Origin of the sequence: Saccharopolyspora sp. NPDC050389, from assembly GCF_040655595.1 — a bacterium.
Taxonomy (GTDB): domain Bacteria; phylum Actinomycetota; class Actinomycetes; order Mycobacteriales; family Pseudonocardiaceae; genus Saccharopolyspora.
This window is the reverse complement of sequence record NZ_JBFAKG010000034.1, coordinates 1-96,340: the sequence shown is the minus strand read 5'-3', so window position 1 is coordinate 96,340 and position 96,340 is coordinate 1. Positions and strand designations below refer to the sequence as shown.

At 69.6% G+C, this 96,340-nt stretch carries 94 protein-coding genes and 1 pseudogene; 54 read left to right on the top strand and 41 right to left on the bottom strand.

Going from position 1 to position 96,340, the window contains the following annotated elements:
- Positions 1-116: 116 nt before the first annotated feature.
- The 3 genes from AB0I53_RS22955 to AB0I53_RS22945 all read right to left on the bottom strand — a co-directional run bounded on the left by AB0I53_RS22955 (position 117) and on the right by AB0I53_RS22945 (position 2,550).
- Entirely contained in the window at positions 117-773 is a 657-nt protein-coding gene (locus AB0I53_RS22955; protein WP_358606320.1) for an RES family NAD+ phosphorylase, read from the bottom strand.
- Between the two features lie 40 nt (positions 774-813).
- Entirely contained in the window at positions 814-1,398 is a 585-nt protein-coding gene (locus AB0I53_RS22950; RefSeq protein WP_358606317.1) for a DNA-binding protein, read from the bottom strand.
- A 171-nt stretch (positions 1,399-1,569) separates the two neighbouring features.
- The gene (locus AB0I53_RS22945) at positions 1,570-2,550 is read right to left on the bottom strand and encodes a chitinase (RefSeq protein WP_358606314.1); all 981 of its coding nucleotides are present in this window, start codon (positions 2,548-2,550) and stop codon (positions 1,570-1,572) included.
- Positions 2,551-2,748: 198 nt separating this feature from the next.
- On the opposite strand from AB0I53_RS22945, the gene AB0I53_RS22940 reads away from it, so the two are divergent.
- From AB0I53_RS22940 to AB0I53_RS22925, 4 genes are all read left to right on the top strand, one after another.
- On the top strand, positions 2,749-4,422 hold the full coding sequence (locus AB0I53_RS22940) for an AMP-binding protein (protein WP_358606343.1): 1,674 nt from the start codon (positions 2,749-2,751) through the stop codon (positions 4,420-4,422).
- A gap of 43 nt (positions 4,423-4,465) precedes the next feature.
- Positions 4,466-5,221 carry an SDR family oxidoreductase gene (locus AB0I53_RS22935; RefSeq protein WP_358606312.1) on the top strand — a complete coding sequence of 252 codons (756 nt, stop codon included), beginning with the start codon at positions 4,466-4,468 and terminating at the stop codon, positions 5,219-5,221.
- The gene (locus AB0I53_RS22930; RefSeq protein WP_358606309.1) at positions 5,214-5,987 is read left to right on the top strand and encodes an SDR family oxidoreductase; all 774 of its coding nucleotides are present in this window, start codon (positions 5,214-5,216) and stop codon (positions 5,985-5,987) included. The genes AB0I53_RS22935 and AB0I53_RS22930 overlap by 8 nt, the downstream gene beginning before the upstream one ends.
- A gap of 70 nt (positions 5,988-6,057) precedes the next feature.
- On the top strand, positions 6,058-6,675 hold the full coding sequence (locus tag AB0I53_RS22925) for a TetR/AcrR family transcriptional regulator (RefSeq protein ID WP_358606307.1): 618 nt from the start codon (positions 6,058-6,060) through the stop codon (positions 6,673-6,675).
- 88 nt (positions 6,676-6,763) lie between these two features.
- Here AB0I53_RS22925 and AB0I53_RS22920 read toward each other — a convergent pair whose 3' ends face one another.
- Together AB0I53_RS22920 and AB0I53_RS22915 are read right to left on the bottom strand one after the other, a co-directional pair.
- On the bottom strand, positions 6,764-8,941 hold the full coding sequence (locus tag AB0I53_RS22920; RefSeq protein WP_358606304.1) for a hypothetical protein: 2,178 nt from the start codon (positions 8,939-8,941) through the stop codon (positions 6,764-6,766).
- The gene (locus AB0I53_RS22915) at positions 8,916-9,815 is read right to left on the bottom strand and encodes an AfsR/SARP family transcriptional regulator (RefSeq protein ID WP_358606302.1); all 900 of its coding nucleotides are present in this window, start codon (positions 9,813-9,815) and stop codon (positions 8,916-8,918) included. Before AB0I53_RS22915 ends, AB0I53_RS22920 begins: the two co-directional genes overlap by 26 nt.
- An 88-nt stretch (positions 9,816-9,903) precedes the next feature.
- On the opposite strand from AB0I53_RS22915, the gene AB0I53_RS22910 reads away from it, so the two are divergent.
- The 3 genes from AB0I53_RS22910 to AB0I53_RS22900 all read left to right on the top strand — a co-directional run bounded on the left by AB0I53_RS22910 (position 9,904) and on the right by AB0I53_RS22900 (position 12,825).
- Positions 9,904-10,647, top strand: a complete 744-nt coding sequence (locus AB0I53_RS22910; RefSeq protein ID WP_358606299.1) for an SDR family oxidoreductase — start codon at positions 9,904-9,906, stop codon at positions 10,645-10,647.
- 1 nt (position 10,648) lies between these two features.
- A complete protein-coding gene (locus AB0I53_RS22905; RefSeq protein ID WP_358606296.1) occupies positions 10,649-11,089 on the top strand; it encodes a nitroreductase family deazaflavin-dependent oxidoreductase in 441 nt (146 codons plus the stop codon).
- A 176-nt stretch (positions 11,090-11,265) separates the two neighbouring features.
- Positions 11,266-12,825: an AbgT family transporter gene (locus AB0I53_RS22900; protein ID WP_358606293.1), complete on the top strand. Its 1,560-nt coding sequence runs from the start codon at positions 11,266-11,268 to the stop codon at positions 12,823-12,825.
- Between the two features lie 70 nt (positions 12,826-12,895).
- Here AB0I53_RS22900 and trpA read toward each other — a convergent pair whose 3' ends face one another.
- The 13 genes from trpA to AB0I53_RS22835 form a co-directional block, all read right to left on the bottom strand.
- Positions 12,896-13,738, bottom strand: a complete 843-nt coding sequence (gene trpA / locus AB0I53_RS22895; RefSeq protein WP_358606290.1) for a tryptophan synthase subunit alpha — start codon at positions 13,736-13,738, stop codon at positions 12,896-12,898.
- On the bottom strand, positions 13,735-14,979 hold the full coding sequence (gene trpB / locus AB0I53_RS22890; RefSeq protein ID WP_358606287.1) for a tryptophan synthase subunit beta: 1,245 nt from the start codon (positions 14,977-14,979) through the stop codon (positions 13,735-13,737). The genes trpA and trpB overlap by 4 nt, the downstream gene beginning before the upstream one ends.
- Positions 14,980-15,435: 456 nt before the next feature.
- Positions 15,436-15,888: a MaoC family dehydratase gene (locus tag AB0I53_RS22885; RefSeq protein ID WP_358606284.1), complete on the bottom strand. Its 453-nt coding sequence runs from the start codon at positions 15,886-15,888 to the stop codon at positions 15,436-15,438.
- Positions 15,889-16,161: 273 nt separating this feature from the next.
- Positions 16,162-17,280: an acyl-CoA dehydrogenase family protein gene (locus tag AB0I53_RS22880; RefSeq protein WP_358606282.1), complete on the bottom strand. Its 1,119-nt coding sequence runs from the start codon at positions 17,278-17,280 to the stop codon at positions 16,162-16,164.
- On the bottom strand, positions 17,277-18,461 hold the full coding sequence (locus AB0I53_RS22875; protein ID WP_358606279.1) for an acyl-CoA dehydrogenase family protein: 1,185 nt from the start codon (positions 18,459-18,461) through the stop codon (positions 17,277-17,279). Before AB0I53_RS22875 ends, AB0I53_RS22880 begins: the two co-directional genes overlap by 4 nt.
- Positions 18,461-19,216, bottom strand: coding sequence for a 3-oxoacyl-ACP reductase FabG (fabG, locus tag AB0I53_RS22870; protein ID WP_358606276.1), 756 nt, complete (start codon positions 19,214-19,216; stop codon positions 18,461-18,463). The genes AB0I53_RS22875 and fabG overlap by 1 nt, the downstream gene beginning before the upstream one ends.
- Before the next feature lie 78 nt (positions 19,217-19,294).
- The gene (locus AB0I53_RS22865; protein ID WP_358606273.1) at positions 19,295-20,506 is read right to left on the bottom strand and encodes an acyl-CoA dehydrogenase family protein; all 1,212 of its coding nucleotides are present in this window, start codon (positions 20,504-20,506) and stop codon (positions 19,295-19,297) included.
- A gap of 1 nt (position 20,507) precedes the next feature.
- The gene (locus AB0I53_RS22860) at positions 20,508-21,548 is read right to left on the bottom strand and encodes a phosphotransferase family protein (RefSeq protein ID WP_358606271.1); all 1,041 of its coding nucleotides are present in this window, start codon (positions 21,546-21,548) and stop codon (positions 20,508-20,510) included.
- Positions 21,545-22,228: an HAD family phosphatase gene (locus AB0I53_RS22855; protein WP_358606268.1), complete on the bottom strand. Its 684-nt coding sequence runs from the start codon at positions 22,226-22,228 to the stop codon at positions 21,545-21,547. Before AB0I53_RS22855 ends, AB0I53_RS22860 begins: the two co-directional genes overlap by 4 nt.
- Positions 22,229-22,468: 240 nt before the next feature.
- Positions 22,469-23,395, bottom strand: coding sequence for an NADP-dependent oxidoreductase (locus tag AB0I53_RS22850; RefSeq protein ID WP_358606266.1), 927 nt, complete (start codon positions 23,393-23,395; stop codon positions 22,469-22,471).
- A gap of 86 nt (positions 23,396-23,481) precedes the next feature.
- Entirely contained in the window at positions 23,482-23,916 is a 435-nt protein-coding gene (locus AB0I53_RS22845; RefSeq protein WP_358606340.1) for an SDR family oxidoreductase, read from the bottom strand.
- On the bottom strand, positions 23,799-24,239 hold the full coding sequence (locus AB0I53_RS22840; protein WP_358606263.1) for an SDR family NAD(P)-dependent oxidoreductase: 441 nt from the start codon (positions 24,237-24,239) through the stop codon (positions 23,799-23,801). Before AB0I53_RS22840 ends, AB0I53_RS22845 begins: the two co-directional genes overlap by 118 nt.
- A 6-nt stretch (positions 24,240-24,245) precedes the next feature.
- Complete coding sequence (locus tag AB0I53_RS22835; RefSeq protein ID WP_358606260.1) at positions 24,246-24,857, bottom strand: helix-turn-helix domain-containing protein; 612 nt, start codon at positions 24,855-24,857, stop codon at positions 24,246-24,248.
- Positions 24,858-25,003: 146 nt separating this feature from the next.
- Here AB0I53_RS22835 and AB0I53_RS22830 point away from each other — a divergent pair, with 146 nt between their 5' ends.
- A complete protein-coding gene (locus tag AB0I53_RS22830) occupies positions 25,004-25,537 on the top strand; it encodes a DinB family protein (protein WP_358606257.1) in 534 nt (177 codons plus the stop codon).
- Between the two features lie 130 nt (positions 25,538-25,667).
- Here AB0I53_RS22830 and AB0I53_RS22825 read toward each other — a convergent pair whose 3' ends face one another.
- Positions 25,668-26,564, bottom strand: coding sequence for a TIGR03619 family F420-dependent LLM class oxidoreductase (locus AB0I53_RS22825; protein WP_358606254.1), 897 nt, complete (start codon positions 26,562-26,564; stop codon positions 25,668-25,670).
- Positions 26,565-26,943: 379 nt separating this feature from the next.
- Here AB0I53_RS22825 and AB0I53_RS22820 point away from each other — a divergent pair, with 379 nt between their 5' ends.
- A complete protein-coding gene (locus AB0I53_RS22820) occupies positions 26,944-27,579 on the top strand; it encodes a cyclase (RefSeq protein WP_358606251.1) in 636 nt (211 codons plus the stop codon).
- A gap of 145 nt (positions 27,580-27,724) precedes the next feature.
- On the opposite strand, the gene AB0I53_RS22815 is transcribed toward AB0I53_RS22820, so the two are convergent.
- Positions 27,725-28,909: a benzoate/H(+) symporter BenE family transporter gene (locus tag AB0I53_RS22815; protein WP_358606248.1), complete on the bottom strand. Its 1,185-nt coding sequence runs from the start codon at positions 28,907-28,909 to the stop codon at positions 27,725-27,727.
- A 47-nt stretch (positions 28,910-28,956) separates the two neighbouring features.
- Between AB0I53_RS22815 and AB0I53_RS22810 the strand changes: the two genes are divergently transcribed.
- From AB0I53_RS22810 to AB0I53_RS22800, 3 genes are all read left to right on the top strand, one after another.
- On the top strand, positions 28,957-29,517 hold the full coding sequence (locus AB0I53_RS22810) for an XRE family transcriptional regulator (protein ID WP_358606245.1): 561 nt from the start codon (positions 28,957-28,959) through the stop codon (positions 29,515-29,517).
- A gap of 435 nt (positions 29,518-29,952) precedes the next feature.
- On the top strand, positions 29,953-30,531 hold the full coding sequence (locus AB0I53_RS22805; RefSeq protein WP_358606337.1) for a helix-turn-helix domain-containing protein: 579 nt from the start codon (positions 29,953-29,955) through the stop codon (positions 30,529-30,531).
- A complete protein-coding gene (locus AB0I53_RS22800) occupies positions 30,528-30,902 on the top strand; it encodes a VOC family protein (RefSeq protein WP_358606242.1) in 375 nt (124 codons plus the stop codon). Before AB0I53_RS22805 ends, AB0I53_RS22800 begins: the two co-directional genes overlap by 4 nt.
- A 134-nt stretch (positions 30,903-31,036) precedes the next feature.
- Here AB0I53_RS22800 and AB0I53_RS22795 read toward each other — a convergent pair whose 3' ends face one another.
- The 3 genes from AB0I53_RS22795 to AB0I53_RS22785 all read right to left on the bottom strand — a co-directional run bounded on the left by AB0I53_RS22795 (position 31,037) and on the right by AB0I53_RS22785 (position 36,105).
- Positions 31,037-32,584 (bottom strand): GMC family oxidoreductase N-terminal domain-containing protein, encoded by a 1,548-nt coding sequence (locus AB0I53_RS22795; RefSeq protein ID WP_358606239.1) that lies wholly within the window; start codon positions 32,582-32,584, stop codon positions 31,037-31,039.
- A 21-nt stretch (positions 32,585-32,605) separates the two neighbouring features.
- Positions 32,606-34,156, bottom strand: a complete 1,551-nt coding sequence (locus AB0I53_RS22790) for an amino acid permease (protein ID WP_358606236.1) — start codon at positions 34,154-34,156, stop codon at positions 32,606-32,608.
- A gap of 455 nt (positions 34,157-34,611) precedes the next feature.
- On the bottom strand, positions 34,612-36,105 hold the full coding sequence (locus AB0I53_RS22785; protein ID WP_358606234.1) for an aldehyde dehydrogenase family protein: 1,494 nt from the start codon (positions 36,103-36,105) through the stop codon (positions 34,612-34,614).
- Positions 36,106-36,546: 441 nt separating this feature from the next.
- Between AB0I53_RS22785 and AB0I53_RS22780 the strand changes: the two genes are divergently transcribed.
- A complete protein-coding gene (locus tag AB0I53_RS22780; RefSeq protein WP_358606232.1) occupies positions 36,547-37,122 on the top strand; it encodes a TetR family transcriptional regulator in 576 nt (191 codons plus the stop codon).
- 268 nt (positions 37,123-37,390) lie between these two features.
- Positions 37,391-38,344: a cellulose-binding protein gene (locus AB0I53_RS22775; protein WP_358606229.1), complete on the top strand. Its 954-nt coding sequence runs from the start codon at positions 37,391-37,393 to the stop codon at positions 38,342-38,344.
- 177 nt (positions 38,345-38,521) lie between these two features.
- On the opposite strand, the gene AB0I53_RS22770 is transcribed toward AB0I53_RS22775, so the two are convergent.
- Positions 38,522-38,917 (bottom strand): PPOX class F420-dependent oxidoreductase, encoded by a 396-nt coding sequence (locus tag AB0I53_RS22770; protein WP_358606226.1) that lies wholly within the window; start codon positions 38,915-38,917, stop codon positions 38,522-38,524.
- Positions 38,918-39,065: 148 nt separating this feature from the next.
- On the opposite strand from AB0I53_RS22770, the gene AB0I53_RS22765 reads away from it, so the two are divergent.
- Complete coding sequence (locus AB0I53_RS22765) at positions 39,066-40,433, top strand: S28 family serine protease (protein WP_358606223.1); 1,368 nt, start codon at positions 39,066-39,068, stop codon at positions 40,431-40,433.
- A gap of 55 nt (positions 40,434-40,488) precedes the next feature.
- Here AB0I53_RS22765 and AB0I53_RS22760 read toward each other — a convergent pair whose 3' ends face one another.
- On the bottom strand, positions 40,489-41,604 hold the full coding sequence (locus AB0I53_RS22760) for an acyltransferase (protein WP_358606334.1): 1,116 nt from the start codon (positions 41,602-41,604) through the stop codon (positions 40,489-40,491).
- A 106-nt stretch (positions 41,605-41,710) separates the two neighbouring features.
- A complete protein-coding gene (locus AB0I53_RS22755) occupies positions 41,711-42,514 on the bottom strand; it encodes an SAM-dependent methyltransferase (protein WP_358606220.1) in 804 nt (267 codons plus the stop codon).
- Positions 42,515-42,679: 165 nt separating this feature from the next.
- Between AB0I53_RS22755 and AB0I53_RS22750 the strand changes: the two genes are divergently transcribed.
- The 6 genes from AB0I53_RS22750 (at position 42,680) to AB0I53_RS22725 (ending at position 47,550) form a co-directional block, all read left to right on the top strand.
- Positions 42,680-43,312, top strand: coding sequence for a superoxide dismutase (locus AB0I53_RS22750; protein ID WP_358606217.1), 633 nt, complete (start codon positions 42,680-42,682; stop codon positions 43,310-43,312).
- A gap of 234 nt (positions 43,313-43,546) precedes the next feature.
- On the top strand, positions 43,547-44,890 hold the full coding sequence (locus AB0I53_RS22745; protein WP_358606214.1) for an ATP-binding protein: 1,344 nt from the start codon (positions 43,547-43,549) through the stop codon (positions 44,888-44,890).
- A 75-nt stretch (positions 44,891-44,965) separates the two neighbouring features.
- Entirely contained in the window at positions 44,966-45,379 is a 414-nt protein-coding gene (locus AB0I53_RS22740; RefSeq protein WP_358606211.1) for a roadblock/LC7 domain-containing protein, read from the top strand.
- Positions 45,379-45,738: a DUF742 domain-containing protein gene (locus AB0I53_RS22735; RefSeq protein WP_358606208.1), complete on the top strand. Its 360-nt coding sequence runs from the start codon at positions 45,379-45,381 to the stop codon at positions 45,736-45,738. Before AB0I53_RS22740 ends, AB0I53_RS22735 begins: the two co-directional genes overlap by 1 nt.
- A 43-nt stretch (positions 45,739-45,781) precedes the next feature.
- Positions 45,782-46,318: an ATP/GTP-binding protein gene (locus tag AB0I53_RS22730; RefSeq protein ID WP_358606331.1), complete on the top strand. Its 537-nt coding sequence runs from the start codon at positions 45,782-45,784 to the stop codon at positions 46,316-46,318.
- Positions 46,319-46,422: 104 nt separating this feature from the next.
- Complete coding sequence (locus tag AB0I53_RS22725; protein WP_358606328.1) at positions 46,423-47,550, top strand: cytochrome P450; 1,128 nt, start codon at positions 46,423-46,425, stop codon at positions 47,548-47,550.
- Positions 47,551-47,878: 328 nt separating this feature from the next.
- Here the strand turns inward: AB0I53_RS22725 and AB0I53_RS22720 are convergent, their stop codons facing one another.
- Positions 47,879-48,574 carry a response regulator gene (locus AB0I53_RS22720; RefSeq protein WP_358606205.1) on the bottom strand — a complete coding sequence of 232 codons (696 nt, stop codon included), beginning with the start codon at positions 48,572-48,574 and terminating at the stop codon, positions 47,879-47,881.
- Complete coding sequence (locus tag AB0I53_RS22715; protein ID WP_358606326.1) at positions 48,571-50,142, bottom strand: sensor histidine kinase; 1,572 nt, start codon at positions 50,140-50,142, stop codon at positions 48,571-48,573. The genes AB0I53_RS22720 and AB0I53_RS22715 overlap by 4 nt, the downstream gene beginning before the upstream one ends.
- A gap of 538 nt (positions 50,143-50,680) precedes the next feature.
- Here AB0I53_RS22715 and AB0I53_RS22710 point away from each other — a divergent pair.
- Positions 50,681-50,911 carry a hypothetical protein gene (locus AB0I53_RS22710; protein WP_358606202.1) on the top strand — a complete coding sequence of 77 codons (231 nt, stop codon included), beginning with the start codon at positions 50,681-50,683 and terminating at the stop codon, positions 50,909-50,911.
- Between the two features lie 39 nt (positions 50,912-50,950).
- Here the strand turns inward: AB0I53_RS22710 and AB0I53_RS22705 are convergent, their stop codons facing one another.
- Positions 50,951-51,643, bottom strand: coding sequence for an SDR family NAD(P)-dependent oxidoreductase (locus AB0I53_RS22705; RefSeq protein WP_358606199.1), 693 nt, complete (start codon positions 51,641-51,643; stop codon positions 50,951-50,953).
- Positions 51,644-51,850: 207 nt separating this feature from the next.
- On the opposite strand from AB0I53_RS22705, the gene AB0I53_RS22700 reads away from it, so the two are divergent.
- The 3 genes from AB0I53_RS22700 to AB0I53_RS22690 all read left to right on the top strand — a co-directional run bounded on the left by AB0I53_RS22700 (position 51,851) and on the right by AB0I53_RS22690 (position 54,711).
- Complete coding sequence (locus tag AB0I53_RS22700) at positions 51,851-52,213, top strand: helix-turn-helix domain-containing protein (protein ID WP_358606196.1); 363 nt, start codon at positions 51,851-51,853, stop codon at positions 52,211-52,213.
- A gap of 114 nt (positions 52,214-52,327) precedes the next feature.
- On the top strand, positions 52,328-54,232 hold the full coding sequence (locus tag AB0I53_RS22695) for a primary-amine oxidase (RefSeq protein WP_358606193.1): 1,905 nt from the start codon (positions 52,328-52,330) through the stop codon (positions 54,230-54,232).
- Between the two features lie 92 nt (positions 54,233-54,324).
- Entirely contained in the window at positions 54,325-54,711 is a 387-nt protein-coding gene (locus tag AB0I53_RS22690) for a YchJ family protein (protein WP_358606190.1), read from the top strand.
- Between the two features lie 7 nt (positions 54,712-54,718).
- On the opposite strand, the gene eat is transcribed toward AB0I53_RS22690, so the two are convergent.
- Complete coding sequence (eat, locus tag AB0I53_RS22685) at positions 54,719-56,158, bottom strand: ethanolamine permease (RefSeq protein WP_358606187.1); 1,440 nt, start codon at positions 56,156-56,158, stop codon at positions 54,719-54,721.
- A 232-nt stretch (positions 56,159-56,390) separates the two neighbouring features.
- Here eat and AB0I53_RS22680 point away from each other — a divergent pair, with 232 nt between their 5' ends.
- The 8 genes from AB0I53_RS22680 (at position 56,391) to AB0I53_RS22645 (ending at position 65,108) form a co-directional block, all read left to right on the top strand.
- Positions 56,391-57,749 (top strand): glutamine synthetase family protein, encoded by a 1,359-nt coding sequence (locus tag AB0I53_RS22680; RefSeq protein ID WP_358606184.1) that lies wholly within the window; start codon positions 56,391-56,393, stop codon positions 57,747-57,749.
- A complete protein-coding gene (locus AB0I53_RS22675; protein WP_358606181.1) occupies positions 57,730-58,473 on the top strand; it encodes a gamma-glutamyl-gamma-aminobutyrate hydrolase family protein in 744 nt (247 codons plus the stop codon). Before AB0I53_RS22680 ends, AB0I53_RS22675 begins: the two co-directional genes overlap by 20 nt.
- Positions 58,457-59,827: an aldehyde dehydrogenase family protein gene (locus tag AB0I53_RS22670; protein WP_358606178.1), complete on the top strand. Its 1,371-nt coding sequence runs from the start codon at positions 58,457-58,459 to the stop codon at positions 59,825-59,827. The genes AB0I53_RS22675 and AB0I53_RS22670 overlap by 17 nt, the downstream gene beginning before the upstream one ends.
- 53 nt (positions 59,828-59,880) lie before the next feature.
- Complete coding sequence (locus AB0I53_RS22665) at positions 59,881-60,648, top strand: 3-oxoacyl-ACP reductase (protein ID WP_358606175.1); 768 nt, start codon at positions 59,881-59,883, stop codon at positions 60,646-60,648.
- A gap of 83 nt (positions 60,649-60,731) precedes the next feature.
- Positions 60,732-61,478, top strand: coding sequence for a GntR family transcriptional regulator (locus AB0I53_RS22660; RefSeq protein ID WP_358606172.1), 747 nt, complete (start codon positions 60,732-60,734; stop codon positions 61,476-61,478).
- 395 nt (positions 61,479-61,873) lie between these two features.
- Positions 61,874-63,481, top strand: a complete 1,608-nt coding sequence (locus AB0I53_RS22655; RefSeq protein ID WP_358606169.1) for a DHA2 family efflux MFS transporter permease subunit — start codon at positions 61,874-61,876, stop codon at positions 63,479-63,481.
- Positions 63,482-63,592: 111 nt separating this feature from the next.
- Positions 63,593-64,336, top strand: coding sequence for a MerR family transcriptional regulator (locus AB0I53_RS22650; protein ID WP_358606166.1), 744 nt, complete (start codon positions 63,593-63,595; stop codon positions 64,334-64,336).
- A gap of 145 nt (positions 64,337-64,481) precedes the next feature.
- Entirely contained in the window at positions 64,482-65,108 is a 627-nt protein-coding gene (locus AB0I53_RS22645; protein WP_358606163.1) for a hypothetical protein, read from the top strand.
- A gap of 134 nt (positions 65,109-65,242) precedes the next feature.
- Here AB0I53_RS22645 and AB0I53_RS22640 read toward each other — a convergent pair whose 3' ends face one another.
- The 3 genes from AB0I53_RS22640 to AB0I53_RS22630 all read right to left on the bottom strand — a co-directional run bounded on the left by AB0I53_RS22640 (position 65,243) and on the right by AB0I53_RS22630 (position 67,480).
- Complete coding sequence (locus AB0I53_RS22640; protein WP_358606160.1) at positions 65,243-66,442, bottom strand: MAB_1171c family putative transporter; 1,200 nt, start codon at positions 66,440-66,442, stop codon at positions 65,243-65,245.
- Complete coding sequence (locus tag AB0I53_RS22635; protein ID WP_358606157.1) at positions 66,439-66,996, bottom strand: hypothetical protein; 558 nt, start codon at positions 66,994-66,996, stop codon at positions 66,439-66,441. The genes AB0I53_RS22640 and AB0I53_RS22635 overlap by 4 nt, the downstream gene beginning before the upstream one ends.
- A gap of 73 nt (positions 66,997-67,069) precedes the next feature.
- Positions 67,070-67,480, bottom strand: coding sequence for a helix-turn-helix transcriptional regulator (locus tag AB0I53_RS22630; protein ID WP_358606154.1), 411 nt, complete (start codon positions 67,478-67,480; stop codon positions 67,070-67,072).
- 612 nt (positions 67,481-68,092) lie between these two features.
- Here AB0I53_RS22630 and AB0I53_RS22625 point away from each other — a divergent pair.
- The gene (locus AB0I53_RS22625; RefSeq protein WP_358606151.1) at positions 68,093-68,728 is read left to right on the top strand and encodes a class I SAM-dependent methyltransferase; all 636 of its coding nucleotides are present in this window, start codon (positions 68,093-68,095) and stop codon (positions 68,726-68,728) included.
- Between the two features lie 56 nt (positions 68,729-68,784).
- On the opposite strand, the gene AB0I53_RS22620 is transcribed toward AB0I53_RS22625, so the two are convergent.
- On the bottom strand, positions 68,785-69,213 hold the full coding sequence (locus tag AB0I53_RS22620) for a DUF4267 domain-containing protein (RefSeq protein WP_358606148.1): 429 nt from the start codon (positions 69,211-69,213) through the stop codon (positions 68,785-68,787).
- A gap of 90 nt (positions 69,214-69,303) precedes the next feature.
- Between AB0I53_RS22620 and AB0I53_RS22615 the strand changes: the two genes are divergently transcribed.
- The 3 genes from AB0I53_RS22615 to AB0I53_RS22605 are packed head-to-tail and all read left to right on the top strand — an operon-like array spanning position 69,304 to position 72,286.
- Complete coding sequence (locus AB0I53_RS22615) at positions 69,304-69,873, top strand: TetR/AcrR family transcriptional regulator (RefSeq protein ID WP_358606145.1); 570 nt, start codon at positions 69,304-69,306, stop codon at positions 69,871-69,873.
- A 41-nt stretch (positions 69,874-69,914) separates the two neighbouring features.
- Positions 69,915-71,489, top strand: coding sequence for an SMI1/KNR4 family protein (locus tag AB0I53_RS22610; RefSeq protein ID WP_358606142.1), 1,575 nt, complete (start codon positions 69,915-69,917; stop codon positions 71,487-71,489).
- 53 nt (positions 71,490-71,542) lie between these two features.
- The gene (locus AB0I53_RS22605) at positions 71,543-72,286 is read left to right on the top strand and encodes a metallophosphoesterase (RefSeq protein WP_358606139.1); all 744 of its coding nucleotides are present in this window, start codon (positions 71,543-71,545) and stop codon (positions 72,284-72,286) included.
- Between the two features lie 186 nt (positions 72,287-72,472).
- On the opposite strand, the gene AB0I53_RS22600 is transcribed toward AB0I53_RS22605, so the two are convergent.
- Both AB0I53_RS22600 and AB0I53_RS22595 read right to left on the bottom strand, forming a co-directional pair.
- The gene (locus tag AB0I53_RS22600; RefSeq protein WP_358606136.1) at positions 72,473-72,775 is read right to left on the bottom strand and encodes a hypothetical protein; all 303 of its coding nucleotides are present in this window, start codon (positions 72,773-72,775) and stop codon (positions 72,473-72,475) included.
- 73 nt (positions 72,776-72,848) lie between these two features.
- Positions 72,849-73,058 (bottom strand): zinc finger protein, encoded by a 210-nt coding sequence (locus AB0I53_RS22595; RefSeq protein WP_358606133.1) that lies wholly within the window; start codon positions 73,056-73,058, stop codon positions 72,849-72,851.
- A 135-nt stretch (positions 73,059-73,193) separates the two neighbouring features.
- Between AB0I53_RS22595 and AB0I53_RS22590 the strand changes: the two genes are divergently transcribed.
- Together AB0I53_RS22590 and AB0I53_RS22585 are read left to right on the top strand one after the other, a co-directional pair.
- A complete protein-coding gene (locus AB0I53_RS22590) occupies positions 73,194-74,048 on the top strand; it encodes a helix-turn-helix transcriptional regulator (RefSeq protein ID WP_358606130.1) in 855 nt (284 codons plus the stop codon).
- Positions 74,048-74,245: a DUF397 domain-containing protein gene (locus AB0I53_RS22585; RefSeq protein WP_358606127.1), complete on the top strand. Its 198-nt coding sequence runs from the start codon at positions 74,048-74,050 to the stop codon at positions 74,243-74,245. Before AB0I53_RS22590 ends, AB0I53_RS22585 begins: the two co-directional genes overlap by 1 nt.
- Positions 74,246-74,324: 79 nt before the next feature.
- Here AB0I53_RS22585 and AB0I53_RS22580 read toward each other — a convergent pair whose 3' ends face one another.
- Positions 74,325-76,169, bottom strand: coding sequence for an acyl-CoA dehydrogenase (locus tag AB0I53_RS22580; RefSeq protein ID WP_358606124.1), 1,845 nt, complete (start codon positions 76,167-76,169; stop codon positions 74,325-74,327).
- A 258-nt stretch (positions 76,170-76,427) separates the two neighbouring features.
- Between AB0I53_RS22580 and AB0I53_RS22575 the strand changes: the two genes are divergently transcribed.
- Together AB0I53_RS22575 and AB0I53_RS22570 are read left to right on the top strand one after the other, a co-directional pair.
- Entirely contained in the window at positions 76,428-77,384 is a 957-nt protein-coding gene (locus AB0I53_RS22575; RefSeq protein ID WP_358606121.1) for an ATP-binding cassette domain-containing protein, read from the top strand.
- Positions 77,381-78,181, top strand: a complete 801-nt coding sequence (locus tag AB0I53_RS22570; protein WP_358606118.1) for an ABC transporter permease — start codon at positions 77,381-77,383, stop codon at positions 78,179-78,181. The genes AB0I53_RS22575 and AB0I53_RS22570 overlap by 4 nt, the downstream gene beginning before the upstream one ends.
- A 4-nt stretch (positions 78,182-78,185) precedes the next feature.
- Here AB0I53_RS22570 and AB0I53_RS22565 read toward each other — a convergent pair whose 3' ends face one another.
- Positions 78,186-79,118 (bottom strand): nucleoside hydrolase, encoded by a 933-nt coding sequence (locus AB0I53_RS22565; protein WP_358606115.1) that lies wholly within the window; start codon positions 79,116-79,118, stop codon positions 78,186-78,188.
- Between the two features lie 159 nt (positions 79,119-79,277).
- Between AB0I53_RS22565 and AB0I53_RS22560 the strand changes: the two genes are divergently transcribed.
- The 9 genes from AB0I53_RS22560 to AB0I53_RS22520 all read left to right on the top strand — a co-directional run bounded on the left by AB0I53_RS22560 (position 79,278) and on the right by AB0I53_RS22520 (position 87,896).
- On the top strand, positions 79,278-80,666 hold the full coding sequence (locus AB0I53_RS22560; RefSeq protein ID WP_358606112.1) for an MFS transporter: 1,389 nt from the start codon (positions 79,278-79,280) through the stop codon (positions 80,664-80,666).
- A 158-nt stretch (positions 80,667-80,824) separates the two neighbouring features.
- Positions 80,825-81,580 (top strand): MerR family transcriptional regulator, encoded by a 756-nt coding sequence (locus tag AB0I53_RS22555; RefSeq protein WP_358606109.1) that lies wholly within the window; start codon positions 80,825-80,827, stop codon positions 81,578-81,580.
- A gap of 109 nt (positions 81,581-81,689) precedes the next feature.
- Positions 81,690-82,133, top strand: a complete 444-nt coding sequence (locus AB0I53_RS22550; protein WP_358606106.1) for a CrcB family protein — start codon at positions 81,690-81,692, stop codon at positions 82,131-82,133.
- Positions 82,133-82,474 (top strand): DUF190 domain-containing protein, encoded by a 342-nt coding sequence (locus tag AB0I53_RS22545; RefSeq protein WP_358606323.1) that lies wholly within the window; start codon positions 82,133-82,135, stop codon positions 82,472-82,474. Before AB0I53_RS22550 ends, AB0I53_RS22545 begins: the two co-directional genes overlap by 1 nt.
- Positions 82,471-82,845 carry a fluoride efflux transporter CrcB gene (gene crcB / locus AB0I53_RS22540; protein ID WP_358606103.1) on the top strand — a complete coding sequence of 125 codons (375 nt, stop codon included), beginning with the start codon at positions 82,471-82,473 and terminating at the stop codon, positions 82,843-82,845. The genes AB0I53_RS22545 and crcB overlap by 4 nt, the downstream gene beginning before the upstream one ends.
- Before the next feature lie 70 nt (positions 82,846-82,915).
- Complete coding sequence (locus tag AB0I53_RS22535) at positions 82,916-83,263, top strand: cupin domain-containing protein (RefSeq protein ID WP_358606100.1); 348 nt, start codon at positions 82,916-82,918, stop codon at positions 83,261-83,263.
- A 6-nt stretch (positions 83,264-83,269) separates the two neighbouring features.
- Positions 83,270-84,625 carry an MBL fold metallo-hydrolase gene (locus tag AB0I53_RS22530; RefSeq protein ID WP_358606097.1) on the top strand — a complete coding sequence of 452 codons (1,356 nt, stop codon included), beginning with the start codon at positions 83,270-83,272 and terminating at the stop codon, positions 84,623-84,625.
- A gap of 35 nt (positions 84,626-84,660) precedes the next feature.
- A complete protein-coding gene (locus AB0I53_RS22525; RefSeq protein WP_358606094.1) occupies positions 84,661-85,524 on the top strand; it encodes a DUF3592 domain-containing protein in 864 nt (287 codons plus the stop codon).
- 71 nt (positions 85,525-85,595) lie between these two features.
- Positions 85,596-87,896 (top strand): LuxR C-terminal-related transcriptional regulator, encoded by a 2,301-nt coding sequence (locus AB0I53_RS22520; RefSeq protein ID WP_358606091.1) that lies wholly within the window; start codon positions 85,596-85,598, stop codon positions 87,894-87,896.
- 18 nt (positions 87,897-87,914) lie between these two features.
- On the opposite strand, the gene AB0I53_RS22515 is transcribed toward AB0I53_RS22520, so the two are convergent.
- Positions 87,915-88,322, bottom strand: coding sequence for a hypothetical protein (locus AB0I53_RS22515; RefSeq protein WP_358606089.1), 408 nt, complete (start codon positions 88,320-88,322; stop codon positions 87,915-87,917).
- A 472-nt stretch (positions 88,323-88,794) separates the two neighbouring features.
- On the opposite strand from AB0I53_RS22515, the gene AB0I53_RS22510 reads away from it, so the two are divergent.
- From AB0I53_RS22510 to AB0I53_RS22495, 4 genes are all read left to right on the top strand, one after another.
- The gene (locus tag AB0I53_RS22510; RefSeq protein ID WP_358606086.1) at positions 88,795-90,591 is read left to right on the top strand and encodes a hypothetical protein; all 1,797 of its coding nucleotides are present in this window, start codon (positions 88,795-88,797) and stop codon (positions 90,589-90,591) included.
- A gap of 125 nt (positions 90,592-90,716) precedes the next feature.
- Positions 90,717-91,940 (top strand): MFS transporter, encoded by a 1,224-nt coding sequence (locus AB0I53_RS22505; protein ID WP_358606083.1) that lies wholly within the window; start codon positions 90,717-90,719, stop codon positions 91,938-91,940.
- Between the two features lie 340 nt (positions 91,941-92,280).
- Positions 92,281-94,269: a PhoX family phosphatase gene (locus tag AB0I53_RS22500; RefSeq protein WP_358606080.1), complete on the top strand. Its 1,989-nt coding sequence runs from the start codon at positions 92,281-92,283 to the stop codon at positions 94,267-94,269.
- A 167-nt stretch (positions 94,270-94,436) separates the two neighbouring features.
- Positions 94,437-95,141 (top strand): hypothetical protein, encoded by a 705-nt coding sequence (locus AB0I53_RS22495; protein ID WP_358606077.1) that lies wholly within the window; start codon positions 94,437-94,439, stop codon positions 95,139-95,141.
- Between the two features lie 3 nt (positions 95,142-95,144).
- Here the strand turns inward: AB0I53_RS22495 and AB0I53_RS22490 are convergent, their stop codons facing one another.
- A complete protein-coding gene (locus tag AB0I53_RS22490; protein WP_358606074.1) occupies positions 95,145-95,963 on the bottom strand; it encodes a serine protease in 819 nt (272 codons plus the stop codon).
- 237 nt (positions 95,964-96,200) lie between these two features.
- Positions 96,201-96,340: pseudogene (locus AB0I53_RS22485) on the bottom strand (IS5/IS1182 family transposase); the annotation flags it as partial.

Sequence of the window (96,340 nt, the reverse complement as noted above, 5' to 3'; positions counted from 1 at the left end):
TCTCCCCCACAATTCGGCCCGGTTTAACAATATTCCCCCCCGGCGCACTTCTGTTGCGGATCAGTGCGGGGCCGTGTGTGTTTTGTGTTGCTATAGCGACACAAAACACACACGGGTCAGTCGAGCAGCGTGTAGCTGAGTTCTTTGCAGACTCGTCCCAAGGGGACGTCCAGTCCCGGGTGGCTCAGCGGTAGCAGGACGTCCGGGGAATCCGGGAGCGCCGTTGCCGCCGGTGGGTCCCACAGGCACAGCGACGGGTTTCCCGCGTCCATCGAGGATCGGTACCAGAGCCCGTCGAGCTCCGGGTAGGCCGCGCGGATGCCGCGGGCCCATGCCTGGGTGCGGAGCTTGGGGCCACTGCTGATCGCCTGCGAGGCCCCGGCCCGGGTGGGCCACAGGCCGGTCAGGTCCAGCAGCCGGAGCGTCCGACGTGGACGGAACAGCACCAGGTGCGGGCTGCGCGTCCGGCGGTCCACTGTGGAGGTCGCCTGGTAGACCTCGGCGATGCAGGTCTGCACCGACAGCGAGAAGTACAGGACGCCGTGTTCCCGGGTGACCGTCGGGCCGCCCTGGTTGTTGGGCAGGTGCGGGTCGAACCGGGCGTGCGGCAGCGGGCCGGCGTAGCGGAAGCTGTTCCACTGCTGCGGGTGGTTGCCCCCGGAGGTGAACACGCGCACGAGGCGAGTGCCGGCGGGCACCGCGATCACGTCTTCGGTCCGCCGGAGCATCGCCTGCAGCGCAGCGGGCGCAGGCGGCTGTGGTAGCCGTGCCATGTAGGTCCTGGGTTGGGGTCTCGAAGGTTGGGGGAAGCGCTCAGGCCGGGGTGCCGATGGTGGCGGCGAGCTCGGCCACCCGCTGCGGATCGCCGCCGGCCAGCAGCCACTCGCGCGGGCTCGCCGGCCGGTCCCCGATTTCGAGGTCCTCCTGCGGCGTGGTCATGAAGTTGGCCAGCACGAGTGCCGGCTGGTCGGCGGGCATCAGCGCGAGCACGGCGTCCAGGCCGGGCAGCACGTCGGTGTCGCTGAACTGCCACGCGGGCAGTCGCCATCCGCCGCGGTCCTTCCAGCCGATCAGCCGTCGTTCGCTGATGCGGTGGCGGATCCGGCTACTGTCCACTCCCACCCGGTCCGCGGCCTGGTTGACCGAGAGCGCGGTGTCGCGCAGCACCGCCTGTTCGGCGACGGTCCTCGCGCGAGCGTCGACTTCGGCGTCGCTCAGCGGCGTCAGGTCCAGGCCGGCTTCGGTGAGCGCGAGTCGTTCCGCCTCGGTGAAGTGCGCGGCTGGGTCCACCTGGGGCGAGGTGAGCTTCTTCGCAGCATCCTCGACCAGGGTTAGGAATTCGTTGGCGGTGACCTTTAAACCGGCTCGTGCCAACACGGTCTCCAGCGCGGCTGACATGGCTCCAGGGTAGCGCGGGATTCGGGAAATGTGTGCGCGAACGTGCGCCCTAGTGCCAAATATCACTTGTCGTAGCATGTGGATTGCGCAACGTGACCATCGGCCGACTCCGGTCGGGGTGTTCTTTGGCGTGATCGTGAATCTGAAGTCCCCGACCGGAGTCTGACTCGGCTACGGCAGGCTGTCCAAATGGGTCCGAACCGGATCGGAGAAAGCGTTGCCGCTGCTGGCGTCCCAGTTGATCGACCAGGTCATCACGCCGCCGATCTCGGGGTGCGGTTGGTCCGGGGTGTACTGACCGCAGTCGGTGGCCGCGGCCAGGCAGCTCAGCGCGTTGTTGACGATCGACGGATCGACGTACCCGCTACCGGCTGCCGAGGCTGTCGCCGGTAGGCCGAGCGAAACCTGGTCCGGGCGCAGCGCCTGCAGCAGGGTGCACGCCTGCGCGGTGATGAAGTCGACCGAGCCCTGGCTGTAGACCTGGCTGTCGCAGCCGTTCATCGAGCCCGAGTTGTAGTACTGCGTGTGCACGACGGTGAGGATGTCCTTGACGTTCTCGATGAGCTGCAGGTACGAGCCTCCCGGCTGCACGTCGAGAGTCTGCGGCGCCATTGTGAGCACGAATCCGTCGCCCACGCGTTCGCGTAGCTGGCGGATCGCGCTGGTCGTGTTGGCGACGTTGAGGCCGTGCTCCAAGTCAATATCTAACCCATTGATGCCGTAATCAGTTAATATTTTTCCAACCGAGTCGACGAAATTTGCGACGTTCGCAACGCTCCCCAGGTCGACGTTTCCCTTTTCGCCGCCGATGGACAGCACGAACGTCTTGCCCTCGGCCTTCTTGGCGGCGATGTCCGCTTTGAGTTGTTCGTCCGTGTAGCCGCTGAGCGTGGTGGACAGTTCCGGGTCGACGTTGAAGGTGACCGCGCCAGGGCTGGCCGGGTCGGCGTTGCCGAACGCCAGCGCGATGACGTCGTAGTTCGCCGAGACGTCGCTGATCTTCAGCGGCTTGGCGCCGTTGACGAAGTTCTGCCAGTACCCGGTGAGGTGGTGCTTGGGCACGGCCTCCGGAGTGGTGGCCGAGCCGGTCGGGGTGAACGCGAGGGCGGTGGTGAGGACGGCCGCGGCGAGCGCGGCCAGCCGTCTGGTCATGCGGGCCTCCGTGGGGTGAGCGCCGGATGATGTCCTCGCAAAATGGACTAGACCAGTTGCCAGGTCAAGGTTTTGGCGAGGTTGCGACGCCGGAGTTGCGCCGGTCGGAGCACGGCATGCCGCCGAGGGTTGACGAGACCGGTCATGCGCCGTTGACTGGACGTACCGACTGGTCGGTCTCAATGTGGAGGTGGCGTGTTGGGCAGCGCGTACGACGAACGGCCTTGGCTGGCGCTCTACGACGGCGACGTGCCCGCGGCGATCGAGCCGCGGTTCGACAACATGCTCGAACTGTTCGCCGCGGCCCGCCGGGACCATCCGGATCGCGTGGCCATCACCTACTTCGACGGCCGGATCAGCTACCGGGAGCTCGACGAGCTCAGCGACGGCCTGGCGAGCCACCTCGTCGAACAGGGCGTCGGCCGGGGCGACCGGGTGGCGCTGTACCTGCAGAACGTGCCGCAGTTCGCGATCGCGTTGCTGGCCGGGTGGAAGGCCGGCGCGATCGTGGTGCCGCTCAACCCGATGTACCGGACCCGCGAGCTGACCAAGATCCTCGCCGACGCGCAGCCGGCCGCGGTCGTCTCCTCCGAGCAGGGCTGGCACGACGTCCTCGGCGAGCTCGCCGGCCCCGCCGGGGTGCGGGTCGCGGTCACCACCAGCGAGCTCGACCTGCAGACCCGCCACGATCCGCGGCTGTTCGCCAAGCTGGAACGCCGCCCGGCCGCCGGCTGCGCGGACCTGCTGGCGGTCGCCCGGTCGAACACCGGCCGGCGCCCGCCGGAGATCGAACTGTCCGGTTCGGACGTCGCACTGCTCGTCTACACCTCGGGAACCAGCGGCGTGCCCAAGGGCGCCACCAACACGCACGGCAGCGTCGTGTTCAACGCCGAAGGCATGCGGACCCGGGTCGAGAGGCTCGGTGGCAACGGGATCTTCGGGCTCGCACCGCTGTTCCACATCACCGGCCTGGTCTGCGAGCTCGGCGCCGCGCTGGCGCTGGGCAGGCAGCTCGACCTGGTGTACCGCTTCGAGCCCGGCGTGGTGCTCGACGCGCTGGCCGAGCACCGGCCCTGCTACATGGTCGGCCCGTCCACCGCGTACATGGCCCTGATGAACCACCCCGACGTGACCGCGGGCCACTTCTCCTCGCTGGAACTGGTGTACTCCGGCGGCGCGCCGCTGCCGTCGGCGGTCGTCGAGGCCTTCCGCGAGCGGTTCGGCCACTACATCCACAACGGCTACGGGCTGACCGAGACGACCGCGACGGCGACGTCGGTGCCCGCGCACCTGGAGGCACCGGTCGACGAGGAGTCGGGCACGCTCAGCGTCGGTGTGCCCACCTACAACACCGTGCTGCGCATCGTCGATGACACCGGGCAGGACCTGCCGGTCGGCGAGGTCGGCGAGATCGTCGTCGACGGGCCGATGGTGGTGCCGTCCTACTGGAACAAGCCGGAGGAGACCGCGGCGGGCATCCGCGACGGCCGGCTGCACACCGGCGACGTCGGATTCATGGACGCGCGGGGCTGGTTCTACGTGGTGGACCGCAAGAAGGACATGATCAACGCCTCCGGCTTCAAGGTCTGGCCCCGCGAGGTGGAAGACGTCCTATATGGACACCCGGCGGTGCGGGAAGTCGCCGTCGTCGGCGTGCCGGACTCCTACCGGGGCGAGACGGTGAAGGCCTACGTCAGCCTGAGCGCCGGCGCGTCGGCCACCGCCGAAGAGCTCGTGTCCCACTGCAAGCGGCAGCTCGCCGCGTACAAGTACCCGCGCAGCATCGAGATCCTCGACGAGCTGCCCAAGACCGCGACCGGCAAGATCCTGCGCCGCGAACTGCGTGACACCGCCCGAGCCGCAGCGCGGTGAAGGGCCGTTCGGTGCCGGAAGTGCCTGGAGAGGAAGGAAATTCATGAGCAAGCGTTTCGACGGCCGGGTGGCGATCGTGACCGGCGCAAGCCGCGGTATCGGCCTGGCCATCGCCGAGCGCCTGGTGTCCGAGGGCGCGAAGGTCACCCTGACCGCGCGCAAGCCCGAGCCGCTGGCCGAGGCGGTGCAGGGCCTCGGCGGAGCCGAGAACGCCCTCGGCATCGCCGGCAAGGCCGACGACGCGGAGCACCAGGCGGAAGCGGTCGCCAAGACCGTGGAGACCTTCGGCCGGGTGGACATGCTGGTCAACAACACCGGCATCAACCCCGCCTACGGCCCGCTGATCGAGCTGGAGCACGGCATCGCGCGGAAGACCTTCGAGGTCAACGTGCTCGCGGCGCTGGCGTGGACCCAGCAGGCGTACCAGGCGTGGATGAAGGAGCACGGCGGTTCGGTGCTCAACGTGTCCTCCGTGGCCGGTCTGCGGCCCGCGCCGGGCATCGGCTTCTACGGTGCCACCAAGGCGATGCTGGCGTACATCACCAAGGAGCTCGCGGTGGAACTCGGCCCGGGCGTCCGGGTCAACGGCGTCGCCCCGGCCGTGGTGAAGACGAATTTCGCCACCGCGCTGTACGAGGGCAAGGAGGACGAGGTCGCCGCGGGATATCCCTTGAAGCGACTGGGAATTCCGGCCGACATCAGCGGCGCGGCGGCGTTCCTGCTCTCCGAAGAGGCGGCGTGGATCACGGGGCAGGTCCTGGTGCTCGACGGCGGCGTGACCCTGAAGGGCGGTGTGTGAGTTGCAGCTGGCTGATGCGGTAGTGGTGATCACCGGTGCCGGCAACGGCATCGGCGCGGCGATGGCCCGGAAGTTCGCGGCATCCGGGGCGAAGGTCGTGCTGGGCGACGTGGACGCCGACGCGGTGCGGCAGGTGGCCGCCGAGGTCGGCGGGACGGCGGTGCCCGGCGACGCGGCGAGCGAGGACGGCGTGCGCGCGCTGGTCGACACCGCGCTCGGCGAGCACGGGCGGATCGACCTGTTCTGTGCCAACGCCGGGATCTCCCGCGGCGGTGGGCCGGAGGCCGACGAGGACGCCTGGGCGCAGTCCTGGGAGGTCAACGTGATGGCGCACGTCCGCGCCGCCCGCGCGGTGCTGCCGCACTGGCTGGAGCGGGGCCGGGGGCACTTCCTGGCGACCGTGTCGGCCGCCGGGCTGCTGACGATGCTGAAGGCCGCGCCGTACTCGGTGACCAAGCACGCCGCGCTCGGCTTCGCCGAATGGCTGGCGATCAGCTACGCCGACCAGGGCATCACGGTGCAGGCCCTGTGCCCGCAGGGCGTGCGCACCAACATGCTCGGCACCAGCAGCAACGCCGGTGAGGTGATCCTCGCGAAGGGCGCGCTCGAACCGGAGCAGGTCGCCGACCTGGTCGCCGACTCGCTGGGCAGCGGTGAGTTCCTGATCCTGCCGCACCCGGAGGTCGCCGACTACTACGCGCTGCGGGCCGCCGAGCCGCAGCGCTGGCACGCCGGGATGCGAAAACTCCAGCGCAAGGTCAAGTAGGAGAAGGTGTCGCCGCCGGTTCGCGCCGGCGGGTCGATACGCTGGGTGTAGATCGACAGGGGAGGTTGACATGGCGCGGTCGGCGAACGGTCGCACTACTGCCGGACCGGCGGTGGGCGCCGAACCGGTTCCGCAGCGGTTGCTGGCCGTGGCCACGCGGCTGTTCGCCGAGCAGGGCTTCGAGATGACCTCGGTGCAGCAGATTGTGGACGCGGCCGGGGTCACCAAGGGGGCGATGTACCACTACTTCGGCTCCAAGGACGACCTGCTCTACGAGATCTACGCGCGGGTCCTGCGGGTCCAGCAGGCGCGGATGGAGAGCGCGGCGGAGAGCGGAGCACCGGTGCAGGAGCGGCTGCACGCGGTCGCCGCGGACGTCGTCGCCACGACGGCGGCGAACCTCGACGACACGGTGATCTTCTTCCGCTCGATGCACCTGCTGCACCCGGACAAGCAGGCCGAGGTCCGGGCGCAGCGGCGGCGCTACCACGAGCGGGTGCGGGAGCTGATCGAGGAGGGCCAGCGCTCCGGGGTGTTCCGGGAGGACAAGCAGGCGGATCTGGTGGTCGACTTCTTCTTCGGCGCGGTGCACCACCTCGGCACCTGGTTCCGCAAGGACGGCAAGCTCACCGGTGAAGAGGTCGGCGAGCAGTTCGCCGATCTCCTCATCTCATCCCTGCGCCCGTAGCCGGGCTTTCCGCCCGGTGTCCCATGTGGACGGTGGGTGTTCGCCCGGCTCCTGCTGTCTGTTTTGCGGACGAGGATGCCCCGAAGTGCTACCGGCACTCCTGCGGCTCGTGGTGGTCGTTCTCGTCGGCTCGGATCAGCGCCGCCTCGATGCGGTCGACGTCCCCGCGCTCGCAGGGCGGCAGTGGCGCGCCGGCGGATTCCCTCAGCCGTGCCGCCGCACCGAGCAGGCCTTTCGCCCGTCCCGGTTGGCCCGCGAGCAGCCGGGCACCGGCGAGCCCTTCCAAAGCGAGCGCGACCGCTCGCGGGTCGCCGGTGCGCCGGGCCGCGGCGAGGCCCTGCGCGTGCAGGTCGAGTGCGGCCTCCGCGTCGCCGCGTTGCTCGGCCGCGAAGCCCAGTTCGGCGAGGATGAGCGCCGCGCCGTTGTCCGCCTCGAACCGGCGGTTCCACTCCAGCCACGGCCGCAGCAGGGTTTCGGCTTCGGCGAACCGGCCGCGGCGGCGTGCGGAAAGCGCGAGCCCCACCTCGGCGAACTCCTGACCGGCCGAGTCGCCGTGCTCGACGGCCAGCGCACGTCCCCGCTCGTGCAGCTCGTCGGCGCGGGCGTGGTCGCCTTCCAGGAGCGCGATGCGGCCCAGTTCGGACCAGCGCATGGCGGCGTCCGGCCACAGCGCGAGTTCCTCGGCCAGCTCGACTCCTTCGCGTTGCCAGGCCGCCGCCGCGGGGTAGTCGCCCGCGATCTCGGCGAGCCTGCCGAGCGCGGCGCAGGCCTGGACCCGGCCCCAGCGGTCACCGGTCTCGCGGAACAACGCGAGGCTCCGTTCAGCATCCACAGTGGACTTGTCCAGGTCGCCCCGGACGTGGCGTTGCACGGCGCGCACGCTGAGAGCGGCCGCGACGCCCCAGTTGTCGCCGAGTTCTTCAAACTCGGCCAGCGCCGCGCGGATGAGTTCCTCGCCGATCGGCATGTCGCCGAACCTGGTCGCGGCGTAGCCGAGGAACCAGCCCGCCATCGCGCGCTCGCGGGGGTCGGTGACGGCGTCGCGCAGGGTCAGCGCGGCGCGGCTGTCCGCGGGCTCGCCGGTGAGCAGCCGGAATCCGGTGTGCCAGGCCGCGACCACCGCAGACCCTGCGGCTTCCGTCGCCCGCCGCGCCTCGGTGAGCCGCCCGCGCAGGAACCAGTACCACGTCATCGCGCGCGCCAGGCGGGACGCGAAACGGTCGTCGCAGAGCGCGCGGCGCAGGTTGCCGGTCTCGGCGTCGAGGCGGCGCAGCCAGCGCTGCTGGTCCGGGCCGCGCAGGTGCGTGGCCGCCTCCTCGGCGAGCGAGGTGTAGTACGCGGCGTGCGCGTGCCGGAGCCGGTCGAGCTCGCGCGGCTCCAGCTGTCGTTCGCCATACGCGGACACCGATTCCAGCAGTCCGTAGCGCGGGCCGTCGGCGGAATGCGAGACGACGACCAGCGAGCGGTCGACCAGGCGCGCCAGCAGGTCGAGCACCTCCGAGCGTCGCACGCCGTCGCCGGAGCACAGGGCCTCCGCGGCGGCGAGCGTACAGCCGTCGGCGAAGACCGCGAGCCTGCGCAGCACCGTCCGCTCTGCCGCCGTAAGCAGCTCCCAGCTCCAATCGAGCACCGCGCGCAGCGTGCGTTGGCGTGGCGGTGCGTCGCGAGGCCCGCCGGTGAGCACGGCGAACCGGTCGTTGAGGCGTTCGGCCAACTCGGTCGTGCCGAGTACGCGGACGCGGGCCGACGCCAGTTCGATGGCGAGCGGAATGCCGTCAACGCGGCGGCAGATCGTGGCGATGGTTTCGGCGTTTTCGGCTGACAGCGCGAATCCGGGCGAGGCGGCCGCTGCTCTCGCGGCGAAAAGCTGCACGGCTCCGGAACGCAGTACGTCCGCCGGCGGTGCGCCCAGTGCCGGGACGTCCAGCGGCGGCACCTCCCACAGGTGCTCGCTAGAGACGCCGAGCGGCTCCCGGCTCGTCGCAAGCACGCGGACGTCCGGCAGCACCAGCGGCACGAGCGCGGCGACCGGCTCGACGACGTGCTCGCAGTTGTCGAGCACGAGCAGCAGCCGCCTGCCGCGCAGCACGTCGGCGAGGCGTTCGACGGATGACTGCGGCCGGGCGCCGTCGCGGATGCCCAGCGCGGCGGCGATGACTTCCGCCAGACCGTCCACTGTGGTCTCCCGGGGCACGCCGGCGAGCTCGACGAGGCACACCTCGTCCTCGGCGCGGGCCACCTCAAGCGCGAGCCTGGTCTTGCCCACCCCCCCCCGGCCCCGTCAGCGTCACCAGGCGATGCGTGCAGAGCAGCGCGCGCACGTCGGCGACGGCGTCGTCGCGGCCGACGAGCTCGGTCTGCGGTGCGGGCAGCGTTTGCGGCGGCGCGGGCGGGATCTGCTGCTGCACCGGTGCGGGCGGCTCGGCGCGCAGCATTTCCTGTTGCAGCGCCGTGAGTTCGGTGCCCGGTTCGAGTCCGAGCTCGTCGCGGAGCAGCCGGCGTAGCTTGCGGTAGTTGTCGAGCGCCTCGGTGGTCCGGCCCGCGCCGTGCAGTGCGCGCAGGTGCGCGGCACGGAGGCGTTCGCGCAGCGGATGCCGTTCGACGAGCTCGCCCAGCTCGGCGGCCAGAATCGCGTGGTCACCCAGCCGCAGCCGCGCCCCGGCGTAGTCCTCCCAGGCCACGAGGCGCTGCTCCTCCAGGGCGGCGGCCGCAGTGCTGGCGAAGGCCTCGTCGGCGAACCCGGCGAACGCTTCGCCGCGCCACAGGCCGAGCGCCTCGGCGAGCAGCGCCGTCAGGCCGCCCGGGTCGGTCGTGCGCCGCGCACGCCCGGTGAGCTCGGCGAACCGCCCGCTGTCCACGGCGTTCGGCGGCACGTCCAGCAGGTAGCCCGGCGGGCGGTGCACGACGAGGCCGGCGCCGATGGCGCGGCGCAGGCGCGACACGAGGGTCTGCAGAGCGCCCGAGGGATTGGCCGGGAGCATTTCGCCCCACAGGTCGTCGACCAGCCGGTCGGCGGACACGACACGCCCCGGAGCGACGAGCAGGCACGCCAGCAGCGCGCGAACCCGCGCCTCGCGCACCGTGACGGGATCACCGCTCGGCGTCCAAACCGCGAGCGGCCCAAGCACCCCGAAACGCATGCGATCACGATAACCGCAAGCAGATCGACAGCAGACCGAGAGCGCCGCCGGGCACCTTCGTCTCGTCAACGACGAAACGGAGTTGGTCATGAAGAAGGCTGTTGTCACCGGCGGCACCCACGGCATGGGACTGGCGAACGTGCGCGAGCTGCTCGCCCGCGGCGCCGAGGTGGTGCTGACCGGCCGCAACGAGCGGAACATCGAGGAAGCGCGCACGGCGCTCAAGGGCGAGAAGGCACACGTCGTGCGCTCCGACGCGGCCAGCATGGCCGACATCGCCGCGCTCGGTGACTTCGTGGGCGAGCGGCTCGGCAGCGTCGACTACCTCTTCGTCAACCACGGCATCGCGCAGTTCGCCGAGCTCGCCGAGGTGACCGAGGAGTCGTGGGACCGGCAGTTCGCGGTCAACACCAAGGGCGCGTTCTTCACCGTGCAGCGGCTTGCGCCGCTGCTCAACGACGGCGGCGCCGTTGTGTTCACCACGGTCGCCAACGACGTCGTGTTCCCGGGACTGAGCGCCTACTCAGCGTCGAAGGAGGCGCTGCGCGCGTTCGCACACGTGCTCTCGGTGGAACTGCTGCCGAGGAAGATCCGGGTGAACAGCGTGGCGCCGGGATACATCAAGACGCCGACGATGGGCGTGGCCGACCTGACCGACGAGCAGCGCAGGGAGTTCGAGCGGCAGGGCGACGAATCGACGCCGCTGCGCCGCAACGGCACCGTCGAGGAAGTCGCCGCCGCGGCGCTCTTCCTGGCCGAGGGCGCGACGTTCACCACGAACGTCGAGCTGGCGGTCGACGGCGGCTTCGCGCAGGGACTGGGAGGACACTGACATGGCCGAGGTGCTGGACAGCCCCGACCCGTCGGTCGCCGAGCACGTGCGCCGGTATCTCGCGACCAACGGCGAGAGCGGCTACCGCGAGGGCGGGGCGACCAATCTCGTGCTCACCTATCGCGGCCGCAAAACCGGAAAGCTGTACCGGACCGGGCTGTTCTACGGCGAGGACGACGGACGGTACGTGCTCGTGGCGTCGGGTTCGGCGATCACGCACACGCACCCGAAGTGGTACCTGAACCTGGTCGCGAATCCCGAGGTCGAAGTCCAGATCCGGGGCGAGCGCTTCGCCGTGCGGGCCCGCACCGCGGAGGGCGCGGAGCGCGAGCGGCTGTGGCAGCTGATGGTCGAGCTGGCGCCGGTGTACCGAACGTACGAGGCGCGCAGCCGCCGGGTCATTCCCGTGGTGGTGCTGGAGCGCGTCGAGGACTCCGCGTAGCGGCCGGTGTCGTGGGTGCTTTCGGTCGCTGCAGCAGCTGAAAGCACTCACGACCGGTCGCCGGTTTCGGTCGTGTTGCGCGGATCGATCAATCTGCCGCCGGGGGTTGCGCCGGGCGGGTCCGGAAGGTTCGCTACTGCTTGCTCTTCTCGTGAGATCCGGCAGCAGGAGCCAGCATGAGCAGTGACACCCGTGCCGCCCGGCCACCGAAGATCGACCGCGTGCTGAACCTGGTGGAACGGGTCGGCAACAAGCTCCCCGAACCGTTCATCCTCTTCGGCCTGCTCTTCCTGGTCGTGGCGGGAGTGTCCACCGTGGTCGCCGCCTTCGGCGTCACCGTGCAGATCCCCGGCGCCGACGAGGTGACGCGGATCCGCGGCGCGTTCAGCGGTGAAGGGCTGGAGTTCCTGCTCACCAAGATGGCGGAGAACTTCATCGGGTTCCCGCCGCTGGAAACCGTGGTCACGATCATGCTGGCGGTGGGGCTGGCCGAGCGAACCGGGCTGCTCACCGCGCTGATCCGAGCCGCCTTCGGCGGTGCGCCGCGCTGGGTGCTGCCGTACGCGGTGGGACTGGTCGGGATCTCGGCCAGCGTGATGGCGGATTCGTCGATGATCATCATCCCGCCGCTGGCCGCGCTGGTGTTCAAGGCGGCCGGCCGGCACCCGGTCGCCGGACTGCTGGGCGGTTTCGCCGCCGCCGGCGCCGGCTATTCCACCGCGCCGGTGGTCACCAGCCTCGACGCGCTGTTCGCCGGGATCAGCAACAAGGTCGCCGAAACCCTGCCGCACGCCGGCACCGCGGTCACGCCCGTGTCGAACTACTACTTCAACGTGGTCTCCTCGATCCTGCTCGGACTGCTGGCCGGCGTGCTGATCGACAAGGTCATCGAGCCGCGCCTGGCGCGCACCGGCGTGCCCCGCGAGGAGTCGGCCGCGGCCGACCAGCCGGCGCCCAAGGTGGCGCTGGAGCCCGCCGAGCGGCGCGGGCTGATCTGGGCTGGCGTGGCGTTCCTGGTCGCGTTCGGGTTGGTGCTGCTGCTGGTGCTGTGGCCGGATTCGCCGCTGCGCAACGAAACCGGCGGATTCCTGCCGAAGTCGCCGCTGCTGGATTCGGTGACCACGCTGATCTTCTTGGGTTTCGCGGTGCCCGCCATCGTCTACGGCGCGATCGTCGGGGCGATCGGCCGCGCGGGCGACGTGCCGAAGCTGATGGCCGCCGCGCTGCGGGATCTCACCGGATTCCTGGTGCTGGCGTTCATGCTGGGCCAGTTCATCGCGCTGTTCAACTGGACGAATCTCGGCGCGTGGGTGGCGGTTTCGGGCGCGGACCTGCTGCGCGCGCTCGGCCTGGACGGCTACCCGGCGTTCCTCGGGTTCATGGTGCTGGCGTCGGTGCTGAACCTGTTCATCATCTCGGGTTCGAGCCTGTGGACGCTGATGGCGGCGGTGTTCGTGCCGATGTTCGTGCTGCTCGGCTTCGAACCGGGCTTCGCCCAGGCGGCGTTCCGGGTCGGGGACTCGGCGACGCAGATCATGACGCCGCTGAACCCGTACATGATCATCATCCTGGGCTACCTGCGCCGCTACGAGCCGAACGCGGGAATGGGCACCCTGGTCGCCAGGATGGTCCCGTTCGTCGTCCCGTTCTGGCTGGTCTGGGCCCTGATCCTGACGGTCTTCTACTTCGCCGACCTGCCGCTGGGGCCCGGCATGGGCATCCACATCGGACCGTGACCGCGCAACAGCGGGAGATCTCCCCTTGATCTGCGCCGCAGCAGCAGATCAAGGGGAGGGCCGGACGACCTTACGACCGCGGCTCGGCATCGACATCGGAGCGGCGGGTGCGCACACCTCGTGCCAACTCTGCTGTCAGCCGCCGGATGCGCGCGAGACCGGTGGGGAAGTCGGGCGCGTCCAGCAGCTGCCGGACGAATGCGGACCCGACGATGACGCCATCGGCGTAGCAGGCGACCTGAGCGGCTTGGGCACCGGTGGCCACACCCAGGCCTACGCACACCGGCAGCGCTGTGGTCGCGCGCGTACGGCGCACCAGGTTCTCCGCATCAGCACTGACAGATTCGCGTGCGCCGGTAACGCCCATGGTGGATGCGGCGTAGACGAAGCCCGTTCCCGCCGCCGTGATCGTGCGCAGGCGATCTTCGCGTGTGCTCGGTGCCACCACGAAAACGGTTGCGAGCCGGTGCCGTTCGGCCGCTCGACACCATGATGCCGACTCCTGCACGGGCAGGTCCAGGAGGATGCAGCCCGCACCGCCGGCCGCGGCGAGATCGGCCGCGAACTCCTCGACGCCATAGCGGTCAACGCAATTCCAGTACGTCATGACCAACACCGGCGCCGCCGCACGGAAAGTGATCGCGCTGACGGTGTTCAGGACCGCTTCCGCGGTGACGCCACCGCGCAGCGCGAGGTCGTAGGCGGTCTGGTTGACCGGACCGTCCAGCACGGGGTCGCTGTACGGGATTCCGACCTCGATGATGTCGCAGCCGCCGTCGATCATCGCCGTCAGCACCTGCACATCCTCTCCGGCGCTTGGAAAGCCCGCCGGGAGGAAGCCGATGAGCGCGGCGCGGTCCTGTTGCGCGATGCGGGTGAAGGTGTTGTCGAGCTGCTCGATCCCGCCGGTCATCGGGCCACCTCCGCAGCGGTCGGGTCGTCGAGGAACCCCGCTTCGCGGGCGACCGTGTCCATGTCCTTGTCACCGCGTCCGGACAGGCCGACCAGGATGACGGCTCCGGGGCCCAGTTCCCGGCCAAGCCGCAACGCGCCCGCCAAGGCGTGGCTGGATTCGAGCGCGGGGATGATCCCTTCGGTTCGAGACAGCAGCAGCAACGCTTCCAGTGCCTCGGCGTCGGTGACGGGCAGGTAGTGGGCGCGGCCGGTGGCGTGCAAATAGGAGTGTTCGGCTCCCACACCGGGATAGTCCAGGCCGGCGGCGATCGAGTGGGTTTCCCGGGTTTGCCCCTGCTCGTCTTGCAGGACGTACGAGCGCGAACCGTGCAGGACACCGGCCGATCCCGCACCGATCGTCGCTGCGTGGCGCGTGCTGCCAAGCCCTTCGCCGGCGGCTTCGAAGCCGTAGAGCCCGACGTGCTCGTCCGGCAGGAAGGCGTGGAAAAGACCGATGGCGTTGGAACCGCCGCCGACGCAGGCCGCGACCGCGTCCGGTAGCCGGCCGGCGTGTTCCAGGATCTGGCTGCGCGCTTCCACACCGATCACCCGTTGAAAGTCGCGCACCAAGGTGGGGAAGGGATGTGGCCCGGCTGCCGTGCCGAACACGTAGTGGGTACTTCGGACAGTCGACACCCAGTCGCGAAACGCCTCGTTGATCGCGTCCTTGAGCGTCCGGCTGCCGGACGTCACCGGCACCACGCCGGCGCCGAGAACCTGCATGCGGGCCACGTTCAGCGCCTGTCGCCGGGTATCGACCTCACCCATGTAGACGGTGCATTCCAGGCCGAGCAACGCGCAAGCGGTGGCAGTGGCCACGCCGTGCTGACCTGCGCCGGTGTCGGCGATCACGCGGGACTTGCCCATCCGCTTGGCCAGCAGCACCTGCCCCAGCACGTTGTTGATCTTGTGGGAGCCCGTGTGGTTCAGGTCTTCGCGCTTGAGGAAGATGCGGGCGCCGCCCGCCTGCTCGGCGAACCGGGTGACCTCGGTCAATGGGCTCGGGCGGCCGACGTAGCGGGCCATCAGGCGATCGAACTCCGCGACGAACGAAGGGTCGTCCTTTGCTGCCGCGTACTCGTCGGCGAGCTCGTCGATGGTCGCGAACAGTGCTTCCGGGACGAATGATCCACCGAAAGCGCCGAAATAGGCGTCGTTATCGCTGTTTTGGGCAGGGAAGAAGAACCGGCGGCACATCATGATGTCTCCTCGCGGGCACAACCGTGCCCGCGGTCAGGTGCGTATGAGTGGCAGAGCACCCTCGCGAGCACGATGAGCTCGCGAGGTCGAGCATCAGCTCAGTGCTGCCATCGCCTGCCGTTGACCTGCCCGGGCTCACATCCGATGTGGTACCGCACTCGGCGGCCCCGCACGCGGCGCGCAGGAGCCCGGCAGCCGCATGTGCGGCAACCAGGTTCGAAGCGCGCGCCAACGTTCACGAAGCGAAAATTTAGCAGCCGTCGTGCCACTAGTACACCGGCCGGGCTCAGATCGCCGGAAGATCTGGAAGTCCGCCTTCGAAACCGCCGGAGTCGCTTGCTGTTTCCGCATTGGCGGAACGCACTTGCTCCGCCGCAATCATGGTCACAGCAGCGGGCACCACCCGGGCCGCTCGCCAGAGCGTTCCCAGATGGTGCCCGTCACGTGGAAAACCGGTCAGAACATCACTCGGCTGAGGCCCTCCGCCACGCAGGCCGGTTTCGCGGCGCCTTCGATCTCGATGGTGGACTTGACCGTCAGCTGGAGGCCGCCGGCCACCTCGGTCACGTCCGCGAGTTCGGTGGTGGAGCGGACCCGGGAGCCGACCAGGACCGGGCTGGGGAAGCGGACCTTGTTCAGGCCGTAGTTGATCCCCATCTTGGCGCCCTCGAACTTGTAGGTCTGGGAGTTCAGCTTCGGCAGCAGGCTCAGGGTGAGGAACCCGTGCGCGATCGGGCCGCCGAACGGGCCCTGCTCGGCGCGCTCGACGTCGATGTGGATCCACTGGTGGTCCAGGGTGGCGTCGGCGAACAGGTTCACCTGCTCCTGGGTGATGGTGAGCCATTCGCTGGTGCCGAGCTGCTCGCCCTTGGCCGCGACGATCTCTTCCTTGCTGCTGAATACCCGCAACGCAAAACCTCCTTGAGCGACAACGAAAAGCTGATCGCCTGCCCGTTGATCTCGGTTCTTGGTCTTTTGCCTTTGAAGCGCCGTAGGCGCTTAGCCCACCCTCGCAACTCGCACCGCCGCGGGTTCACGACGCCCACCCCTCTGGGGTTCTCCCAGCGAGGACAGCCCCGATGCCGCGTATTGGTCATACACAAGTCGGGGATCCCGCAGTCGAGGCGGCCTCTGAGGTTCCGCTACCGGCACCGCCATGCAAGATGAGTCCGGAGACAGTCCTTATGGCGTGGGCAGGTCGGCGAGTTCGCCGATGCGCTGCCGGTGCGTCTCGGCGATGCCGAAGGCGAGCTGGGAGCTCTTGGCGCGGCCCAGGTAGAGGTGCGCCGAGTGCTCCCAGGTCATCCCGATGCCGCCGTGCAGCTGCAGGTGCTCCTCGGCGGCCTGCACGGCCAGCTCGGAGCAGTAGGCCTGGGCGATGGCGACCTCGAGTTCCGTCTCGTCGTCGCGGCGCGCCAGGGCGTCGGCGGCGTTGCGGGCGACGGCCCGCCCCGAGCTCACCGCCGCCCACAGGTCGGCCAGCCGGTGCTTGACCGCCTGGAACGAGCCGATCTGGCGGCCGAACTGGTAGCGCGTCTTGGCGTACTCCACGGTGGCGTCCAGGCATTGCTGGGCCAGCCCCACCTGCTCGGCGGCCAGCAGCCCGGCCGCGGCCACCAGCGCCTGCCGGAGGATCCGCTCGGCGTCGGCGCCGGCGGCGATCCGCTCGCCGACCGCCCCGTCCAGGGCGAGCGTGCCGAACCGCCTGGTGAGGTCCAGCGGCGTCGTGGGCGTCCGCGACACCCCGGACACCGAGGTGTCCACCAGGTACAGCGCCGCGCCGTCCGCGTCGGCCGCGGGCACCACCACGTAGTCGGCGACCTCCAGGTCCACCACCGCCGACACCGAGCCGGTCAGCGCGGCGCCATCGGCCTTCACCGACTGCGGGAACGGACCGTAGGGCACGGTGGTCAGCCCGACGGCGACGGTGCCGAGCTGCGAGCCGTCGATGAACTGCGGCAGGATCTCCCGCACCCGCGGCTCGTCGACGCAGGCCACCAGGGCGGCGGTGGTCAGCAGGTTACTCAGGAACGGCACCGGCGCGACGGACCGGCCGATCTCCTCGGCCACCACCGACAGCTCCCGGGCGCTTGCCCCGGCGCCGCCGAGGTCCTCGGGCACCAGCAGCGCGGCGAGCCCGAGCTCGCCGGCGAGGGTTCGCCACAGCGCGAGGTCGTAGGGCTCGTCTGTTTCGCAGCGGGCCAGCACCGCGGTCCAGTCGCACCGGTCCCGCAGCAGCCGGCGGACGTTCGAGCGCAGATCCTCTTCGACTTCGCTGTAGAGCAGGTCCGGTGCGCTCATCGCGGCAGCTCCTTCCACGGCCGGTCCTTGTCGGTGCGAATCTCCGGCGGCAGACCCAGCACCCGCTCGGCGATGATGTTGCGCAGGATCTCGGTGGTGCCGCCCTCGATCGAGTTGCCCTTCGCCCGCAGGTAGCGGAAACCGGGCCCGCGCTTGACGAAGTCGGTGTACTCGGGCTGGCGGAACGTCCAGTCGTCGTAGCCCAGCCCCGGTTCGCCGAGGAATTCCAGCTCGAACCCGGTGATCGCCTGGTTCTGCTCGGAGTAGGCGACCTTGACCGCAGAGCCTTCGGGGCCGGGTTCGCCGACGGCCATCTGCTGGCGCAGCCGGATGCTGGTCAGCCGGGTCGCCTCGGCCTCGACCCACAGCCGCAGCAGCCGGTCGTGCAGGCCGTGCGTGCGTTTCTCCGGGTGGTCGCGCCAGGCTTTCGCGGCGAGGCCGATCATGCCGCCTTCCCGCGCGGGCGCGCGCCCGCCGATGGCGACCCGCTCGTTCATCAGGGTGCCCAGCGCGACCTGCCAGCCCTGGCCGACCTCGCCGAGGCGCTGCGCGTCCGGGATCCGCACCCCGGTCAGGAACACCTCGTTGAACTCGGCTTCACCGGTGATCTGCCGCAGCGGGCGGACTTCCACGCCCGGCGCGGTCATGTCGCAGATGAAGTAGCTCAGGCCCTTGTGCTTGGGCTGGTCCGGGTCGGAGCGGGCGACCAGGATCGCCCAGCGGGCCTGGTGCGCCAGCGACGTCCAGACCTTCTGCCCGTCAACCACCCACTCGTCACCGTCGCGCACCGCCCGGGTGGCCAGCGCGGCGAGGTCCGAGCCCGCGCCCGGTTCGCTGAACAGCTGGCACCAGACCTCCTCTCCGGTCCATAGTGGACGGAGGTAGCGGCGGCGCTGCTCGTCGTTGCCGAAGCGCAGGATCGTCGGCGCGGCCATGCCCAGCCCGATGACGTTCAGCTGCGGCTTGTTGTCCGGCGCGCCGGCCTCGGCGAAGGCGGCGTCCACCACCGGCTGCAACTCCCGCGCGGCGCCCAGGCCGCCGAGGCCGGCGGGGAAGTGCACCCACGCCAGCCCGGCGTCGAAGCGCGCCCGCAGGAACTCCAGCCGATCCATCTGCGCGGGGTCGTTCGCGGCGAGGAATTCTCCTACCTTGCCGCGGAGTTCGTCGGCGTCCACGGTCATCACACCTTCGGTCCGCCGGCCACGTAGATCACCTGTCCGGAGACGAAACCGGCGCGCTCGTCGACGAAGAACGACACCGTGTTGGCGATGTCCTCCGGCTGGCCGACGCGGGCCACCGGGATCTGGCCCGCCGCGGCCTTGGTGAAGTCCTCGAAGTCCATTCCGACCCGCTCGGCGGTCGCCTTGGTCATGTCGGTGGCGATGAAGCCGGGCGCGATGGCGTTGGCGGTGACGCCGAACTTGCCGAGCTCGATGGCCAGCGTCTTGGTCAGGCCCTGCAGCCCGGCCTTGGCGGTGGAGTAGTTGGCCTGGCCGCGGTTGCCCAGCGCGGAGGTGCTGGAGAGGTTCACGATCCGGCCCCACTTGGCCTCGACCATGTGCTTCTGCACGGCGCGGCTCATCAGGAACGAGCCGCGCAGGTGCACGTTCATCACGGTGTCCCAGTCGTCCTCGGACATCTTGAACAGCATGTTGTCCCGGATGACGCCGGCGTTGTTGACCAGCACCGTCGGCCCGCCGAGCTCCGCGGCGATGCGGTCGACCGCGGCCTGCACCTGCCCGGCGTCGCTGACGTCGCAGCCGACCGCCAGCGCCGTGCCGCCGCCGGCTTCGATGGCCGACACCGTGTCGGCGCACTGCTTCTCGTCGAGGTCGATGACCGCCACGGCGAAGCCGTCCTCGGCCAGGCGCTTCGCAGTGGCGGCACCGATACCGCGAGCGGCACCGGTGACGATCGCGACACGACTGTCTGCCATTTGATCTCCTTGCGTGTGTTGTGGTTGGGGTCGTGAGTGGTAGTTCCGGTTCTTACCGGAACTACCACTCACGAGCGATCAGCGGTACTTCTTCAGCTCTCGGCGGGCCAGGGAGCGGCGGTGCACCTCGTCCGGGCCGTCGACGATGTGCAGGGTGCGGGCGTGCGCGTACAGGTTGGCCAGCGGGAACTCCTGGCTGACGCCACCGCCGCCGTGCGCCTGGATGGCGCGGTCGATCACCCAGGTCACCATCTCCGGCACCCCGACCTTGATCGACTGGATCTCGGTGTGCGCGCCCTGGTTGCCGACGGTGTCCATCAGCCACGCGGTTTTGAGCACCAGCAGCCGGGCCTGCTCGATCTTCACCCGCGACTCGGCGATCCAGTGCTGCACGACGCCCTGCTCGGCCAGCGGCTTGCCGAAGGCGATGCGCTCGTTGGCGCGGCGGCACATCAGCTCCAGCGCCCGCTCGGCCATCCCGATGGCGCGCATGCAGTGGTGGATGCGGCCCGGCCCGAGCCGGGCCTGGGCGATCGCGAAGCCCTCGCCCTCGCCGGCGATGATGTTCTCCGCCGGCACCCGGACGTTGTCGAACACGATCTCGGCGTGCCCGCCGTGGTCGGCGTCGTCGTAACCGAACACGTTCATGCTGCGGATGACCTGCACGCCCGGTGTGTCCTTGGGCACCAGGATCTGGCTCTGCTGGCGGTGCCGCTCGGCGTCCGGGTCGGTCTTGCCCATCACGATCAGGATCTTGCAGCGCGGGCTCATCGCACCGGAGGAGAACCACTTGCGGCCGTTGATCACGTAGTGGTCGCCGTCGCGCTCGATGCGGGTGGCGATGTTGGTGGCGTCGGAGGAGGCGACGTCGGGTTCGGTCATGCAGAACGCGGAGCGGATCTCGCCGTCGAGCAGCGGCTGCAGCCACTGCTTCTTCTGCTGTTCGGTGCCGAACAGCGACAGCACCTCCATGTTGCCGGTGTCCGGCGCGGCGCAGTTGGTGGCCTCCGGGGCCAGCCGCCCGACCCGGCCCATGATCTCGGCCAGCGGCGCGTACTGCAGGTTGGTCAGCCCGGCGCCGTGCTCGCCCGGCAGGAACAGGTTCCACAGACCGCGCTTGCGGGCCTCGGCCTTGAGGTCCTCCATGACCTGCGGGTGCGCCGACCACGGGTCGTCGGCCTCGGCCAGCTGTTCGAGGAACACCGGTTCGGCGGGGTAGACGTGGGAGTCCATGAAGTCCAGCAGCTGCTTGCGCAGCTCCTCGGTGCGTTCGTCGTAGCCGAAATCCATTTCATTCCTCCTTGAGGGTGGCGAGACCCTGCGCGACCAGCGGTGCCACCAGTGCGCCGACGTGTTGGAAGCCTTCGCCGACCGTCTGGTTGTGGATGAATCGGTAGTGGATCCCTTCCAAGATCACGGCGATCTTGAAGAACCCGAACGCCAGATACCAGTCCATTTCGGACAGATCGGTGCCGCTGCGTTCGGCGTAGCGGTCCAGCAGTTGCCGGGCGGTGGGGAAGCCGTACTCGGGGCCGACGCCCTTGGCGATGGGGTTGCGCTCGACGCCGTTGAAGCCTTCCCAGTACACGGCGAGCAGCCCGAGGTCGGTGAGCGGATCGCCGACGGTGGCCATCTCCCAGTCCAGCACGGCCTTGATGCGCTGGTCATCGCCGACGATCACGTTGTCCAGCCGGTAGTCGCCGTGCACGATGCCGACGCGCGGCGTACCGGGGATGGCCCCGGCCAGCCGGGTGGCGAGCTCGTCGATGCCGTCGATGTCGCGGCTGTGCGAGGCGGCCAGCTGCTTGCTCCAGCGGCGCACCTGCCGTTCCAGGAAGCCTTCCGGGCGGCCGAATTCACCCAGCCCGACGGACTGCGGGTCGATCGAGTGCAGGTCGGCGAGCACGTCCATCAGCTGCCAGGTCAGGTCGACGCGCTGCTGCGGGGCGAGCTGCTCGGTCAGCTTCGGCGTGCGGTAGACGGTGCCCGGCACGTACTCCATGACGTAGAACGGGGCCCCGATGACGTCCTCGTCCTGGCACAGCAGGTGGGTCTCGGGCACCGGCACGGGCGTGCCGGCCAGCGCGGACATCACCCGGAACTCGCGGCTCATGTCGTGCGCGGTGGCCAGCACGTGGCCCAGCGGCGGGCGGCGCACCACCCACCGGTTCGCGCCGTCACCGACGAGGTAGGTCAGGTTCGACCGGCCGCCTTGGACGAGTTCGCCGGTCAGCGGGCCGCCGACCAGGCCGGGCCGCTCGGCGTCGAGGTGCGCGCGCAGCCGGTCCAGGTCGAGGCCGGGCAGCTCACCCGGCGACGGTTGGGCGTTCATCGACTCTCCTTGCCTTGCGGGGCGTTCCGGCGCAGGGCCGGGACGAGTTCGGCGAGCCGGGCGCGGGTCGCGGCGACGTCGGTGTGCAGCACCGCGTGCAGTCCGAGCCGCTCGGCGGCTTCGATGTTCGGGGCACCGTCGTCGACGAACACCGCTTCGCCCGCGGTGAGGCCGAGCCGGTCCAGGGTCAGTTGGTAGATCCGCGGATCGGGCTTGCGGAGGCCGACCTCGCCGGAGATCACCGTGCACTCGAAGAGCCCGTCGAGCAATTCCCAGGGGTAGTTGTTGCCCCAGCTGTTGGACAGCAGCGCGGTCCGCACGCCGCAGTCGCGCAGCCGGCGCACCAGGTCGAGCATGGCGGGCTCGCTGCGCATCCGTGCGAACATCCGCCCCATCAGCCCGTCGGGCGCGACCGGTTCGTCGTCGACGGTGCGCAGCCGCTTCGCCAGGGTGCGGTCGAACTCGTCGGCGGTGATCTCGCCGGTCTCCAGCTTGTGGATCGGGGTGCCCGCGGGGGCGTTGCGGGACAGCCAGTCCTTGATCGCGGCGGAGAAGCTCTCCGGGCGGATCCGCTCGTGCTCGGTCCAGGCCCGGATGGCGGTGCGGCCGGGCGTGGTCAGCACGCCGCCGTAGTCGAAGATCGCCGCCCGGATCTCCGGGGTCGCGTCACTGGAACCCATGCCCAGGACCGTACCGACTAGACGGTATGTGCGCTAGACCCCGCTGCTCACCTCAGGCGGTGTTCCGCGAAATCCGGGCGGTCGCCCCAGGTCGGACCTGGACGAGTGGTTCCGGTGTGAACGCGCATGCCGGGAGTGCTGTTCAGCAGCGATTCGTTCGGGAGGTTGTCGCGCCTGCCGGCGGGCGCCCGGCGAACTGCGGGCTGTGCCGTCGGTTTCGCCGGGTGCTCGCCGGTGTTGTCAGAGTTGAGGTGCGATCGAGAGGACGAGCTTTCCCCGGACGTGTCCCTGTGCCGACAGGTCCTGCGCTGCGGCGATCTCCGTGAGCGGGAAGGTCTGCGCGATCGGGATCCGGACCTTTCCGCCGGCGACCGCATCGATGACGTCCTGCAGGGCGTGGTCGAAGCCCGGTTCGAGGCCCGTGACGAGGATGCCGCCCAGGTCGGGGAATGTCGGGTCGACCAGGGTCACGACCGGTGCGGTCGCAGTGGAGATGCTTCGCAGCTGGGCGTACATGTCGCCGGTGACGAGGTCGAAGGCGGCGTCGAAGGGACGGTCGGCCGTTTCCGCTGCGCGGGCCTCCCAGCCGGGGCCGTAGCTGATCGGCCTTGCGCCGAGATCGGCCAGGTACTCGTGGTTCCGCGCTGAAGCGGTGCCGATGACGGTGGCGCCGCGGGCGGTGGCGAGCTGGGTCAGGAAGGTGCCGACGCCACCGGATGCGCCGTCGACGACGATGAGGTGGCCGCTCGCGACGTTCGCCAGGCCGAGCGCGCGTACTGCTGTGGTGCCACCGACGCCGATCGTGGCCGCGGTTTCCAGCGAGACGTTCGCAGGCACTTTCACCAGCGCCGCGGCGTAGGTGACGACGAACTCGGCGGCGGCGCCGGTGGGGGACAGGCCGGCGACCCGGTCACCGACCACGAATCCGGTGACACCTTCGCCGATCGCGTCGACGACGCCGGCGACGTCCATGCCGGCGATCGCGGGTGCCGACAGCGGTGTGCCGTCGCTGAGCAGGCCGCTGCGCATCTTCGAATCCACCGGGTTCACGCTCGAGTACGCGACGCGAACCCGCACCGTTCCCGGCTCCGGTGTGGGCGTCGGGACCTCGACGATCCGCAGCACGCTGCTGTCGCCGTACTCCTGATAGATGGCTGCCTTGGGCATGCGGCTCGACCTTTCTCGGCTGGGCGCTCGTACGGGGCGGTGGGGACCACCGGGCGCGGTCCCCGCACCCGGTGGTCTCGGCATTCCTAGTGACCGGGCATCGGCGGGCCGGTCGTCCAGCCGCCGTCGACGGCGAGCTCCGCGCCCGTCGTGTAGCTCGCGCTGTCGCTGAGCAGGTAGGTGATCGCTCCGACGAGTTCGTCCGGACGGCCGACCCGTCCGGCCGGAGCGCTGGGGAAACCGCCTTCGTCAAGGCTGATCCCGGTCGGGGCGGTCATGGGGGTGAGTACCATGCCCGGGTGCACCGAGTTCACCCGGATGCGTTCCGGCGCGAGCTCGACGGCGCTGAGCTTCGTCATGCCGCGCACCCCCCACTTGGCCGCGCCGTACGCACCGGTCAGCTTCATGCCCACCAGGCCGGCGGCCGACGAGATGTTGACGATCGACCCGCCGCTGGCCCGCCGCATCGCCGGAACCACGGCCTGGATTCCGATGTGGACACCGACGAGATTCGTCTGGATGATGCGCTGGAAGGTGTCGAGCGGCTCGTCGACGAGCCGGACCCCGGATGCGCGACCGCCCCGGCGTTGTTCACCAGCCCGGTCACCGAGCCGAATGCTTCCTCGGTCGCCGCGACGATCGCCTGCCAGGACTCGGGATCGGTGACATCGAGGTGCATCGATCGGGCGGCATCGCCCAGATCGGCAGCCACCGCCGCGGCCTCGGCTTCGAGGATGTCGCCGATCATCACCTCGCCGCCCGCCGCCGCGATCCCGCGCGCGAAGGCTTCACCGAGCCCGCGGGCACCACCGGTGACGATGACGACCTTGTTCGACAAGTCCATGATTTCCTACTTCGTTGCAATCCGTGCGGCGCCGGGCGGCGTCGCGGTCTGAGGTTCGGCGAGCGGGCCGAACATCACGGCGGCTGCGGCGCGGGCCGCGACCGCCAGCGGGGTTCCGTCCCGGATCGAATGCTCAAGAGCCACGATGGTCAGCAGTGCTGCCTGCCCGCACACCACGGTGGTGCGCAAGTCGCCCTCCGGCGTGCCGAGCAACGCGGCCACGCTCGGCCTGAGCAGTTCGGTGATCTCGTAGGTGGCCTGTAGCCAAACCCTGCGCAGGACGTCATCGGTGAAGACCACCGCCATGAGTGCGCGTGCCTCTTCATCGGTGCTCGTCGAGAAGGCGAGGTCGAAGGCCTGGAGGATCGCATCGGCCAGGCCGGTGTCCGGCGGTTGCGCGGCGAGCGCGTCGGCGAACGCCCGGCTGCCCTCGTCGAAGACCGGCCGCAGGCAGTCCTCCTTGGTGGGGAAGTACCGGTAGAAGCTCCGCTGCGACATCCCGGCCGTCTCCGCGAGCAGCGCCACGGTGGGCGACGAATCGCCGGCCTCGGCGAAGACCGCTGCGCAGCGACGAGAGATCGCTAGCAGTTCGTCCCGATCAAGAGCCTGCCTGGCCATACGCCCATCGTAGCCCTTAGTGGCAGAAACTGCCATTAAGGAAGCCGTCGCTACGTGGCACGACCACCACACCGGCCGACACGCCACACGATCACTGATCGTCTTGGCCACTGAGCACGTCGGCACTACTCGTCTAGGCTCGCGGCATGGACTGGCGGGCGGAAGTGCTGGACCAGCTCGACTTCTACTGGACGATGTGGCGCCCCGGCCTCGACGGCCTGACCGACGCGGAATACCTCTGGGAGCCGGTCGCCGACTGCTGGTCGCTGCGACGGGTCGACGACGGCTGGGCGATGGACTTCAGCTTCCCGCAGCCGGTGCCGCCGCCGTTCACGACGATCGCCTGGCGGCTCAGCCACATCTCCGGGCACGTCTTCGCGATGCGAGCCAACAACCACTTCGGAGACGCGTCGTACCGGATGGACAACCACGACTACCCGGGCACCGCAGAAGCCGCGCTGGCCTACCTCGACGAGCAGAAAGAATTGTGGCGCGACGGGATCGGCGCGCTCGACGCCGAAGGCTGGGAGAAGCCGGTCGGCCCGGCGGAGGGCCCGTTCGCCGACCGCAGCTACGTCGCGCTGGCGCTGCACCTCAACCGCGAGCTGTTCCACCACGGCGCAGAGGTGAGCCTGCTGCGCGACCTCTACCGGGCCTCAGCCGGCCGCCGCTTCCCCTGATCGCGGAACCACCCAATTCTGGCTCTTGTGAGCTGATCCTCGGCCTTCAGATCCGGCGCAGCGCGCAGAGACGCTTGCCCCTGGGCGATTTTCGGGAGTCTTGGTCCGGCGTGTGGTCGGGTGTGGTTCGTCAGCCGGTGGTTTTGAAGGCGTTCCGGATTCTGGCGGCTAGGTCCAGGAGTTCGGCCGGGGTCGCGGTGGTGAACTGCAGGTCCACGAACGCTTCGCCGATGCCCAGCTCCGCCACCTCGTGCAGGTAGTCGACGAGCTGCTCGACCGGGCCGACTCCCGGCCTCGCCGTCGGAGCGGCCTGGATCCTGGCATTGATGCGCAGTGCGGTGGCGATCGGTCCGCGCCCGGCTCCTCGCGCTTGGTCGCCGATGCTCGTGAGCGCGCCCCGCAGCGCCTCCGCCGGCAGCGCCACGCCGAGCCAGCCGTCCGCGCGGCGGCCGATGCGCCGGAACGCCGCAGGTGAGAGCCCGCCCAGGTAGATCGGCAGGTGCTGCTGCACCGGCTTGGGCTGGAAGTCGCCGGGGCTGATGGTCCAGAACTTGCCGCGGTGCTGCACGGGATCGGCCGCCCAGAGGCTCTCCAGCACGTCCAGCGTCTCGTCCAGCCGGGCGCCGCGCTCCCGCCACGGCACCGCGACCGCGTCGTACTCGTCGCGCGACCAGCCCAACCCGAACCCGGCGATGATCCGGCCGCGGCTGAGCCGGTCGAGCCCGGCGAGGCTGCGGGCCAGGTGGATCGGCGGGTGCAGCGGGGCGCTGAGCGTGCTGGTGCCCAGCCGTGGGCGCGTGGTGGCGTTCGCCGCGAGGGTCAGCACGAGCATCGGGTCGAGGCCGCGGCGGAACTGCTCGGGCATGGTGCCGCCCGGGTACGGCGTGCTCGGGTCGGTGGCGGCGTGTACGCGTTCGCCCGTCCACAGGCTTTCGAAGCCGAGCGCTTCGGCCTCGGCGGCCATCGTCGGCACCAGGGCCGGGTCGGAGAAGGGGCCGAACTGCGGAAGGGCCAGTCCGAGACGCATGGGAATTCCTCCTGTCGATCTGGGATCGCTGCTGATGGCTCTGGTCGGAACGGATGCACCGGGTCGGCGTTCGGACGAGCGTGCACCGTGGACCGCGGCCTTGCCCCGGGTGAGCGTGTAACTACCACCAATGGCAGCTCGGCGATCACGCCGGGTCGCGGATCCCGCCGATCGAGTTTCGCCGAAACACTTATGTCGCAACGTGATCCAGCTGATCGGCGGTTGTGCGTGGAACCGGGGACAGCGGGCCGTGGTGCCCGGTGTCGGCTGTGAATTCTGTGAAAACCCTTCACGTTGACGCCGAGTTTACTCGTCAGTAAGTATTTCGGTCGCCGCGCGGCTCGCCCCTTTCGTTCACCGATTCTGCGAGGTGAGGCCAATGAAGTCCCTATTTCGTGGTAGACGTGCCGCCATCACCGCGGCCATCGCCGCGGCCACGGCGCTCGCGTTGACCCCCCAAGCCATGGCCGCCGCATTCGACATCAACTTCGACTGCGCCGGTGACTCTCCGGTGGGAGAGCAGAAGTTCAGCCTGCAGCAGTCCGCCGACGTCACCGCGCCGCCCTCGGTCGCTCCCGGCGGGGCGCTCGACATCGTGATCGACCCAGGCCCGAACACCGTGCCCGCCGAGGTCAACGGGTACACCGTTAAGCGGATCGAGGGCATGGACCTGAAGATCCCGATCCCGGCGAACACCACGTTCGTCTCGGCGGACCTGGCGGGCGGCTCCGGCCTCGGGCCGAACCCGCCGACGTTCTCGGTGGACGGCAACGTCGCCACGATCCACCTGGACGGTCCGATCGCGGGCGGCTCGGAGTTCGAGCTGCCCACCGTGACCGCGCACCTCACGGCCGCGGATTCCGGCACGATCGAGACCAAGCTGCACGGCACCAGCCACGATGACCCCGGGCTCACCTTCACGGCGGTGGTGTCGTCGATCATCGGCGACCAGAACGTGCCGTCGCGGTGCTTCCCGAACCCCAACCCCGTCCTGACCACCACGACGATCGGCTGACCCGGCGCGGATCGCGGGTGTTGGGTGGCGGCCCGTCGCGAATTCGCCACCCAGCACGCGTGCCCCGTCCCCCCGACTGGTCGGCTCACGTGTCGGAGCGAACGGCCTGTTCGCCTCGCTAGGCGAGGTGAACAGGCCGTTCGTCTCAGGCGCCGGCCGCAGGCTTCCTGGTGATCAGGTGGGTGGCGATCCCGGCGAGCAGGCCCCAGAACACCGAGGCGATGCCGAAGATCGTCAGGCCCGAGGCCGTCACCAGGAACGCGATCAGCGCGGCGGTGCGGCTGCCCGGGTCCTCGGTGGCCTTGGTCAGCGAGCCGCCGATGGTGTCCAGCAGGCCGATCCCGGCGAGTGCGGTGATCAGCGCGAGCGGGAACGCGGCGATGAGGCTGCCGAGCATCGCCCCGAAGATCCCCAGCAGCAGGTAGCAGACGCCGGAGGCGATGCTGGCCTTGTAGCGCTGCGCCGGATCCTCGTGCGCGTCGCGGCCCATGCACAGCGCCGCGGTGATCGCCGCGAGGTTGATGCCGAAGCAGCCCAGCGGCGCCAGCACCACGTTCACCGCCCCGGTCCAGGACAGGATCGACGAGACCGGCGTCGAGTAGCCGTGGGCCCGCAGCGTCACCATGCCCGGCAGGTTCTGCGAGGTCATCGTGATGACGAACAGCGGCAGGGCCAGGCTGATCGTCGCGTGCAGCGACCAGCTCGGCCAGGTCCACACCGGCGTGGCGAGCGCGAAGCCGACGCCGTCGAAGCGCAACGAACCCTGGAAGGCGGCGAACACAACGCCGATCACGAGCGCGACGAGCACTGCGTACCGGGGCAGCAGCCGCTTGCCGAGCAGGTAGCCCACCAGCATCGCCAGCACCAGCCAGAACTGGGTCTGCATGGTGGTGAACATGCCGAGCCCGAACTGCAGCAGCACGCCGCCGAGCAGCGCGGATGCGATCGACGCCGGGATCAGGTTCACCGCCCGCTCGAACCAGCCGGTGAGCCCGACCAGCACCGTCAGCGCCGCGGCAAGCAGGAACGCGCCGACGGCCTCCGCCATCGAGGTGCCATGACCGCTCGTGGCCAGTAGCGCGGCGCCGGGCGTGGACCAGGCCAGCACGACCGGCGCGCGGTAGCGGAGGGACAGTGCGATCGAGGTGACGCCGATGCCCGCGCCGAGCGCGAGGATCCACGAGCCGATTTCCGCGGGGCCGGCGCCGAGTGTCCGCGCGGCCTGGAAGACGATGGCTGCGGAGCTCACCACGCCGACCAGCGTGGTGATGGCGCCGGAGACCAATGTGGACATCGGCAGGGCGGTGGGGAGCTGTTGCCGTAACTGCACTGGGCTTCCGTTCTGTTTATGGAACGATGCGATGCTAGGAGGAAGCGGTGGAGCTGGTCAAGGTGGTGGGCGCGAACCTGCGCGCCGCCCGGGCCCTGCGCGGCCTGTCGCTGTCCGAGACCGCCCGCCGGGCCGACATCGGCAAGGGCACGCTCTCCGAGCTGGAAGCGGGCCGGCGCAACCCGACGCTGGAGACGCTGTATGCGCTCGCGACGGTGCTCGACGTGCCGCTGGGGCGGCTGCTCGTCGCCGAGCCCGGGGCGGCCGAGGATGCGGTGCTGGTCAGCCGGGCCAGCGGCGCGGACCTGTCCGGCGAGACTGTGGACGTGCAGCTGATGGACCGGGTGTTCAGCGGTGGTCAGCGGCTGGAGGTGTACCGGCTGCGCGTGCGCGCCGGGAGTCGGTACGTATCCGCCGCGCACCGGCCGCGCGTGATCGAGCAGCTGCTGGTGCACTCCGGAATCCTCGTCGCCGGGCCGGAATCCGCGCCGGAAACGCTCGGCCCGGGCGACTACATCCGCTTCGACGGCGGAGTCGACCACGTCTACCAAGCACTCGAAGACGACGCCTCCGCGACGCTCGTCATGCGCTACGTCGACCCGGTCTGAAGGGCTCGCCTGACCCGTGCGTGCTTTGTGTTGCTATAGAGCCTGTTTCCGAACTTGCTCTGCGTAGCGGTGCGGGTGGCGGAACCTCAGGCGTCTTCTCGCTGTGGGATCCCCGACATCATGAATGCCAATTCACCACGTCGGGGCTGTCCTCGCGAGAAGACCTCTGAGAACCCGCGGCGGTGCGAGCTGCGAGGGTGGGCTAAGCGGCTGCGCCGCTTCAAAGACAAAGCCCCGCGATACCACACCTCACACCACGACATCCAAAACAGCCTCTATAGCAGCACAAAACACACACGGGCCACGCGACCAGTGGAAACCGGGCGGCCTCGGCTCGCATCGGAGTGAGTACTCACTTCTTCGTTGACGGAGTGAGTACTCACTCCGTATGTTGGAGGCGTGGCGGAAACGAAGACGCGGCGCAGGGCGCCGGGGATGAGTCCGGAAGAGCGGCGGGCGATGATCATCGCGGCGGCCGTGCCGCTCGTCGCGGAGTACGGGGCGGCCGTGACGACGAGTCGCATCGCGCGGGCCGCGGGGATCGGTGAGGCGACGATCTTCCGCGTATTCGCGGACAAGGACGAACTGCTGGGGGCGTGCGTGGCGGAAGCCGTCCGGCCGGACCACGTGGTGCGGGAGATCGGCTCGATTTCGATCGACGAGCCGTTGGCGCAGCGGCTCGTCGATGCGGCCGACGCGCTGGCCGCGCACCTGGAGCGGATGGGCGCGGTGCTGGGATCCCTGCACGCTTCCGGGCAGTTGCGCGGCCAGCGCGGCGCGGACCGGGAACGGCCGGAGGCCGACGACCGGGCGGAGTCCATGCGGCAGGTCCGCGATGCGATGGCGGAGCTGTTCGAGCCGGAACGGGAATCCTTGCGGTTGCCGCCGGAGAAGCTGGCGGCGATGTTCCTCGGGCTGCTGTTCGTGCGGCCGCGGATGGAGGAGCCCGCGTCCGTCGACACCACCGAGATCGTCGAGGTCTTCCTGCACGGCGCGATCGAGGAGGCGAAATGACGGTCACCCTGAACCACACGATCGTCCCGGCGCGGGACAACGACGCGGAGGCGGATTTCTTCGCCGGGATAATGGGATTGCGGCGCCTGCCGCCGGACGGCGTCGACGGGAAGTTCGCGCCGGTCGCGGTCAACGACTCGCTGACCTTGCAGTTCATGACCGTGCCCGAGGCCGAACCGCACCACCTCGCGTTCGACGTGGAACCTGCGGAGTTCGACCAGATCCTCGCGCGCCTGCAGACGCGGGGCGTGTCCTACGGCAACAGCCCGCGCGATCCCGGCAACGGCCGCACCGACCACCCGTTGTGCCCCCGCGGCCTGTTCTTCACCGACGAAACCGGGAACCTCTACGAGGTCATGACCACGGCGTGAATGCCGAAGGCCCCTCCGGGACGGGGGACCGGAGGGACCTCGGCAGCGGGACGCTCGCGCCACCTTCGGGGGATGATGGCGGACGAACGGGAGAGGGCGCCCGCGGCCGAGCGGCCGGGGGCGCCCTCACCTGATCAGCGGTTGTCCTCCTTGAGCATGTCGGAGCACTTCTCGCCGATCGCCATCGTCGTGATGTTCGGGTTCACCCCCACCAGGAACGGCATCGCCGAGCCGTCCGCCACACGCAGGCCCTGCACGCCCTTGACCCGCAGGCGCGGGTCCAGGGGCTTCGTCGGGTCGTCGTCGGCACCCATCGGAACCGACGCCGCCGGGTGGTAGACGGTGTTGTGGGTGCGCTTGAGGTAGTCGGCGATCTCGTCGTCGGTGCGCACGTCCGGGCCGGGGAACAGCTCGGCGCCGGCCCAGTCGCCCATCGCCGGCTGCGCCACGATCTTGCGGGCCAGCTTGATGCCCTCGGTCATCACCCGGATGTCGTGCGGGTCGGTGAAGTACCGCGGGTCCACCTTCGGCTTGTCCCGGAAGTCCCGGCTGCGCAGCCGGACCGTGCCCGTGGATCGGGCGCGGGTGACGTTCGGGGTCAGGCAGAAGCTGTTCTCCGAGGTCGGGTAGCCCTGGCGCACGGTGTGCATGTCGAAGGGCACCGAACCGTAGTGGAACATCAGGTCCGGGCGGTCCAGGTCCGGCTCGGTCGTGGTGAAGATGCCGATCTCCCACCACTGCGTGGAGTCGGTGACCATCGGCTGCTTGGCGTCCCAGCTGATCACGCCCTCCGGGTGGTCCTGCAGGCTGGAGCCGACGCCGGGGGAGTCGACCAGCACGTCGATGCCGAACTCCCGCAGGTGCTCGCCGGGCCCGATGCCGGAGAGCATCAGCAGCTTCGGGGTGTCGATGGCGCCGGCGGACAGCACCACCTCGCGGCGCGCGGTCACCGTGCGGGTGTGGATCAGGTCCGCGTCCAGGTACTGCACGCCGGTGGCCCGGGTGCCGTCGAAGGTGACCTTCTTAGCCCACGCCTGGGTGCGGATCTCCAGGTTCGGCCGGTCCAGGTTCGGGTGCAGGTAGGAGACCGACGACGAGGACCGGGTGCCGTCCTCCCGCGCGTTGATCTGGAACCAGTTGGCGCCGTGCACCACGGTCTTGCCGGAGTTGAACTCCGTGGTCGGGATGCCCTCCTGCTCGCAGGCCTGCAGCAGCGCGGCGCCGCACGGGTCCTCCGGCGGGACGCTGCGGATGGTCACCGGGCCGCTGCGGCCGTGGTGCTCGCCCGGCCCGTCGTTGGTCTCCAGCCGCTTGTACAGCGGGAAGATGTCCTTGGCGCCCCAGCCGGTGGCGCCCATCGACTCCCACTCGTCGAGGTCCTCGGCCGGGGCCCAGAACGCGATGCAGGAGTTGTGCGAGGAGCAGCCGCCGAGCACCCGGGCCCGCGCGTGCCGCATGAACGAGTTGCCGTTGTCCTGCGGCTCGATCAGGTAGTCCCAGTCGTAGCCGGACTCCAGCAGCGCCATCCAGCGCTTGAGCTCCAGGATCGCCTTGTCGTCGACGTCGGACGGCCCGGCTTCGAGCAGGCACACGGTGACGTCCGGGTCCTCCGAGAGCCGCGCGGCGACCGCTGCGCCGGCGCTGCCGCCGCCCACCACGACGTAGTCGAACTGGTCTGTCATGGATCGAAACTCCGTTTCTGCTCAGGCAACCGGGCTGGAGGTGCTGTGGTCCGAAGTGGACTGGGCGGCGTGGTCTGCGAGCACACCGACCTTGTGGCGTTGGACGAACCAGTAGTACGCGAACCCGCCGAGCGCCGCGACTCCGACGAACAGCACCGAGCTGTACTGCAGGTACCAGTGGAAGGGCGGCTCGGCGTTGTAGACCTCGCGGCGCGGCCACGCCAGGTTGATCGTCATGCCCACGCCCCACAGCACGGCCAGGACGTTGACCGGCAGTCCGAGCTTGCCCAGGCTGAACCGGCCCTGCCGCTTGGCCTCGTCCCTCGGCACCGACCACTTGCCGCGCAGCCGCGCGATCAGCATCGGCACGGTGACCAGCAGGTACGAGATGTAGATCAGGATGATCGCCAGGCTGGTGACCGCGGTGAAGATCTGCGGCTGCCCGATGTTGACCACCAGCAGCGCCACCGCGAGCACGCCGATGACCACGGCAGGCACGATCGGCGTCTGGAAGCGCGGGCTCACCCGCGCCAGCAGCGAACCGGCGGGTAGCGCGTTGTCCCGGGCCATCGCGAAGACGATCCGGATCGCCGCGGTGTGCACCGCCAGCACGCAGACCGTGATCGCCACGAAGATCGCCAGCAGGAACAGCCGGCCCACCAGCGGGCCCAGCGCGTCGTTGAGCACGAACTGCAGGCCGCTCTCGGCCAGCTGCGGCGCCGAGAAGTCCTTGGTGGCCATCAGGCCGAGCAGGATGATCAGGCCGCCGAGGACGAACGAGGCGATCAGCGCCCGCAGGATCGCCTTGGGGGCGTTGCGGTGCGGATCGATGGATTCCTCGCCCAGCGAGGCGGCGGTGTCGAAGCCGTACATCACGTACGACGAGGCGATCCCGGCGACGAGGAACGCGCTCAGGTAGTTGCCGCCGAAGGCGGACTCGGTGCCGTTGGTGTCGAACACGACCGTCGGCGGGTTCACCACGACCAGCGCCAGCGCGACGATCAGCAGCACCGCGGCGACCAGCTCGATGAACACCCCGCCGCTGTTGATCCGGGCCATCAGCTTCACGCCGAAGGCGTTGACCAGCGTGGTGAACAGGATCAGCACCGTGGCCAGCATGATGCCGTTGACGGCCTGCTCGGTGCCGGTGCTGCCGTCGCCGACGACCTGGAAGCCGGACCAGATCTGCGGCAGCGTGTTCTGGTAGGCCAGCGCGGTGGCCGAGATCGACACGATGGAGGCCAGCAGCATCATCCAGCCGGCCAGCCAGCCGACGTGCTGACCACCGAGCTTCTTGGCCCAGTTGTAGATGGAACCCGCGATCGGGTACCGGGATGCCAGCTCGGCGAAACTCAACGCCACGAGCAACTGCCCGACGAACACGATCGGCCAGGACCACCAGTAGGCGGGGCCACCGAAGGACAGGCCGAAGTAGGACAGTTGGAAGGTGCCGGTGAGCACCGAGATGTAGCTGATCCCGGCGGCGAAGGTGGAGAATCCGCCGAGGCTTCTCTTCAGTTTGTTGGTGTAGCCGAACTCGTTGAGCTCGGCGTCATAATTGGGCGCGCTCATGCCCCGAACTCCTTTCCCGATCCTCCCCGCCCGCCGGATGCGGGGAGGGGAACGAATCGGGTGGTTGCTTTGCGTCGCGCGAAGATCACCGCCACATCGGCGGTTTCGAGCAAAGCGCGGCCCGGCCGGGCCGCGCAGTTCCCGCGGCGGTGGCTCAGCCACCGCCGCTAGACGTTCTTCCTCCTTGTGGGTCGGGTGGGTTGCAACGTTTGAAGTGCTCAGCCGCAGTTGGCGTCAGGCAAGCGGCGAAGCCGCTTTCCGCCACCTACGCAAGATGACCACCCGCGGGTTCTCAGACGGTGCCCACCCCATAAGGGGCTCTCTGCGAGGACCTGCCCCGGCGCCGCGTATTGGACATACATCAGTCGGGGATCCCGCAGTCGAGGCGGCGTCTGTAATTCCCGCAGGGGGGCCGCTACGGGACCACCTACGCAAAACGACCAGCTCACTGTCATTCATTCTCCGGAGAACCAGTTCTGCGGACCGGGCCGCAGATTCTGGTAGACGTGCTTTGCTTCCTGGTACTCGCCGAGACCGGCGCGGCCGAGTTCGCGGCCGACGCCGGACTGCTTGAAGCCGCCCCATTCGGCCTGCGGCAGGTAGGGGTGGAAGTCGTTGATCCAGACGGTGCCGTGCCGCAGCCGGTTGGCCACCCGCTGGGCCTTGGCCGGATCGCCGGTGAACACCCCGCCGGCCAGGCCGTAGTAGGTGTCGTTGGCGATGCGCACCGCGTCGTCCTCGTCGGTGAAGCGCTCGACGGTCAGCACCGGGCCGAAGGACTCCTCGATGACCGCGTAGCTGCCCTGCTTCACCTCGTCGAGCACGGTCGGCAGGTAGTAGTGGCCGTTCGCGTAGCGGTCGCCCTCTGGGCGGCGGCCGCCGGTGCGCAACACGGCGCCTTCGGCGACCGACTTGGCCACGTAGTCGTCCACCTTCGTCAGGTGCGCGGCGGAGATCAGCGGCCCGGTCTCGGCATCGGAGTCGAACGGCCCGCCGATGCGGATCAGCTCGGCGCGGCGGACGATCTCGTCGACCAGCGCGTCGTGCAGCTCGTCCTGCACGATCAGCCGCGTCCCGGCCGAGCAGACCTGCCCGGAGTGCAGGAACACCGCGGTCAGCGCGTAGTCCACCGCGGTCTCGAAGTCGGCGTCGGCGAACACGACGTTCGGGTTCTTGCCGCCGAGCTCCAGCGCCACCTTCTTCACCGTCGCCGCCGCGGCGGCGGAGATCTTGCGGCCGGTGTGCAGGCCGCCGGTGAACGACACCAGGTCGACGCCCGGGTGCTCGGCCAGCACCGAGCCGACCTCGGCACCGGTGCCCAGCACGAGGTTGCCGACCCCGGCGGGCAGCCCGGCCTCGGTCAGCGCCCGCATCAGCAGGATCGCGGTGCTGGGCGTGAGCTCGCTGGGCTTGAGCACGAAGGTGTTGCCCGCCGCGATCGCCGGGGCGACCTTCCAGGCCACCTGCAGCAGCGGGTAGTTCCAGGGCGTGATCATGCTGCACACGCCGACCGGCTCGTACTGCACGCGGCTGATCGAGTCCGGCGAGCCGGTGTCGACGAGGCGGCCCGCGTCGGTGCCGGCGAGCTTGCCGAAGTAGCGGAAGCACGCGGCGATGTCGTCCATGTCGTATTCGCTCTCGACCAGCCGCTTGCCGGTGTCCAGCGATTCGGCGCGGGCGAACTCCGTCTTGTCGCGCAGCAGGATGTCGCTGACCCGCAGCAGCAGGTCGCCGCGTTCCCACGGTGAAGTGTTCGCCCAGGCGCCGTCGTCGAAGGCGCGGCGCGCGGCGGCGATGGCCCGCTCGGCGTCGGCCGGCCCGGCCTCCGCGACGGTGGCCACCAGCGCGCCGTCGGCGGGGCAGCGGATCTCGCGGGTGCGACCGTCGCCGGCCGACGCCCACTCGCCATCGATGAACAGCGAGGGTGTCGAATTCTCTGCTTGCGACATGGCTCGTTTCCCCGTGATGTCGATTGTGCTTTTCGCGCCGGAACCGCACCGCTGCGCACTTCTGGTACCGATGTGCACATGGCCGCGATCCGATTCGCTCCGCCACACTAAAGCGCGTTCCCCGATTGCGCCGCCGGTAAGCGCGGGCGGCGCGATTCTCGCCGAATGGGGACCGATCGACCCGCGAGTCGCGGAATTCACCTCCTGGTGGTCCATTCGGTGGCGGGTTAACGCTTGTGTCCCGGCGCAGTGCCGCGAAGACCCTAACACCGGTCCTGTACATCTGTACATCATCGGGCTTCGGGCCCTGCGGTGAATCATCGAAAAAAGTGTGATGAACAGGCGGAACGCCGTTGCGGTGACCTGGGCCGCATCGCGCTAGGTGGTCAACATGGCACGCTGGACGGCGTTGTGGAGTTCACGGGAGGAACGCCGAAGCGAATGTCGACCACCCAGCCCGCGCCCGCCGCGCGCCGCAAGGACCCGGCCCGCCGCGAGCGCATCGCCCGCGCCGCGATCACGGTCGTCGCCGAGCGCGGGGTCGAGAAGCTCACGCACCGTGCCGTCGCGGCTGCGGCCGGTGTTCCGCTGGGATCGACCACCTACTACTTCGCGACGCTCGACGACCTACTGGCCAGCGCGCTGCGGCAGGCCGCCGAGGACGACGTCGAGCACCTGCGGCAGTGGGCAGACCGGCTCGAGCGCGGCGGTGATCTCGCCGTCGCGCTGACCGACCTGGTGCTGCACTACCTCGGCCCCGCCCGGCCGCAGACCACCGTCGAGCACCAGCTCTACATCGCCTCGCTGCACAAGCCGGCGTTGCGCCAGGTCAGCCAGGAATGGGACAGCGCGCTGGCCGAGCTGTTCGCCTCCTACACCGATCCAGCCACCGGGCGCGCATTGTCCGTTCTGTTCTGCGGTTTGCTGCTGCAAGGCATCGTCCGGGAATCGGTGCCGAGCCGAGATGAAATCGAGACGATATTCCGCAGGGTGCTCGGCCCGGGCGCGAAAACCTGATTCCAGCAGGCAATTCCGCGCTGGTGACCGGACGGTCAACATCCGATGACCGTTGCATTGCACCGGATTCCCGACAGTTGATCTCGATCGCCGCTGAGGTGGACAATGGCCGCAGCGATCCGTGGCACCTGGCGTCCGAGCATGCGCTCCGGCGGATTTCAGCCCGGCGGAGCACATCGCGGGGACGTTCTCCCGGTGTACAACGGACTTGCCGCGTCGGGGCGTGGCTCGCTCCCAGCAAAGTTGATCAATCGAGCGGGGTGAGACCGTGGGGCACATCGAAGACCGCGAACTGGTGCCGCTGAAGTCGGATTTCGACACAGTGTGGTACGGGTTCCGTCGATCGCAGGTGAAGTTCTACATCCAGCAGACCGAGAACGAGATCCGGCTCATCACCGAGGACCGGGATTCGGCGCTCAGCCAGGTCGGCGACCTGTCGGCGCAGCTCGACCAGGCGCGAGCCGAGGTCGAATCGCTCAAGAAGCAGCTCGACGAGCAGGCGCGCACGCCGATCGACGCCGCCTCGCTGACCGACCGGTTACGCCGGATGGTCCGGCTCGCGCAGGACGAGGCCAACGAGGTGGTCGACGTCGCGCAGGCCGCGGCCGAGCACGAGTGGGCGCGGTCCGAGCAGGCCGCCGCCGAGCTCCGGGAACGCTACGAGAAGCTGGTGGCCGAGGCCGACGAGTGGCGTCGCCAGTCCGAGCAGCAGCGCAACGAGATGCTGGCGCGCACCCGCGACGAGGTCCAGGCGATGGCGCGCGAAGCGGAGCAGTGCCGCCGCCGGCTGGACACCGAGGCCGAGGAGCGACGCACCCAGGTCGAGTACGACTTCGATGTGTCGATGACGGCGCGCCGCGAAGAGGCGACGCGCATCCAGGCCGAGCGCGAGCAGAAGAGCCGCGAGGAGGCGCAGCGGCGGGTCCGCGAAGCGACTGCCGAAGCCGAGCGGCGGGTCCGGGAGGCCGACGAGTACGCCGAGTCGATGCTGCGGATGCGGCAGGACGTCGCGGAGCGCGTCCGGGCTGCGCAGCAGGTGCTGGCGACGGCGGAGCCGCTCCTGGCGGCGACGGAGGCCGGCGCGGCGAGCGAGGAGGCCGACGGTTACGTCGGCGAGGTCGTCCACAGTGGACAGGTGCCGTCCGACGAAGTCGAGGTGCCCAAGCAGCGCGACGAGGAGCCGGTTCCGCAGGAGGCGGCGGAGGCCGCCGCGGCGAAGTAGCCGGCGAGCGGCAGCGCTGCGGCGAGCCGCGGCCGGCCGCGGCGGTGTCGGCACTGGGCTCGTGAGTGAAAGATCCGGTTCTTACCGGAGGGAACACTCACGAGCCCAGTGCCGCGCGCCTGCTCGCCTCGTGAGTGCTCGTGCCGGTTCTTACTGGAACGTTCACTCACGACCGGGTCAGCCGCCCCAGCTGTGCCAGCTCTCCACCTCGATCCAGCCGCTGATCCGCGGCCGGTCGCGGACCGGGTACGGCTCGCCGGTGTAATGCCGGGCCAGCCGGTCGATGTCGGTCAGGTCCGGGTCGTCCTCCAAGGCGATCACCCGGCCGCGCAAGCTGATGTGCCGGTACCAGCTCTCGCCGTCCAGCACCGTCAGCGACACCCGCGGATCGGCCCGGAGGTGCTTCAGCCGTGCCCGGCCCGCGTCCATGTTGACCAGCACTTTTCCGCTGTCCCACAGGTACCAGGTGGCCACCGAGACCGGCGCGCCTGCGGCGTTGACGGTGGCGATCACCGCCGGGTTCGGGCGGGACAGCAGCTCCTGCGCGTCCGGCGGCAGGTCTTCCTTCGGCATCGATTCGTCCTTCCGGGAGGCGGTTCTCGTTACCTGCCGCGAGGATTCCAGCTGGTGCAGCGGGAGACGGCGAGAACACGCCGTGGTCTTCCCGCTGTTGCCCGGTGGAACTAGGTTCGGCCTGATCTCGGGCCCAGCAGGAGGCGGAATGAACTGGCGCGGTCTGGTCACCTTCGCGGTGGTGTGCGGCATGTTGCTCGTCGGAGCGCCGGTGGGCGCGGCTCCGCCGGACGACATCAGGGAGCGGCTGGCGGCGGTGCCCGGGCTGACCGTCGTCGGCGAGCGGCCCACCGAGCCGGGATTCCGGCTGTTCGACCTGACCTTCGCGCAGCCCAACGACCACCGGCACCCGGAAGCCGGGCAGTTCCAGCAGCGCCTGACCCTGCTGCACCGCGACCTCGACCGGCCCACGGTGCTCTACACGAGCGGATATGAGCTGCCGAGCAGGACCGCCCGCACCGAGCCGACGCGGCTGGTCGACGGCAACCAGGTCGACCTGGAGCACCGGTTCTTCACCCCGTCCCGGCCCGATCCCGCCGACTGGAACGATCTCGACATCTGGCAGGCGGCCACCGACCAGCACCGGGTGATCGCCGCGCTGAAGTCGGTCTACCAGCGCGAATGGCTCACCACCGGCGCCAGCAAGGGCGGCATGACGGCCGTCTACCACCGCCGGTTCTACCCCGACGACGTGGCAGGCACGGTGGCCTACGTTGCGCCCAACGACGTCGACAACGACCGGGACGTCTACGACGAGTTCCTGGCCTCCGTCGGCACTGATCCGGCCTGCCGCGGCGCGTTGCTCGCGGTGCAGCGCGAGGCGCTGGTCCGGCGCGACGAGATGCTCGCGAAGTTCCGCGCCTACGCCGATGCCGAGGGGCTGACCTTCGACCGGATCATCGGCGACACCGACCGGGGCCTGGAGATGGTCGTGCTGGACACGCCGTTCGCGTTCTGGCAGTACCGCGGACAGGAGGACTGCGGCAAGATCCCGGCGACCACCGCGAGCACCGACGAGATCTACGCGTTCTTCGACGAAACCGTGCAGTTCTCCTTCTACACCGACCAGGGCATCGAGCCGTACGCGCCGTACTACTACCAGGCGGGAACGCAGCTCGGCTGGCCCGGCGTCTCCGATGAGCCGCTGGCCGACCTGCTGCACCACCGGGAGCTCAGCCAGCCCCGCAACCTGGTGTCGCGCGACATCCCGATGAGCTTCGAACCGGGCGTGATGCGGCAGGTCGACGCGTGGGTGCGCAGCGGGGGAGCGGAGCTGATGTTCGTCAACGGCGAGCGCGACCCGTGGAGCGCGGAACCCTTCGAGCTCGGCCAGGACACCGCCGACTCCTACAGTTACCTGGTGCCGGGCGGCAACCACGGGGCCAAGATCGAGGGCCTACCCGAGCAGCAGCGAGCCGAAGCGGAAGCGGCGGTCCGCCGCTGGGCCGATGTCCCGCCGCCGGCCCGGGTCCTCACCCCGCTCGACGCGGAACCCCAGACCCAGCGCCCGATCTGACGGGTCTTGCGCGTGAGGGGCGCCTTTCACCGGCTCGGCCGGTGGCAGGTGCCCCTCACGCTTCGCTGGATCGTGCGCGGCGGCGGTTGGCGAGGCCGTCGTAGGCGCGCATCAGGAACTTGTGCGTCGGGCGCTCGACGACGCGGGTGAGCGCCCAGCCCAGCGCCGTGCCGGTGACCAGCATCGCGGCGGTCTGCAGGAGCGGATCGACGCCGATCTCGTCGAGCTTCTTCATGACGATGTAGCCGATCGTCTGGTGCACCAGGAACACGCCGTAGGAGATCCCGGCGAACCAGCGGATCCGGCCGGCCAGCCACTCCGGGACGAGCCGGTTCCAGTCCGGCCCGAAGGCCGTCAGCGCCACCACGACCATGCCGATGCACACCCCGACCGTCGAGCCCCAGTCCGCGATCAGGCCTTCCGGCGTTTCGCTGTAGTTGTGCAGCGCCTGGCCGAGCATGCAGGCCGCCAGCATCGCCGCGAAGTGCAGCAGGTGGATGCGCCGCGTCGACCACAGCCAGATCGCCACCCCGGCGACGAACAGGTGCCAGCGGTGCACGCCGATGCCGTCGACGATCGTGCGGTAGAGCTCGGACTTGTCGGCCACCCGGATCGGCCACTGCGCGATCGGCACCAGCACGGCCGCCCACAGCACCACGATGATCCGCCGCCCGTGCCCCCACCTGGTGCGGAACAGCAACGCGGCCGCGGTGAAGCCCATCAGCTGCAGCGGGACCGTCCAGTGCGATCCGTCGATGAACCAGTATTCCGCCGGTTTCCAGTTCCACAGCATCAGCAGGTTCCACCAGAGGTCGTTGAAGCTCGGGTAGAACCAGCCCTCGATCGCCGCCCAGCGCATCACCGCGAAGACCACCACCACCGCGCCGAGGAACGGCGGCAGCAGCCGGGCGATGCGGCCCCACCAGTAGCGCAGCACGCTGCCGCGGCCGATGGTCACGCAGGCGAAGTACGCCGAGATCACCAGCAGCAGGCTCGCGCCGACCTGGTAGGGGAAGGAGATGTCGCGCGGCGTCATCTCGGGGTGCAGGTAGGTGCTGAGGAAGGTCGAGTGGTAGAGCATCACGAGCACCACGCAGCCGGTGCGCACCAGATCCCAGCTGATCTTGCGAGTGCTCCGGCCCGAGGTTTGACGGGTTTTCGCGGCAGTCATCTCGGGCACGGACGCCACCGTACCAGGGAGTTTTGTCTGGTTATTTCCGTATTCTGATCGATTTGATCACGACGAAGGCCGGTTCGCCGGGCCGCGTTCGAGTTCGTCACGGCTTCCGCGCCACGGCGGCGTAACCGAGCGGCGCCGACGGCTGCAGGTCCAGGTCACCGTGTTCCGGCCGCCACTGCGCGATCGGCACCACACCAGGATCGACCAGGTCGAGACCGGTCAGCAGGGCCTCCAGTTCGGCCCGGCTGCGGCACGTCCCGGGATGCGGGTTGGCCGGCAGCAGGTCGAACACCGCGTGCATGATCTCCGGCGCGTGGTCGGCCGTCAGGTGGGTCAGCGCCAGGAACGAACCAGGAGCGAAGACGTCCAGGTATGCGCGGACCAGGGCGGACGGGTCGTCGTGATCGGGGACGTGGTGCAGCACCGCGAACATCAGCACCGCCGTCGGCTGGTCGAAGTCGAGCAGCCGCCGGACGTCGTCGGTGGCCAGCACTTCGTCGATGTCGCGCAGGTCGGCCTGCACGATGGCGGTGTTCGGGTTGCCTTCGAGGACGAGTTCGCCGTGCGTCACGGCGACCGGCTCGCTGTCGACGTAGACGACGCGCGTGGTCGGGTCGAGCCGCTGGGCGAGCTCGTGCGGGGCGCCGATCGTCGGGATGCCGCAGCCGACGTCGAGGAACTGCCGCACGCCGTGGGCCAGGCACATCCGGATCACCCGGTGCAGGCAGGCGCGGTTGGCCAGCGCGTTCAGCCGCATGCCCGGGGCCACCGACAGCACGCGCCGGCCCAGCTCGCGATCGACGGCGAAGTTGGTGCCGCCGCCCAGGAAGAAGTCGTACATCCGGGCGCCGCTGGGGCGGTCCGGGTCGAGGTCCTGCGGGAGCTGGCCGTGTTCCGACATGGTGCCTCCGGGTAACCGTGCAGGAAGCGGAGCGTAGTCGGCCGAACATCGGTCGAACAGGGTGAAACGTGATCGACGACACCACGATCGTGGTGTTGACCTTTAGCGCGCTTGAAGTTCGAGACTTTCGTCGATCGCAGAAGATCAGCGAAAGGGACTGGGACAATGGCGCAGCAGTACGTGTTGCCGGAGTTGGATTACGACTACGCGGCGTTGGAGCCGGCGATCGCCGGTGAGATCAACGAGTTGCACCACAGCAAGCACCACGCGGCGTACGTCAAGGGCGCCAACGACACGGTGGAGAAGATCGCCGAGGCGCGGGAGAAGGGTGACTTCTCCTCCATCGTGGGGCTGGAGACCACGCTGGCGTTCAACCTGGCGGGGCACTCGCTGCACCTGGTGTGGTGGAAGATCCTCTCGCCCAATGGCGGGGACAAGCCCACCGGCGAGCTGGCGGCGGCCATCGATGAGGACTTCGGTTCGTTCGACAAGTTCCGCGCTCAGCTGGAGGCGGTGTCGACGACGATCCAGGGCAACGGCTGGGGCGTGCTGGCCTGGGACCCGGTCGGTCAGCGGCTGATCACCCAGCAGCTGCGTGATCACCACTCGAACCTGTCGATCGCGACGACGCCGCTGCTGGTGTTCGACATCTGGGAGCACGCGTACTACCTGCAGTACCGCAATGTGAAGGCGGACTACGTCAAGCACCTGTGGAACGTGGTCAACTGGGACGAGGTCGCCGCGCGTTTCGCCGACGCTCGCGCCGGCTACAACGGCCTCCGCCTCCCCACCGCCTGACGAGTAGAACTGCACGGCGGTTTCGCCTGTTCCGGGGCCGTGTGCGTTTTGTGTCGCCATAGCAGCACAAAACACGCACGGCCCCGTCGTGCGTCCGGCCGGCGCGGTGGCAACGGTTCCGGAAATGTCATCCAACTGTGAGTTAGCCGATGACCGGCTCGGTTACGATCATTGGCCGATGGCGCGTCCGTCAGCTCCGCCCCGATACCGACCGGCCACTTAGGACCTCAACTGATGCCGACCCACGCCCCCGTTCACCGTCGAGGAGGGCGGCCGCCGCTGCTCGCGTTCCTGGCCGCATTGGTCGTCAGCGGTGGCGCCTGCCTGTGGGTGTCCATCGCCGCGCCGGCCGGCAGTCAGGCGCTCGTGGCCTGGTACGGCGGCGTTCTTTCGGTCCTGCTGTCCGCCGCGGTCGCCGTCTCAGCGCATGGTGCGCAGCTGCTGCGCCAGGCCCGGGCGGATGCGGCGGCGCTCGACGCGGATCGCGCCCGGCTCGCCGACGAGGCGCTTCCGGCCCTGGCGCGGCGGATTCGCGGCGGCGTCGCCGCGAACATCGCTTCCGGCGAAACGGCGCCGTCTTTCGGCGCCGCGCACCAGCGGGTCATCCGGGCCGTGGCGCAGGAAGTCGCCACCGGCGAACGGATGCGCGCCGCGGCCATGGCCACCTGCGCCAACGCGGCCGGGCGCATGCAGGCGCTGGCGACCAGCACGCTCGCCGACCTCCGCGAGATGGAGAACCGGCACGACGAAGACGTGCTCGCGGATCTCCTGAAGCTGGATCACAGCACGGCGCAGGCCGGTCGGCTCGCGGACAGCATCGCCGTGCTGACCGGCGCCCGCTCCGGCCGCCGCTGGACCAAGCCGATCGGGATGGAGAGCGTGCTGCGCGGCGCGATGGGCCGGATCAGCTCCTACCAGCGGGTCCGGCTGCATTCGACCAGCACCGTCGCGGTGGTGGGCTACGCCGCGGAAGGCGTCATGCACGCGCTCGCGGAGCTGATGGACAACGCCGCCCGCTTCTCGCCTCCGGCGGAGGAGGTCCACGTCTACGTGGAGGAGCTCCACACCGGCGTCATCGTCACCATCGAGGACAGCGGCCTGGTCATGAGCGCCGCCGCGCTGGCCCGCGCCGAGCGCGCCGTGTCGGCGGAACCGCTGGACCTGGCGGCGATGTCGGGCACCCGGCTCGGGCTCGCCGTGGTGGGCCAGCTGGCCCGCAAGCACGACCTGACCGTCTCCTTCCGGTCGTCCTCGCGCGGCGGTACCGGCGTCGTCGTGATGATCCCGCGGCAGCTGATCACGCAGCCCCGGCCGGAATCCACGCCCGCCCCGAGGCCCGCTCCGGAAGCCCCCACGGCCCCGATCGCGGACGTAAACGCCGATCCGGCACCGGAAACCGGCGACGAACCGAACGCGCTGCCGAAGCGCCGCCGCGGCAAGACGCTGGCCGCGGCGCGATCGGCCGCCCCGAAGGAAGCCGAGCCGGCGCGGCCGCGCCCGGACGCCGGGGCGCGGTTCGGCGCCTTCCGCAACGCCCGCCGCGACTCATCGTCCACTTCGGACGACAACTCTCAATGACGGCCTGACCGCCTGGACAACGGATTGGAGGCGCGGGTCGGTGCCGGTAGCCCGGAGCACCGCCCCACAGCTGCGATGACCACGAAAACTCGCGACCTCGACTGGTTGCTGGAGAACCTGCTGGAGCGGACGCCGGGCACCCGGCACGCCCTGGTGCTGTCCAAGGACGGCCTCAAACTCTGCCACACGCCCGGCCTGTCGGTGGACCAGGCGGATCAGCTGGCCGCCATCGCCTCCGGCATCCAAAGCCTCTCCTACGGGGCATCGGTCGAGTTCGGCGACGGCAGCGGCGGCGTCCGGCAGTCCATGACCGAGTTCTACGGCGGGGTGCTGTGCATCGTGGAAGCCGGGGTGGGCGCGCACCTCGCCGTGCTGGCCGCCGACGACGCGGACGTCGGCGTCGTCGGGCACAACATGAACGAACTGGTGGAGCAGATCGGCGAGTACCTGAGCTCCCCGCCGCGCGACGAGAACCCGGCCGAGGCGTGATGGCCAGGCGGTTGATCGACGAGGAGGACCCGGACCGGCTCTACACCGTCACCGGCGGCCGCAGCCGGCCCGCCGAGGACGCCTTCGACCTGGTGACGCTGATCGTGAGCGAATGCGATCCGACCCCGGGCATGCAGTCCGAGCACGCCAAGATCCTGCGGCTGTGCCACGAACCGGTGGCGGTGGTGGAGCTGTCCTCGGACCTCGGGTTGCCGGTGAGCGTGGTGAAGATCCTGCTCTCCGACCTGCTCGACATGGGCAAGATCACCGCCCGCCACCCGTCCTCGAAGCGCGTCGAGGCGCAACTGCCCGCCCCCGAATTCCTCAAGCAGGTGCTCGTTGGACTCCGGAACATCTAGTCGCGCTCCGCTGCGCGACACCGCCGCGGACGGCCTGAAGATCGTGATCGTCGGCGGGTTCGCCGTCGGCAAAACCACCATGGTGCGCTCGGTCAGCGAGATCCGGCCGCTGAGCACCGAGGAGACCATGACGCAGGCGGGCGTCGGCATCGACGAGACCGGCGGCGTCGGCGGCAAGTCGACCACCACGGTCGCGTTCGACTTCGGCCGCATCACGCTGGACGAGCGCCTGGTGCTGTACCTGTTCGGCGCGCCCGGCCAGGAGCGGTTCTGGTTCGTGTGGGACCAGCTGTTCTCCGGGACGCTCGGCGCCGTCGTGCTGGTGGACGGCCGCCGCCTGTCCGACTCCTGGTACGCCATCGACCGCCTCGAACACCACGGGATGCCGTTCGTGGTCGCCCGCAACAACTTCGGCGAACCGGAGCACAGCCTGGCGCAGGTGCGCGACGCGCTCGACCTGTCGCCCGAGGTGCCGTTGGTCGACTGCGACGCCCGCGACCGGGAGTCCAGCAAGGCCGTGCTGGTCGGGCTCGTCGAACACCTCCACGCCCTGTCGACCGCCCGGGAGGCCACGCGGTGACCAGCCCCAACAAGTCTTCGGCGGCAGCCGAGGACACGCACGCGGGGGCCGCGACGTTCTACGGTCCGCGGTTCCAGAACAACCCGGCGGAGGTCTACCGGGAGCTGCGGCGCGAACACGGCACCGTCGCGCCGGTGCTGCTCGAAGGCGGCGTGCCGGCGTGGTGCGTGCTCGGCTACCGCGAGCTCCACCACGTCACCAGCAATCCCGACCTGTTCGGCCGCGATTCCCGGCGTTGGAACGGCTGGAACGCGGTGCCGCACGACTGGTCGCTGCGGCCCTACGTCGAGCCGCAGCCGTCGGTCGTCTTCACGGAGGGCGAGGACCACCGCAAGCGCGGCGGCGCGCTGGCCGAGGCACTGGCCGATGTGGACGAATTCGATCTGCGTTCGCAGGTCGAGCAGATCTGCGACGGCCTGATCGACGGCTTCGCCGGCCGCGGCGAGGCGGATCTGATCGCCGAGTACACGCACCAGATCCCGTTGCTGGCGCTGCTGAAGATCTACGGGCTGCCGGACGACGAGGCGCCGACGCTGGTCCGGGACGTGGCACTGTCGGCGGAGGAGGGCGACGAGGCGGTCCGGGCGCACGAGCGCGTCGTCGCGCGGATGCTGGCGCTGGCGGAGGAGAAGCGCCAGAACCCCGGCCGCGACGTGCCTTCGTTCCTGCAGGCGCATCCGGTGGGATTCACCGACGAGGAGATCGCCACCGACCTGTTCATCACGATGGGCGCGGGCTATCTGACCACTTCGGACTGGATGGGCAACACCATCCGCCTGATGCTCACCGACGAGCGCTTCGCGGTGACCCTCGCCGGCGGCCGCCGCAGCGTCGGCCAGGCGCTCAACGAGGTGCTGTGGGAGGACACTCCGACGCAGAACTTCGTCGGGCGCTGGGCGACGCAGGACACGAGGCTGGGCGGCAAGCGGATCCGCAAGGGCGACCTGGTGGTGCTCGGGCTGGCGGCTGCGAACACCGACCCGCAGGTGCGGCCGGACTCCTACGCGGGCGCGGCGGGCAACCAGGCGCACCTGTCGTTCAGCCACGGCGAGCACGGATGTCCGTTCCCCGCCCAGGAAATCGCGCGGATCATCACCACGACGGGCATCGAGGTGCTGCTGGACCGGCTGCCGGACGTGGCGCTGGCGGTGGCGCCGGAAGACCTGGTGTGGCGCCCGTCGGTCTGGATGCGCGGCCTGACGGCCCTACCGGTCACCTTCACCTGGTACTGACCGCTGCTCAGGACCCGTGTGCACTTTGTGCTGCTATAGAGCCTGTTTCCAGGCTCGTCCTGCATAGCGGTGCGGGTGGCGGAACCTCAGAGGTCTTCTCGCTGTGGGATCCCCGACACACGTATGTCCAATTACGTCGCGTCGGGGCTGTCCTCGCGAGAAGACCTCTGAGAACCCGCGGCGGTGCCGGTTGCGTGGGTGGGCTAAGCGGCTGCGCCGCTTCAAAGACAAAACGCCCGCGTTACCACATCCGCACGTCACCACATCCAAAACAGGCTCTACAGCGACGCAAAACGCACACGGGTGCTGGGGGCACGGAGTCCCGGCGTCAGCGGGTCCAGCGGTAGCGGCGCTCTGGGCGGCCGGTGCCGCCGTAGCGGAGGCGGACTTCGGCGCGGCCCGAGGTCACGAAGTGCTCCAGGTACTTTCGCGCGCTCACGCGCGAAACGCCTGCGGCGTCCGCGCATTCCGCCGCCGACACGTCGCCGTCCGTCGCGGTCGTCTCGCGCAGGATGCGCTCGACGATCTCCGCCGTCTCGGTGGCCAGTCCCTTCGGCGGCGCCGCGCGGTGGGTTCGGGTGCCGAAGATCTGGTCGACGTCTTGCTGCGCGGCGGGGGAATCGCCGGGCAGCCTGCTGAGTTTCTGGTGCAGTGCGCGGAAGTTCTCCAGCTGGTCGCGCAGCGCCTCGTAGCTGAACGGCTTGATCAGGTAGTGCAGCGCCCCGCCGCGGATCGCGCCGCGCACGGTGTCCAGATCGCGGGCCGCGGTGATCACGATGACGTCGGGATCCGCCGACGGGCGCTCGGTGCTCGCGCGCAGCTGCCGCAGCACCGACAGGCCGTCCATGTCGGGCAGGTAGATGTCGAGCAGCACGAGTTCCGGGCGCAGTTCGTCGACGGCGCGGATCGCGTCCGCGCCGGTGTGCGCCACCCCGACGATCTCGAACCCGTCGACCCGGGCCACGTATCCGCTGTGGACCTTCGCGACCATGAAGTCGTCGTCCGCCACCAACACCTTGATCACGATCCCGGTCCTTCCAGCGGCAATCGCGCGGTGAACACCGCTCCGTGCGCGTTGTGCACCTGCACCGAACCGCCGCGACGATGACAGATCTGCCTGGTCAATGCCAGGCCCAGGCCGCGTTCGCCGCCGCGCGCGGCCTTCGTGGTGAAGCCGTGCCGGAACACCTCTTCGACGATCTCCGCCGCTACTCCGGGCCCGGAATCCCGCACCACCACGGTGACTTCGTCGGTGCAGCGCAGGTCGATCTCGATCCACCGGTCGGCGTCCGCCGGGCCGGCCTCGAGGGCGTCGAGCGCGTTGTCGATCAGGTTGCCCAGCACCGTGACGAGGTCGGCGGACAGCTCCTCGTCGATCTCGGGCAGGTAGCTGCCCTCGTTCAGGCGCAGGCCGACACCGCGTTCGGCGGCGAGGCTGGCCTTGGCGATCAGCAGCGCGGCGGTGGCCGGGTCGTGGACCCGCGCGGTGACCTCGGCGTGCCACTGCTCGCGGGTGTGGCTGATCCGGTGCACGTAGCGCTGCAGCTCGTCGTACTCGCCCAGCTCGATGAGCCCGGAGATGATGTGCAGCCGGTTGCTGAACTCGTGCGCCTGGGCGCGCAGGGTGTCGGTGGTGTCCCGGTGCACCGCGAGTTCTCGTTGCAGGTCGACGAGTTCGGTGCGGTCGCGCATGGTCACCACGGCGCCGACCGACGAGATCGGCATCCGGTTGAGCACTACGACCTTGCCGCGCCGCAGCACGATCTGGTCCACGCCGTCGGTGCGGCCGGTGAGCACGTCGCGGGCGCGGTCGTTGAGGTCCAGCGAGTCGATGTCGCGGCCCACGCAGTCCGCGGGCAGCGACAGCAGGCGGCGCGCCTGATCGTTGACCAGCGTGATGCGGTTCTGCTCGTCGACGCCCAGCACGCCTTCGCGGACGCCGTGCAGCAGGGCCTCGCGGTGCTCGACGAGCCGGGTGATCTCCTGCGGTTCCAGGCCGAGCGTCTGCCGCTTCACCCGCCGGGCGAGCAGCACCGATCCGGCGATGCCGAGCACGGTGGCGAAGCCCAGCAGGGTCAGCGGGTTCTCCGGCGCTTGGCGCAGGCCTTGGAGCAGGTCCGGCGGATTGCGGCCGGCCGCGACGACGCCGATGACGCGCGCGTCGTCGGAGATCACCGGCACCTGGGCGACCAGCGAATCGACGCCGTCCAACTGGATCTCGCCGACCCACGAGCGGCCGTCCAGCGCGCTCTCGGAACTCGGCAGCAGCTGCCCGCGCTGCCCGGGATCGGGCGAGGTGAGCACGATGCCGCGCCGGTCGGTGATGATCACGTAGTCGGCGCCGGAGAGGTTGCGGGTGCTCTCGGCGAAGATCGGCAGAACGTCCCGGCGGTAGGGATCGTCGAGGCTGGCGCGCACCCCGGAGGTGGCGGCGAGGTCTTCGGCGACCGACAGCATCTTGCGGCCCTCGGTGGCGCGGAACGCGGAGTCGGTCTGCGCGACGGAGAACACCGCGATCGAGGCGAGCAGCAGGACGATGATCAACAGCTGCCACCCGAGCAACTGCCGCGACAACGATCCCTGCACCCGCAACACCGAGCCCGCCTCCTCCACCACCGGCGGCCCGAACGTTAACCGCAGGCGTTCGGCGAACGCACGCCACCCCACCATCGTCCCAGGTCAGAGCGAGAAAACGAGGCATCGCCGAGCGTGATCGGCCGGTCACCACGCCGGTTACAGAAGTAACAAAAGTTTCGTTATGCACTCAATCGAGACATCGCGGCACCCGTGCAGGCAGCATGACCGCAATCACGTTCCGACCGCGACGGGATTCCCGGAGCGAGGCGCTGCCGGCGGTCCGCCGGTCGGCGCGGTGGCCCAGGTGATTCCGCGGCGCGGTGCGCAGGCCGCGGAAGCACGGGCGGAGGAGCCGGTGGACGCCTGAGACCCCCCAGGCACCCACCTCGTGGTGGCCCGGTCGCACATCCCCCGGCGACCGGGCCGCTGCCTCCCCTGCCGACGGCGTCCCCCGAACTTGGGAACCGGATGCCCGGCCCGGTGACGCATCCGGCGGAGATGATCGAGTTGTGGTGGCGTTTCCCCGGCAATATCCACTCACCGGGAGGTTTTGATGCGTCGTCCACTCGTCACCATGCTGCTCTGCGGGCTGACCGCGTTGGCAGCGACCGGAACCGCCGCCGCGGCGGAAGGTTCCCATCCGCTCGGCCTGGACAAGCTCCTGAACACGACGGTCCTCGATGTGTCCGGGCACGACGGGACGTCGCAGGACGGCACAGCGCACGCCGAAACGTCGCAGCCGGCCGAGAAGCCCCAGCCGCCGGCCAAGAAGCCCCAGGAGTAGAGCGTCCGCGCCGCGCCGCGCCGCGCCGCGCCCGGCCGGTTACGGGCGCGGCGCGGCGCTGCTCCTGACGAGCGATTCGAAGGCCGCGACGTCGCCGATGATTTCCTCGGCCCGCTCCGGAGATTCGTACAACCCGAAGTAGCGTTCGCCGATCTCGGCGGCGTTTTCGGCGGTGACTCCGGTGGCGATCGTGACCGTCGCGGCGTGGATTCCCTTCGGGGCGAGCTCGATGTGCAGCGCGTGCGCCCAATTCCGCAGGCCTGACATAGCCAGCCCCACGTTGCCCAGGAAGGGCGCGGGAACCATCGACGAAACCCCGGTGGTCAGCAGCAGCGATCCGCGGCCGCGTTCCACCATGCCAGGAAGCACGTGGCTGACGGCGGTGACCGCGCCCAGTACGCACAGCTCGAACTGCGCACTGGCAGTATCCGGATCGGTCTCGGCGGCAGAGGTGATCGGTGCCTGCGGACCGGGGCTGTATTCGAGCACGTCGATCGGCCCGAGCGCGCGTTGCGCTTCGTCGAGCGCGCCGGTCAGCGCGTCGCGATCCCGCACATCCGCCGGGTGCGCGGTCGCAGTGATGCCGCTGCTCTCCAGTTCCCGGACGGATTCGGCGAGCCTCGCCGCGTTCCGCGCGATCAGCCCGACCCGGAACCCGCGCCTGCCGAACGCGCGCGCAACGCCCATCCCGAGCCCCGGCCCGGCCCCGATGACCACCAGATTCTTGTGCACCAGCTGCCCTTTCCGCGTCGCCGCTGGTCGTTCCGGCCGTGTGTGTTTTGTGCTGCTATGGCGACACAAAACGCACACGGCTGTTCACCAGCGGAAAACGGCTGAACTTTCCAATACTTACGCTTTGTGCGTAGTCGCATTCTTTGGTACTAACGAAGCTGGCACAAGACGGCACATTCCTGTCGGTGACGCACACGGAGGTAACCATTGACCCGCGCCGATGAAGCGGAAGAAGCGGTCTGCCAGGAGGTGCTGGGAATCCTGGCGCTGGTCGGCGACAAGTGGAGCCTGCTGGTCGTCGCGCAGCTCCGGGACGGGCCGGTGCGCTTCGGCGAGCTGCACCGCGCCGTTCGCGGCATCTCGCAGCGAATGCTCACGCTGACGCTCCGCAAACTGGAGCGCGACGGCCTGGTCAGCCGCTCCGTGCACGCGAGCGTGCCGCCGCGCGTCGACTACGCGCTGACCGCGCTCGGCGAGTCGCTGCTCGGCCCGGCGCTGGCGCTAGGTGGGTGGGCGGCGGAGCACCGCCCTGAGATCGCTGCGAACCGGCGCCGCTACGACGCGCGCTGAGCCGAACAGCGCGGTTGCGACGATCCGGTGATCGTGTTGATCCACTGGACGAATCCACCTGTTCCACGGGAATCTGGGGCGATCCGGGTCGGCCGAGACTGGAGAGGGTAGGCGATGACGAAGCATCCGCTGGAGCCGTTGAACTCCGAAGAGATCCTGCGCAACCGCGAGATCCTGCAGAGCGCGGGGCTCCTGCGCGAATCCACCCGGTTTCCCCTGGTGCAGCTGGCGGAACCGGAGAAGGCCGTGGTGCTGGCGCGCGGCGACTTCGACCGACAGGTGCGTTCGGTGCTGCTCGACGCCAAGACGGGCGAGCTGACCACCACCGTGGTGTCGCTGACCGACGATCGGGTGGTGGACAAGCACACCGTCGACCCGGTCGAGCACGGCCAGCCGCCGGTGATGCTGACCGAGTACGAGCTGGTCGAGAAGATCGTGCGCGCCGACGAGACGTGGCGGCAGGCGATCCGCGACCGCGGCATCGAAGACGTCGACAAGGTGCGGGTCTGCCCGCTGTCCGCCGGCTGGTTCGGCGTCGCGGAGGAGAGCGGCCGCCGGATGCTGCGGGCGCTGGCGTTCCTGCAGAACGACCCGGAAGAACTGCCGTGGGCGCACCCGGTGGACGGGCTGGTGGCCTACGTCGACGTCATCGAGCAGCGCGTGCTGGAGGTGGTCGACGACCGCCACCTGCCGGTCCCGGAGGAGAGCGGCAACTACGCCGACCAGGAGCTGTTCGGCCCGCAGCGCGACACGCTGAAGCCGATCGAGATCACCCAGCCCGACGGCCCGAGCTTCGCCGTCGACGGCCACGAGGTGCGCTGGGAGAACTGGCGCTTCCGCGTCGGTTTCGACCCGCGCGAAGGGCTGGTGCTGCACCAGCTGTCGTTCCGCGACGGCGACCGGGAGCGGCCGGTGGTCTACCGCGCCTCGGTCAGCGAGATGCTGGTCAACTACGGCGATCCGGCGCCGGCGCGGTTCTGGCAGAACTACTTCGACTCCGGCGAGTACTCGCTGGGCAAGCTCGCCAACGAGCTGGTCCTCGGCTGCGACTGCCTCGGCGAGATCCACTACTTCGACGCGGTGGTGGCGCAGGAGGACGGCGCGCCCCGGACGTTGCGCAACGCGGTGTGCATGCACGAGGAGGACTTCGGGGTGCTGTGGAAGCACACCGACGTGTTCACCGGATCGGCCGAGACGCGGCGGCAGCGGCGGCTGGTGATCTCGTTCTTCACCAGCGTCGGCAACTACGACTACGGCTTCTACTGGTACCTGTACCTGGACGGCACCATCCAGCTGGAGGTCAAGGCCACCGGGATCGTGTTCACCTCGGCCTACCCGGCGGAGGGCTCGCGCTGGGCGAACGAGCTCGCCCCGGGCCTCGGGGCGCCGTTCCACCAGCACCTGTTCAGCGCGCGGCTGGACATGATGGTCGACGGCACCAGCAACGCCGTCGACGAGGTGCAGGCGCAGCGCGAGCCGATCAGCGCGGAGAACCCGCACGGCAACGCCTTCACCCGGAGCGTCACCCGGCTGGCGCGGGAGAGCGACGCCGCGCGCGAGGCCGATCCGGTCAGCGGGCGGGCCTGGCACGTGGTCAACACCGAGCGCACCAACCGGCTCGGCCAGCCGGTCGGGTACGCGCTGCACCCGCAGGGCTATCCGGTGCTGCTGGCGGATCCCGGCTCGTCGATCGCGAAGCGCGCCGAGTTCGCGACCAAGCACCTGTGGGTCACCCAGTACGCGGCGGACGAGCGGTATCCGGCGGGGGAGTGGGTGAACCAGAGCCACGGCGGCGCGGGCATCCCGGCGTTCACGGCGGGCGACCGCAGCATCGACGGCGAGGACATCGTGCTGTGGCACACCTTCGGCCTGACGCACTTCCCGCGTGCGGAGGACTGGCCGGTGATGCCGGTGGACCTCTGCGGCTTCACCCTCAAGCCGGTCGGCTTCTTCGACCGGAACCCGACCCTCGACGTCCCGTCCGGCAACGGCGCCGGGTCCCACTGCTGCGAGAGCTGACCAGGGGTCGTGAGTGCGGGAGCCGGTTCTTACCGGTTTTCGCACTCACGACCGTTGCTTTCCGGGCTCGCCGCTGATGAGAAGCTATCGAGGTGAGTACTCCGAAGCGATGCCCCTGCGGCCTCGGCGAACCGTTCGCCGAGTGCTGCGCCCGCCTGCACGCCGGCGAGCGCCGTGCGGCTACGGCCGAGCAGCTGATGCGCTCGCGGTTCAGCGCGTTCGCGGTGGGCGACACGGCCTACCTGCTGGCGTCGTGGCATCCCTCGACCCGGCCGGATGAGCTGAGCCTCGATCCCGACCAGCGCTGGGACCGCCTCGAAATCCTCGGCCGCACCGGTGGCGGGCCGTTCGACGCGGAGGGCACCGTGCGTTTCCGGGCGCACTACCGCCTGGGAGGAAGCGCGGGAGCGCTGACCGAGGACAGCCGCTTCGTCCGGGAGGACGGTGCCTGGTTCTACGTCGACGGCGACCACGAGTGAGCGGCGGTCACGACAGTTCGGATTCGGCGGCTTGGAGCGCGGCGAACTCCTCCTCGGGGGCGTTGGCGATCAGGTGGTGGCGGCTGTAGAACCAGAAGTAGGCCAGGGCCGCCAGGAAGATCAGGGCCATGATGGCCGCCGCGACCATGTCCACGATGAACGTCGCGATCACCGCCGCGATCGCCAGCACCAGCGCCACCGAGGTCGTCGCGATTCCGCCGGGTGTCCGGTACGGGCGCTCCAGGTTCGGTTCGCGGAAGCGCAGGACGATGTGCGAGAGGTTCAGCAGCACGTAGGAGATCGTCGCGCCGAACACCGCGATGTTGATCAGCAGCGCGCCGTCGCGGGTGGCCGCGGCCAGGACGAAACCGATGGTGCCGGGCACCATCAGCGCCAGGTACGGGGTGCGGCGCTTGCCGGTCACCGACAGCCAGCGCGGCAGGTATCCCGCGCGGGACAGCGCGAACAGCTGGCGGGACGCGGCGTAGATGATGGAGAAGAAGCTCGCCACCAGCCCGGCCAGGCCCACGTAGTTGACGATCTCGGCGAGCGCGTTGTTGCCGCCCGTGGCGGCGCGCACCGCCTCCGGTAGCGGGTTGTCGGCGCCGGCGATGGCCGCTGACCCGGCCCCGCCCGGCGCGACCACCAGGATGGCCGCGGCGAACACCAGCAACACCGCGATCGCCGCGATGATCCCGCGCGGCATGTCCTTGCGCGGGTTGCGGGCTTCCTCCGCAGCGAGCGGAACCCCTTCCACGGCGAGGAAGAACCAGATGCCGTACACCAGAGAGGCGAGCACTCCGGCGTAGCCGAACGGCAGGAATGCGCTGGCGCCCAGGGCCTCCGTCGGCGCGATGTCGAACAGCTTCGCCGCCGAGAACTCCGGGATCATGCCGACCACGAAGGCGATCAGGGCGACCACGGCTACAGCGGTGATGCCGAACATCAGCCGCAGGGCCTCGCCCACGCCGTAGAGGTGGATGCCGACGAAGATGGCGAAGCACGCCAGGTACACCGGCCAGCTGCTGGTCAGCCCGAACAGCCCCAGCGATTCCACGTAGCCGCCGATGAACACCGCGATCGCGGCCGGCGCGATGGCGTACTCGATGAGGATCGCGGTGCCGGTGGCGAAGCCGCCGAGCGGGCCGAGGGCGCGGCGGGCGAAGCCGTACCCGGCGCCGGCCACCGGCAGCGCCGAGGCCATTTCGGCGAGCCCGAACACCATGCAGGTGTACATGGTCGCCATCAGCACCGTCGCCAGCAGCAGGCCGCCCCAGCCGCCTTCGGACAGCCCGAAGTTCCACCCGGCGAAGTCGCCGGAGATCACGTACGAGACGCCGAGCCCGGCGAGCAGGACCCAGCCCGCCGCGCCTTGCCGGAGCCGGCGCTTGTCGAGGTAGTCGCTGCCGACCTGTTCGTAGTCCACCTGCCGCCGCTTCTCGGTCATGGCGGGTTCCTCTCCCGTGATTGGTATGACCGTGGCCCATTGGTTAGTCGGGCAGCGTGCTGCGGGCTCCGATCGATGTCAATACCCGTGTCTAGATATAGACGTTGTCGTCGTGCAAGCCGTCGATCGGGTGTTGACACCGCGACTCGGCTGCTGCTTCCATTGGCCCGCATCCAAAGGTCTGATCCCATACCAATTAATGGCCGGCTGGTTCGGCCGGAGGGAGCCACCGGTGTCGCGCAACGAGCAGCTGACCGTCGGACGACTGCGCGATCTGGTCGCCTCCGGCGAGGTGGACACGGTCGTCGTCGCGCTGACCGACATGCAGGGCAGGCTGCAGGGCAAGCGCTGCTCGGCCCACTACTTCCTCGAAGAGGTGCTCGCCCACGGCACCGAGGCGTGCAACTACCTGCTCGCCGTCGACGTCGACATGACCACTGTGGACGGTTATGCGATGACCTCGTGGGAGACCGGTTACGGCGACTTCGTGCTGAGCCCGGATCTCGGCACGCTGCGCCGGATCCCGTGGCAGGAGGCGACCGCGCTGGTGCTCTGCGACGTGCAGTGGCATTCGGGCGAGCCGGTCGCCCCGTCGCCGCGGCAGGTGCTGCGCAGGCAGCTCGACCGGCTCGCCGGGCTCGGGCTCACCGCGCACGTCGGAACGGAGCTGGAGTTCCTGGTCTTCCGCGACACCTACGAGCAGGCGTGGGACAAGCGCTACCACGAGCTGTCCCCGGCCAATCAGTACAACGTGGACTACTCCATCGCCGGGACCAGCCGGATCGAGGGGCTGCTGCGGCGGATCCGCAACGACATGACCGGGGCCGGGCTGTACGTGGAGTCGGCCAAGGGCGAGTGCAACCTCGGCCAGCACGAGATCGCCATCCGCTACTCCGACGCGCTGACCAGCTGCGACAACCACACCCTGTACAAGAACGGAGCCAAGGAGATCGCCGCGGGGGAGGGCGTCAGCCTGACCTTCATGGCCAAGTACGACGCCCGCGAGGGCAACTCCTGCCACATCCACGTGAGCCTGCGCGACGACGGCGGCCCGGCGATGCCCGGCGGCGGCGAGCACGGGTTCTCCCCGATCATGGAGCACTTCATCGCGGGCCAGCTGGCCTGCCTGCCGGAGCTGACGTACTTCCTCGCGCCGAACATCAACTCATACAAGCGCTTCGCGGCGGGCAGCTTCGCGCCCACCACCATCGCGTGGGGCCGGGACAACCGGACTTGTGCGCTGCGGGTGGTCGGCCACGGCGATAGCCTGCGGGTGGAAAACCGGGTGCCGGGCGGCGACGTGAACCCGTACCTGGCGGTGGCGGCGATCCTGGCGGCCGGACTGCACGGGATCTCCGAGGAACTGCCGCTGGAGCCGATGCTGTCGGGCAACGCCTACGCCTCCGACAAGGCCACGGTGCCGACGACGCTGCGGGAGGCCGCCGGGCTGCTGGCCGGGAGCAAGGTCGCGGTCGAGGCGTTCGGCCAGGACGTCGTCGACCACTACGTCAACGCGGCCCGGGTGGAACTGGCCGCCTTCGACGCGGCGATCACCGACTGGGAGCGGATCCGTGGTTTCGAACGCCTCTGACCGGCCGATCATCGGAATCAGCACCTACGTCGAAACGGCGAGTTGGGGAGTCTGGCACCGCGAAGCAGCGCTGCTGCCAACTACCTACGTCGACGCGGTGCACCGCAGCGGAGGAGTTCCGGTCCTGCTGCCGGTGCTCCCGGACGAGCCTGATCTGTCCTCTGTGGATGCACTCGTGTTCGCCGGTGGTGCCGACATCGACCCGGCGCGCTACGGCGAGCAGCCGCACGCCGAACTCGGCCCGACCCGGCCGCCCCGGGACTGCTGGGAGATCCGGCTGCTGCGCGCCGCGCTCGACCGCGACCTGCCGGTGCTCGGGGTGTGCCGGGGCGCGCAGATCATGAACGTCGCCCTCGGTGGGACGCTGCACCAGCACCTTCCGGAACTCGTCGAGCACCGGGAGCACCAGCCGGAGCCGGCGGTTTTCGGCAGCACGAAGGTGGATCTGCGGCCGGGCAGCCGGATCGCGGAGATCCTCGGCGAGCGCGTCGAGGTGCCGTGTTACCACCACCAGGCCATCGACGAGGTCGCCCCGCGGCTCGAAGTCACCGGATGGGCCGACGACGGCACCGTCGAGGCCGTGGAGTTGGCAGGCGCGCGGTTCGCACTGGGTGTTCAGTGGCATCCGGAGGAGGGCACCCCGGGATCAGGCACAGTGGACGATCGGCTGTTCGCGGCGCTGACCGCGGCGGCGAAGGAGGTACGCGGTGACCACCGCGCATGAAGTGATCAACCCGGCGACCGAGCAGGTCGTGGCCACCGTGCAGTTGTGCTCCGTGGACGAGACCGATGCCGCCATCGCGCGGGCGGTCCGCGCGCAGCGGTCCTGGCAGGCTCTCGCCCCGGCCGAGCGGGGACGGCTGCTGCGCCGTTTCGCCGCGGCGGTGGACGCAGACATCGAGAACCTGGCCCAGCTGGAAGTGCGGAACTCCGGTCACACCATTGGAAACGCGCGCGGCGAGGCCGCCAACGTGCGGGACGTGCTGGAGTACTACGCCGCCGCACCGGATCGCCTCTTCGGCCGGCAGATCCCGGTGGCCGGGGGCGTGAACATCACGTTCCAGGAGCCGTTGGGCGTGGTCGGCGTGATCGTGCCGTGGAACTTCCCGATGCCCATCGCCGCGTGGGGATTCGCCCCGGCCCTGGCCGCGGGCAACGCGGTGGTGCTCAAGCCCGCCGAGCTCACGCCGCTCACCGCGATCCGGCTCGGCGAGTTGGCGCTGGAGGCGGGACTTCCGGAAGGGCTGCTGCAGGTCCTGCCCGGCCGGGGCGCGGTCGTCGGGGAGCGGTTCGTGACTCACCCCGACATGCGCAAAGTGGTCTTCACCGGCTCCACGGCGGTGGGCCAGCGGATCATGGCCGGGTGCGCGGGCCAGGTCAAGCGCGTGACGCTGGAACTGGGCGGCAAGAGCGCCAACATCGTCTTCGCCGACGCGGACCTGGAGCGCGCGGCGGCGACCGCGCCGTACGGAGTCTTCGACAACGCCGGGCAGGACTGCTGCGCGCGGTCCCGGATTCTGGTGCAGCGCAACGTCTACGACCGGTTCATGGAGTTGCTGGAACCGGCGGTGCGCGGCGTGGTCGTCGGCGACCCGACCGACGAGAAGACCGAGATGGGGCCGCTGATCTCGGCCGCGCACCGCGCCAAGGTCGCCGGCTACGTCCCCGACGGCGCGCCGGTGGCGTTCCAGGGCGAAGCGCCGACGGGCAGCGGATTCTGGTTCCCACCAACGGTTCTCACGTCCGAGCCGACGGATCCAGCGTTCACCGAAGAGATCTTCGGCCCGGTCGTCGCGGTGGTGCCCTTCGACGACGAGGCAGACGCGGTGCGCATCGCCAACGGCACCGAGTACGGCCTGTCCGGATCGATCTGGACCCGCGACGTGGCGCGCGCGTTGCGGATGTCGCGCGCGGTGGAGGCCGGGAACCTCTCGGTCAACTCGCACTCCTCCGTGCGCTACAACACGCCGTTCGGCGGGTTCAAGCAGTCCGGGCTCGGCCGCGAGCTCGGGCCGGACGCGGTCGACGCGTTCACCGAGACCAAGAACGTCTTCATCCCGACTTCGGAGGACGCGTGAGCGGCCCGCTCATGCGTCCCGCCTGGTGTCCCGCAAGAGACAGGGAGTGAGCAATGCCGGAACGTTTGCAGGACCGCGTCGCCGTCATCACCGGCGGCGCCAGCGGGATCGGCCTGGCCACCGCCCGCCGGTTCACCGCCGAGGGAGCCAAGGTCGTCATCGCCGACGTCGACCCGGACACCGGAAAGCGCGCCGCCGACGAGGTGGGCGGGCTGTTCGTGCAGACCGACGTCACCGACGGCGAAGCCGTCGAGCGGCTGTTCGCCACCGCCGACGCGGAGTTCGGCGCCGTCGACATCGCCTTCAACAACGCCGGCATCTCCCCGCCCGACGACGATTCCATCCTGGACACCGGCATCGAGGCGTGGCAGAAGGTGCAGGAGGTCAACCTGACCTCGGTCTACCTGTGCTGCAAGCACGTCCTGCCGTACATGCGGCGGCAGGGGCGGGGCTCGATCATCAACACCGCGTCGTTCGTGGCGGTCATGGGCGCGGCGACCTCGCAGATCTCCTACACCGCGAGCAAGGGCGGCGTGCTGGCGATGTCCCGCGAGCTCGGAGTGCAGTTCGCGCGGGAAGGCATCCGGGTCAACGCGCTGTGCCCGGGGCCGGTGAACACGCCGCTGCTGCAGGAGCTGTTCGCCAAGGATCCCGAGCGCGCCCAGCGGCGCCTGGTGCACGTCCCGATGGGGCGCTTCGCCGAGCCGACCGAGATCGCCGCCGCGGTCGCCTTCCTGGCCAGCGACGACGCGTCGTTCATCACGGCCTCGCAGTTCCTGGTGGACGGCGGGATCTCCGGCGCGTACGTCACGCCCCTTTGAGTATCGTCGAGGTGTGCGATTCCAGCGGAGATCCACGCTTGGATCTCCGCTGAAGTCGCCGCGGCAAGGCCGGGGGGAGTGACGTGAGCAGCCAGAACGAGCCGTTGGTGCTGCACAACCGGGCGAGCGAAGCGCTGTTCCGCGCGGTGCGCACCGGCAACGCGTTCGAGGAGACGGTGGAGCGCCTGCTGCAGGCGATCCGGCTCGGCGTGGTGGCGCCGGGGGAGCGGCTGCCCGCGGAGCGGGAGCTGGCCGCCCGGCTCAACGTGAGCCGGGTGACGCTGCGGGAGGCGATCCGCGCGCTGCAGGAGTCCGGATACGTCGAGTCCCGGCGCGGCCGCTACGGCGGCACGTTCGTCAACGTCGAACCGCCGCGGCCCAGCCGCAAGGGGCCGCGGCGGATCGCCCGCGAGATGGGCGTCGACCTGCACGACGCCCTCACCCACCGGCACGTCCTGGAGGTGGGCGCGGCCGAGCAGGCGGCGGTCCGGGACCTCGGCGAGGCCGAGCGAGCCCACCTGGTGTCGCGGCTGTCGGACGCGGGCACCGCGGAACTGCACAACTACCGGCGGATGGATTCGCGGCTGCACCTGGCGATCGCGGAGCTGACCGGTTCGGCGTCGCTGACCTCGGCGGTCGCCGACGTGCGGATGCGCCTCAACGAGCTGCTCGACGCGATCCCGTTGCTGGAGCGCAACATCGTGCACTCCAACGAGCAGCACGAGGAGGTCGTGCGGGCCATCCTCGACGGCGATCCGGAAGCCGCGAGGCGAGCGATGGCCGAGCACCTGGAAGGCACCGCGTCGCTGCTGCGCGGCTTCCTGTCGTGAACGCGTGAGTGCCAACCGCTTTCTCGCGTGGCGCGCTGTGTTAGCCTCGGCGTCGACATCTCACCGTGGGCACATTCCATTCGTGGACACAGCCTCGCCAAGCAGCTTTCCTCGGGTCCGATGACCTGAGAAAGGTGGGAGTCACACCACATCGCAGCAAGGTGTTCTGAGATGGTTGTGACTATTGGGCGAGCAGACCCGCGTTCTGCTTTGAAGTCAACGCATTCCGGCAATCCTCCGAAACCGTGACCGGGCTCTAGGGCGTCTCCTGCGACGCCACCGGAACGTTCACATTTCCCGGACCGGTCATGGGATCCCGACCCGAGGCTGCGCGCTTCCGCCGCCTTCGGCGCCCGGGTCGCCGACCGGTACCCGCATTCTTGGAGGTAATCGGAGTGCCGGAGAACAATTCCGCCGACCAGCCGCCGACGCAACGGCCGTGGCTGGTGCTCGGCATCCTCTGCATCGGCTTCTTCATGTCGCTGCTGGACGGAACGATCATCAACATCGCCGTCCCGACCCTGATCCACGGCATCGACGCCTCGTACGACCAGGTCCTGTGGGTGATCGATGCCTACCTGCTGGTCTTCTCGGCGCTGTTGATCACGACGGGACGTCTCGGGGACACCTTCGGATACCGACGCCTGTTCCTGATCGGCATTGCCGTCTTCACCGCCGCATCCGCCCTTTGCGGCCTCGCGAGCACGCCGGGACAGCTCCTCGGCGCGCGAGTGCTCCAGGGCCTGGGCGCAGCGCTGCTGTTCCCACAGGTGATCTCGTCGATCCTGACGATTTTCCCGCCGCGGATGCGCGGCCGGGCGTTCGGCGTCTTCGGTGCGATCGTGGGTTTCGCGCCGATCTTGGGCCCGGTCGTCGGTGGTTTCATCCTCGCCCATCTCAGCTGGCGTTGGATCTTCTTCATCAACGTCCCCATCGGGGTGATCACGGCGGTGCTGGCCGTGGTGTTCGTCCCGGAACTGCGCATCGCGCACTCGCACAAGATCGACCTGGTGGGCGTCGTGCTCGCCACCGCGGGTCTGAGCGGGATCGTGTTCGGCCTCATCGAGGGCGAGCGCTACGGCTGGGGAACGATCAGCGGGCCGCTCAGCATCACGTCGATCATCGCCGCCGGTGTCGTGCTCCTGGTGCTGTTCGTCGGCTGGCAGCACGTCCAGCGCGGCGAACCGCTGATGCCGCTGGCGCTGTTCGCCGGGCGGAACTTCGCGGTCGGCAACTGGATCGGCTTCGTCTTCCAGCTGGGCATGATCGGCATCGCCTTCGTGCTCGTCCTCTACCTGCAGATGGCGCTGGGTTATTCGCCGCTGGAAGCGGGGTTTGTGCTCCTGCCCAACGCCGTTCTCACCGCGATCGGCTCGGCCTATGCCGGCAGGCTGGCCGACAAGATCGGCGGCAAGTTCGTTCTCGCTGCGGGGATGATCATGCTCGCGCTCGGCCTGGTGGTCATCGTCGCGATGGCGGGGCCGGGCTCGGGCGCGTGGCGCCTCCTGCCCGGTCTGGTGATCATCGGCATCGCCAGCGGCGCGACGTTCGCGCCGTTGCAGCAGGTCACCATGGACGGCGTCGATCCGCGGCTCGCGGGTGCGGCATCCGGGGTCGCCGGCACCACCAGGCAGGTCGGCGGGGTGCTGGGCACCGCGGTTGTGGGTGCTGTCCTGGCTGCTTGCCTGAACTCGGCCCTGCGGAGCGAAGCCGAGCTGCGGGCGAGCCAGTTGCCCGCAGGGCTGCGCGAGCGGTTCGTCGAGAGCGCGATGGACGGGGGAGGGCAGTTCCGCCCGCCGTCGGTGCCGGCCGGCCTGTCACCCGAGGACGCGGCCCTCTTCGCCCGGCTCGGCCATGAGGCGTTTGCGACGGGATTCGTCAACGCGATGCAGGTGGTGCTGTTGGGTTCCGCCGCGGTGCTCGTCATGGCGGCACTGTTCTGCTTCTCGTTGAAGGGACGTGACCGGGAAGCCGCCAGGGCGGACGCTGCCGTGGAAGGCTGATGTCAGACCGAACGGCGGGCGCGGCGTCCGTGCCGCGCCCGCCGTTCGGGCGATACATGGGCTCGGCCCAGGTCGCGGCGCGGTTCGAACAGGGGAACTAGACTTCGTCGGGTGGCGGACTACCGGATCGACGATCTTGCTCGGGCTGCAGGCACGACGGTGCGCAACGTGCGCGTCTACCAGGACCGGGAGCTGTTGCCGCCGCCTCGCCGGGAAGGGCGCACGGCGATCTACTCCGACGCGCACCTGGTGCGGCTGCGGCTGATCATCAACATGCTGGAGCGCGGTTACGCGTTCGCGCAGATCAAGGAGATGATCGCGGCCTGGGAGTCCGGGCGCAGCCTCGGCGAGGTGCTCGGGCTGGAGGAGGTCGTCGGGGCGTCCTGGGCGGACGAGGAGCCGCGCGCCGTCACGGTGGCCGAGCTGCGCAAGAAGTTCGGCAAGCAGTTCTCCCCGACGAACATCAAGCGGTCGATCGAGCTGGGCCTGCTGGAGCGGCGCGGCCGCGGTTTCGTCTCGCCGAGCCCGCAGCTGCTGGACGCCGGCGCGGAACTGGTCAGCCTCGGCGTGCCGCTCAACGAGGTGCTGGACCTCGCCGAGCAGCTGCAGAAGGACATCGACCACGTGGCGGAGATCCTCGTCGAGGTGGTGCGCAAGCACGTGCTGACCCGCCCGATGCCCAGCGACGACGAGATCCCGTACTACTCCGACGTCCTGCAACGGCTGCGGCCGCTGGTGATGTCCGCGCTCAACGCGGCTGCGGCGCGCTCGGCGGAGCGGGTCATCCCGGGTGTGCTCGGCGACAAGCTGGTGGAGCTGCTGGCGAACACCCGCAAGCCCGACCAGGCTTCCTGATCGGCTTGGGCAGCCACTCGTGAGCGGTTTGGATCGCTATAGCGCTCCAAAGTGCTCACGAAGCCGCACCCCGATCTGTCCGATGTGGACACCGTCGCGCGTGTGTGACACTTCATCCGATCCGCCCTGAGCGCCAGAGGAACTCATGACCAACGCAGCACTCGAGACCAACCCCATACCGGCCCGGCCGTCCGGCAAGGACCGCGCGGCGCGCGTGCTCACCGAGGTCTTCGCACCGTGGGTGATCGTCGTGCTGCTGCCGCTGGCGGTCGCCTGGCAGGCCACCCGCGCCCTCGGCCCCACCCTCGGCTGGGGCCTGCTGGTCTCCGCCACCAGCAGCATCCTGCCGATGGGCGTGATCGTGTGGGGCGCGCGGACCGGGCGGTGGGACAGCCACCACGTGCGCGACCGCGCGGGCCGGTTCGTGCCGTTCGTCGCGCTGATCGTCATGAGCCTGATCGGGCTGGGGCTGCTGGTCGCGTTCGGCGCGCCGTGGCTGCTGGTCGCCCTGGACATCGCCATGATCGCCTCGCTGTTCGTCACCGGCGGCATCACGGTCTGGTGGAAGGTGTCCATGCACTCGGCGGTGGCCTCGGGCGCGGTGGTGATCCTCGCCGTGACCTACCACCCGGCCTATTGGGCGCTGATGCTGGTGGTGGCGGCGATCTCCTGGTCCCGGGCGCAGCTCGGCGACCACACGACCGCGCAGGTCACCGTGGGCGCGGTCGTCGGCGCGGTCGTCGGCGGCGGCCTGTTCGCCGCTCTCGTCTGACGGCCCATGGCGTTCTTGCGTGAAACGTCACCCGGCACGCGTGGGCGATGGCGATTTCACGCGAAAACGGCGTTCGCCGTGCCTGGTAGGCGCCGTTTTCGCGCGAAATCGGCGTTACGCGAGCCCAACCGCCGCTAGGCCGTCAGGTCCGGGAGGTCGGCGCGGGCGCGGTCCCGCACGGTCGACACGATCGGCGAGCGGTCGAAAGCGCGGCTGATCTGGATCAACCAGCGCGCCTCGGTGTGCAGGTCGGCGGCCACGCCCCGGTACGGCGTGGTGGCCTCGCCCGGTTCGGTCCGGTGCCGGTGGCCCGCGGCGTGGGCGTCCAGCCCGGCTGCCAGGCAGGCCGCCTCCACCACCTGGTGGGCCGCCCGCTCGTCGAGCCCGGCCTCCTCGGCGGCCCGACGGGCCCAGCCGCTCGCCTCGGGGTGGACGAAGGACCGCAGCACCAGCTGCGCATCCCGGATCTCCACCACCCGCCGGTACAGCGCGAACTGCGCGTTCGAGGCGACCGCGCCAGCCGGCAGGGTGATCTGCGGCAGCTCCCCGGCCAGCCGCCGCCACAGCGGATGCAGCTTCCGGGCCTGGAACTTGGCGCGGCACCAGGTGATCGGCATCGCCACCCGAGGGCCCCAGACCGGCATCGTCGCCCCGATGGCCACCAGCGCCACGCACGCTCCGGCGCACGCGCCGCCCAACGGGTCCAGCACGCCCGGATCGTGCCCGGTCACCGCCCAAACCGCGGCGGCGATCTTGGTGACCGCCCAGCCCGCCGAAGCCACGCAGCCGGCCTGGATCGTGCGCAACCCGGCGCGCAACCACCGGCGGCTGCTCTGGGCGATGTAGTGGCGCAGGAACCACCCGAACACCGAGGTGGCCCACCCGATGTAGAGCGCGAACACGGTGACGTAGGCGGCGACCGCCGGGCGGTCGGCGAACGCGGCCAGGAACTCGGGGTGGAACGGGATGCCTGCGGTGATCATCAACGCCGTCATGGTGGCCGCGGCGACGGCGGCCACCAGGACCTGGACGCGCATCACCCGCCGCGCTCGTGCGCCGTCGTGCACCAGGTGGGTCAGCAGCCCGTGAACGCAGACACCGGCGAGCATGGCCAGGATGTTGGCCACCAGCCGGCCGAGGTTCGGCATCGGCTCCCAGCCGGACACCCAGAGCAGCGAGGCCGGGGCCACCAGGGCCGCCGACAGGCCGACGAAGCCGATCGCGCCGCACAGGTAGACCACGCTCGGCGTCAACGCGCGACGGGATTGCACGAGCTTCGTGACCGCCGCGAGCACGGCAACGATTCCCGCGCCTTGCAGGATGATGCTGATCATCGGCGTTTCTCGGGGCCGCGGCGCCGCGCGCTGTCGAACGTCGCCTGGATCTGGCGCAGCGTGCGGCCGCCCTTCGCGTCGAGCTTGCGCACGCCGCGGATCGGCGCGGGCACGCGGCCCGCCCGGTACAGGTACAGGCTGGCCACCAGCTCGGCCTCCTGCTCGGTGGTGGCGTCGAACGCCGAGCGGCCCAGCACGCTCTCGACCAGCTCGCGCGGCAGGTCCGGCACCAGCGCGGCCACCATCGGCGAGTCGGCCAGCCTGGTGTCCGAGTGCCCGCACACCAGGTGGCCGACCTCGTGCAGGATGATGTGCTCCTCGTGCAGCGGCGTGCTGGTCACGTAGCCGATCACGTCCCGGTCGGTGAGCGAGACGAGCGCACCGCAGGGGCTGTCGAAATCCACAGCGGACACCTGGCGGAGCTCGATCGGCCGGCCACGGGCCTCGGCGAGCTCGGCGATGAACGTCTGCAGATCCCACGGTGCGGGCAGCGGCAGCGCGGCCGCCAGCTCTTGGCACCGCGCCGTCAGGTCGCGATGGTCGGATGGCGTCACGTCCCGATCGTGGCTCACGGGCAGCACCAGCCGTGCGCAGCGGAACGGTGTCGGATCCGAGTTGTGACCACGTTCATGATTCATCGTGACCGGCGGTGCTGTTGGAGCGGCGCAGGTCTTCCACCACGCCCCGGATCCGGTCGGCCTGAGTCGAGGTCAGCCCGCGCAGGCTCACCGACTCCACGCCTTCCTCCTTCAGGGCGCGCAGTTCCACCAGCGTGGCCAGCTGCGCCCGGATCTTGTCGCCGTGCTCGCTGTTGTCGAACGTGTCCAGCGGCACGCGGAAGAACGCGGCCAGGGCTTTCAGGTGTTGCCAGCCGGGGTTGGGCGATTCGCCGGAAAGGATCTTGTAGAGCTGCGAGACGGACATTCCCGTCGCCGTCGCGATCGCCTTGACGTCGTACGGTTTTCCCGTTTCGGGACAGGGGAAGGACTCCCGCAGCCACGCCAGCCGCTCGGCCAAGGTGGCCCCTGGGTCAGACATCGCACTCACTCCGAAATCACAGGACGCACGCCCGCCATGTCGTTGACGAATTCTCACATTCTAGACTACCGTTTGATCGGATTACACGATTGTGGAATTCCGGGGGGTCTCCTGGGGGTGTGCCAGGCGGGGCACGGGTCGCGCGCCGATCCGTGCCCAGCCTGGCACCAGGTTCGAGGCCGCATAGGCATTCGCGCAGCCGGATACCCGTGCGTACTTTCTGTCGCCATAGCAGCACAAAATGCACACGGGTCCTGACCAGGCCTGTTAAGCCCAAGTGCCGAGGTGCCCCATGCCGATCGGCAAGGCGTGCCGGTCTCCTCGACGTCCGCACCTTGTAGATCGCGGCCCCGCCGGGAGCGGGTTTCCGGGGATACCGGGCTGATCGCTCCGGGCCGCATGAGCGTTTGCGCAGCTAGCTGCCCGTGAGTGTTTTGGGGCGCTATAGCACCCCAAAACACTCACGGGCCATGACCAGTCGAAACGTGTGCTCGTGGCTGAAATAGTCCTATGTGGACTATATGGGAAGGTATGCTCTTTGTCCGTGAAACCGCCACGTGGCTGGGGGCGCTTCTCCGGGCTTGGTCGTGATCATGGCCTACCGTGTCGGGCATGAACGCGGACGGCTGGTTGGCGGACACCAGGACCTCCTACGACACGGTCGCGGTCAGCTATGCCGACCAAGTGCGCGACGCCATCGCCGAGCGCCCATACCTGCGAGCGGCTCTGGCGTTGTTCGCCGACATGGTGCACGCCGCTGACGGCGGGCCAGTGGCGGACGTGGGCTGCGGGCCAGGACACGTCACCGCCCACCTGCACGAGCTGGGTATCGACCCTTTCGGGATCGATCTCTCACCGGCGATGATCGACGTGGCTCGGCGCGACCACCCCGGCCTGCGGTTCGAGGTGGGCTCGATGACGGACCTGGCTCTCGCCGACGCTTCGGTTGCCGGTCTGCTCGCCTGGTGGTCGTTGATTCACGTCCCCGACAATGCGGTACCCGCAGTTCTCGGGCACTTCCGGCGAGCGCTGCGTCCTGGCGGGCCGCTGCTGCTCGGCTTTCACGTCGGCGACGAGTCACGTCTGAAGACCCAGGGCTACGGCGGCCACCCGATGAAGGTCCACGTCCACCACCGCCAGCCTGACCAAGCGGCGGCTTGGCTGCGCGATGCCGGATTCGCGGTGGAGGCCCAGCTGTTGCTCGATCCGGACGAGAATCCGCATGCTGTCCTTTTCGCGCGCCGCTAGTCCCGAAATAGCCTCACCACCCGCTGCCACGCCATTGGCAGGAGGTGTCCTTCACGCTAGGCCGCCGCGGCTTGGCGGGTTGGTGCCGTGGTGGCGGTGGGGAGCGGTCGTTCGCAGAGCAAGAGGACCCCGGCCATGGCCACGACGACGCCGGTGGCCGCGTGGATGCCGAAGGCTGCCGCCGGTGTGCCGCCGTGGGTGAGGACTGCGATCGTGTCGCCGAGCGGGATGATCGTGACCGCCAGCGCCACCCAGCCCAGGGCTCGGCGTTGGCGTAGTGCCAACAGGATGAAGATGATCAGTGCGCAGGCGAGGTCGCGCACTCCTTTGATGATGAAGTAGCCCGCCGCGTCGCCTTGCGGCCAGTTGGGGATGCCTAAGCCCTCCGCCGCTCCGTTCGGGTCGATCAGGAACCTCGTTCCGAAGGAGACCACGAAGAGGGCGAGCGCGATCATCAGGACCGTGTTGAAACGTCGTAGCGTCATGGCTGGCTCCCGATTGTCTAGCGTTGATCTGTTCGCTAGCGACGCTAGCAATAGCTCTGCTCGGTTGTCTAGCAATGCTAGGATTCGGTCATGGCAGTGAGAGAGCGCAAGGAGCGGGAGCGGGCCGAACGGCACCGGTTGATCATCGAATCGGCGCGGGAGCTCGCCGACGCGGAAGGCTGGGACGCCGTCACCACCCGGCGGCTGGCCGAGCGGGTCGAGTACAGCCAACCGGTCCTGTACAGCCACTTCAACGGCAAGGACGCGATCATCGCTGCCGTCGCCGTCGAAGGGATCGCGGAGCTCGCCGCCGAGCTCATCCGGGCCCGCAAGGGCCGTCGAGCGCCCAAGGCGGCGCTGCGCGCGCTGGCCGAAACCTACCTGGGTTTCGCCGAGGAGAGGCCCGCCCTCTACGAGGCGATGTTCGTGCGGCCCGTCGACATCCCGTTCGGAACAGAGGACTCGCCCGCAGCCCTGCGGGAGGCCTTCGGCGAGTTCGTCGCGGTGCTCGAACCGCTGGCCGGCGACCGCGACCTGGAAACCCTCGCCGAGGTGGTCTGGAGCGCCCTGCACGGCCTGGCCATGCTGACCCGCGGCGACCGGCTCCGCGCCAGCCACCAGAAGGCCCGCCTCGACCTGCTGATCGACCTGCTCGTCTAGGCTCGCCAGCGTTGCTGGAACCTCGTTCGGGAGATCGCCGCATGACCGAAGAACTGCTCGCAGCCGCAAGGGAATCCGCCCGGAAGCTGTGCGCGGATGTTCCGGTCGCGACCGTGTGGTTGCGGTGCGAGCGGTACAGCACGCAGTTCACGCAACCTGCCGGCAGTTCCGACGTCGATCTCAGCTCCGATTTCCTCTCGGCGGCAGGAGATCTCACGAAGCTGCTCGGCACCGACGATCGGCCGCTCGTCGTGGAACTTGAGGTGCACGATTCGGGTCGGTTCGGGCTGACCTGCAGCTCCGAGCTCGACTCGGCGACCCGGGTGGTGTTCGACGACGGGCACCGGTTCCCCGGACATCCCGGGCCGGGCATGCCGTTGCCGCCCGCCGCGAGGAACACCGGCGAGCCGACCGATCCGGCCGTGCTGACCACGATTTCCGCGCTGTTCGAGGAGTTCGTCGAGCGGTACACGGCGATCAAAGGACGGCCACCCGAGCTGCGGCCCGGGTACACCGAGGCGGAAATCGCCGCCGCCGAAGACCAACTCGGTGCTCGGCTGCCGGAGGATCTGCGGGCGCTGTACCGGATGACCCGCGACGACGGGTCCGAAACCGGGCTGCTTGGCAGGTTCTCGCCCTATCCGCTGGACGTGGTGGTCGAGTGGTACACCACCGGGACGCCGGGCTCGCTGGGCTGGAACGACGGCCCGTTCGACGATGCGGTGATCTTCGAATCCGATCCGCCGGGCGCGATCAAGCGGGTTTCCCGCAACGACTGGTGGATCACCTTCGGCACCGACTTCGCCATGAACAACATCGCGGTCGACCTGGACCCGGGCGAGCGGGGGAGTTCGGGGCAGGTCATCGAGCACGGCCGCGACATCATGGGCCCGCCCGCCCTGGTCGCGGAATCCGTGACGGCCATGCTGGCCGATGTCGTCGAATCCCTCCGCGACGAGGAGTTCGAGGACGAGGACCCGGAGTCCGGCTACCTGGAATCCTTCACCGGTTTCGGCGGCGAGGGCGGCGGGCACGACCGCGTCTACCACGACTTCGGCGACCGGAACCTCGCGGAGGTCGTGAGCCGGATCGACGACAGCTACCCGGCGCAGTGCCTGTACCTGAACGACGCCGAACAACTGGATCTGGGCGCGTTGGCGCCGTTGAACGGCCTCCGGGAACTGTCGATCAACCGCGCGTCGTCGGTGAACGCCCGGATCGGAGACCTGCCCGCGCTGGAGCGGGCGGCGATCGAGACCGAACGCATCGATCTCGCCGGGCTGGCCGGACATCCGCTGCTCTGGGACCTGAAGCTGGCCGGAACCACCGATCCGATCGACATCGAGGTGCTCCGCGCCTTGCCGTCGCTGGCCCGGCTCGACCTGTCGGTGGTCGAAGTGGTCGATCTCCTGGTCGTCGCGGACCTGCCAGGGCTCCGGGTGCTCATCCTCAACGCGCAGCAGTGGGATCGGCTGCGGGCTGCCGACCGGCGGCCGGCGAAGCTCGCGGCGGCGGAGCGCGTCGGGACGTCGTCGCTGCGCGAGACCGCGGAGTGGTGCGAATGGCTCGCCCAGCGCCCGTTCCGGCTGGACACCTACTCCGGCGCGATCGAGTAGCGCCGGAGGACTCCGATCTTGCCTAGAATTGGGAAGTTCCACCTGGAGGAGAGATGACCGTTCTGCTTGCTCAGATCAGCGATCTGCACCTGGACGGCAGCGAGTGGGCGACCCGACGCGCCACCCGCGTGATGGACCACCTGCGGGCACTGCCCCGCCCGGTCGATGCACTGCTGGTGACCGGTGACATCGCCGATCACGGCGAGGAGGCCGAATACGAGGAGGCGGCGGGGATGCTGGCCGCGCCCTTCCCGGTGCTCATGTGCCCGGGCAACCACGACGCGCGCCCGGAATACCGGAAGGTCCTGCTCGGCGGAGACTCCAGCGGCGAGCCCGTCAACCAGGTGCACCACGTCGCCGGAACCGCGATCCTGATGTGCGACTCGACGATCCCAGGCCGCGACGAAGGCCGACTCGACACGCAGACGCTCGCCTGGATCGCCACCACTCTCACCGAACTGCCGCAGGACGTCCGGGCGCTGATCGCGTTCCACCATCCGCCGGCCGGGCTCCACCACCCGTTCATCGACGGCATCCTGCTCGAACAGCCCGAGGAACTGGCGGCCGTGCTCGAAGCGCACCCGCAGGTCGCCGCGGTGCTCACCGGGCATGCCCACACCGCGGCGGCCTCGACCTTCGCCGGACGGCCGCTGCTCGTGGGGCCGGCGGTCAACTGGAACCTGCGCATGGCCTGGGAGGGCGACCGCCCGGACGATCGCGACGTGCCGCCCGGCGTCGCCTTCCACGTCCTGGGCGACGATGCGCGCCTGACCACCCACTTCCGCGTCGTGCCCTGACCGCGGGGAAGCAGAAGCGCCGCAACGCGATGCGGAGTGGCTAGTAATACCGAATCGCAGCATCCACTGTGGATTCTGAGTTGGGGTGCGGCCGGGCGGCACCGGGGGAGGGAGCGGTGTGCCGCCCGGCCGCGTCGGCTCGATGCCTCGGGGTCGGGGGAGGTGGCATCGAGCCGGGTCAGGTGGTCAGAGGCGTTGCAGGGCTTCCAGAACCCGGTGGTGGAGCTCGAACGACGGGGGCTCGTGGATCGGCGCCGTGTCCAGTGTGGAATTTTCGGTCGGTTCCCGGGGTTCTCGCAGGTGGTGCCTGCCGGTCGGGGTGGTGCTCCGCTTCGCTTCGGCTTCTATGTGGTCGATCAGCTGCCAGACGTTCGTCGCGCCTTCGCCCGCTCCCGCGTGCTGGGGCAGACGCCTGCGGTAGGCGTACATCAGGGTCATGCCGAGGAGCATCGAGAACAGGCAGGACAGGGCGGTCCAGAGCGGCGGCATCGGGCGATTCCTTCCGGTCGGGCATTTCCGGGCAGTTGAGCGACTTCTTCGAGAGCTGCGGCGGTTTTCCCGCTCATGGCCCGACACCGGCAAGCCGCCGAGCCTCCCGATTGCACGCCGGGCAGGTGTCCCACAGCCAAGCCAGCTCGCTGTCATCGGCGGAGAGCTTCTGAAGGCACAGCGTCAACACCTGAGTGCCGGTCGGATACGAGCAACCACAAGGCTTTTGGTCCAAGCTCGCATGCCGCTGCCCAGCAGCAGGCACCCAATGAAACGGATACATCCACGACCCCCATCGTCCTGAGTGGTTCCGAGAACTAGCTAGTGGTTCCTGGAACCACTTTGTCGATGTTGGGCCTATCTGGCAATCACCTGGACGAGGGTTCTTGCCTGGTCAAGTGATCGTTAGGATTGGTTCATGGCTCGAACCGCCAAGACCAATCCGCGTGCTCGCGTGTTGGGTGCTGAACTGCGGCAACTCCGAGAAGACGCGGGCCTCGGTGTTCGGGAGTTGGGACGACGCCTGGGTGTTGGGCACACGACGATCTGGCGGTACGAGTCAGGCGTCAAGCCACCCTCTCCTGAGGACACCGCCAGTCTTCTGACGGCTCTCGGTGTGACCGGCGCGGAGAAGGAACGCATCGTCAAGATGTCGCGCACAGTTCTCGAGCCCAACTGGCTGACCTCTGGAGTACCCGGAATTCGTGAAGAGCTCAGCGCTTTGATCGAGTTCGAACGCACGGCTACCCGGATCACCGATGTTCAGATCCTTGTGTTTCCAGGGATGTTGCAGACGCGGGAGTACATGCGGGCCGTCATGGCGACGCTGTCACCGGACTTGGTCGAAACCCGGGTTGCGTTCCGGCTGAGTCGCCGCGATGTCCTCGACAAGGAGGACGGCCTGCATCTCGTGGCACTCGTCGCGGAAGCTGCGCTACACGAGCGGATCGGCGGGCCGGAAGTGATGGCTGATCAGCTTCGGCATTTGGTCAAGATGTCGGAGCGCGACAACGTGACGATCCAGCTCCTTCCTTCTGGCGCCACTTCGTGGCATGCCGCGCACGCAGGTGCGTTCATCCTGTTCGAGTTCGACGACCAACGGCCGATCGTGCACTTGGAGCACTTCCGGACGTCTGCGTTCCTCAGGAACGTGAAGGATGTCAACGATTATTGCGAAGCAGCGGATAGCCTTCGGCAGGTTGCGATGAGCCCGGAGGAATCACGGGCGCTCATCATCAACTCCGTGGAAGAGATCGAAAGAGAGCTCGGCTGATGTCGTTATCGAAGCCAACTGGCTGGCGGAAGTCCAGCCGATCTACCCAGCAGGAGACCTGCGTCGAGATCGGGCGCGTCGCCTTCGGTGCGGCGGTTCGGGACTCGAAGGACCGGGATGCTGGGTACTTCACGACGAACGGCCAGCAGTGGCGGTTATTCGTCACCGCTATCAAGGCCGGGCGGTTCGAGCGCTGACGGCACGGGGCCGTGAGTCTTTTGGGCGGCTATAGCAGCCCAAAAGACTCACGGCCCCGTTACCTGCGGAAACGTCAGATCAGAAGACGGACTCGTCGAGCTCCATCAGCGAGTTGTCCGCCGCCTCGATGATCTTGCGGCGGCCGGTGAGCTCCGGCAGCACGTTCTTGGCGAAGAACCGGGCCACCGCCACCTTGCCCTGGTAGAAGGGCTGGTCCTTGGCCGAGGCGCCCGCGTCCAGCGCGGCGAGGGCGATCTCGGCCTGGCGCAGCAGCAGCCAGCCGACCAGCACGTCGCCCATGCTCATCAGGAACGACACCGCGTGCTGGCCGACCTTGTAGATGTTCTTGACGTCCTCCTGCGAGGAGGTCAGGAACTCGATCAGCGTGCCGAGCATGCCCTGGGCGTCCTGCAGCGCCCGGGCGACGAGCGCGCGCTCCTCCTTGAGCCGCTCGTCGGCGCCTTCGGCCTCCAGCGTCGCCTGGATCTCGGCGGCGATGTGGCCGATGGCGGCGCCGTTGTTGCGGACGATCTTGCGGAAGAAGAAGTCCTGGGCCTGGATCGCGGTGGTGCCCTCGTACAGGCTGTCGATCTTGGAGTCCCGGATGTACTGCTCGATCGGGTAGTCCTGCAGGAAGCCGGAGCCACCGAGCGTCTGCAGGGACAGCGTCAGCATCTCGTAGGCCCGCTCCGAGCCGACGCCCTTGACGATGGGCAGCAGCAGGTCGTTGACCTGCTCGGCGAGGCTGAAGTCGGTGCCCTCGTGCTGCCCCTGGAAGACCTGGTCCTGGAAGGTCGCGGTGTAGAGGTAGACCGAGCGCAGGCCTTCGGCGTAGGCCTTCTGCAGCATCAGGATGCGGCGCACGTCCGGGTGGTTGGTGATGGCCACGCGCGGCGCGGCCTTGTCGGCGGCCCTGGTCAGGTCGGCGCCCTGCACGCGCTCCTTGGCGTAGTCCAGCGCGTTGAGGTAGCCGGTGGACAGGGTGCCGATGGCCTTGGTGCCGACCATCATCCGGGCGTACTCGATGACCTGGAACATCTGCGCGATGCCGTCGTGCACCTCGCCGAGCAGCCAGCCCTTGGCCGGTACGCCGTGCTGGCCGAAGGTCAGCTCGCAGGTCGCCGAGGCGTTCAGGCCCATCTTGTGCTCGACGTTGGTGACGAAGGCGCCGTTGCGCTCGCCGGACTCGCCGGTGGTGCCGTCGAAGTGGAACTTGGGCACCAGGAACAGGCTCAGGCCCTTGGTGCCGGGCTTGGCCTCGATGCCGGGGCCCTCGGGGCGGGCCAGCACCAGGTGCATGATGTTCTCGGTCATGTCCTGGTCGGCGGAGGTGATGAACCGCTTCACGCCGTCCAGGTGCCAGGAGCCGTCCTCCTGCTTGATGGCCTTGGTGCGGCCGGCGCCGACGTCGGAGCCCGCGTCCGGTTCGGTGAGCACCATCGTGGCGCCCCAGCCGCGCTCGATCATCAGCTCGGCCCAGTGGCGCTGCTCCTCGGTGCCGTTGCGCCACAGGATCGTCGCGAAGTTCGGCCCCGCCATGTACATGTAGATCGCCGGGTTGGCGCCGAGCATGAGTTCGGCGGCCGACCAGATGACGCTGGGCGGGGTGCCGTAGCCGCCGAGCTCGTCCGGCAGGCTCAGCCGCCACCACTCGCCGTCCATGACCTGCTGGTAGGACTTCTTGAAGGCCTCCGGCAGGGTCACCTCGTGGGTGGCCGGGTCGAACTTGGCGGGGGTGCGGTCGCCTTCGACGAAGGAGTCGGCCAGCGGGCCGGTGGCCAGCTCGTTGAGTTCGGTGAGCACGCCCCGCACGGTGTCCTCGTCGGACTGCTCGAAGGCGCCCTTGCCCAGCCGTTCCTGCACCTTGAAGACCTCGAAGAGGTTGAACTCCAGGTCTCGGACGTTGCTCTTGTAGTGGCCCATCGAAGGCTCCCTCTTGCGCGCTGGTGCGGGCGGGCCCGGCCCGGCCCTTACTCGTCGGTAACAAGAGGGTATTACCTGACGGTAACTTCTGCCAAGCGGCCTTCCGGACGCCTTCCAGGAATCGGGCCGCAACCAGGAGCGTTCCGCCGGAAAAATCCTGTTCATCCGGGACGGAATGTCGAAAGTCGCCAGCGGTGTGTCGGAGCGGACACCTAGAGTTGCGCTGACATTCCGGCGAATACCCCAGCGGAGGCCCCGATGACCGCGGTGCGCGCGGAAGCGCTGGTGAAGACCTTCGGCGCGAACCGCGCGCTCGACGGCGTGGACCTGGAGATCCCGACCGGCCAGGTGCTCGGCCTGCTCGGGCCCAACGGCGCGGGCAAGACCACGATCGTGCGGATCCTCACCACGCTGCTCAAGCCCGACTCCGGGCGGGCCTTCGTGGCCGGTCACGACGTGCTCGCCGATCCGCAGGCGGTGCGCCGCTCGATCGGCCTGTCCGGGCAGTACGCGGCGGTCGACGAGAACCTCACCGGCTACGAGAACCTCTACATGGTCGGCAGGCTGTACGGCATGACCCGCGCCGACGCGGCCGCGCGAGCCCGGCAGCTGCTGGACCGGTTCCGCCTGCAGGAGGCCGCCGACCGGCCGTCGAAGGGCTACTCCGGCGGCATGCGGCGACGGCTCGACCTGGCCGGCGCGCTGGTCGCCGCTCCGGCCGTCGTGGTGCTCGACGAGCCCACCACGGGCCTGGACCCGCGCGGCCGGATGGACACCTGGCAGATCATCGGCGAACTCGTCGCCGACGGCACCACCGTGCTGCTGACCACGCAGTACCTGGAGGAGGCCGACCAGCTGGCCGACAGCATCGCGGTGATCGACCGCGGCCAGGTGATCGCCAGCGGCACCGCCGACCAGCTCAAGACGCAGGTCGGCGGCGAGCGCCTCGAACTGGTCGTGCAGGACGCGTCGGACCTGCCGGTCGTCGCACGGGTGCTCGGCGAGGTCGGCTCCGGAGAACCGGAGATCGAGGAGCACCTGCGGAAGGCGTTCGTCGCCGTGGACAGCGGGCCGAAGTCGCTGATCGAGGCGCTGCGCCGATTGGACGCCAAAGACGTCGCGGTGCACGACGTGGCGCTGCACCGCCCCACCCTGGACGACGTGTTCCTGGGCCTGACCGGCCGACGCACCGAGGAGCAGGAGGGGCAGCCATGAGCGCGCTCGCCACCAGCATCCGCGACAGCAGCGTCGTCGCGTGGCGGAACCTGATGAACATCAAGCGCAACCCGGACTGGCTGCTGTCCAGCACCGCGCAGCCGATCATGTTCGTGCTGCTGTTCGCCTACGTCTTCGGCGGCAGCCTCGGCGGCGAGGCGTATCGGGAGTTCCTGATCGGCGGGATCTTCGTGCAGACCGTCGCGTTCAACAGCGCGTTCACCGTCATCGGGCTGGCCAACGACCTGAACAAGGGCATCGTGGACCGGTTCCGGTCGCTGCCGATGTCGCGGATCGCCGTGCTGCTCGGCCGCACCTCGTCGGATCTCGTGATCAGCGTGCTGACCGTGGTGATCATGTCGGTGTGCGGGCTGCTGGTCGGCTGGCGGATCCGTGGCAGCCTGCTCGAAGCGCTGCTCGCGTTCTTCATCCTGCTGCTGTTCTCGTTCGCGATGTCCTGGGTCGGCGCGTTCATCGGGCTGATCTCGCGCAGCGTCGAGGTGGCGCAGAGCGCCGGGCTGCTCTGGCTGTTCCCGGTCACCTTCGTCTCGTCGGCGTTCGTGCCGGCGGAGGCGATGCCCGCACCGCTGCGCGTCTTCGCGGAGTGGAACCCGATCACCGTCACCGCGGACGCCCTGCGCCAGCTCTACGGCAATCCGCTGCGGGTCACCGGCCCGCCGCCGGACAGCTGGCCGGCGCAGCACGCGGTGCTCTACTCGATCGGGTCCGCGCTGGTCATCCTGGCGATCTTCATGCCGCTCGCGGTCGCCCGCTACCGCCGCGTCGCCAGCCGCTGACCGCTCACGAATCCAGCAGGCCCGTGAGGAACTCCGCGACGAGGCTGTCGCGGTCGATCTCGGCCGCCACGTCGATCAGCGGGCCGTCGGATTCGGCGAACTCGCGGCGGTCGACGACGAGCATGCCGCGGGTCTGCTCGCCGCGGAGCTCCACCCGGACCGGGGCCTGCTCGCAGCGCGCGAGGTCGGGCCGCACCGCGAGCACGGCGGCGCTCGGGTCGTGCAGCGGGCAGCCCGGCCGGGCGTGCCTGCCGCGGTAGAACTTCAGGTAGTGCTGGAGGATCGCGTGCGCGAACTCGGCCTTGCGGCCGGGAGCCGCGGCGATGCGGTCCACATCGGACTCGTCGAGCCAGGTGCGCATCGTGACGTCCAGGCCGACCAGCGTCAGCGGCCAGCCCGCGTCGAGCACCAGCGCGGCGGCCTCCGGGTCGTGCCAGATGTTGGCCTCGGCGAACGGACTGATGTTGCCGGGCTCCCGCGTCGTCCCGCCCATGACGACCACGTTGCGCACGAGTTCCGGCAGCCGCGGTTCGAGCAGCAGCGCCAGCGCCAGGTTCGTCAGCGGCCCGGTGGCCACCACGGTGCACTCGCCGGGCAGCTCCCGCGCGATCCGGACGAGCTGCTCGGCGGCCGACACCGGCTCCGGCCGCAGCTCGGGCACGGGGCGAGCGTGCCCGCCGAGGCCGTCTTCGCCGTGCACGAGCGCGGAGATGTCCAGCGGCTGCGCCAGCGGGCGCTGCGCGCCGACGGCGACCGGGATGTCGCGCCGACCGGCGACGTCGAGCACCTGCAGCGCGTTGGCGGCGGCAGCGTCGGCCGGCGCGTTGCCGTGCACCGTGCCGACCGCGACGAGCTCGACGTCTTCCCGGCCCAGGAGGAACAGCGTCGCGAGCGCGTCGTCGATCCCGTAGTCGCCATCAAAGATGATCTTGGCCAATTCGCCACCTCGCTCAGGTCGATTCACGGCAATCGTTCTCCGCACAGTTGAATCTAGTTCTATCAGCTGTTTCAACAAAAAGTTAGGAGAATCGTTGACGTTCTCGCGCCCGGTTGCCTACCTTCTACGGAAATCGATTCCATCACTACGGGAGTGATCATGGTCGGGTCCGTCGTGGATCGGCCCGCGGCAACGCGGCAACGCACCGGGCTGGTGCTCACAGCGCTGATCATCGGTGTGGTGAGCTTCCAGCTCAACGCCACCATGGTCACCCCGGCCATGCCGGACATCGCCCGCACCCTGCACACCACCACCGACCTGGTCGGCCTGTCGCAGACCATGTTCCTGCTGATCGGCGGCCTCGCGGGCGTCGTGCTGTCGCGGCTGAGCGACCACGTCGGGCGGCGCAAGGTCCTGGTGATCTCACTGCTGGTGATGTCCGCCGGCTCGCTGATCGCGATGCTCGCGCCGAACATCGGCGTGCTGATCGCGGCCCGGGTGCTGCAGGGCGCGTCCGGCGCGACGTTCCAGCTCACCTACCTCATCCTGCGCGACGTCCTGTCGCCGAAGCAGTTCGGCCAGGCCCTCGGCCTGGTCACCGCGATCAACGGCGGCGTCGGCGGCCTCGACGGGCTGGCCGGCGGAGCGCTGGCCGACACCGTCGGCTTCCGCGCGGTGTTCGCGGTGATCCTCGGCCTGGGCGTGATCGCCGCGCTGCTGGCGGGCAAGTTCGTGCCCGAGACCCACGCCGGCACCGGCGGCCGGATGGACTGGGCCGGTGCGGTCGCGCTGACCGGCGCGCTCGCGGCCCTCAACCTCGGCATCAGCCAGGGCAACGACCAGGGCTGGCTCAGCCCGCTCGCGCTCGGCCTGCTGATCGGCGGCGCCGTGCTGCTGGCCGTGTTCTGGCGGGTCGAGAACCGCGTCGGCGAGCCGCTGATGGCCGCCCGGCACCTGCGGTCCCGCCAGGTGTGGCCGCTGGTGGCGACCACGCTGCTCGCTCTCACCGGCGTGTTCTGCGCGATCAACTTCACCGTCGTGCTGCTCAGCCAGGACGAGCAGCTCGGGTACGGCATGAACGCGACGCTGTCGGCCCTGATGTTCCTGGCGCCGCCCGCGGTGATCGGGCTGGCGTCCGGGCCGGTGGCCGGCTGGCTCGCGCCGCGCGTCGGCTGGCGGCTGGTGCTGCGGGTGGGGCTCGCGCTGAGCATCGCCTCGCTGATCTTCGCCGCGGCCTTCGCCGACTCGCGGTGGCTGGTCTTCGCCGCGTTCATCGGGCTCGGCGTCGGCTACAACGGCCTGGTCATGACGACGCTCAGCGGGCTCGGCGTGGTGCTCTCGCCGAAGGAGAGCCCCGGCGCGCTGCCCGGCATGAACGGCGCGGCGTTCGGCATCGGCGCCTCGCTGGGCATCGGCATCGTCGCGCCGACCGTCGACAGCGGCGACTACCACACGGCGCTGTGGATCTCGGTGGCCATGACGGCGCTGGCGCTGGTCGCATCGTTCCTGATCAAGCCCCCGCAGACGACCGAAGGCGAGAACATCTAGGGCTGGAGGTGCCGATTTCGCGCGAAATCGGCACCTCCAGGCGCGGCGAACGCCGGTTTCGCGCGAAATCGCCGACATGCTCCTCGCGGAATTCGGGTTGACCCTCACGTCACGTGAGGCCGCATGCTCGGTGCCGAGGAGGCGAGGAGGCGAGGACCATGAGCTACTCGGTCGGCGAAGCGGCCCGGATCGCCGGGGTGACCGTGCGGACGCTGCACCACTACGACGAGATCGGCCTGCTGATCCCGAGCGGCCGGACGGCGGCGGGCTACCGCAGCTACTCCGACTCGGACCTGGACCGGCTGCGCCGCATCCTGTTCTACCGGGAGCTCGACCTCGGCCTCGACGACATCGCGAGCATCCTCGCCGACGGTGGCGCCCACGCGCACCTGAAGCGGCAGCACGAGCTGCTGCTGACCCGCATCGAGCGGTTGCAGCGGATGGTCGCGGCGGTGGAACGCGAGATGGAGGCGAACACGATGGGGATCGACCTGACGCAGGAGGAGAAGTTCGAGCTGTTCGGCGACTTCGACCCGGACGACTACGCCGAGGAGGCCGAACAGCGCTGGGGCGGCACCGACGCCTACCGGCAGTCCCAGCAGAAGATGTCCACCTTCACCAAGGAGGACTGGAAGCACTTCATGGCGTCGCAGGAGGACATCGGCCGCCGCCTGGCCGAGGCGATGCAAGCCGGTTTCGCCCCGGACGGCGAGCAGGCGATGGACCTCGCCGAGGAGCACCGCAGGCACATCACGCGCTGGTGCTACGACTGCACCTACGAGATCCACCGCGGTCTCGGCGAGATGTACGTGGCGGACGAACGGTTCGCGGCGAACTACGAGAAGCTCGCGCCCGGCCTCGCCGAGTACGTCCGGACGGCGATCAACGCCAACGCCACCCGAGCCGGCGCATAACGCCCGTGAGCGTTTTGGGGTGCCATAGCGCCCCAAAACGCTCACGGCACCTGACCAGCGGGGCCGCCGCGCCCGGCGGAGTAACGTGCCGGGTCTGATAGGAGGCGTCATGAGTTCGGCATTCCCGGCGGAGCTGCAGCCGCAGAGCAGGCCCCGCGCCAGGGCCGCGTGGGACGTGTTCGCGGTGGTCGCGGTGGGCGGCGCGCTCGGCTCGCTGCTGCGCTACGGCGCCTCGCTGGCGTGGCCCGGGCCGTGGTCGACGTTGCTGGTCAACGTGATCGGCTGCGTGGCCATCGGGGTGCTGATGCACGTGATCACCGAACTCGTCGTCGCGCACCGGCTGGTCCGGCCGTTCCTCGGCGTCGGCGTGCTCGGCGGGTTCACCACGTTCTCCACCTACGTCACCGACGCGCTGCACCTGGTTCTCGACCACCAGCCCGCGCTCGCCCTGGCCTACCTGGTCGGAACCGTGCTGTGCTGCCTGGTCGCGGTGCTCGTCGGGGTGTTCGCGGCGCGCTCGGCGGCGCGCCTGTTCGGGCGGGGTGATCGATGATGCGGCTGCAGGGCGAGGCGTTCCGGCTCACCGCGATCGTCGGCGAGACCGACACCTACCAGCACAAACCGCTGTACCACGAGATCGTTCGGCGGGCCAGGCACGCCGGGCTGGCGGGCGCATCGGTGTTCCGCGGCGTCGAGGGCTTCGGCGCGACCGCGGCGATCCACACCGCGCGGCTGCTGTCGCTGAGCGAGGACCTGCCGGTCGCGGTGGTGATCGTCGACGACGAGCAGCGGGTGCGGGGCTTCCTGCCGGAGCTCGACGAGCTGGTCACCAACGGCCTGGTGCTGCTCGACGAGGTCGAGGTGATCCGCTACGCCGGCAGGGAGCCGCGGTGACGTTCGTGCTGGTCGCGATCGGCGGAGCACTGGGTGCGTGCCTGCGGTTCCACACCGATCGCTGGGTGCAGGCGCGGCACGACACCGGCTTCCCGTGGGGCACGGTGACGGTCAACGCGATCGGCTCGCTGATCCTCGGGTTCCTCGCCGGCGTCGCGCTGTTCGGCATGCCGATCCCGGTGCTCCAAACCCTCATCGGCGTCGGATTCTGCGGCGCGCTCACCACTTTCAGCACGTTCAGCTACGAAACCGTCCGGCTGCTGCTCGACGGCGCGCGGCTGTTCATGGTGCTCAACGTGGTCGTCACGGTGCTCGCCGGGATCGGTTCGGGCGTGCTCGGCGTGGTGCTGGCCGCCGCGATCTGGGGCTGACCCGCCGCGCTGCCCGACCGCCCCGGCGGCGGGAGAATCGAGGCGAAACGGGCATCAGGAGGGGGATCCGATGAGCGACACCACGATCATCAAGGTGGACGGCGCGCACTCGCCGCGCGGTTCCCTCGGGCAGTACTACCTCGCCGAAGGCGTGGGGCTGGCGATGCGGCTGTGGCGCGAGGAGCCGCCTGGCGTCGACAAGAAGTCGGCGGCCCGCGACTACGAGACCGCCGGATACGTGATCAGCGGCCGCGCGGAGCTGCACAGCGAAGGCCAGACGGTGGTGCTCGAACCGGGCGACTCGTGGATCATCCCGAGGGGCGCCGAGCACCGCTACAAGATCCTGGAGACCTTCACAGCCGTCGAGGCCACGCATCCGCCGGCGCAGGTCCACGGTCGCGACGAAACATCCAGCTGACCGGTCATGGTCGCGGTGGAAGTCGTCGAGACCTCGTCGCTCGGCGACCGGAGCTACCTCGTCACCGACGGCGTGATGGCGGTCGTGGTGGATCCGCAGCGGGACGTCGACCGGATGCTCGCCATCGCCGGTCACCACGGCGTCCGCATCACCCACGTGCTGGAGACGCACATCCACAACGACTACCTCTCCGGCGGCCTGGAGCTCTGCCGGCTGACCGGCGCGGAGTACGGGGTGGCGGCGTCGGACGTGGTGTCGTTCGCGCGGCGCCCGCTGGCCGAAGGTGACGTGGTGGCGGTGTCGCCGCGGCTGCGGCTGCGCGTGCTGGCGACTCCCGGCCACACCTTCCACCACCTGTCCTACGTGCTCGAAGAGCCCGGCGGAGCGGTCGGGGTGTTCACCGGCGGATCGCTGCTGTTCGGCTCGACCGGGCGCACCGACCTGCTCGGCCAGCAGCACAGCGAGGAGCTCGCCCGGCAGCAGCACGCATCGGTGCGCAAGCTCGCCGAGGTGCTGCCGGACGACGCGGCGATCTGGCCGACGCACGGCTTCGGCAGCTACTGCTCGGCCGGCGCCGCGTCCGGCGGCTCCGCGACCGTCGGCCAGCAGAAGAAGGTCAACGCCGCATTCCGGCTCGGCGAGGACGAATTCGTCGAGCACGCCCTGTCCGCGCTGGACGCGTTCCCGGCCTACTACGCGCAGATGGGCGCGCGGAATGCTGCCGGGCCGGAGCCGGTCGACCTGCGGGAACCGGCCCGGGTGCGTCCGGCGGAGCTGGCCCGGCGGTTGCGCCTCGATGACTGGGTGGTGGATCTGCGCTCCCGCCGGGCGTTCTCGCACGCGCACCTGGCGGGCACGATCAGCCTCGGCCTGGACGGACCGCTGGCCACCTGGCTCGGCTGGCTGGTCGACTGGGGCACGCCGCTGACGCTGATCGGCGAGTCGCCGGACCAGGTCGCCGCCGCGCAACGCGAGCTGGTGCGCATCGGCATCGACCGGCCGATGGCGGCGGTCGGGCATCCGCACGAGCTCGCCATGGACGCGAGCCTGGTGCGCAACCTGCCGTCCGCGACGTTCGACGATCTCGCCGAAGCGGGCCCGGGAACCGTCGTGCTGGACGTGCGGATGCGCCGCGAATGGCGGGCCTGCCACCTCAAGAGCGCCGTGCACATCCCGCTTTTCGAGCTGCGGTACCGGACGCACGAGCTCCCGGACGGGGTCGTGTGGGTGCATTGCAGCGCCGGGTACCGTGCCGCCGCGGCGGCGTCGCTGCTGGCGCGCGCGGGCCGCGAGGTGGTGTTCATCGACGAGGAGTTCGCCGCCGCGCACCGGGCCGGCCTGCCGCTGGTGTCCGACCGCTGAGGAACCGTTGGGGCGCGGCGCGAGTCTGATCGGTCGTGGACTTCGACTTCGGCGCGCTGCCCGTGCTGGTGCCGGTGGTGCTCGGCGCGTTCTTCCTGGTGGGCGGCGTGCGGCAGATCCGGCGGAACCGGCGGCTGGTCCGTCACGGCGGCCGGGCGCAGGGGATCGTGGTCGCCCAGGACAGCAGGTGGTCGTCGTCGAACGATGGCCCGGGCGGCAGCTACCACCACGCGCCGGTGATCGAGTTCGTCGCCGAGGACGGCCGGACCCGCCGGGCGAAGTCCGAGATCTCGAAGACCCACACGTCGTTCATCCCCGGCCGGCGCGTCGTGGTGCACTACGACCGCGCCGACCCGTCGAAGGTCTTCCTCCCCGGCCACGACGGCGGACCGGCGGTGATCTTCGCGCTGATCGGCGCGGTCGTGCTGACCGTCGGCCTGGCAGCGCTCTGGGCCTTCTGGCGAGGCCTGACCGCCGACGACCTGATGGGCAACGGCGTCCTGTTCGGAGCGGCGTTCCTGTGCGTCGGCGGCAGCGTGCTGGCGATCGGCGTCGCCGGAATCCTCGCCACGCTGCGCATCAAGACCGGCCCGCGCTCCCGCGGCGTCGTGATCGGCGAAACCACCAGCACCGGCCCGCAGGGCATGACGCGGCACCACGCGGTGGTCCGCTGGATCGCCCCGGCCGGCGAGGCGCTGGAGGCGCCCAGCGGGCGCGGGCGGCTGATCCGCCGCATCCCGGTGGGCACCGAGATCACCGTCCGCCAGCACCCGCGCGACCCGCACCGGATCTTGCTGGCCGGCGACTGGCCCGAGCTGTCCAGCTTCGCGTTCCTGCTGTTCGGCGCGTTGTTCAGCACCGTCGGCGCCATCATCACCGGGGCGGTGCTGCACTTCTGACGCCGCCGATCGGGCGAATCCGGGCCTACACTCGGTTGCGAAAAGGCGTTCGGCGAGCACGGGTGGCCGCCATGACAACCCGGCGGGTGGGCAGACTTCCCGACGACCTGACGAGCTTCGTCGGCCGCCGCGGGGCGATCACACAGGTGAAGCGCCTGGTCTCGACCTCGCGGCTGGTGACCCTGACCGGTGTGGCCGGGGTCGGCAAGTCGCGGCTGGCCACCCGCGTCGCGCGCGATATGCGCCGCGCCTTCCCGGACGGCATCTGGCTGGTGGAACTGGGCAGGGTCCTACCCGGCGACGACCTCGCCCGGGTGCTGGTCACCAGTCTCGGGCTCCGCGACCGCTCGGACCTGCCGCCGGAGGCCGCGCTCGCCGAACTGCTCGCCGACAAGCGGATGCTGATCCTGCTCGACGGCTGCGAGCACCTGCTGGACGCGTGCGGGCCGCTGGTCGCCGACCTGCTCGCCACCGCCCCCGAGCTGCGTTTCCTCGCCACCTCCCGCTCGCCGCTGGCGCTCGTCGCGGAGCGGGTGTGGCCGGTGTCGCCGATGGTCATGCCCCGCGTGGACCGAGACGGCCGCGTGCTGCAGAGGGCCACCGGCTACGAGGCGCTGGAGCTGTTCGCCGACCGGGCCTCCGCGGTGCTGCCGGGATTCGCCATCGGCCCGGCCAACGAGGCGCTGGTGGTCCGGCTGTGCCGGCAGCTGGACGGCCTGCCGCTGGCCATCGAGCTGGCCGCGGTGTGGATGCGGTCGCTGTCGGTGGAGGAGATCCTCGATCGGCTCAGGGACCGGTACCGCCTGCTGACCTTGGGCGATCGCAGCGGCCTGCCGCACCACCGCACGCTGCGCGCGGCGGTCGAGTGGAGCTTCGACCTGTGCTCGCCGACCGAGCAGGCCGTGTGGGCGCGGCTGTCGGTGTTCGTCGGCGGCTTCGAGCTGGACGCGGCGGAGGCGGTCTGCGTCGGCGACGGCGTGACGGTCGAGGACGTGTTCATCGGTGTCGCGGGTCTGGTGGAGAAGTCCGTGCTGGTCAAGGAGGACCAGCACGACACCCGAACCCGATACCGGCTGCTGAAGACGATCCAGGAGTACGGGCGGGAGCGGCTCGGCGGCGGCACGAAGGAACTCGCGCTGCGGCGGCGGCACCGCGATCACTTCCTGCTGCTCGCCGAGCACGTCGACGCGGAGTGGCTCGGCCCGCACCAGGTGGAGTGGCTGACCCGGCTGCGGCAGGACCGGTCGAACCTGCGCACCGCCCTGGACTTCTGCCGCGTCGAGCCCGGCGAGGGGCACGACGGCCTGCGGATGGCGGCGGCCCTGCGGTTCTTCTGGGCGGCCGGCGGATCGCTGCGGGAAGGCCGGTACTGGCTGGACGAAATGCTCCGAACGGTGCCCGAGCCGGATCAGCAGCGGGCCCGGGCGCTGGCGGCGAACGGCCTGGTCAGCGCCATGCAAGGAGACACCGAGGCCGCCCGCGCGCTGCTCACCGAAGCCCGGGACGCGGCACGGCGGGCGGAGTCCGGCACGGTGCTGGCGCTGACCGCGCACATCACCGGGCTCGTTGACCTGCTGCGCAACGCGAACGAGGCTGCGACGTCCCGGCTCGCCGAAGCGCTGGAGCGGCGGGAAATGCTGCAGCACGACGGGGTCGCGCTGCTCAGCCTGCCGAACCTGGCGCTGCTGGCGATCTTCCGCGGCGACTGCGAGCGGGCCGTCGAACTGTGCGAGCAGTGCCAGGAGATCTGCGAGGAGCACGGCGAGCTGTGGGGCCGTTCGTGGGCCGAACTGATACTCGGCATGGCCCGCTGGCGGCAGGGCGACTTCCCGGACGCGCTGGCGCACCTGCACGAATGCCTGCGGATCAAGCAGCTGTTCAACGACGGCCCCGGGATCCTGATGGCGATCGAGGTGGAGGCGTGGGTGTCCGCCGCCCAGGGCCGGGTGGCGCGGGCGGCCCGGCTGAGCTCGGCGGTGGCGCACCTGTGGCGGCCGCTAGGCCGCTACCTGTTCGGCCTGGAGCACTACCTCGGCTGGCACGCGGACGCCGACGCGCGCATCCGCAACGCCCTGCCGACGGCGGAACTCCGCGCGGCGCGCAGCCGCGGCGCGGAGTACACGATGGACGAACTGATCAGGTTCGCGCGCGGAGAGCGCCCGCCGGCGCCGTCGGAGGACGCGCCGGTGCGGCTGACGCCGCGGGAGCGCGAGGTGGCGCAGCTGGTCGCGCAGGGCCTGTCGAACCGGCAGATCGCCGAGCAGCTGGTGATCTCGAAGCGGACCTCGGACAGCCACATCGAGCACATCCTCGCCAAGCTCGACGCCACCTCACGCGCGCAGATCGCGGTCTGGGTGGCCGAACAGCCGTGAAGCCCTCTTGCGTGGGGCTCAGGCCGTCATGGCGAGCAGCGCACCGGTGCGGGCGCGGCGGGCGGCGGAGAAGACGACCTGCCGGCACGGCGCCGGGCGGTCCGCGCGTGGCGGGCTGATCCAGCTCGGGTCGTCCAGTGGCGGCAGGGCCAGGCGGCTGCCGGCCGGCACGCCGGCGACTTCGGCGAGGTCTTCGGGCAGGTCACCGCGGCCGTCGGGCTGGGTGAACAGCACCCAGTCGGCGCCGTCGACCAGCACGGGTCCGGCCTGGAGGTGGATGGCGAGCACCTGGTGCACGCGGGCGGCGGTCTCGGCGGGCATCCGCAGCGCGCCGATGCGGCCGCCGATGATGAGCGTGGTGCGGTCGGAGTTCGGGTCGTGCTCGACCCACCAACCGTAGGAGCGGTATTCGGAGGAACTGTTCATCTCGACTTTTTCGTGGGCCTTCGGGAATCGGGGGTGTGAATCGGCGAGGCGGGTGCGGCGGCTCCGTTGCCGCCTTGTCGGACGGGTGGCACCCACCTCGCCGATGGGAGGGCCGAACAACAGGCAGCTGGGGCAAGTAGCTGCTGTCCGGTCAATTGCAACCTCCTCCCTGTTGCGGAAACGCCGCGGAAATCGGGGGTCGACCCAGACCGGAACGAACGGGTGGGCCACGGTCGCTCCGGCGGTTCGTCGCCGTTCGACCACCGGTTTCCCAGGCGGTGCGTCCGTTACGGACGTATCGGAAGCATGGGCCAAAAGACCCTGGCGCCGAAGCGGGACATGTACCGAGGGGCATACCTAGATCCCGCCCGTTCGGGGGATCACGACACGCGCACCCAACTCGCTTGGCTCCCCGCGGCCGCCCGGCGTGCTACCTAACCTGATCCGCACACCTGAGCGAAAGGAGCACGTGATGCGAACAGCCTTCATCCACGGCGAGGTCGACCGGTTCGAGGCGGCGCGCGGCGAGCTGGTCGAGGCGTTCGCCCGCAGCCGCCCGGAGCCGGCGACCGGCTGGTTGGCCGAGTGCCTGCTGGACGACAAGTTCATCAGTGACGGCCTGCTGGCCCGCTGGACCGAAGAAGACCTGGTGCGGTTCCTGGTCGAAGTGGTGCCCCGCCGGTTGCTCGTGCCGAAGTGGTCGCTGGTGCCGGATTTCCTGCACCAGTGGCTGGATTTCCTCGCCGAAGAGGGCCTGCTGACCTCGCCGGACTCGCTCGCCGAGCTGCACGAGGTGGTCGAGCAAGCGGAGCCGGAGTACCTGGCGGCGATGGCGGAGCCGACCGAGTGGGGATCGGCGAAGTTCTGGGACGCGACGATGCGCGAACTCGGCTTCGATCCGGAAGATCCGCAGGTGGTGACGGAGTTCTTCGACGCGGTGGACGCCGACGAGATCGACTTCGACGGCGAGGTCCTGGAGGAGATCGAGCGCCGGGACGCGCAGGAAGCGCCGGACCGGCCCGCGCTCTGGTTGCCACCGATCGATCTCGTCCACGTCGAGCCGCACCGTGCCATCGCGGCGAATTCGCCGGTCATCCGGCGCATGCGCGCGGTCCTGGAGTGGGTCGGCACCGGCCGCGATCCGTCCGATGTGGATGATCTGGTCGCGGCGCTCGGCGGGTCGTCCGGCGCCGAGGAAGCCGACCTGCTGCTGGAATGGGCCGAGCGGGCGGGGCTGGTCCGGTCGGCCGGAGACTTGCTGGTGCCCGCGGTGATCGCGGAACCGCTGCTGGCGGAACCGGAACTGCTGTGGACCCGGCTCTGGCAGTGCTTCGTGCTGATCGACGACGTCTTCCACGCCGAGCTCGACGGGATCGCCGAGGACGAGGACGCGCTGCCGGAGATCGTCCAGGCCGCGCTGAGCGTGCTGTACTCGCGGACCGAGGCGGTGCCGCTGGAGCTGGTGGTGTCGATGGCCTGCGATCTCCTGGACGCGGGCGAGCCGGGCGACCGGGAGGCGGTGCGCGGCATCGTGCGCCGGATGCTCGCCCAGTGGGAGGCGATGCTGGCGGTCCGCTGCCACGTCACCACCGCGCCGGAGGAGATCGAGGCGCTGGAATCCGCCGTGCCCGCAGGCGTCGCCGATCGCACCATGATCGAGCTGCTACCAGCGGGCCAGTGGGCAGCGCGGGAATCGTTGCGCGCCTTCGGCTTCCAGGTGCCCACTGTGGATGATCTGGTGTCGTACCCGGCAGAGCTGCTGGCGCTGGTGGCCGCGGACACCCCGGCCGACGTGCAGCAGGTGCTGATCCCGCGATGGATCGAGCAGCGGGGCGCGAAGCAGGCCAGCGCGGAGCTGGCGGCGCTGCTCCGGCGCGTGGACGACCCGACGATCCGCCTGGCGGCGCTGGGCCTGCTGGAGCACGCCGGTGACGAGGGCGTGTCGGTGGTGCGCGAGCTGGCCGAGGATCCGGTGGCCGGCCCGGCGGCGCGGATGTGGCTGCAGGCCCTGCCGGCGAGCACCGAGAACGTGGCCCGCCCCGGCGATGAGCTGCTGTTCTCATTGGACGGCATGGCGGCGGCACTGGACGAGGACGTCGACCTGTTCCTCGCGGAGTTCAGCAGCCAGCCGGGGACCGCGCAGATCGAGCTGATCGGCGAGATCGCTACGGCCGAGCACAACAGCGCAGTCGAGATCCTCGCGATCCTCGCCGAGCACCACGAGGAGGAGGTGATCGCCGCGGCAGCGCAGGCGGCGCTGGGTTCCTGAGCGTCGCCGTTCCGGCCGGTCGAATTCCCACCCTCAGTGAGCTTGCTCCTCCTCGTTTGTTCTGCTAATTAAAATTTGTTAGCATTGCGAACGAAATACTTCCGTTCAGCGAGGGGTGGCAACCGATGAGCGCCGGGCACGACGTTCGGTTACTCGACGTTTTCAAGGGACAACCGAAGGCGGTGTGGATCACCGCGTTCGCGGCCGTGATCGCCTTCATGGGCATCGGCCTGGTCGACCCGATCCTGCTCTCGATCGCGGAGGCACTGCACGCCGGCCCCGAGCAGGTCACCCTGCTGTTCTCGTCCTACCTGGGCGTGCAGGTCGTGGCGATGCTGGTCACCGGCGCGTTCAGCGCGCGCTTCGGCGCGAAGCGGACCGTGGTCACCGGGCTGGTGCTGATCGTGCTGGCGACGCTCGCTTGCGCGATGGCCAGCACGATCGGCGAGCTCGTCGCGCTGCGCGCGGTGTGGGGCCTCGGCAACGCCTTCTTCATCGCCACCGCGCTGTCGGTGATCGTCGGCGCCGCCAGCGGCGGCCAGCAGGGCGCCATCCTGCTCTACGAGGCGGCGCTGGGCATCGGCCTGTCCACCGGCCCGCTGCTGGGCGCCCTGCTCGGCAACATCTCCTGGCGCGGGCCGTTCGCCGGCACCGCAGTGCTGATGGCGATCGCGCTGGTCCTCTCGGCGGGCTTCCTGCCCAGGGACGGCGACCGCGCCGACCGGCCCAAGATCCGCCTGCTCGACCCGATCCGGGCGCTCCGCCACGGCGGCCTGCTGCGCACCTCGCTCGGCTCCGCCTTCTACACCGCCGCGTTCTTCATCGTGCTGGCCTGGTCGCCGTTCGTCCTGGAGTTCGGCGCGATCGCGGTCGGCCTGGTGTTCTTCGGCTGGGGCCTGTGCGTCGCCCTCGCCGGCGTGTTCCTGGCCCCGCGGCTCGCGGCCCGGCTCGGCGAGGTCGGCGGCACCATCTTCGCGGTGCTGACTTTCGCGGTGCTGCTCGGCGTCATGGCGTTCGGCTCCAAGCCCGTTGTGGTCGTCGCGGTGATCCTCAGCGGCTTGGCCTCCGGCCTGCTCAACACCCTGTTCACCGGCACCGCGATGAGCATCAGCGACGCGCCGCGCCCGGTCGCCAGCGCGGGCTACAACTTCCTGCGCTGGCTCGGCGGAGCGACCGCGGCCACGCTGGTGGGGCACGTGGCCCAGTGGTTCGGCTCGCAGCACGCCCCGTTCGCGGCCGGTGCGGTGCTGTGCGTGATCGCCGCGGGCCTCCTGTTCGCGGAGCTGCGCACCCAGGCCAACACGCACTCGGTTCCCGCCGAGGCCGCACTGGTCGGCGAAGAGTTCTGACCGGCTGATCTAGATGTGGTGCGTGGGGCGCGGTTTCGCGGGTTGTTGTCTTTGAAGCGGCGCAGCTGCTTAGCCCACCCTCGCAGCTTGCACCGCCGCGGGTTCTCAGGGGTCTTCTCACGAGGACAGCCCCGACGTGGTGAATTGGTCATTCATGATGTCGGGGATCCCACAGCGAGAAGGCGCCTGAGGTTCCGCCACCCGCACCGCAGCAAAACGAGCCTGGAAACAGGCCCGCAAGCACTCTTCGAGAATTCGCCGAGTTTTCGAAGAGTGTTTGCCTTCTTTTGGTGGTGTCATACGCTCCTAGCCATTTCTCGATCAAGCTTGGGAGGTTGCGGTGGCACAGCCGGGCGAACGTCGACTCCTACCGCTGTTGTCGGCCGGGCGGGCACGGGTGACCTGCCGGTACCGCTGCGGTGACCAGTGCGCCGAGCACCCGCCGAACTCAACGGCGAACCCGTACTTCGGCGACCTGCTGCAGAACGTGTTGTCCCGTCGGGGTTTGCTGCGCGCCGGCGCCGTGGTCGCGGCCTCCGCGGCGGTGCTGCCCGGCCTCGCCGGACGGCCCGCCGGCGCTGCACCCGGTCGCCCTCCGGGGCTGGACTTCACGCCGGTGCAGCCGAACAGCGAAGACGCCGTCGTCGTGCCGGAGGGCTACCAGCAGCAGGTCGTGCTCCGGTGGGGCGACCCGATCCTGCCCGGCGCCCCGGAGTTCGACTTCGACAATCAGACGCCGGAAGCCCAGGAGCGGCAGTTCGGCTACAACAACGACTTCTGCGCGCTGCTGCCGCTGGACGGCGACCGGCGGCTGATGGTGAACAACCACGAGTACACCACCGAGGAGTTCCTGTTCCGCGGCTACGACCCGGAAAACCCCACCGAGCAGCAGGTCCGGGTCGCGTGGGCGGCGCACGGGCTGTCGGTCGTGGTGCTCGAAACCGGCGACGGCGCGCCGAAACCGGTGCTCGACCCGCTGAACCGGCGGATCACCCTGAACACCCCGTTCGAGCTGCGCGGCCCGGCGGCGGGCGGCGAACTGCTGAGAACGCCGGCGGATCCGACCGGCACGCGGTCCTTCGGCACGATGAACAACTGCTCCGGCGGCGTGACTCCGTGGGGCACGATCCTCTCGGGCGAGGAGAACATCCACTTCTACTTCGCCAACGCCGACTCGATCACCGACCCGGCCACCCAGCAGCGGTTGGCGCGCTACGGGATCAAGGGCGGCGCCAGCGAGCGGAAGTGGGAGCGCTTCGACCCCCGCTGGGATCTTGCGCAGCAGGTCAACGAGCCGAACCGGTTCGGCTGGATCATCGAACTCGACCCGCACGACCCGGAATCGACACCGGTCAAGCACACCGCCCTCGGCCGCTTCAAGCACGAGGGCGCCAACATCCGGGTCGCCGACGACGGCCGGGTCGTGGCCTACATGGGCGACGACGAGAAGTTCGAGTACATCTACCGCTTCGTCTCCGACCAGCGGATGAAGCCGGGCCGCAGCAAGCACGCCCGGCGGCACAACATGTCGCTGCTGGACTCGGGCACGCTCTACGTCGCGAAGTTCACCGGCGACAGCCCGGACGAGATCGACGGCTCCGGCAAGCTCCCCGCAGACGGCGAGTTCGACGGCGCCGGTGAGTGGATTCCGCTGGCGCACAACGACACCAGCTTCGTGCCCGACATGACCGCCGACGAGGTCTACGTCTTCACGCGGCTCGCGGCCGACAAGGTGGGCGCGACGAAGATGGATCGCCCGGAAGACGTGCAGCCGCACCCGAAGTCCGGCCGCGTCTACGCGGCGCTGACGAACAACTCGGACCGCGGAGCGGCCGGCAAGGCAGCGGCCGACGAGCCGAACCCGCGCAACGGCAACAAGCACGGCCAGGTCCTGGAGCTCGACGACGATCCGGCGAGCACCCGCTTCGTCTGGCGCCTGCTGCTGGTCTGCGGCGACCCGAACGACCCGGCCACCTACTTCGCAGGCTTCGACAAGTCCCAGGTCAGCCCGATCGCCTGCCCGGACAACGTGGCGTTCGACAGCCACGGAAACCTCTGGATCACCACCGACTCGTCAGAGGCGCTGGGCGCCAACGACGGCCTCTACGCGGTGCCGCTGGAAGGCCCGGAACGAGGCCACGTGATGCAGTTCCTCAGCGTCCCGCGCGGCGCCGAAGCCTGCGGCCCGATCATCGAAGACGACCTGATCATGGTCTCGGCGCAACACCCGGGAGAGGTCGACGGAGCCAACGCCGACAACCCAGTCTCCCACTGGCCAGACGGCGGAGACACCCAACCCCGCCCTTCGGTGGTGGCCGTCTGGCGCTGATCATCCGGACCGACCGCACCACGTCGATTACCGACGACGTGGTGCGGTCGACGGAGAAGCCGGGTGCCGCGTCCGGTAGAACAGGCGGAACTGCGGCTTGTGGCGGCGCGTCTCAATCTCGGCGTGCCGGCGCGCACGGGCGGCCGGCAGCGGGAGAGAGGCGACGGATGTATCCGAATTGGCTGACCGCCGGCTTGGTGTTCCCGGACGGGAACCTCGTGGAGCACCTGACCGCGGCGACGGATCTCGTACCGGAGTCGTTGCTCGACGACAGCGGACAAGCCGTCGAGGTCGCGGAGTGCATCGACGACGGGTACAACCACCTCTGGATGAACGCGCTGCACTTCGTCGGGCACTGGGCAGATCAGGCCGGCCGGGACGACGAGCTGCCGACCGAGTTCTGGGTGCGCGTGTCGCAGGCGGCGCACGCCATGGAGTTCCCGGAGTTCGTGCCGTACTGCCATGGCAAGGCGAAGGGTCTCCCACGCCAGGACCCAGGCGACCTGATGGCGGCGTTCAGCACGATGCCGTCGGTCGTCGAGGTTCCCGAGGAGCTGCGCGAACTCTGCCTGGAAGCGGCCGAGCGCCTCCGCGCCGACGACCCGTCCACGGCCCGGATGCTCGACGAGGTCGACCTCGACGCGCTGGCCGAACACCTGCGCAACGGCGCGTACGACCGGCTCGGCGAGCCCCTCAGCGAACTGTTCTCGGAAGCCTTCGACGACCTCTTCGAGCTGGTCACGAGCCCAGATTTCCCTGCGGAGCGGGCGAAGCACGCCTGGGCTGTGATCGGCCCGAACCCGTTCCGGGTGGTCCTCGGCGACGGCATGTTCCCGACCACCGAAGCCCAGCCCTGGTGGCGGGCCATCTAGAAATCACTGGACGGTGCGGAATTCCTGGGTTCCGGTGACCAACGAGATGTTCCGCAGCGACGAGTGCGTGTGCAGGTAGTCCAGCTCGTGCGCGAGGTCGCCGGCGCCGTTGCTCCCGAAGTTCTGCGTGGAAATGTTCAAAGTGGACAGCACGCCCACCGCACGCCCCGACGAATCCAGGACTCCGCTGCCGGAATCGCCGGGGATGCCCGGCGTGACCGTGAAGATGGTGTGGTTCCAGCCGCCGCCGGAATCGCCGAGCGAGGTGCCCGCCTTCGCGTTCAGGTCGCTGACACCGGACCGCAGCTTCGAACTGCCGTAGGTCACCACGACGTCGCCCTGCTGCAGTCCGCCGGTGTTCAGGCCGCTGGGGCCGCCCCACACCGGCAAGCTCGGGTTGACCTTCCCGACATCGGCCGGGTCGACCTGGACCAGCGCGAAATCGTTGTAGGCGCAGGCGTCGGCGTCCTTCTCCTTGAGCGCCTGCATCGTCAACCACGAGCTGTAGACCAGCACGCCCGGCTTGCTCGCGCCGGTGATCTGGACCTGGGTGCCGATGGGCAGCGACGGCGAAGTGCAGCCGTTGGTCTGCTCGACGCCGCCGGTCCTGGCGCAGTGCGCGGCCTGCCCGAGGTACACCTTCGACCCGCCCTGGAACACGAAGTTGGAGGTGCACTGCGCGGATTTGGTCACGGTCTGCACGCCGGGATGCACGGCCGCGGTGGACGAGGCGGCCCAGCGCGGCTCCGCCGAAGCGAACCCGCCGGCCGCCAGGACGGCAACGACGACCACCGAGACCAAGGGAACGGAACGAGTCCTCACGATCACGGCCTCCTCCCCGAACCGCGCCGAACCCGGCGCCGAAAGGGACCGCTACCTGATACCACACCCCGCGACCTGCGGCGATGCCGATCAGCCGAGCCCGACCTCAAGAAACCCAACCGCCCCGCCAGCACACCCCAGCAGCTCTGGAGCAGAGCCTCAGCGGTCGAAGACGCCGCCCTTGACTGCGCCGATGAACCGGTGCCAACTGCGCACCGGCGCGGCTAAGAGCGTGTCTCATTTCGCGAGTTTCTTGTAGCAGGTGAGGGCGGCGGCGAGGGTGAGGAAGGCGCAGAAGTGGTTGGCGTAGCGCTCGTAGCGGATGGTCAATCGTCGGTAGCCGAACAGCCAGGCGATGCATCGTTCGATGACCCAGC

Bases quoted from the DNA above. Each gene is read 5' to 3' on its own strand.
- AB0I53_RS22710 (WP_358606202.1), top strand. From the start codon at position 50,681: ATGCGTCGTCCACTCGTCACCATGCTGCTCTGCGGGCTGACCGCGTTG.
- AB0I53_RS22860 (WP_358606271.1), bottom strand. From the start codon at position 21,548: ATGAACGCCCAACCGTCGCCGGGTGAGCTGCCCGGCCTCGACCTGGAC.
- AB0I53_RS22620 (WP_358606148.1), bottom strand. From the start codon at position 69,213: ATGACGCTACGACGTTTCAACACGGTCCTGATGATCGCGCTCGCCCTC.
- AB0I53_RS22955 (WP_358606320.1), bottom strand. From the start codon at position 773: ATGGCACGGCTACCACAGCCGCCTGCGCCCGCTGCGCTGCAGGCGATG.
- AB0I53_RS22770 (WP_358606226.1), bottom strand. From the start codon at position 38,917: ATGCCGAAGGAAGACCTGCCGCCGGACGCGCAGGAGCTGCTGTCCCGC.
- AB0I53_RS22825 (WP_358606254.1), bottom strand. From the start codon at position 26,564: ATGCGTCTCGGACTGGCCCTTCCGCAGTTCGGCCCCTTCTCCGACCCG.
- AB0I53_RS22780 (WP_358606232.1), top strand. From the start codon at position 36,547: ATGTCGACCACCCAGCCCGCGCCCGCCGCGCGCCGCAAGGACCCGGCC.
- AB0I53_RS22925 (WP_358606307.1), top strand. From the start codon at position 6,058: ATGGCGCGGTCGGCGAACGGTCGCACTACTGCCGGACCGGCGGTGGGC.
- AB0I53_RS22865 (WP_358606273.1), bottom strand. From the start codon at position 20,506: ATGGATTTCGGCTACGACGAACGCACCGAGGAGCTGCGCAAGCAGCTG.
- AB0I53_RS22625 (WP_358606151.1), top strand. From the start codon at position 68,093: ATGAACGCGGACGGCTGGTTGGCGGACACCAGGACCTCCTACGACACG.
- AB0I53_RS22615 (WP_358606145.1), top strand. From the start codon at position 69,304: ATGGCAGTGAGAGAGCGCAAGGAGCGGGAGCGGGCCGAACGGCACCGG.
- AB0I53_RS22910 (WP_358606299.1), top strand. From the start codon at position 9,904: ATGAAGAAGGCTGTTGTCACCGGCGGCACCCACGGCATGGGACTGGCG.
- AB0I53_RS22640 (WP_358606160.1), bottom strand. From the start codon at position 66,442: ATGATCAGCATCATCCTGCAAGGCGCGGGAATCGTTGCCGTGCTCGCG.
- AB0I53_RS22880 (WP_358606282.1), bottom strand. From the start codon at position 17,280: ATGAGCGCACCGGACCTGCTCTACAGCGAAGTCGAAGAGGATCTGCGC.
- AB0I53_RS22820 (WP_358606251.1), top strand. From the start codon at position 26,944: ATGAAGTCCCTATTTCGTGGTAGACGTGCCGCCATCACCGCGGCCATC.
- AB0I53_RS22755 (WP_358606220.1), bottom strand. From the start codon at position 42,514: ATGTCGGAACACGGCCAGCTCCCGCAGGACCTCGACCCGGACCGCCCC.
- AB0I53_RS22840 (WP_358606263.1), bottom strand. From the start codon at position 24,239: ATGGACTTGTCGAACAAGGTCGTCATCGTCACCGGTGGTGCCCGCGGG.
- AB0I53_RS22790 (WP_358606236.1), bottom strand. From the start codon at position 34,156: ATGAGCGCGCCCAATTATGACGCCGAGCTCAACGAGTTCGGCTACACC.
- AB0I53_RS22915 (WP_358606302.1), bottom strand. From the start codon at position 9,815: ATGCGTTTCGGGGTGCTTGGGCCGCTCGCGGTTTGGACGCCGAGCGGT.
- AB0I53_RS22585 (WP_358606127.1), top strand. From the start codon at position 74,048: ATGTCGTTATCGAAGCCAACTGGCTGGCGGAAGTCCAGCCGATCTACC.
- AB0I53_RS22765 (WP_358606223.1), top strand. From the start codon at position 39,066: ATGAACTGGCGCGGTCTGGTCACCTTCGCGGTGGTGTGCGGCATGTTG.
- AB0I53_RS22835 (WP_358606260.1), bottom strand. From the start codon at position 24,857: ATGGCCAGGCAGGCTCTTGATCGGGACGAACTGCTAGCGATCTCTCGT.
- fabG (WP_358606276.1), bottom strand. From the start codon at position 19,216: ATGGCAGACAGTCGTGTCGCGATCGTCACCGGTGCCGCTCGCGGTATC.
- AB0I53_RS22560 (WP_358606112.1), top strand. From the start codon at position 79,278: ATGGTCGGGTCCGTCGTGGATCGGCCCGCGGCAACGCGGCAACGCACC.
- AB0I53_RS22515 (WP_358606089.1), bottom strand. From the start codon at position 88,322: ATGAACAGTTCCTCCGAATACCGCTCCTACGGTTGGTGGGTCGAGCAC.
- AB0I53_RS22855 (WP_358606268.1), bottom strand. From the start codon at position 22,228: ATGGGTTCCAGTGACGCGACCCCGGAGATCCGGGCGGCGATCTTCGAC.
- AB0I53_RS22605 (WP_358606139.1), top strand. From the start codon at position 71,543: ATGACCGTTCTGCTTGCTCAGATCAGCGATCTGCACCTGGACGGCAGC.
- trpB (WP_358606287.1), bottom strand. From the start codon at position 14,979: ATGATGTGCCGCCGGTTCTTCTTCCCTGCCCAAAACAGCGATAACGAC.
- AB0I53_RS22805 (WP_358606337.1), top strand. From the start codon at position 29,953: ATGAGTCCGGAAGAGCGGCGGGCGATGATCATCGCGGCGGCCGTGCCG.
- eat (WP_358606187.1), bottom strand. From the start codon at position 56,158: ATGACCGAGAAGCGGCGGCAGGTGGACTACGAACAGGTCGGCAGCGAC.
- AB0I53_RS22945 (WP_358606314.1), bottom strand. From the start codon at position 2,550: ATGACCAGACGGCTGGCCGCGCTCGCCGCGGCCGTCCTCACCACCGCC.
- AB0I53_RS22600 (WP_358606136.1), bottom strand. From the start codon at position 72,775: ATGCCGCCGCTCTGGACCGCCCTGTCCTGCCTGTTCTCGATGCTCCTC.
- AB0I53_RS22555 (WP_358606109.1), top strand. From the start codon at position 80,825: ATGAGCTACTCGGTCGGCGAAGCGGCCCGGATCGCCGGGGTGACCGTG.
- AB0I53_RS22590 (WP_358606130.1), top strand. From the start codon at position 73,194: ATGGCTCGAACCGCCAAGACCAATCCGCGTGCTCGCGTGTTGGGTGCT.
- AB0I53_RS22645 (WP_358606163.1), top strand. From the start codon at position 64,482: ATGACCAACGCAGCACTCGAGACCAACCCCATACCGGCCCGGCCGTCC.
- AB0I53_RS22550 (WP_358606106.1), top strand. From the start codon at position 81,690: ATGAGTTCGGCATTCCCGGCGGAGCTGCAGCCGCAGAGCAGGCCCCGC.
- AB0I53_RS22760 (WP_358606334.1), bottom strand. From the start codon at position 41,604: ATGACTGCCGCGAAAACCCGTCAAACCTCGGGCCGGAGCACTCGCAAG.
- AB0I53_RS22875 (WP_358606279.1), bottom strand. From the start codon at position 18,461: ATGACCGTGGACGCCGACGAACTCCGCGGCAAGGTAGGAGAATTCCTC.
- AB0I53_RS22695 (WP_358606193.1), top strand. From the start codon at position 52,328: ATGACGAAGCATCCGCTGGAGCCGTTGAACTCCGAAGAGATCCTGCGC.
- AB0I53_RS22580 (WP_358606124.1), bottom strand. From the start codon at position 76,169: ATGGGCCACTACAAGAGCAACGTCCGAGACCTGGAGTTCAACCTCTTC.
- AB0I53_RS22665 (WP_358606175.1), top strand. From the start codon at position 59,881: ATGCCGGAACGTTTGCAGGACCGCGTCGCCGTCATCACCGGCGGCGCC.
- AB0I53_RS22785 (WP_358606234.1), bottom strand. From the start codon at position 36,105: ATGTCGCAAGCAGAGAATTCGACACCCTCGCTGTTCATCGATGGCGAG.
- AB0I53_RS22735 (WP_358606208.1), top strand. From the start codon at position 45,379: ATGGCCAGGCGGTTGATCGACGAGGAGGACCCGGACCGGCTCTACACC.
- AB0I53_RS22905 (WP_358606296.1), top strand. From the start codon at position 10,649: ATGGCCGAGGTGCTGGACAGCCCCGACCCGTCGGTCGCCGAGCACGTG.
- trpA (WP_358606290.1), bottom strand. From the start codon at position 13,738: ATGACCGGCGGGATCGAGCAGCTCGACAACACCTTCACCCGCATCGCG.
- AB0I53_RS22830 (WP_358606257.1), top strand. From the start codon at position 25,004: ATGGACTGGCGGGCGGAAGTGCTGGACCAGCTCGACTTCTACTGGACG.
- AB0I53_RS22610 (WP_358606142.1), top strand. From the start codon at position 69,915: ATGACCGAAGAACTGCTCGCAGCCGCAAGGGAATCCGCCCGGAAGCTG.
- AB0I53_RS22750 (WP_358606217.1), top strand. From the start codon at position 42,680: ATGGCGCAGCAGTACGTGTTGCCGGAGTTGGATTACGACTACGCGGCG.
- AB0I53_RS22800 (WP_358606242.1), top strand. From the start codon at position 30,528: ATGACGGTCACCCTGAACCACACGATCGTCCCGGCGCGGGACAACGAC.
- AB0I53_RS22745 (WP_358606214.1), top strand. From the start codon at position 43,547: ATGCCGACCCACGCCCCCGTTCACCGTCGAGGAGGGCGGCCGCCGCTG.
- AB0I53_RS22935 (WP_358606312.1), top strand. From the start codon at position 4,466: ATGAGCAAGCGTTTCGACGGCCGGGTGGCGATCGTGACCGGCGCAAGC.
- AB0I53_RS22505 (WP_358606083.1), top strand. From the start codon at position 90,717: ATGAGCGCCGGGCACGACGTTCGGTTACTCGACGTTTTCAAGGGACAA.
- AB0I53_RS22795 (WP_358606239.1), bottom strand. From the start codon at position 32,584: ATGACAGACCAGTTCGACTACGTCGTGGTGGGCGGCGGCAGCGCCGGC.
- AB0I53_RS22510 (WP_358606086.1), top strand. From the start codon at position 88,795: ATGCGAACAGCCTTCATCCACGGCGAGGTCGACCGGTTCGAGGCGGCG.
- AB0I53_RS22535 (WP_358606100.1), top strand. From the start codon at position 82,916: ATGAGCGACACCACGATCATCAAGGTGGACGGCGCGCACTCGCCGCGC.
- AB0I53_RS22740 (WP_358606211.1), top strand. From the start codon at position 44,966: ATGACCACGAAAACTCGCGACCTCGACTGGTTGCTGGAGAACCTGCTG.
- AB0I53_RS22545 (WP_358606323.1), top strand. From the start codon at position 82,133: ATGCGGCTGCAGGGCGAGGCGTTCCGGCTCACCGCGATCGTCGGCGAG.
- AB0I53_RS22900 (WP_358606293.1), top strand. From the start codon at position 11,266: ATGAGCAGTGACACCCGTGCCGCCCGGCCACCGAAGATCGACCGCGTG.
- AB0I53_RS22575 (WP_358606121.1), top strand. From the start codon at position 76,428: ATGACCGCGGTGCGCGCGGAAGCGCTGGTGAAGACCTTCGGCGCGAAC.
- AB0I53_RS22570 (WP_358606118.1), top strand. From the start codon at position 77,381: ATGAGCGCGCTCGCCACCAGCATCCGCGACAGCAGCGTCGTCGCGTGG.
- AB0I53_RS22520 (WP_358606091.1), top strand. From the start codon at position 85,596: ATGACAACCCGGCGGGTGGGCAGACTTCCCGACGACCTGACGAGCTTC.
- AB0I53_RS22850 (WP_358606266.1), bottom strand. From the start codon at position 23,395: ATGCCCAAGGCAGCCATCTATCAGGAGTACGGCGACAGCAGCGTGCTG.
- AB0I53_RS22595 (WP_358606133.1), bottom strand. From the start codon at position 73,058: ATGTATCCGTTTCATTGGGTGCCTGCTGCTGGGCAGCGGCATGCGAGC.
- AB0I53_RS22630 (WP_358606154.1), bottom strand. From the start codon at position 67,480: ATGTCTGACCCAGGGGCCACCTTGGCCGAGCGGCTGGCGTGGCTGCGG.
- AB0I53_RS22495 (WP_358606077.1), top strand. From the start codon at position 94,437: ATGTATCCGAATTGGCTGACCGCCGGCTTGGTGTTCCCGGACGGGAAC.
- AB0I53_RS22530 (WP_358606097.1), top strand. From the start codon at position 83,270: ATGGTCGCGGTGGAAGTCGTCGAGACCTCGTCGCTCGGCGACCGGAGC.
- AB0I53_RS22950 (WP_358606317.1), bottom strand. From the start codon at position 1,398: ATGTCAGCCGCGCTGGAGACCGTGTTGGCACGAGCCGGTTTAAAGGTC.